Below are 115343 nucleotides of genomic sequence, written 5' to 3'. Positions count from 1 at the left end.
CTGCCTGTATTGCGCTTCTCTTGGGCCTTTTTTTGCTGCCCGGCTCACGAGTGGATCTTCATCCTGTAATAACTGCAGTTTTTGCGCTTCTGAAATAAGCGGATTACGCGCAATAAAATAACGTACATTGGGATCTCGGTCATTCACGCAACGCGCGACTACTTGAGGTGAAAGATCCTGTCGTTTTGCCAGGCAGAGTCGAATGACATGATCCTGGTCCTCTATCAGTGCACTTACTTCGTCCTGTGTTAAATCCGCACGTCTGGCAAAATAACATTTCACGACCATCCACTGCTCTCTAACCATAAAAGGTCGATAAGTTACAGGCAAGTCATTGCTTAGTGCCAATTCTAGTCTCTCTTCAAGTGGAAGCGATTTATATTGTTTTTCCAGGGTATCCATGTGGCAAATTATACGTCAATCCTTCAGGATTGAAATTATTGCAAAAGAGCGCTTTTTTATTGGCTAAATATAAAGTTGATGGCAGTTCGGCTTTAATGCTTTATATAAGGGACGAAATGTGGAAGAATTGAGGTAATTTATGATATTTGCAGTGGTGATTTAAATGATTGATCGGGACGGTTACCGCCCCAACGTTGGCATTATTCTGTGCAATGCGCACAATGATGTGTTTTGGGGCAAGCGTATTAAAGAACATTCCTGGCAATTTCCTCAAGGGGGAATAAAAGCTGGTGAGACGCCGGAACAGGCGATGTATCGGGAGTTGCATGAAGAAGTGGGCTTGCATCCTGATCATGTCATGATCCTTGGGCGGACCAAAGGCTGGTTGCGATATGACGTTCCTTCGCACTGGGTTAAGCGGGAATGGCGAGGCAGTTACAGAGGGCAGAAGCAGATATGGTTTTTGCTGAGACTGGTAGGCAAGGATTGCGATGTCTGTTTGCGCGCGAGCACTCATCCTGAGTTTGATGCCTGGCGTTGGAATAATTACTGGGTATCTCTGGATTCGGTGATTGAGTTCAAGCGCAATGTTTATCGTCAGGCATTAAATGAATTAGCCAGATTTTTAAACAAAAACTAGCACCCCCCCTGCAAAAGAGCAGGGGCGGAGCGCCGTATGGGAGGTGGATCAACCGCTACCTCAAACAAGTGACAGGTTGCGCCAAGTTGTTTTTTGGTACGCAGTACAGGATGTTCGCGTGTAACCCGCTACGTACCATACGTTCAAAGCTAATAGGCCGGGAAGAATTCGGCCAGTCCTTTTGCCCTGAATGCGGATCAGTGATCCAGATATTTCCTGTCCTGATGCTTGAACCAGTATGCCACCCAGAAACCGACAACAACAATTGCGCCGACTATGGTAAGAACAGACATAATACCTATGCTCGATCCAAAAAGAATTTTTAGCATGATCCACTCCTTTCATAAAAAGATAATCAGGTCCTATTATAGCAATTAATATTTTTTTGACCAGTGTTTAACCTTACTTTTTTATAGCAAATGAAAAAATTATTGGAAGTATTTGATCGCAGTGTGTTTTATCTGGAAGGGACGAGGCCGGCAGTTTTCCTGCTTGCTGACAAGGAAGGAGGAGGAATTTTAATTAATACCCCTGCCTTTTCCCGTGAATTGCTCGAAAAGATCAACGCAGTCATGCCTCTTAAATTTATTTTTTATCCTAGCTATTTCGGGGCGCAGGATGTTGAAATGTGGCGTAGCAAAAGCGGTGCACAGACTATTACGTATGGACACGAAGCTAAAAAAATCAATGGGGTGATTGATTTGGCCCTGGATCGTGAAAACCGTTTTTCCCGCACGATTGATTTTTTGCCCATGTCTGGAAGAACGGAAAGTGCCTGTGCTTTACGCTGTAAAAACAAACCCGGGATGGTTTTCTTTGGCCCTATTCTAGAGTGTGATGAGTCCGGATGGCCAACCCTGATCCAGCATGAAGATGATTATTCTTTTGAAAATCGCCTGTTTGGTTCATTGGGATTGAAGGATATCAAGTTTGATTATGCTTTTACCGATGATTTTGTGCCGGGTAAAAGTCAGTTTGGCCCTAAAGTAAGCGAATTCATACAAATCAATCTTGAGAAAGTGCTGGAGGAGTAAATCCTTGTTGATAAAGTGGGTCTAATTATCTATCAAATTATTTAATTAGCCCTGTTGTCTGGTTGGCGTAGTATGTTTATTACAAAGTAGTTAAATCAAAAACGCTGAGGAGAAACCCATGACAACATCTTTTATCCCCCTCACATCCATGCCCCTTGAAAGTGGTGTGTGCATTCACCGGCTTGATCGCTTGTTCAGCGATGTGGTGACAATGGTTGATCCTGCAATTGTAGTCATGACTGACCTCAGAAAAGTCAATGCAGTAACGATCGAAGCTGACGTTAGTATTGAAGCAGCAAGTAAACGAATGAAACAACGCGGTGTGCGACTGTTGCTGGTTGCAGACGATCATGATGTGATTATTGGTCTGATAACCTCAACTGACTTGCAGGGTGAGAAGCCTTTGCAATACATCCAGAAACATGGTGGAAAGCGCAGTGATGTTACTGTCGGGGATATTATGACTCCACAGCAAAATCTTGAAGTGTTATGTATGGCTGATGTTGATCGCTCAAAAGTCGGAAATGTGGTGGAAACGCTTAAAAAAACAGGTCGTCAGCATGCGTTGGTGGTTGACCGGTTAAATGCTAAACAGCCTCAGGTACTTCGTGGTATTTTTTCTGCATCGCAGATTGCCCGTCAACTGGATATGGAAATTCAGACTGGGGAAATTGCAAAAACATTTGCAGAAATTGAAACGTTATTGATGAGCAACTAACAGTTTGTAATCAGGAATTGCCATTCACTTTTAACCATAGTGGGTGGTAACTCCTCTGTCGTCTTGAAGCGATTCAACTCTCGTGATGCACTCAATGCAATTGAAATTTGCAATGAAAGTGCTATAGTGAATAACCGGCTGTTCTGGTTGTAAATTTTCTTTCTGCACTCACGGTTTTAATTAGAAGTTGTATATCAGCGGGGTGAGCGGAGAAATGATCCAGGAGAAGTTAGATGCTGGTCAAATACAAACAAACGCTTCCAGCAAAAGAGCTTCATCTCGAACCTTGTAAGCCATTGTGGCAAATCGTGCCCACTCGCGATGAAGATGGTCGTCCGCTTTGTGATTTTATGATGTTTATTCCTGGATTAAGGAAGAAATCTGCAATGCATATAGAATCGGTGTTTCGGCATATACAGGCAGTTCTGGAGCATTATCAGGAAGTTGTTTTTGCGAACGTAAATTTACCCATCAATGTCTTGTGGGTTTCACTTAAGCATCGTCCTGGTCTGATACTGGAAATTGCAGCGGCAATAAAACTGTTAGTACCTGAGGCGGTTTTGGTTGCGCAAAAACCGCAGAATTAGTGTTTCTGGTTACTCTTTCTGGTTCATAGCAGGTGGTGAAAAAAGGTTGACTTATCATAAAACGAATTCTAAACTATCTCTACAGTTTAGAATAAGTCTAATTACTGTATATGGTTAAATAAAGTTGTTGAATAGATGACCCATCGAAATAAAAGGAATTGGTATTGTTTTTGATACCAGTAATTTTGTTTTTATATTTTAATTTGTGGAGGTATATATGCAACTCAAAGGTTCCAAGACTGAAGATAATTTGAAAGCAGCATTTGCAGGTGAATCCCAGGCAAATCGACGTTACCTCTATTTCGCAGCAAAAGCAGACGTAGAAGGTCAGAATGATGTAGCAGCTGTATTCCGTTCTACTGCAGAAGGTGAAACTGGTCATGCCCATGGACATCTGGAATATCTGGAAGTGAGTGGCGATCCAGCTACAGGTTTGCCAATTGGACCAACTCGTGACAATTTGAAAGCCGCCATTGCTGGCGAGACTCATGAGTACACTGATATGTACCCGGGTATGGCCAAATCAGCGCGCGATGAAGGTTTTGAAGAAATTGCAGATTGGTTCGAGACGCTTGCTAAAGCTGAACGTTCCCATGCAAACCGCTTCCAGAAAGCTTTGGATGCGTTGGTAGAGTAACAATAGGTCAGCGTGAATATTGTGAGAGGCATGCAAGCAATTTGCACTGTCTCTCCTGATTCACGCTTCTTAAAAAAGCTTAAAAAACAAAGCGTGTTTTCCAAGGAAAATTTATGACCACGCGTGAAGGTAGTCTCGAAGCACCACAGCGTCACCCCATAGATTGGCAAAATCCAGAGTTTTATAATGAAGAATCTGTGTTTAAAGAACTGCACAGGGTCTATGATATTTGCCATGGTTGCCGTCGTTGCTTTAATTTATGTAATGCATTCCCTATGCTGTTTGATGCCGTGGATGAAAGTTCTACTGGCGAACTCGACAGCGTAGAAAACAAGGTACTGTGGGACGTGGTCGATCAGTGCTATCTGTGTGACATGTGCTTCATGACCAAATGTCCCTATGTGCCACCCCATGCGTTTAATCTGGATTTTCCGCATCTGATGCTGCGTGCAAAAGCGGTGAAATTCAAAAAAGGTGAAATTAATTTTCGCGATAAGTTGCTATCCAGTACCGATACACTGGGAAAACTGGCATCTATTCCGGTAGTGGTTCAAGTAGTCAATGCCGTGAACAAAACACCGGTTGCACGAAAGTTGATGGACAGCATGTTAGGGATTCATCAGGATAGAAAGCTGCCTGAATATGATAGTGCCAAATTTCGAAGTACTGCAGAGCTAAACGAATCGTTTGCAGTGAAAGACGGCGAGAATACCCCAGGGAAAGTAGCGATCTACGCAACTTGCTATATTAATTACAATGAACCGGGAATCGGTCACGACTTGCTGAAAATACTGGCACATAACGAAGTACCATCAAAACTGGTGGATAAAGAAGCCTGCTGCGGGATGCCAAAACTTGAATTAGGCGATCTGGAAGCAGTGGCGCATCTGAAAGAAAAAAACATACCGCATCTTGCAAAATTAGCACGTGAGGGCTATGCAATATTGACGGCAGTGCCTTCCTGTACCTTGATGTACAAGCAGGAATTGCCGCTTATGTTCCCGAATGACGCCGATGTGAAAGCGGTGGCAGAAGCCATGTTCGATCCATTTGAATACTTGATGCTCAGAAAAACAGATGGCTTGCTGAAAACTGACTTTAAACAGCCTTTAGGCAAGGTTTCGTACCATATTCCGTGTCATCTCCGCGTTCAGAATATGGGGCAGAAAACTCGTGAAATGTTGCAATTAATTCCAGATACCAAAGTGACCACAGTCGAGCGTTGTTCAGGTCACGATGGTACTTGGGGTGTGAAAAGTGAATATTTTGAACATTCAATGAAAATAGGTAAGCCGGTCTTCAAGCAGATGGCTGCATCCGACCCTGACTATATCAGCTCTGATTGTGCTATTGCAGGACGACATATTCAACAGGGAATGGGAGAAACGCGTGCAGAGAAACAACATCCATTGACGTTGCTGCGAATTGCGTATGGACTTTAAAAGGAAAAGAGAATGGCTAATGAAGGATATCACGAACCTTTAGAGAAACTTTCCGATGCAACTATGGATATGCATCGGGCAATTGTTTCACTCATGGAGGAACTGGAGGCGGTGGATTGGTATAACCAGCGTGTAGATGCCTGTGTGGATCCTGAACTGAAATCCATCCTTGCACATAACCGGGATGAAGAAAAGGAACATGCAGCAATGATGCTGGAGTGGATTCGTCGTCGTGATCCGGCTTTTGATCATGAATTAAGAGATGCGCTGTTCAAGGATGGTCCAATCACTGGGCAGCATAAATAATCAGGCAGTAAAGGTAAAAATGGCAAAAATAACACGTGATAGTTTGATGACGCTGGAAGCTTATGCGAAGGCACGTAATGATTTTCGGGCAAAAACGATCGCGCACAAAAAGGTGCGGACTGTTCATCTTGGGGATCATATCACCCTGATTTTTGAAGATGAGCAGACCATGCGCTACCAGGTACAGGAAATGCTGCGCGCGGAAAAAATATTCGAAGATGAAGGGATTCAGGAAGAAATGGATGCTTATAATCCGCTCATCCCAGATGGCAGTAACTGGAAAGCCACGATGATGATCGAATACGATAATGAAGCCGAGCGTAAAGTCATGTTGTCTAAATTGATTGGTGTCGAGGTAAAGGTCTGGGCAAAAGTAGACGACATGGAAAAGGTTTACCCTATTGCTGATGAGGACCTTGAGCGTGAGACAGAAGAAAAAACCTCAGCAGTTCATTTTTTGCGATTTGAATTATCGCAAGAAATGATAAAAGCGCTTAAAAATGGTGCGAAATTGGCTATGGGGGTGGATCATGCTGCCTATCAAACGGCTATGGAGCTAAGCCCCGAGGTTCGTAGCGCATTGGTAGCTGATTTTTCATAGCAAAATCATCTTGCTTTTGACTTTCTGAACATTCACTAGCTAGTGGCTGGTGAATGTTTCTCCCGTTTTTCCTATTATTTCCCAAAAGAATCTGATGTTTACTTATGTTCTGCAAATTAGTTGTCCAATGCATTTGCGGGTGGGTAATACTTGTCTCAAATATACTAATCCATGGAATTTCCTTATAATCTCCAGCTAAATCACAATTGGAATATTTTATGGTTCGCCGGCTAAGTGAGTTTTTGCTGGATTTGTATCGCGGTAGTCGTGAAATGCCCATCACCGTTTTTCAGGATTGGGCATTTGAACGACTCCAAGTTATTTTGCCTTTTGATTCGGGTATTTGGGCGGCAGGCTATCTGGATGGGGATGACCCTGTCATCCATAATTTACAGACCTATAAACAATCAAGAGACTTTGCTGAATCGTGGATGAGCTATAAAGATGAAGATCCATTACTCAGTAATATGATTGCGATGCCTGGAAAGGCAGTCAATGTTGCTACCCAGGCAGCGTATGGTGGACAGGCGTTCTATGATGATCATTATAAACCCAACGGAATTGCCCATATTCTTTGCACTGGTGAGTTGGACCCGCATACCGCGCTCTACAGTCTGATTTCGTTGCACCGTGAAAATGTTGCCGAGCCATTCAGCGAAGAAGAGCGCATCATTAAAGAAAGTTTAATGCCTCATTTGGTTGAGACCTATCGTTTGAATCGGATGAACTACATGGAGCAGGCTCGGCAGCCATCGGGTATGACCCACTACAGCGTAGGAGCTTCTGATGAGGGAGGGAGAATGCATCTGGTCGAACCCGCATTCACTAAACTGATACTGGATGAATGGCCGGGATGGCACGGACCCAAGCTGCCTGATAATCTCAGTAAATGCCTTATTACAGATGAAGGGCGTTTTTCTGGTGAAAAATCGATTATCAAATTTACCCGTTTAAACGACTTGTTTCTTCTGAGGGGAAGAAGCCGCTCTAATCTCGATAATTTAAGTGATCGGGAACGACAGATCGCTGAGCATTTTTCACTTGGACTGACTTATAAGCAAATTGCGCAAATGCTGCAAATTGCACCTTCGACTGTCAGAAATCATTTGAATGCGATTTATCTGAAATTAAGGGTAAACAATAAAACTGACATGGTGACTATCCTAAAAATGCTGGATTAATTTCAGTTACAGGGATAGTTTGTTTCACCCTGGGGCAATGCTTTCCCAGAGCAAAGCCATTTTCCCCTGCTGTTTTACTCGTGTATGATTGGCGCTATGAAAAATATTATTCTCTCTCTGCTTTTGTTGTTTCCGTTCGTTGCATGTGCCGCGCCTGAAAAGGAATGGACGAAATTTGATGTGGAATTTGACGAAGAAAAACCGTGGGTAGAATTGCAATCCCAGCTTCCTGCTTATCCTGCTGAAGGCGATTATTTGCCGTTTTATGTAAGTGCGGCGACGCCTAATCAATTTTACGTTGATCAAAAATCCATCAGCATTGGTGAGGATGGTGTGGTGCGTTACACATTGATAGTCAAGTCGCCTAGCGGTGCGCTTAACATCAGTTTTGAGGGTATGCGCTGTGCAACAGCGGAAAGAAAGCTTTATGCTTTTGGCAGGAGCGATGGCAGCTGGTCCAAGGCAAGAAATTCAAAATGGGAAGCGATCGCCTACAAGGATCGGAATCGTTATCATCACGTGTTGCATGATGATTTTTTCTGTAAGGGAAGCACGCCTGTGCTGTCGCCAGAAGTGGCAGTGAATGCTCTGAAAAGCGCGCCTCATCCCAAGTAATAAGTAGCCGCTATGGAAGCATTTTTTGATGCTTTCGTTACTTTAAAGTAAAACCAGATTGTCGCGGTGAATCAGCTCTGGTTCGTCCACATAGCCTAAAATGGCTTCAATCTCGGTGCTCGCATGACGTAATATTTTTTTGCTGTCAGTCGCATTGTAATTTACCAAGCCTCGGGCAATTTCGTTACCCTCAGCATCCACACAGGTCACTGCTTCACCACGCTCAAAGTTGCCTGAAAGCGCTTGTACCCCAATTGGCAGCAGGCTTTTTCCCTGTTCACGCAAGACGTGTATTGCACCCTGGTCCAGCACGAGTTTTCCTCTAACCTGCAGGTGATCGGCCAGCCATTTTTTCCGGGCATTGAGTGGTATCTTGTCGGCCATCAATTGCGTGCCAATGGCTTCGCCTTCTGCCAGCCTTAGCAAAACGTTCTGTTCGCGGCCGGAAACGATAATGGTGTGAGCGCCACTGCGCGCCGCACGTTTGGCAGCGAGTATTTTGGTCAACATACCGCCGCGTCCAATGCTGCTACCTGCACCTCCTGCCATTTTCTCCAATTGCAGATCACCGGCCTTGGCTTCTGTGACTAACGTGGCCTGTGGGTCTTTGCGTGGATCGGCAGTGAAGAGGCCAGCCTGGTCAGTAAGAATCACCAGCGCGTCCGCTTCAATGAGATTGGCTACCAAAGCACCGAGTGTGTCATTGTCACCGAAGCGAATTTCGTCGGTTACGACCGTATCGTTTTCATTAATAATAGGGATGACATTAAGCGTGAGCAGGGTGCGCAGCGTGGAAAGCGCATTCAGATAACGTTTTCGATCTGAAAGATCATCATGAGTGAGCAAAATTTGAGCGGCATGCAAATCATGTTTGCGGAAGCAGGATTCATACGCTTGTATCAGCCCCATTTGACCGACTGCCGCAGCTGCTTGCAGTTCATGTACAGCACTGGGACGTTTTTTCCAGTTCAGGCGCTGCATGCCTTCTGCTATAGCACCACTGGAAACCAGTACCACTTCCTTGCCCATTGCATTGAGTTTGGCGATTTGTTCCGCCCATTGCGCGAGCGCAGCATGATCAAGCCCCCGTCCGTCATTGGTGACCAGGCTGCTTCCGACCTTGACGACCAGACGTTTGGCATTAGCTAAAACAGAATTCATGGATATAGGCACCACGGAGGTGATTTTAAATATTACTCTTCAGTTTGTATGTCAAGGTTATCTGGTTCTTCATCATCTGGCGCATCTTCTTTTCTGGTTTGTTCCAGATGCTCCATGATTGCATAGGTTAACTCTTTACAACCATCACCCGTGAGTGCTGAAATGATAAAGCTTTTTCCTTCCCAGCCATACTCTTTCAGAAAGTTTTTCAGGGTTGCTTCCCGTTCATCTGATGGAAGCATATCCATTTTATTTAAAATGAGCCAGCGTGGCTTCTGGTATAGCGTTTCATCATATTTACGCAGTTCTTCCACAATTGCCTTGGCTTCCCTGACCGGATCGGTGATCCCGTCCATCGGTGCAATATCTACTATATGGAGCAGGAGTCGGGTGCGTGCCAGGTGACGCAAAAAACGATGACCTAATCCGGCTCCCTCGGCAGCACCTTCAATCAAGCCGGGGATGTCGGCAATTACAAAACTGCGATTGTGGTCTACGCGCACCACCCCTAAATTGGGGTGCAGGGTCGTAAAAGGGTAATCAGCTACTTTAGGCTTCGCAGCAGAAACAGCGCGAATGAATGTGGACTTTCCTGCGTTAGGCATGCCCAGCAGACCTACGTCCGCTAATACTTTTAATTCTAGCTTCAGTTCACGGTGCACCCCTTCTTCTCCCGGCGTACATTGCCGAGGTGAACGATTGACGCTGGATTTGAAATGCAGGTTGCCTAATCCACCTTTACCGCCTTGTGCTAACAGTGCAGTTTTTCCATCATGGGAAAGATCCGCAATCAGCTCTCCGGTTTCAAAATCACTGATAACTGTGCCAACTGGCATGCGCAATACAATATCTTCAGCACATTTGCCATAGCAGTCGCTACCGCGTCCACCTTCGCCATTTTTGGCGCGGTGCACTCGGGCATACCTGAAGTCAACCAGCGTATTGATATTACGGTCTGCAATGGCAAAAACACTGCCACCTTTTCCGCCATCACCGCCATCAGGGCCGCCTTTCGGAATATATTTTTCACGCCGGAAACTGGCGGAGCCATTGCCGCCATTGCCGGCAATGACTTCGATTTTTGTTTCGTCTATAAACTTCATGAGGACCCTGTTGCAAAAACAAAAAAAGCCCTATCAGCTGATAGGGCTTGATGTACTACAAGAAACTGCTTTAGGCCGGGATGACGCTAACGGTCTTGCGTTTCAATGCACCTTTAATAGTAAAGGCGACAGTACCTTCAACCTTGGCAAACAAGGTATGATCTTTGCCCATGCCTACGTTTTCACCAGCGTGCATCGCGGTGCCACGTTGACGAACAATGATACTGCCAGCGGAGATTAACTCGCCGCCATAACGCTTAACACCAAGGCGTTTTGCGTGGGAGTCGCGGCCGTTACGTGAACTACCGCCTGCTTTTTTATGTGCCATGACTAATGCTCCTTACTTTACTTTGCAGCGAAATCGCCGATCTGGATTTCGGTATAGTTCTGACGATGGCCCTGATGCTTCTGATAATGCTTACGACGACGCATTTTGAAGATCTTGATCTTTTCGCCACGGCCATGAGAAACAATTGTGGCCTTGATTGTTGCGCCTTCTACTAAAGGCGCGCCTACATTTACCGTTTCACCATCAGCTATCATCAACACTTGATCAAGTACGATTTCGCTTCCGATGTCTGCAGGTATCTGTTCTACTTTTAATTTTTCGCCGGGAACAACGCGGTACTGCTTGCCGCCGGTTTTTATGACCGCATACATAGTGAAAACTCCAATACTAAAAAGCAACTACGAGAAACGCGAGATTATACATAAAATCAAAACATTCGTCAAAGTAATTGCACTCGTGGATAATAGTAGCATTATTGGGCTTTTATGTAACAAGACTTGACATGTAATTGCTGTCATTCTTACTATTCTTCTTTTTTTGCGTGGTCGTATTTGTGTCAATCGACGTTATTCAAAATTATATAGAACAAGATATGCGCGCGGTTGACGAAGTGATCCGCAAGCGTCTTTATTCTGATGTGGTACTGATTCGCCAGGTAAGCGAGTACATTATTAATAGCGGGGGCAAGCGTTTGCGGCCTGCGCTTGTCCTTTTGTCCGCAGGCGCTTTTGCTTATGAGGGGCGTGACCATCATGAGCTGGCTGCAGTGGTTGAATTTATTCATACCGCAACCTTGCTGCACGATGATGTGGTGGATGAATCTTCATTAAGGAGAGGGCATGCGACAGCTAATTCACTCTTTGGTAATGCTGCTAGCGTGCTGGTGGGTGATTTTTTATATTCTCGTGCCTTCCAGATGATGGTAGGCGTCAAGAGCATGCGTGTGATGGAAGTGCTGTCAGATGCGACGAACATTATTGCCGAAGGTGAAGTGCTGCAATTATTGAATTGTCACGATGCGGATATAGATGAAGCACGTTATTTGCAGGTGATCCGATATAAAACGGCTAAATTGTTTGAAGCAGCCACACGTCTTGGCGCAATTCTTGCAAAAGCCTCTGAAAAAGATGAAGCGGGTGTAGCTGAATATGGTATGCGTCTGGGTACAGCATTTCAATTGATCGATGATGTACTGGATTATTCGGGCGATAATGAAGAGACCGGCAAAAATGTAGGTGATGATCTGGCTGAAGGTAAGCCCACACTGCCGTTAATTTATGCCATGAAAAACGGAAACCCTCAGCAAGTGGCTATTATCCGGTCAGCTATTGAACATGGGGGATTGCAAGATTTGCAGCAAGTGCTTCTGACTGTTCAGGCAACCGGTGCGCTGGTATACGCTCGCAATCAGGCACGGCAGGAAGCAGATGCAGCTTGCGCGGCTATCGCGCATTTACCTGATTCAGTATATAAGGATTCCTTGCTGAAACTGGCTGATTTTGCTGTTACGCGAAAATTTTAAGCCGTTCAATGCCAGGCGTATTGTGGAATAACTCCCTCGCCTGGCAGTTTGCGTGGTTTTTAGCCAGGTATGAGTAATCGAACCCGCGTATTACCTTTTTTTAAAATCTCATGAAGAGCAGATTTTCTTCTGAAAATCGAGCCTCACCGATTTCTCCTTCACTGTTAAACGCGCTTTCCTTTGCCTGGAAACATATTAGCTATCAAGGTTTTTGGATCAGATCATGACAAAATGCGAGTAACAAGTGATAATGTTGTGATGAAGTTGTTCAAGTAAATAATTTGCATTAACTATTTTTTTCAAATGCTTAACGAGTTGTTTGGGAAATGATGGCAAATGTTGGTGGATTTAAAGGTGTGTCGGTTTGAAGTTTTGACACACTTTTGGTCGTCATGGTGATATTGGCCGTATTTAAGGGAGTAGAAGAAGTCTTGGGTAAACTATTATTGCTGGTCGTCATCGCTTTGGTTATATATGGGCTGCTTAAAAGCTACAGTAGAAAAATGAATAATCCGCCTTCAACCAAGGTTGACGGCGCAGAAGACATGGTGAGATGTGCTCAGTGTGGCGTGCATCAGCCTAAGAGCGAGAGCATACTGAGCGAAGGAAAATTTTATTGTAGCGATGAACATCGCAAACTACATCAGAAATAATGGCTGCATGTCTGTCTTTCTCGCTATCGCATCCATTTTGAGTCAAATCAAATTGCAGAAATACAGGATTTCCTGTGACACATTTTTCTATAAGTCCACAGGCGGCTAGTTCGTTATGTGGCGGCCTTCATTGAATTTTAAAATTCGGGAAAGCGATATGCCTGATCACTACTGGCGATCGCTGCACTACTACAATTTATACAGACTGGTAATCGGCGGCGTTTTTTCTGTATCGTTTGTGCTATTCGGCGCAACTCTCTCCTTTGGTGAGGAATCCCCTTTATTATTTTTCCTCACCAGTATCTTTTACGTAGCTATTTGCGTTGTTTCAATTATTACCATCAGTTTGCGTTGGCCTGGTTTTAAGTATCAACTGGCCTTTCAGGTTGTGAGTGATATTGTTCTGATAGTTGCACTGATGCATGCAAGTGGTGGTGAAAAAAGCGGTTTGGGATTGTTGCTGGTGGCCTCACTCGCTGCTGGCAGCCTGATTAGCCGCGGGAAGATGGCGCTGTTTTTTGCGGCATTTGCAACGATAGTGGTGTTGCTTGAGCAACTCCACCGCGTATTGTTCTTGAACGATAGTTCAAGTGATTTCCTGCACAGCGGCTTACTCAGCATCAGTTTTTTTGCAACCGCATGGCTGGCCAGGACATTGGCTAAATATGCGACTGCCAGTGAAGATCTTGCAAAGCAGCGTGGTATTGATTTGGCCAACCTGGCACAAGTCAATCAGCTGGTGATTCAGGATATGCAGGATGGGGTGCTGGTGGTAGATGAAAACGGCATCATCAGGCAAAGTAATACACAAGCAGAAAAGATGCTGGGGGTTGTGATTCATAAACAGCGTGATCTGGATCTGGCAGATTATTCTCCCCCTTTAGCGGCCTATTTCAGGCATTGGTGTGAAGATCATGAAGCTGTTTTTGAGCCATTGCGCATTCAGGCTAATGGTAAGCAGATCAAGGTGCGATTTGTCCCTCTGGGCGGAGAAAAAACCATTGGTGCACTGATCTTTCTTGAGAATGTGAGCATCATGCAAGCGCAAGCCCAGCAAATCAAGCTCGCTGCATTGGGCCGGCTGACAGCAAACATTGCCCATGAAATCCGTAATCCTCTTTCAGCTATTGGCCATGCTACGCAGTTGCTGCAAGAAGAAGAGGGGATGGACAAAACTCAGAGTCGGATGTTGCAGATTATTCGGGATAATACTTTCCGTCTGGACAGAATGGTGCAGGATGTTTTACAGCTGAATCGCCGTGACCGGGCTGAGATTGAGCAAATTCCGGCTGAAAATTTTTTACGAAGTTTTGTAGAAGACTTCTGCCAGGTTGAGAAAATTCCGTCTGCGGCTATTTCACTGGAAATTGACTCTGATCAGACTATTTGTTTTGACCGGTCTCATTTGAATCAGGTACTGTGGAATCTTTGTCGAAATGCTTGGCGACATTGCCAGAAGCAAGATGCAAGTATACGGCTTTGCGTTACGGAAGCGCATATCGAGAACATTATCCAGCTAGATGTGATAGATGATGGCGCAGGCGTTAGTGTTGAAATGCAGCCACAGCTTTTTGAACCTTTTTCCACAACTGAAAATCAGGGCACAGGTCTGGGGTTGTATATAGCCAAGGAAATTTGCGAGGCAAATGGCGCCTCGCTGGATTACATCGAGGTGGCGCCGGGTGGGCAATTCAGAATTTGCTGTAAGGGAGGCACATGTTAAAGCATAAGAAACAGGTTGAGGGAGGTCTGAAGTGACAACACCTACCGCATTAATCGTGGATGATGAAGCCGATATTCTGGAGCTTCTCGAATTAACCTTGCTACGCATGGGACTGGATGTAGAGCGTGCCATGACGGTGAAAGAGGCGCTGACGCGCCTGCAAACGAAAAACTATCAGCTCTGTTTGACTGATATGCGTTTGCCAGATGGCGTTGGTCTGGAAGTGGTCAAATATATCGGCAGTCATTGTCCGGATACGCCAGTAGCAGTAATAACGGCTTATGGCAGTACAGAAAATGCAGTTGAAGCATTAAAATCCGGTGCGTTTGACTATATCAGCAAGCCGGTATCGCTGGAGCAGCTCCGTGCCGTCGTAAAATCCGCAATCAGTTTGCCGGAAACAAAATCAACAAAGCAGTCCGTTGAAGATAGCACTTTGCTGGGGGATTCGGCCGCGATCAAGCATGTCAGATCGTTAATAGAAAAGTTGGCGCGAAGCCAGGCCCCGGTCTATATCACGGGGGAGTCCGGCAGTGGTAAAGAGCTGGCGGCACGATTGATACATGAAAAAGGGGGGCGGCATGATAAGCCCTTTGTGCCGGTAAACTGTGGCGCCATCCCGGAAAACCTGATGGAAAGCGAGTTTTTTGGGTATAAGAAAGGGGCGTTTACCGGGGCAGACCAGGATCGGGACGGCTTCTTTCAGGCAGCAAATGGTGGTACGTTATTTCTGGACGAAGTGGCAGACTTGCCGTTGGTCATGCAGGTTAAGCTATTGCGTGCTATCCAGGAAAAGAAAGTGCGCAAAGTGGGGGCCAATCAGGAAGACCCCGTTGATATCCGGATTATCAGTGCAACCCATCAGAACCTGGCAGCATGCGTGGAAAGCGGGAAATTCCGTCAGGATTTGTATTATCGGCTCAATGTGATTGAGCTCAGAATGCCTTCATTGCGTGAAATGAGTGATGATGTGCCGTCTATCGCCAAAGCAATACTGGTTCGGCTGGCGAAGGAAATCGGAGTGGCTGCATCCGAACTCATGCCGGAAGCAGTTGCGGCCTTGAAAAAATATGATTTTCCCGGGAATGTGCGCGAACTGGAAAATATACTGGAGCGTGCGCTCGCATTATGTGGTGATTCCAAAATCAGCGAAGAAGATCTTTATCTCACGCCGCAAGCAGAAACCACATCCATCGCGCCCGACCCCAATGGTAAATGGCCATTGCCTGATTATCTTGATCGCGTAGAAAAAGAAGCCATCATGGAAGCGCTGGAAAAAACCCGCTATAACAAAACAGCGGCAGCTAAATTGCTGGGCATTACCTTCCGGGCTTTGCGATATCGTCTGGATCGGTTGGGGATTGATTAGATCGTAGGTTGGGGAAAGCGCGGTGAGTGAATGCAACTGTTTTTATAACCGCAGAGGCGCGAAGGCGCTGAGGTAAAAAACATCGCATTGCGATGTTTCAGCGTTATTTTGTTGATCGGGATACTGTCTCTGCAAAAACAATACACCACGCTTTTCTCCGCGCCTCAGCGTCTCTGCAGTTAACTGCTGGGATAAATACAAGTAAATTGTTTTTTCTGCAGGTGCCTAGCTCAATACGATTGTCAGATAGGTAATATACAACACCCCGTTCATAATCAGATGCCAGACCTTTAACTGACCGCGCATCAGCATCAGTCTTAACCAGAGTGTGGCCACAAGCGTAATCACTATGCCAGCCAGCACCTCTTTTTGTGGTGCCCATGGCGTTAACATGATGCCAATAGCAGGTAGCAGTGTGCCCTGAAATACCATTGCACCTGTGATGTTGCCGAAAGCGAGGGTATCTTTTCGTTTGCGTATCCACAAAATACTGTTCACCTTTTCAGGCAACTCAGTGGCGATAGGAATAATCAGTAATGAAAGTAGTAATGCTGAGATGCCAAGCATTGGAGCTGCGTGTTCTACGCCGTGAATAAATCCTTTTGCGCCACCCACCAGAAGTGCCAGCCCTAACGCAAGTTGAAATATAATCACCGGCATGTTTTCAGGTAAACCTATGCGCGCGAGAAACATCTTTTCATCTGCAGAGGTGGCATGCCCATCATTGACCAGAGCAGCAGAGGCGCGCAGGGTGAGCATGATATAGATGAAATAAATGAATATCATGGAAAAGGCCATCGTGGCACGAATGGCAGGCGTTTCATGGGGAATAAACAGTGCTACGGCTGAAATGGAAAAGGCCAGAAGAAAAAAATTCAGATCACGTGTAAATCCGGTTATTTCAGGTGTGAAGTGACCTTGAAGACCACGTTTTTTTACGACAGCCAGTACCAGCAGAAACAAAGAGAGGGTTGAAAGCATGAGGGGTGCCCCGAGAATTGCACCCACGCCAATTTCTTCGTTCAGTTGCGCATTTTGCGTGCCAGCAAATATTGCCAGCAATGGCACCAGCGTTTCAGGCATCGCGGTGCCGACTGCAGCAAACAATGAGCCGGTTACACCTTCAGAAATTTTCAGCTTCTCGCCAAGATGCTCCAAGGCGTTTGTAAATATTTCTGCTGCTATTAAAATAATGATCAGCATTAGAAATAATTCGGCAAATACCATGGTGCATGTATCCAGGAAAAAATTAAAAACGCAATTATAACAGGAGTCATTTCAAGATAGCTGCCTGAATAACTTGCCGTCCCGCTGTATTTTCCCTTAAAGTCTTTATTTTGTAAGCGGAACACCATGGGTTTATTGAGTTTGTTTGGATTGGGTAAGCTGCCTCAAGGATTGGCAGGGGCCACTTTGGTCATCGGCAGTGCACCCGCATTGTTCGCTGCTGGGGATTTTCTGGATGGATTGCAGAAAAAGTTTGGCGATGTTGCACTGGGAGTGATCGGGTCAGAAGCGAATGCGGGGTCCTGGCCTCAAATACCTGTACCAGAAGATTTGACAAAAACGATTGCACTGCTCAAAAAGATCCAGCCGCAGCGAATAATTTGCCTGGGTGTGGAAGGGCGGTACGCTAATCTGGTGAGTGAAGTGAGTTGCCCGGTTTATTGGGTCAATGCATCGGATTGGCAGGCAGCGCAAACGGACTGCAAGCTCATAATGGTTGCTGACCCACTGCTGTATCAGACGATTCCTCATTCCGTATTAACCGGTGACCCACTGGTGAATCTGTCTGCACTACCTGCTATAGAAATGGATACCGCTTTATGTGAACGTTTCAAGGAGCAGCGTGAAGGCGATCGCTGGGTCGGTTTTTTTGCAGCAACAGGAGAAGATGAAGAAGAAGAGGTTTATCCGATTTTTAATCGTCTGATCCGTCATAAAATGGGTTTGCTGGTATTGGCTCCCCTTGATGAAGCCCGTTGTGAACCCGTGTATCGGGAATCCATTAAATACAAACTGCAGACAATTCGGCATAACCGGCTTTCCACCTCTTTTATACCGATTAAAACACGGGTCTACTATGTGGAAGAGCCAGAACCCTTGGCGGGAATGTATCCTTGCGTAGATTTTGTTGTCGCGGGTGGCTCTATTCATCAGCATGCACACAATATTCCCGATATCATCACGCCGATACTACATGGTAAGCCGGTGATCCTGGGTCCTGCTCATCGTGATAACCCTCTGGTAAAAGCCGCAGTGGCTGCCAAGGTGGTGCTTGCTGCGGAAAACAGCAATGAAATATTCGAGCATGCCAAATATTTGTTGGAAAACCCTGCTGAAGGTGAACGCATTGCTGCTCATGCCCGATCTTGGCTTGAAGCACAGGTAGGTTCGCTGGATCGGGTCATGGCCGGAATAGTGTAAATGCTGCAATTTCAGACCTTAACGGAATTTGATTTTCACCAGACTCTGGAGCAAACAGAGGGGGTGAGTATCGTCATGTTCAGCGGGCCGGATTGTGGCGCTTGCCGGCAGATTGAAAAACTGTTGCCGGGAGTGGCAACAGGTATTGTGGCCCAGCTTTTCAAGGTAGATGCCCAGCAGTGCATGGGGCTGGTGCGCCAGTATGAGGTGTTTCATTTTCCGGCATTATTCCTGTTTGTGAATGGTTACTTTCACGCAACACTCCATTCAGAAGTGACTCCGGTAAAAATGCAGGCCGCGATCGATGCTGCACTGGCGCGTCCGGCAGAGGAAGAACCATGAGAATCGGGGCCGATGGCATTCTGCAAGATATTCGCTATATTGCCTCACCCAATTGTGACGTCAGGGCAGGAGATGCCCCCATTCATTTGCTGGTGATTCACAATATCAGCTTGCCACCAAATGAATATGGCGGGGAGGGCGTTATTGCGCTTTTTACCAATCAATTAGATCCTGATGCCCATCCCTACTACCAGACCATCAAGGATTTAAAAGTGTCCACTCACTTTTTTATTCGGCGTGATGGAGAAATGATTCAGTTTGTTCCCTGTAACATGCGCGCCTGGCACGCAGGGGCTTCCAACTGGTGCGGTAAAGAGCGCTGTAATGATTTTTCGATTGGTATCGAGCTGGAAGGCAGTGATTTTGAGCCATTTACTGATCAGCAATATGATTCATTGTCAGCGCTCACTCTTGCATTAAAGCAGGCCTATCCAATAGATGCGATTGCCGGGCATTCTGATATTGCACCAGGCAGAAAAACTGATCCTGGTCCCTGTTTTGATTGGGAACGGTACCTTGCGAGTCTGGAAAAAAATCAAATGAATGAGACGAATTCTTCCAATGGGTAACGCTGGGGAAATGATTGTTCAGCCAATTCAGTCAGATGAATACCGCGTGCTTTCAGACATGGTTGGAGAACTGTTAAACGAAATCATGGATAAAATCCATGTGCAGGCATTTCATTTTAATCAGGCTGAAACTGAAGCCAGGGCAAAAGACCTGGTTTCCCGTGGAAAATATTGGGTATTTATGGCAAAAGAGGCAGTCTCTGGCGAGTTGGTAGGTTTTGTTTCCCTTTATGAAAGCTATGCCCTCTATGCTGAGGGAGCTTATGGCACTATGCCTGAATTGTATGTCCGCCCGCAGTGGCGCTCCAGAAATATTGGGGAAGCCATGTTAATGGAAGTGAAAAAGTTTGCCGCCAGCAAAGCATGGAAAAGGTTAGAAGTCACCACCCCGCCTTTGCCAGAGTTTGACCGGACTTTAAAATTTTACCAGTTTCATGGTTTTGAAATAGCAGGCGGCAGAAAGTTAAAGTTGGATATAGGTGTCTGATCATCCTGTTTTCTGATGAGGACTGGTATGGGTTTTGATAAGCAAAAAATACTGTCGGCTACATGAATGATTCAATGAATATTCTGCTGAATGTAAGTCATTGTGAATATTAATTTTTAGTACTTGCAAAGTATGAAAAATTAAGGAATTATATGGTTGATTTATTCAATATCTGCTAGTTTATGACTGGAGATGGTTTTAATAAGGTGAGTCCACTCCCGAGCATGCTCTGATGTCAGAAAAAATGGTAAGCCTCTTGATGGCAAGTTCTGCTGAAACTACCAGCATCATTGAGCAAGCATTAAAAAACCACTATTCAAAAGTTGTTATTCATCGTGTAGATAAAAAGCAAGATCTACATCAAGCACTGGAAGACCAAAGCTGGCAATTGGTGTTTAGCGATCTGGAGCTGACCGATTTTTCCGCAATTGAGCTCATCAGCCTGCTGGGCGAAAAGAAGATTAATACCCCGGTTATTCTGATTAAAGATACGGGGGCGGAAGAAATCGCTGTTCACTGCCTGGAAGCAGGTATGAATCAGTTTATTCAATGTACTGCCCCCTATTTGCAGCAGCTTCCACTTCTGATTGAAGCGTTTATCAGGCGCGCAGAAGAAAATGCGGCGCGGTATTTGCTTGAGAAAAAATTGAGGGAAAGTGAAGAGCGCTATCTCGATATTTTTGAAAATACCAGTGATCTGATTCAATGCGTAGCGACAGATGGATCCTTCATTTACACGAATACGACCTGGCGTCATACTATGGGGTATACCGAAGAGGAGGTTCAATCTCTCAACCTCCTGGATGTATTGCACCCTGAAAGTGTGATCTGTTGCCAGGACCGGTTTGCGCGATTACTCAACGGTGAAAGTTTATGTTGTATCGAGTTTAAATTCTTGACCAAATCTGGCGAAGCAATTCATCTTGCCGGTGATTGCGGTGCAATAGTCAAAAATGGTGTGACCATATCGACACGGGGTATTTTTAAAAATATCACGGAGAAGGTAAAGGCAGAAGACGCGTTAAAAGAGAGCGAATTGCGCTATCAGTCGTTATACGAAAATGCACCGGATATCTATACGACAATCAATACAGCGGGTGAGATTCTTTCCATCAACCGCATTGGTGCCAGTATGCTCGGTTATGCAGTGAGTGAGCTGATTGGAAAATCTGCAGTGATGGTCATTCATCCGGAAGATCAGCGGACTGTAATAGAGTATATGGGAAATCAGTTTAGCAGTCCTGATGCGGAAAGTAGCATCGAATATCGTAAAATCAGAAAAGATGGCTCAGTCTTGTGGGTACATCAGCGTGTCAGTCTGGAGTCGAATTCAGAACCGCCAAGACTTTTTGTCGTGTGTCGTGATGTGACTGAAAAACACCAGCTTGAAAAGCAACTTGCGCATCAGGCGGCACATGACGCACTCACCAATTTGATTAATCGGCGTGAATTCGAGTTTCGTCTGCAGCGGATAGTATGCAGCGCTTCTTATGATACTGATCAGCATGTGCTGTGTTTTCTCGATCTGGACCAGTTTAAAAAAATCAATGACAGTTGCGGGCACATGGCAGGTGATGAGCTATTGCGCCAGATTGCTGGTTTGCTGGACGGTCAGATGCGTTCTCGTGACACGCTCGCCCGGTTAGGTGGAGATGAGTTTGCCATATTAATGGAGCATTGCCCCTTGGATAAGGCTATCTCGCTTGCTGAAACTATCCGTGAATCCATTGAGCAATTTGAATTTTATTGGAGAACCCATCGTTTTACACTTGGGGTGAGTATCGGGGTCTTTCCCATGAAAGGCGGATTTGCCGTTGCAGATATCATGAATATGGCAGACCTGGCGTGCTACACAGCTAAAAAGAAAGGCCGAAATCGCGTCCACCTTTATCATCCTGATGATATGGTGCTTGATAACCAGTAGCATTTTTTGTTCTTATTGGCTCCGATAGCGTATCAGTCAAATACCACTGTTTTGTTGGCATACAGCAAAATCCGGTTCTCGATATGCCACCTTACCGCACGGGACAGCACCACTTTTTCAAGATCACTCCCCCGCTGAATCAGGTTCTCAATCGCATCCCGGTGAGAAATGCGCGTCACATCCTGCTCGATAATCGGCCCATCATCCAGAATCTCAGTCACGTAGTGGCTGGTTGCACCTATCAGTTTTACGCCGCGTTCAAAGGCACGGTGATAGGGTTTCGCGCCATTGAATGCCGGCAGGAAAGAGTGATGAATGTTGATAATGCGACTCGGGTAGTGGCGAATAAAATCTGGAGAGAGCACCTGCATATAGCGGGCCAGCACAATCAAATCAATGTGGTGGTGGTGCAGCAGGGCAACCTGCATGTCCTCCGCTTCCTGCTTTGCATCCTTATGTACCGGAATGTGCTGGAACGGAATCCCGTAAGCATCGGCCAGCCATTTGGTATCACTATGATTGCTGATAATGAGCGGAATTTCGCAGTTCAGTTCGCCGGCTTGGTGGCGGTATAGGAGATCAGCCAGACAATGGTCATATCGTGATACAAAAATAGCCACTTTAGGGCGGTAGCTGGAAAGCGCCAGGCTCCAGTGCATGGAAAACTTTTCCACAATCGGTGCAAAAAGCGTTTCAAAGTCGTTGGTACTGAGATTGAAGCCCTGTAAATCCCACTCCACGCGCATCAAGAACAGTCCTAATTCACTGTCCTGGTGCTGGTCCGCGTGGAGGATGTTGGCGTCGTGCCGAAAAAGAAATTCAGCAATGGTCGCAACCAGCCCTTTTTGGTCCGGGCAGCTGATAAGAAGAATGGCAGTATTTTTCATGTCGTCAATGTAAATTATATTGAATAACTATACAACAGATAGGGAAATAGAGGACAAGCATGACCGCTTTACTTGTCTTATCAAACTGATTAGAAAACAGATTTATTTTGCTATAAAAATAATGTAAAAATCTTGTTGCGTTAATGGCGATGAATTACTAGAATTAGTAAATTCCTGATCCCCGTGACACTATATCTTGTGGTTTGATGTATTTGTTGAGGGGATTGCTGTAAGTGGATTATTTACATCATATTATTCATAATAATGGACGACGACATCAAATGCGACTAGCCACCGATACCCCCTCCGCCCCTCAAATGCACAACGTAGAAAGCACAATACAACCTGCTGTAAAAGATTCCCGATACGCAAATTACATGGTTATTCGCCGGAATGGCAGCGTGGTTGGTTTTGAGCCTTCCAAGGTTGCCATTGCAGTAACCAAAGCATTTCTGGCGGTAAATGGTGGTCAGGCTGCGGCATCCGCCCGTGTGCGTGAACTGGTGGAGTCCCTGACAGAATCTGTGGTGAATGCGCTGGTCCGTCGCCAGCCCAATGGCGGCACCTTCCATATTGAAGACATTCAGGATCAGGTGGAACTCTCCCTGATGCGCTCTGGCGAGCACGATGTGGCCCGCGCCTATGTGCTGTACCGTGAAAAACGCACGCAAGAGCGTGCGCAGACTAAAGCCGCCAACAAGGTGCCAGATCATGGACTGAACGTAACCGAAAATGGTACGGTACGTCCGCTGGACACAGCCAGACTATATGCGCTGATTGAAGAGGCCTGCGCTGATTTGGGTGAGGCTGTCAGCGCCAAACCGGTAATGGATGCCACTCTGCGTGACCTGTACGAAGGCGTGCCGATGGAAGAAGTGCACAAGTCCACCATTCTTGCTGCTCGCTCCCTGATCGAAAATGATCCTGCCTATTCTCAAGTGACGGCCCGTTTGCTGCTTAACACTATTCGCACCGAAGTGCTGGGTGAAGAAGCCACTCAGGCAGACATGGTTACGCGTTATGCGGAATACTTCCCGGGCTACATCAAGCAAGGAATTGAAGCGGAATTACTGGATGATCGTCTGGCGCAATATGATATGAAACGCCTGGGCACGGCAATGGATGCCTCCCGCGACTTCCAGTTTGGTTACCTCGGTTTGCAAACCTTGTATGACCGCTATTTTCTGCATATTGAAGATCGCCGCATTGAATTGCCGCAAGCCTTCTTCATGCGTGTCGCCATGGGCCTGAGCCTGAATGAAATCGACCGCGAATCACGCGCTATCGAATTTTACAACGTGCTTTCCAGCTTTGATTTCATGAGTTCCACTCCCACACTGTTTAATGCAGGTACCCGTCGTTCGCAGTTATCCAGCTGCTATTTGACCACCGTGCCGGATGACCTGGACGGGATATACGAAGCCATCAAGGAAAACGCATTGCTCTCCAAATTTGCCGGTGGACTGGGCAATGACTGGACCAACGTGCGTGCGCTGGGTTCCCGCATCAAGGGCACCAATGGTAAATCTCAGGGTGTAGTGCCTTTCCTGAAAGTAGTTAACGACACCGCTGTAGCAGTGAATCAAGGCGGCAAGCGCAAGGGCGCCGTATGTGCCTACCTGGAATCCTGGCATCTGGATATGGAAGAGTTCCTGGAGTTGCGCAAGAATACCGGTGATGATCGCCGCCGCACCCACGACATGAATACCGCCAACTGGATTCCTGATCTGTTCATGCGCCGTGTGATGGAAAATGGCGACTGGACCCTGTTCAGCCCATCCGATGTCCCTGATCTGCACGACAAATTCGGTAAGGCATTCGAAGCCGCTTACACCGCATATGAAGCCAAAGCTGCGCGCGGTGAAATCAAAGTATTCAAGACTGTGCAAGCTACCCAGATGTGGCGCAAGATGCTTTCCATGCTGTTCGAAACCGGCCATCCATGGATCACATTTAAAGACCCTTGCAACATCCGTTCACCGCAGCAGCATATCGGTGTGGTGCACAGCTCCAATCTCTGTACCGAGATCACGCTGAACACCAACGACCATGAAATTGCCGTATGTAACCTGGGTTCGGTAAACCTTTCAGCCCATCTTAAAGATGGCGAGCTGGATAAAATCAAGCTAAGAAAAACCATTTCCACCGCCATGCGTATGCTGGATAACGTGATTGATATCAATTACTATGCCGTAGCAAAAGCACGTAACTCCAACCTGAAGCATCGTCCGGTTGGTATGGGTATCATGGGTTTCCAGGATTGCCTGCATGAACTGCGCATTCCTTATGCCACACAGGCAGCGGTCGAGTTTGCTGATCGCTCCATGGAAACAGTTGCTTACTACGCGTACTGGGCCTCTACCGAACTGGCAGAAGAACGTGGCCGTTATGCAACGTATAAGGGCAGCCTGTGGGATCGTGGCATTCTGCCGCTGGATAGCATCAAGCTGCTGGCAGAAGAGCGCGGTGGCTACGTAGAAGTAGATGACTCCCTGACTATGGACTGGGAAGCACTGCGTGCCCGCATCGGTGAGCACGGCATGCGCAACTCCAACTGTCTGGCCATTGCCCCTACTGCAACCATCGCCAACATCGTCGGCGTGTCTGCATCCATTGAGCCTACCTACCAGAACATCTATGTGAAATCCAACCTCTCAGGGGAATTCACCGTCGCTAACCAGTATCTGGTTAAAGACCTGAAGCAGCTCGGCATGTGGGACGAAGTCATGGTAGCCGACATGAAATACTTCGACGGATCTCTGGCCCGCATTGATCGCGTACCGCAAGAACTGCGCAACCTGTACGCCACCGCTTTTGAAGTGGATACCCAATGGCTGGTAGAAGCAGCATCCCGTCGTCAGAAATGGATCGATCAGGGCCAGTCGCTCAATATCTACATGAGCGGTGTTTCCGGTAAAAAACTGGATGAAACCTATAAACTGGCCTGGGTACGTGGCCTTAAAACCACCTACTACTTGCGCACACTGGGCGCCACCTCGGCAGAGAAGTCTACCGGCAAGGGCGGCGAGCTGAACGCCGTATCGGCACATACCGGTTCCAGCATTGCAGCCACCCCGACCCAGGGCGTTGCGGCTGCTACTCCGGCCACAGAAGTCAAATTCTGTGCCATTGATGATCCAGAGTGCGAAGCCTGTCAATAAAGCCTGAACGGTATCGCAATATAACAGTCGAATAAGTAATAAGTCATACCCCTATATTCCAAGCGGAAAAGGGCAGAGGGCGGGAGCAATCCCCCCTCTGATAACCAAGGAGAATACACACTATGCTGAGTTTTGAAGACGAGATCACCCCTGCACCTAAACCTGCTTACAACCCTGCAATGGCTGCAAAGCCAATGGCAGGTAGCACGGTGAGTGCATCTGATTCGGACACCAAATCCAGCCGCGTGCGCGTGGAAGACAAACGGATCATCAACGGCACGGCAGACGTGAACCAGTTGGTGCCGTTCAAGTACAAATGGGCATGGGACAAATATCTGGCAGGTTGCGCAAACCACTGGATGCCGCAAGAAGTGAACATGAACCGCGACATCGCCACCTGGAAAGACCCTAACGGCCTGACAGACGACGAACGCCTGATCGTCAAACGTAACCTGGGGTTTTTCGTAACTGCCGATTCACTGGCCGCCAACAATATCGTACTGGGCACCTATCGCCATATTACTGCACCAGAGTGTCGTCAGTACCTGCTGCGCCAGGCGTTTGAAGAAGCCATTCACACCCACGCGTATCAGTATATTGTGGAATCGCTGGGTCTGGACGAAGGCGAAATTTTCAACGCTTATCATGAAGTTTCCAGTATTCGTGCCAAAGACGAATTCCTGATGCCTTTCATTGATATTCTGACCAATCCAGAATTCAAGACCGGTACACCGGAAACCGACCAGCAACTGCTGCGCAGCCTGATCGTATTTGCCTGCATCATGGAAGGCATCTTCTTCTATGTAGGCTTCGTGCAAATTCTGGCGCTGGGCCGCCAAAACAAGATGACCGGTGCGGCAGAGCAGTATCAGTACATCCTGCGTGATGAGTCCATGCACTGCAATTTTGGTATTGATCTGATCAACACCATTAAAATGGAAAATCCGCAGTTGTGGACGCCTGAATTCCGCAAGGAAATTACCGGGTTGATTCAGCAAGGGGTAGAGCTGGAATATCGTTATGCAGAAGATACGATGCCGCGTGGGGTGTTGGGGTTGAATGCTTCGCAGTTTAAAGAGTACCTGCGTTTTATTGCTAATCGTCGTTGTCAGCAGATTGGGCTGGATGAGATTTATGCGGGGGCGAATAATCCGTTCCCGTGGATGGCAGAGATGATTGATTTGAAGAAAGAGAAGAATTTCTTTGAGACGAGAGTCACGGAGTATCAGACGGGTGGGGCTTTGAACTGGGAATAACCGGCGAAAGAGAAAAGGGCGCAGGGGACTGCGCCCTTTTTTATTTGCTTAGCGGTTACTTTTTGGAAGCACTGGTAAAACAAGGAAGTTAGATGGTGGATAAAGACCTACCTATCACTGCTGTTTCAATAAGCGGATATCGTAGTTTTGGCAGGAACATTCAGCGATTCGAAAAATTCAGTAAAATCAATCTTTTTATTGGCCAGAACAATAGCGGAAAGTCCAACATACTTCGTTTATTACATGATGTATACCCTGTCATATCTGTTTCTCCAAACCAATTCAAATTAGATGCTCTTGACAGGCACATGCCGTTAGCTGCACCGTTTACAATTGGAATACCTCGCTCGCTTGAAACTGAGAAAAATGGAGACTTTGTTAAATTTGTGCGCGAGATTCATCCCATGTTTGCGGAAAATAATAAAAATACCCAAGAAGCCGGCGACGTTCTAAGAGTCTTTCAAGAAAAAGCAAAAAACGATGGTACTGTCGACGCATGGTTTGACTTTGGCCCAGATTTGAAACTCACAGATATCCCTTCATGGGAGAAAGCTTTTGATCACCTTAAAGATGATTCTTTGCAAAATATGTGGAACAAACTTACTAGGCAGTCTGCTGGCAGTAGGAACGAGCACTGGTTTCCTCAAACATTACCAATAATTTCCCCAAAATTTAATTCCATACGTGCCGTAATGATTCCAGCCATAAGGCAAATAGGTAAACAAGGGAGTATGTCAGAAGATTTCAGCGGTGACGGCATCATTGAACGTTTAGTCAAGTTGCAGAATCCGAGCGTGCATAGTCAAGCGGATCGAAAGAAATTTGACGCTATAAATAAATTTCTACAAATCGTGACTGATAACTGCACAGCCAGAATTGAGGTTCCACATGAGCGTGATACCATATTGGTACATATGGATGGAAAAACCCTTCCATTGGACTCTTTGGGAACAGGAATACACGAGGTAATCATTTTAGCGTCAGCCGCTACGATACTGGACAACACCGTTATTTGCATGGAAGAACCAGAGTTGCACCTTAACCCGATTCTTCAGAAAAAACTTATTCGTTACCTTTCAGATTCCACACAAAATCAATATTTCATCACCACCCACTCTGCCGCACTGATGGATACTCCAAATGCGGAGATCTACCACATCCAAATGCAAAGTGGAGAGTCCATTGTTGAGCGTGTTACATCTGATAGACACAGATCGGCGGTTTGTGAAGATTTAGGCTACCACCCATCCGACTTGCTTCAAGCGAACTGTGTGATATGGGTGGAAGGTCCTTCAGACAGGCTCTATTTGAACTATTGGATAAATTCGATTTCTACTGAACTAGTAGAAGGTATACATTACTCGATTATGTTTTATGGAGGCAGGCTTTCAGCTCACTTATCTGGAAATGACGTGGATGACGATATTGATGACTTCATTTCCCTACGCAGACTAAACAGAAGAGGTGTAATAGTTATCGACAGCGATAAAGCAAATAAGGGAACTCGAATCAATGGCACAAAAAAACGATTGCAAGCTGAATTTGACGAGGGTCCAGGATATGCATGGATAACAGAGGGGAGAGAGATTGAAAATTATTTACCTGAGATTCAGGTAAAAGACGCCATTCAAAAAACAAAACCTTCTGCTAAACCCATTAGTAAATTCAATAGATATGAAAATGTATTATCAATTAAAACTAAGGGAGGCAAAGATGCACAAGCCTCCAAGGTTGATGTGGCACGGTATATAGCGGCCTTATTCCCACCAGATTGGAAAGCTTTAGATTTGGAAAAACAAATTCGTAGGCTGATTGATTTTATTCGTGAATCAAACCCCGGGTTACCTGCTACAGAGTGAACGCTTAATTTCCCTTGAATGGGGCGTCTAAATGAATAAATGGGGGCAGCTCACGTAGGGCGCAATAACCGAAGGGCATTGCGCCGAATGATTCGTGTGATAACGTGGCAAGTTTGTTTTTCTTAATTGCAATTCCGCTTGAGGTGGTTTTGCCTTCCGAGGCCGGGGGTAGCCCGGCGGCTAGTCCCTTTTCTTGCTTCGCCAAGCAAAGTAACCAAAAGAAGGCGACGCCAACTGCGCCGTCCCTTCGGGATACCTGAGGATTACCGGAGAAATCGGGCGGCTGCGCAAACTCGCACGTAAACGTGCTCAGACATGCGCCGCCTTCTTCCCGATTTTTCCGGTAACCCTCAGCGGCGCAGATGGGGGAGGGGGTAAGTCAAAGGCTGGGCGCATTGCGTGTTTTGGAATGGCTTATGCCAGCTGTTTTTTCCGCGTCATACCAACCAAACCAATCAGTCCTGACCCAAATAGCCATAACGCGGGTGGTACGGGAACAGGGGCTGGGCTGCTGGCATCTACCAGTGTAATGCCGGTTAATGCGAAGTCTACATACAGGCTGAATGTGTAGGTGTCGAATCCTTTCAATGGTAATGTGCTGCCGAAATAGTTTGGTGAGTCGTTGTATGAAAAGCTTTGTCCGCCGTATCCCGTAGCATCAAAAGCGGCAGGATTGGGGAGGCCATCGTTGCCATTGAGTAACGGCATTACTTCAATAGCACCGCCAGCGCCCGCCGTGTTGGCTAGTAATTTTGCCGTGAATGCTGTGATATCAAAAACGTTTCCATCAATTCGTTTGATCGTGATTTGTGCCGGGCCTTGTGCCGGGCCTACGGTTACCGCTTGCGCTTGCACACCGTTTGGCCATAACACAGATGAAGTGCGGCCGATTGGCGTTCCTGACCCATCTGCATATCCTGTAAAAAACTTGTCTAGTGTGTAAGTAAACAGATAGCCGTTACTGCTGATAGTATCGGAGTTGGTGCCTGTGGATACGGTAGTTGCAATCTGCGAACTGTCAAAAAAGTTAACGGTAACAGCACTGGCGGAACTTGATAAAGCGAATAATGCCAGAAAACATACTAATTTTGATTTCATGGTAACTCCAGATGAACAACAGTTTCAGCAATGAGGGTAGGAGGCATTTCAATAACGAAATTCTGAATCACCCTGTGCATTTAAATGGTATAGCGTATAAGTGTAAGCAAAGTTTATGCCTATTTTAAAATAGCATTTATATACAGCAAGTTAATAATTTCAGGGTGTTAAAAGTATACAAAAGTGTAAAATAAATCGACATTAAGGTCTAGATATTTCCGATAGGTTGAAAAAATACATGTCAGTTCGAATAGTTGACCCAGGTCAGAATAAACGAGGAGCATTGCGTCGGTAATTTTTACCAGCTCACCTCAAATGAATCTGTACCCAGCTTTCCCTCACCTAATAAGGTAACTGAGTACCCCAGTCTGGTCATCTCGTCTTTCCATGCGCTGATTTCAAAATCAGAACCAATCCTGATGTTTTCAAATCTGGCGGCACGCTTACCGACGGATGCCTCGTGAGCAACCACATCCATCACATGTTTCATGAACCACATCATATGCGCTTCGATCCAGATTTGCGCATGTTCGCTCAACTTCAGTGCCTCGTTTGCGGTGATTATTTGCATGGATTGCTCCTTGAATAATAGCGAAAGGTATAAGGACGTTTAGTGCTTTATTAAAGTGAGGTAGCACACCAAGATCGTTTTTTTCGATGCATTTGGGGTGGATAGATATTTTGATGCCGGGCTTTACGCTCATTTCGAGCATTAAAGTTTTCCTTAAACGGGACATCTGTAAAATCATACATCCTGGCAAGTCAAAGTGCCAGATGGTGTAAATGACTTGTTAATGGTGAGTTGAAAAGACTGGTTACCGTTTGTTTGTATAAACCATTGGCGCGCCACGGGTGCTACCCGGTAAACAGAATTGTGGGGTGAGGCAGAAGATGAAGAAGGATCGGTATTTTGTACTATATTTTCAGTCACATTATGCCTTTTTACTTCAACTTTTACGGGTGATTCTGTTTCGCTGATTTCCCCATAAAAGCTTGATGTTAACTCGCCATCTCCCGTGGTAATGTCAATTTTTAGCGTTACAGCATCTACATCATGAATCTCTACAAAGGCGTGGGGATCTGCAAGTTGAATGTTTTTGCCGGCATCTGAACCGGGTTTGCCATAGAGGCATGCCCATTTTTTGTTGCCGATCGAATCCAGTAATATCTGTTTGGTATTTATCGGATCTTTTGTTACGGTTGGTTTGCCGAATACGGTTACTGCAATCAGGCTGATGGTTGCTAAAATGGCGATATCAGAGAGTTTCATTTTTTTATAATGATTAACAGGTAATGACATGAGTATATCCTGGATTTGGCAGAAAACGCTAGCAGCCGGGTTGCTACATGGTTCAAGTGTTAATATGGCGATTAATCAGTATTGGCACATATCGATCTGCTCTTAATAACTTAGCTTTATGCGAATAAAAACCCCAAAACATCAATCGGCCGTTGCGCCAACGCAGGCCGGTAAATTCCACCCTCGCAATCGTCACCAGGGACGATATGATTTCCCTCGTCTGATACAAGCTGAGGCTGCACTGGGCAATTTCGTCAACGTGAATGCCTATGGCGAACAAAGCATCGATTTTGCAGATTCGGCAGCCGTCAAAGCGCTGAACCGCGCTCTGCTAAATGACAATTACGGTATTCAAGGTTGGGATATTCCCTCACAAAATCTTTGCCCGCCGGTTCCGGGACGGGCTGATTATGTCCATTATCTGGCTGATTTATTAGCGGGCAGTAATAATGGCGTTATCCCGAAATCCAAAATGATGCAGGTGCTGGATATTGGCACTGGCGCAAATTGTATTTACCCTTTGATCGGGTACAGTGAATATGGCTGGGACTTTGTTGCAACCGATATCAATGCGGCTTCTCTGGCCAATGCGCAGACTATTCTGGATGCCAATCCAAAGCTGGCAAAACACATAACGCTCCGCTTGCAGCCATCCCCAGCGGCGATTTTTAAAGGTGTAGTGCGGGACAATGAATGGTTTGATCTGACAATGTGCAATCCGCCGTTTCATGCTTCTCTTGCCGAGGCCAGTGAAGGAGCGCAGCGCAAGTGGCAGAATCTGGGAAAGCAGGATGCCAGGGATGAAGCTCATTCTGCTTTGAATTTTGGAGGGCAGGATGCTGAACTTTGGTGTGAAGGGGGTGAGCAAGCTTTTATCAAGCGTATGATCACTGAAAGCGCACAGATTCCCACCCGCTGTTTCTGGTTTAGCACGCTGGTGTCAAAATCTGCCACGCTACCCGGTATTTACGAGGCGTTGAAGCTGGTGAATGTGCACGAACACAAAACCATTGCCATGAGCCAAGGCCAAAAGCAAAGCCGTCTGGTTGCCTGGACGTTTTTAAATCCCGTACAACAAGCTGGCTGGCGTAAATTGCGCTGGTAAAGAGGGGTTTCTTTATACCCTGATTATTCATACTGAATAGCTTTCTCTGGAGCGCTTCTATCTTCAACATGGGTATGAAAGTTTTTTGATGCGGCTATAATCATCTGATATTGTTTGTTTTATTAACTGGAGCACCCGATATGTCTATTTCAATGTACCAATCTTCAGTACCCGTTTTTATTCGCATGCTCAACAATCTCGTAGGGGTTCTTGAAAAGGCGGCTGCTCATGCAGAAGCTAAAAAAATTGACCCTGCGGTATTGATCAATTTTCGGTTGTACCCTGATATGTTTGCCTTCGCCAAGCAAATTCAGGTGGCTGTGGATGCAGCCAAGAATGGAACGGCACGGCTAGCAGGTGTGGAGCCCCCTGAGGTTGAAAACAATGAGAAGACTTTTCCTGAATTGATCGAGCGGGTAAAAAAGACCATCGCCTATGTTGAAACCTTCAAGCCGGAACAAATTGATGGTTCTGAGGAAAGAGAGATTGTCCTCAAACGTGGAGAGACAAGTAACACTTATCTTGGACAAGCATTTCTGCTGAATCGTGTGATACCCAACTTTTACTTTCATATCACTACGGCTTACGACATTCTCCGTCACAATGGAGTAGAGTTGGGGAAAAAAGATTATATAGGTCGGTAACTATGCCGAGAGGCCTTAGTGCCGCTGCCAGGTGCTTTTGCCTGAATAGTTTGTGTCTGTAAAATACGTTGTGGCTATGGGTGTTCAATCCATAGCCACCATTTTTTACCAGCGCATTGAACGCGCAGAGAAATTATGCTGCTTTACGTCTGGCGATTCCAACCAATCCGATTAGCCCGGAACCTAATAGCCACGCTGCTGCAGGTAGGGGTACAGCTTGTGCAGGCCCAGCGGTAAAGAGTTGCCGTTGGTTTGCACTGGATTCTGTAAGCCAGCTGATTTGACCCGTGCCCGCTTCACTGACAACTAAACCTGTTTGGAAGGTGCCAGACTTTGACTGTGGTACTGTAAATATTTCCCATCCCAAATCCTTATTTGCAGCGGCATTTACATTTTTTGATGCACTTGATGAAGCGTTGCTGCTATCGCCGCTAAAATTTGCATTGATCGAAGCATTCGCAAAGGCTGTGCCGTTGGTTTCACCGGTGCCTGCATCAGCGAAAAGTGAGTATTTTGCAGTAATGTAAATGGTCATAGGACCCGTAGTTGTGAATGTTTTGAAAATGCTTTCTTTGCTAAGCCCCGTGTTCTCGCTCCAGTAAATGTCTGACGGTGTCACTATTGCCTCAGCTTTACTCAACATGTTCAGGGTGCCGGCTAAAGGGGTGAGCGAGGATTGCGCATTTGAACCTGAAGTTGCGGCTTCATTATTCTTGACAAAATTCCAGCCATAATTACCGCTGCTGGAGTGATTGTCTGACTCATACAAGCTGCCGGTCACTGCATTGGAATTAGCAGACATGGTGCTGCTGGTCCATGTAATGGAAGCATTCAAGTCAAACGGGGTAGGTACGGCGGTTATTTTAATCGACTCCAGTTTTGCCCAAGCGTTAGCCGCCATGGCTGCAGGAGTGGTAAGGGCACCTATTGCGATGAGTGCAGTAGCTGCAAAGGTGAGTCTGAAACGAGGGGCGTTCATCTTCATGGTCTCTTCCTATTGGTATAATTGAATGTTTTATTTCCTGTATGGCATTTCCTTTTATCATTTTATCGAAATGCAACATAGGAATTTTGGTTAATGTAAGCAATATTCATGCCATTTTAATTTATATGTCATCAAATCGCAATTTCATTGGTATATATGTGTGATATTTAGATGGTAATAATTTACTATGGGATTTAAAGTAAAATTTTCCGACACGGCAACTTGATAAATGACGTTGTCTTGATTGGGGCGGTTCTGTGTTTGGCAACCAAATATTTCATTAACAAATTGTTTTAATAATTGTTTTTAATTTTATTGCAATGTTTTTATATAATCAAAAACTGTTTTAAACAGGTTGTGGAAGTAAAATTGTTGTAAATATTTTCGACAAATTTTAGAGGGTGGGTACAAGCGTGTTCATTTCGCATTACAATTGAGTTCGTGTCCGTTTTGGATCTCTTGAACGGTGTTATTTCCCCTTTCGGTTTTTAGTATTGCGCATCGAACCCTTAAATCGGCACAAAATATATGCATGCTTCAATGCTTGTGCCGTTGGCCCTGATTGTCATTTGCTTTTCTGGAGTACACGTTGCATCAACATCAACCTTTCCACCCGGCGATTTTCAATCAAGCCGGATTAAATCTGCAGGCTATTTTTAATCTGGATCAGCTTCCTCCGGAAATGCTGATTCAGCTTGATGAGCCGGAAAAAGTGTCTGATAAATACCGTCAGCTCATTTTGTTGGGACATGGGGGCAAGGCTATGTGGGCCTCTCTGCAAGCATCCGGTATTCAATCAGAAAATCCTGTTGATGATTTTACTGTCAGAACAATAGCAGACTATTTTTCCCGTGATTTTCCCGATTGTGGTTACGCGTTAATTTATCCGGGAATTCGTCTGATCGGGTTGCAGTCACTGGGTAAATTGGCGGGCTGGCATCATTCATCGCCATTGAAGGTGGGGATTAATGCTGCTTGGGGTACCTGGTTTGCTTATCGGGCGGTGGTGCTGGCGGATACGAATTTCAAGCCGACCTCTCCGCTGCAGGGAGTGTCGCCCTGCAACAGTTGTCAGCATAAAGTGTGTATAGATCACTGTCCGGCTTCTGCATTGGCTGATGGCGTTTTAAACTTCCAGAAGTGCGTTGATTACCGAAAACAGCCTGCATCAAAATGTAAAACCACCTGCCTTGCGCGGGTAAGCTGCCCGGTTGCCAGTGATCATCGATATTGTGATGAACAAATTCGTTATCATTATGGGCTATCCATGAAAACGATAGAGCAGAAATACTGACGCGCGTCTTATAAGTGCGCAGCATGTCGGGCCGTTTTATAAGTTCACTGCTGTTTAGCCCTCTTTGGATTTCCACATGGCAAAGACAGCACCGCCAGGGTCAACAATGACACTCATCCAGCCATGCTCACCGACTTCCATCACATCCTTTACGACAGTACCACCGAGTTCGCGTGCTTTCCTGGTAGATGCCTCAATGTCATCCACGCCAACATATGCCAGCCATTGTGGTGGAACGTTGGGTTCGGGGTTCGTGAACATGCCACCCCCTGTTCCTTCTCCCACGTTTATCATGGTGTAAGGGGCGCCACCTCCTGGCATGGGGAGGTCTTCAAGCTGCCAGTCGAAAAGTTTGGAATAGAATTCTTTTGCTTTGCCAAGATCTTTTGTTTGCAGTTCTATGTGTACGAATGGGTTGGCCATGATGATTCTCCATTGGTTTCTGGGTAATTGTATGCGCTGAAAATGCCGCTGAAGGACTGATTGCAGGCATTTTCCTCGTTCGTCTCATCATCTATAGCCCATTTGCTGCATGATTCAAGTTTTGACAGGGATTTATATTTGAGGTGAGCGAGGTAATAACCACTGATTATGGCTTTGAGAGACTTTGAGAAAATGATTGAGTTTGAAAATTTACTTGTAGTTTGTAGCTGAGTTTAGGAAGTCCGGGCTGAATTCAGCCGGGACTTCCCTGAGATCAGTCAAAACTGAACGTATAAAAAAGGTCCACCGCAGGTGTGGTACCCGCTTGTGCCCGGACGGATATCCGTTTAGTGAGCGTGTAGTTGATTTTTACAATTGAACTGACGCCGGTGAGGCCTTGTTCATAGCTGAGGTATGCGCGTGAAGATAGCCGCTTACCAAGAGTGAGAACTGTGCTTTCCAGCCCTCCTGCACCACTAAGGCTAACTTCTTCCAGCCCCGCTGAATGGGCGATTTTTTGCTGCAGGGAGACTGAATCACCCGCCGCCAATAATGCGCCCGCTGCGGCTTGCAGTGCGCTGAATTCCGACCCGCTGGAGTTTTCTAAACCGTGGCCTAATACCAGCCAGGAGAGTTTTTCACTGTCGGGTACAGTGGGGTTGGATACCAGGTTTACAGTTGGGGATTGTGCTGTGCCGGTGATGGCAACCCCCGCTTCTACTTGCTGGTTTTTTCGTAACGCTGTGATGTTAAGGCCGGGGTTGTCGATAGGTCCCTGGAAATTAAGAATGCCCCGTTCGATTTTGAGATTTTGTCCATATGCCGAGTAGGTGCCTTTTACTACACGTATGCTACCGCGCGAAGTAAGTGGGGTGTTGTTGGTGCTTTTGAGTGTTAAGCCGCCACCCAGTTGCGCATCCAGTCCTTTGCCTTTGATAAAGAATTTCTCGCCCATATCCATATCAAAATTGAAGCTGAGGTTGTACGGCGGAGGCTTTTTCTCAACGATTTTTGTTCGGCCCAGCACAATTACGTCATCGCTCGGTGTTGGCGTGTCGTTTTTTGGTAGTTCTATCAAGCCCCTGTCAGCCTTCAATTGGGCTGTCAGCTTGATTTCTTTTCCGGCAATAGATGCGTCACTGGAACCACTAATGATGAGCAGGCGGTCGGGTCGGGAGAGTACCGAAAGTTTGTCTGCTTTCAGTGATAACTGCATGGCCGGTGCACCGCTTTCAAACGCTAACCGGCCTTGGCCGGTAATATTGCCGTCGCCACCATGCAAGATGAGTTCTTTAAGGTGTAATACCTGATCTTGCAGTTCTGCCTTAAAACGACCATCCTTGAAATTAAGACCCTGGTCTGGCCATGCCACGATAAAGCGGTCACCGGTGATGTTGCCTGTCAGCTTGGGCTGCGCAAAAGTTCCACCTACTTTTATCTGCGATTTTAATGCGCCATCAAAAGTCAGTGCGCCGGTTTTGTCAAATAACGGTTTGATCCACGCCAGCGATTCCATCGCCAGGTCAATGTTGCCGTTCACAAGTGCATCGCCGGCGATACCCCACGACCCGTTACGGGCTGAGAGCATGGTTTGTGCATTGGCTTTAAAACTGCCCAGGTTGGCACCGGCAGCTTCCAGGCGGCTTTGTAACTGGTTATTTACTGCATCCACATTCAGGGTGAGGCGGCTGAGACCTAGTGTGGGGCGTGGTATGCTGGGGAAAGTGACGTCGCCACGCTCGCGCCATAAAGCGATATGTCCGTTAATGTTTTTTTGGACAGCGAGTTGCCATTCACCGCCCAATGTGAGATCCGTCTGTATATCGGTTTCCTCTTTTGCCAGACCTTGCAGGTAGGTGAGCGGCAGACCTTTTAATTCCCCTCGGCTGGTTATCTGGCCGGCATTATAGGCAAGCTCATGTACGATAAGCTTAGCGCCAACAAAGTCGAAGTGTGCGTTGTTAAGTAAAACGTGTTGTTCGGCTACTTCAAGTTTCGCCGGGGATTTGAGTGCAAGTTTATGGTGCCCCTGGTTGACCAGACTTAAAATCTGGCCAGCCCAGCCTGACTTCTCTTGATAACCACCGGAAAATTGGCTATTTAAATCAAAATCAGGATTTTTCGCCTGGAACTGCAGTGTATGTTTGATCAGGGTTCCCTGTGCCGCTAAACTGGCTTGATCGAGTTGGAGTTGTGGCGTAGTCAGGCCTTGTAGTGTGGTTTTCAGGGAAAGCGAGCCATCTATACCCTTTTCTAATTTTCCTTCAGTTTGCAGATTGGCTATGCGGAATGCTTTGCGCCAGGACAGATCTTTAAGCGTTGCATCAAAATCACCGGATGGGGCGGCAAAGCGTCCCTGCAGATCACCCTTAGCGTGTATCTGGCCGTGCAGTTCCGGATCGAATGCGGACAGATTAGCCGCATCTATCAGAATGTTTAGTCGATCTCCTGGAGTACCCAAAGCACCTTTTGCCTCTAACCGATTGCTTGCCAGCTTCAATAAAACTGAACTGTCCCAGATGCGTTTGGTGGAAACGTGCAGATTGCCTTGTCCGGAAAGTGGCTGTTTTCTAAAGTGGCTATTAACGATTGAAAATCCCACCGTGGCTTCGGGTTCTGCTTCAAGATGACCTGTGCCGGTAAAAGCCGCATTGACCTTGGCTGCCGGATAGTCGCCGAAGTCGGACGGGTTGAATCCCTCCAGGGCACCTGCCAGCTGGAAAGCTTTGTTACCTTCCAGTGCTAATGTCCCATGTAGTGCAAGGCTGCCAGCTCCGGACTTGACAGAAGCTTCACGCAGTTCGACAACGGCATTCTGATGCTGTGCATCCAGATGGAGCTGGAAACGCTGGTAACGTAAATCTGCCGCTACCTGCTGATTATGGGCAGAAGCTTGCAGGCGGATGTCGCCGGCAAGTTTCATGGGTTTCATCTTGCTATGCGCGCCTTTCGGATTGAAGTTTGTAGTAGCGAGAGTCAGTTGTATTTGCTGGTCTTTGATCTGACCACTTCCTTTGAATGCTCCGCCTTCGGCCAAATCAAGATGAATCCCGCTCAGGTTCATATGGTCCAGCGCACCAGCAAACTGGGTTACAAGTTCACGCACGGGCAAACGCGCTGCATCCCAAGAGCCAGGCAACGCATTGCGAATCTGGATTTTTCCTTTCAGATCTTTTTCGCCTTGACGCACCACGGTGATGTCTGCACTGAGATCGCCCTTGGGGAGGTCCTTGCGCAGCAGGGCAGGATTCATACTGTTTGCTGTGATGTGCGCCTGAGCAAGCGGGAATGTTTCAAATGGCGTGAGCTTTGCTGCGATCACGGCCTGGCCACCCAGCGCAGTGGCTTTTGCATTGAGCTGGAGTTGCGATAAATTGCCTGAGGCATCAGCCACTGTGTGATAAGCCGTTCCCGCTGTCTGCAGCAGACTGATGTGGGCCGTGACTTTGAATGGTTGTGTATCACCCAGTGCCACGGTTCCCTGTGCTTTTCCCCATTCTGTAGCAATGTTGCGCAGGTTCAGTTTATAGGTGTCAGCAGGTTTGTCTACGCTTAGGGAGATGTCGCTTAACACCTGTTCTGAAGTGTTATTCTTGATTACGATGCGCTTTATGGTAATGGAAGAAGCGGACAAAGCGAGCGGGATGCGCAAGGTTTCCGGCAGCGTAATGGGTTCTTCACTTGGCTTGATCTCGATGATCTTCAGTTCTTGCAAAGTAAACTGGTTGAGCAGGATGTGCCGGCTGAACAGTGAGGAAGGCGACCAGTTCAGGTTTACCCCTTTCACTTCGAAACGTTTCTCTTCATTTTGAAAACTGAGCGATTCAATTTTAAGCGGTCCATACAGAGACCCATGCACAGCACTCAGCGTCAGTTTTCCTTCACTCAGGTGTACGGCTTGTTGCGCACCCCAACGTAAAGCAGATTCCGTACCTGCGAACCAGATCAGGATGGCGAGAATAACCAGCAAGCCAAGTAAGGAACGAGTTGCGTATACCCCGGTTTTTTTGAGAAGTTTTTTAAGCATTAAAAATTGAATCCCAAAGAGAAGTGCATGCGCACTTCTTTTTTGTCCTGACCGTAAGCAATATCCAGGTTCAGCGGGCCAACAGGGCTTTTCCAGCGTGCGCCCGCACCGTAGCCATACACCGGTTTCAATCCGTTCAAGGAGTCTGCGGCATTACCACCATCTACGAAAACGGCAGCGCCCCATTGGCTGGATAGCCAATGGACATACTCTGCGCTGGCCACGGTCAGATAGCGGCCACCCAGAACTGCATTACCATCATGTACGCCAAGGGTTTGATAACCATAACCCCGCACTGTCTGATCACCACCAGTGCGAAACAGGAAATCCGATGGGATGCCATCGCGGCTTTTAGCCGCCACCATGCCGAATTCTCCGCGCAGGATCAACTGGTCGCGCTTGCCGAGCGGGTAGAAAAATACTCCACGGCCATACCCACGTAAAAAATTCTGGCTGGAAAGCATGGCGCGTGAAGCTGCATCAGCCTGGAGGTTTACCAGATAGCCACGTGTGGGGTAGAGCACATTATCTATGTTGCGTATTGTCCAGGAATAGGAAGGGCTAAGTGTCGTACTCTTGGTACTTGCACCTCCATCGATGTCTTGTTGCTCAACCAGATAACGGAGGCCGTAGCTGGTTTCAGTTTTTCCGCTGATAAACGTTCGCTTGGGGCCAAATGCAATTTTTTTTGTCACTAGCCCGACAATGTTTGTGCGCTCGATCTGGGTGTAGATACTGTCCCTGTAGCCATTCTCAGTCAGCGGGAATTGCAGATCGCCGTTCAAAGACTGAACTTTCTGATCGAGTTTCAATGCGCCGCTCAGCCGCCAGGCGCGATCGAGGAAGTTCAGGTCCCGATAATCCACTTGACCGCGAGCACCAGTGTCGGTGCTCATGCCAATACCAAAACCCAGTTTTTGAGACTTCGCTTCGACTACTTCAACCTGAATTGGCACGCTGGTGGGGTGATCAGGGTCTGTATCTGCACTCACAGCAGCACTCGCAAAATAGGGGCTGTCCTGTATGCGAGACTGAAGCCCCAGTAATTTTGCCTGAGAATACGGTTCGCCTGGTTTGACCGGGTTCATGCGTTCGATAATGCTGGCAGGATAACGTTGAAGTCCTTTGATTTCCAGTTTGCCAAATGTAAATGCAGGGCCGCTGTTAAGCGTAACTTGCAGTTCTGCGCTTTTGGCCTCTGGATTAACTGTGGAGAGGCTGTCTGCGATGGATGCAGCGGGGTATCGGTCGAGCAACAATGACTTAAGGGCGTTGCGCTTGGCAGATTCCCAATCATCGTGGCGAAAAACTGCACCAGGTCGCAACCCCCAGTTGGCCCGCATTTTTTCCAGGCGGGTACGGTTTTCAGTGGAGCTATCATCAAATGGGCCAGTAACTTGAAGATCGAAGGCAGTGACATGTACTGGCTCGCCCGGCTCAACAACAAGCATGACAGCCCAAGTGCCATTTTTGTGCGCCACATTTGCTTCAATCCGGGGCGAGTAATAACCTTCCGTACCAAGAAATTCGCGTATCTGATCCGGCGCCAGTTTGACTAACCGCTTAAGCTGGATATCATCCATGCGCTCGCTATTTTGCCAGCGATAGAGGTCGAGATTGTCCTCCAGCAATTTGCGCTGGGCATCAGGAATCGCAAGCTGAATATCATAGTGAAAAATCGCTTGGTTTTCATCTGCAAAGGCGGTTTGTGTCATTAGCATCAAGGCAAGACCCAATGCGGTTGCCAGAAAAGTGATGGCTGCCTTTATCATGGATATTTAGAACTGATTTTACGCATCAGTTCCCAAACCGGAATGGCTGCTAAACCGCCAACCATGCCTGCAATGTAGCTGGGAATGATGAAGTCAAATATGTTAAACCATAGCCGGCCAGCAAGGTAGCTGGTGATAAGCATGGCAATCATGGTAATTAAAATTTTATGCCAGAGTTTCATTCTTAAACCTCTTGGAAATTCATGGGGTTTCGTTTTTTTCTTGATTACAAAGTCTGACGGAATGAGGCGGTAGACGTACTACTTCACTCCCTCAATAGTTTGATGTTTTGTAATGCTGAATGAATTTAAGGGAGTCAGTCGCTCTTTATTTGCTGGTTTGCGCCTTCCAGATGGACACTTAATTTACCAGAACGCACATGCAGATCTCTTTGCGGGAAAGGAATCTCGATGTTGCGGTTCACTAATTCCGTTTCAATAGCCCATAAAAAACGCGCATGGGTGCTGCCAGGCGATGTCATCAGAGATTTTTCTACCCAGACTACCAACTCAAAATCCAGACTGCTGTCACCGAACTTCACTAACCAGACATCCGGTGCTCGACGATCATTATTGACAGTACCGTTTACAGTAAGCGCAGCCGCTATGGCAGCTTCCCGGACTAATTCCTTACTGGTGCCGTAAGCCACCCCAAAAGGAATGTGAATACGACGTACGGCTTCATCCAGCGTCCAGTTTGTGACGCGACCATTAATGAACTCCGAGTTGGGCACAATAATATCCACAGAGTCGTTGGTGGTAACGCGGGTATAACGCATGCTGATCTCAGTGACCGTACCTACAATACCGGACTGCAAATCAACAAAATCGCCCACCTTCAACGTTTGTTCTACAAGAATAATGATCCCCGAGATAAAATTGCTGAAGATATTCTGTAAACCAAATCCGATACCAACACCGATGGCTCCACCCATGATAGCCAGGCTACCCAAGTCAAAACCGAGCCATACCAGCCCCATGATGCTGCCAACAATCCACAAAAAATAGCGCAGGATACGACTAAGCGCATAGACCCCAGAATCCGACAGGCGTGTTTCATTGCCACGGCGTGCTACTCGCCAGATAGTGCGTTCGACCAGGGCCGAGGCCCACCAGGCAAATACCAGAATGAAGATCAGTCCCAGAACACGGTAAAGGGTAACGTTGGCAGTGCCGAGGGTAAACAGCGTACTTGTGCCAAACTCGTTGAATGTGCTGGTGATTAGTGTAATTGTGTCCATTGATATTCGCTCTGCGTCTATGCTGGCTATTGTGTTGTTGTGGTAAAAATCAAATTTATTGCATCATAGCCATATAGACGAAGCTTCCAGAAAATATGAGGGGAAGCTAGTTATAGTTAACTTCTGCACCAGTTATGACATCTGATATATGTCTTGCGCCTGTTCAAACCGGTATCGGGCAGTATTGATATGTTTAATATAATAACATATTGTTCTGCCCGGACTTTCTCCAGGGTGTTGTGCCTATTCTGAATTAGAAAAGATTACCTGTCAGGTGCAATTGGTTTTTGCTCCAGGATGGATGCAGAAACTCACAGTTTTTTGCTGCGTGGTGAGCGAAGTAACAGGTACGCGGCTGGAAGGACAAACATTGAAAGCAGAGGTGCTGTAATCATCCCGCCTACCATAGGCGCAGCAATGCGGCTCATGACTTCCGATCCAGTGCCGCTTCCCCACATAATAGGTAACAGGCCTGCCAGAATGACGGCAACAGTCATGGCTTTGGGGCGCACTCTCAGTACTGCGCCTTCACGGATGGCATCTTCCACCAATTCTCTGGTAAGTGTTGCCCCTGTCGCAAGCCGCGCTTCCAGGGCTTGCCGCAGATACAGCAGCATGATGACGCCAAATTCAGCCGCGACACCAGCTAGCGCTATAAAGCCGACGCCGGTGGCGACAGAGAGATTGTAGTTTAGCAGATATAAAATCCAGACACCGCCAGTGAGCGCAAATGGCAGGGTAGCCATGATGAGTGCAGCGTCATCTATGCGCTGGAATGCCAGGTAGAGCAGCACGAAAATAATGAGAATGGTTGCCGGCACAACCAGCTTCAGTCGCGCATTGGCTCTTTCCATAAATTCGAACTGTCCGGAGTAGGCCACGCTTATTCCTGGTGCCAGATTGACTTCGGTTGCCACTACTTTGCGCAGATCTGACACAACTGAGGCCAGATCGCGTCCTCTTACGTCAATGTATACCCAGCTTGAAAGTCGCGCGTTTTCACTTTTCAGCATCGGTGGTCCGTCGTTTATACGCAAGTCAGCGACAGTGCCGAGCGTGATGAGTTGGCCGCTTGGCGTGACGATGGGCAATTGCCGCAGTTTTTCCAGCGAATCACGTAGTTCACGTGGGTAACGTACGTTTATCGGATAGCGTGCTGTACCCTCAATTGTTTCCCCTACGTTCATCCCGCCGATAAGCGATGCCACTACGGACTGCACATCGCTGATATTCAGCCCGTATCGGGAGGCTGCATCCCGATTGATGGAAATATCTATATATCGACCACCGGAAAGTCGTTCTGCCAGGGCAGAAGAAACCCCTGGCACATTCTTTGCGACGCGCTCAACTTCTACTGCAATGCGCTCAATCGTACCAATATCCGTACCGGATATCTTTACCCCGATGGGACTTTTGATGCCTGTTGCAAGCATGTCAATGCGGTTTCGGATTGGTGGTACCCAGATGTTGGCGAGCCCCGGTATTTTAACAACGCGGTCCAGTTCCTCCACCAGTTTTTCCTGGGTCATGCCAGGTCGCCATTGATCGTGGGGTTTAAACTGGATCGTAGTTTCGAACATTTCAATGGGTGCCGGATCAGTGGCGCTTTCAGCACGACCGGCTTTGCCAAACACGCTGGCAACTTCTGGCACACTTTTGATCATTCGGTCACTTTGTTGCAGCAGTTCGGCAGCTTTGGCCACTGATAGCCCTGGCAAGGCAGAAGGCATATAGAGAAGATCGCCTTCATCAAGAGGCGGCATAAATTCCCCCCCGAGCCGCATCATCGGCCATAGAGAGGTAGTAAAGGCCAGTACTGCGACTACTAACGTAGTTTTTGGCTTGCGTAACACGGCATCCAGTAGGGGCCGGTAAACCGTAATCAGCACGCGGTTAAGTGGATTAGCCTGCTCGCTTGGTATTTTCCCCCGAATCCAGTACCCCATCAGGATAGGGATTAACGTGACGGCCAAGCCTGCTGCACCTGCCATAGCATAGCTTTTGGTGAAGGCAAGCGGACCGAAGAGTCGACCCTCCTGTGCTTCCAAAGTGAATACTGGCAGGAAGGAAAGCATGATAATCAGCAGGCTGAAAAAAAGTGCAGGTCCGACTTCCATCGCTGCATGAGTGATCACTTGCCAATGTGCGGTGTTATCTAACGGCTGCCCTGGATGTTCGTGATGCCAGGATTCCAGTTTTTTATGGGCGTTTTCAATCATCACCACAGCCGCATCCACCATCGCACCAATGGCAATGGCAATCCCCCCTAACGACATAATGTTAGCGTTAACGCCTTGGTAACGCATTACGATAAAGGCAATGAGAATTCCCAGTGGCAGTGAAATAATCGCCACAAGTGCTGAGCGAATATGCCATAAAAATAGCGCGCAAACGAGTGCAACAACAATAAACTCTTCAATCAGTTTGTGGCTGAGATTTTGAATGGCATTATCGATTAATTGGCTTCGGTCATAAGTGGTTTTGATTTCCACTCCGGCCGGCAGGCTTTTCTTCATATCAGCCAATTTTGCCTTAACTGCTGAAATGGTTTCGCGGGCATTTTTTCCGGAACGCATAATGATCACGCCACCTGCAACTTCCCCTTGGCCATTGAGCTCGGCAATACCGCGTCGCATTTCCGGGCCAACTTGTATTCTTGCGATGTCACCCAGGTGTACAGGTACACCTGACCCACTCACTGCAACAGGAATGCTACGAAAATCATCCAGAGTTTTCAGGTAGCCGCTTGCACGTACCATATACTCGGCTTCACCTAGTTCTACTACAGAACCACCTGCCTCCTGGTTGCTGTTCTTGATGGCCTCCAGCACTTTGCTATGAGATATGCGGTAGGCTGCAAGCTTTACTGGATCGAGCACAATCTGGTACTGTTTGACCATACCCCCGATGGATGCAACTTCAGCTACATTGGGTATGCTCTTAAGCTCATACTTCAGGAACCAGTCCTGTAAAGACCGAAGATCTGAGAGATCAAGCTTGCCACTGTGATCAACCAGGGCATATTCATAAATCCAGCCTACTCCCGTTGCATCGGGTCCGAGCGCGGTCTTTGCCCCGGCTGGCAGACTTCCCTGCACCTGATTAAGGTATTCCAGTACGCGGGAACGTGCCCAATAGAGATCAGTGCCATCTTCAAACAGTACATATACAAATGAATCACCAAAGAAAGAGTAGCCGCGTACAGTTTTTGCCCCTGGTACCGAGAGCATTGTGGTGGCAAGGGGATAGGTGACCTGGTTTTCCACAATCTGCGGTGCCTGGCCCGGGAACGTGGTGCGGATGATGACTTGTACGTCAGAAAGATCCGGTAATGCATCTACAGGGGTGGATCGCACGGCCCAAAGACCCCAGAATACAAGAAATACCGTGGCAAGCAGTACCAGAAACCGGTTATATACCGACCATTGAATCAGGCGCGCAATCATTGGCTGCCTCCCGATTTTTCGATATGGTCTATATTCATTCCTGTATCACTTTCATGAAAGGAAAAGTTAACAATGTCGCCTGCCTTGATCCCTTTAGCGAGTTTCTTGTCGGTAATATTAAAGGACATAGTCATCGCACCCCATCCGATCGATGGCACGGGGCCATGGGAGATGGTGATGTCATCGGCAGACAATTCTTCTACTTTGCCATGTGCTTCGTGAACCGGTGATGCACTTGTTTTTTTCTGGCTTTCCATGCGTGCCAGAACGCCCTTGAGGCTGGCTTCAGAATCAATCATGAACTGGCCTGAAGCTATCACTTTTTCTCCCTCGTTCAAACCTGATAAAATTTCCGTTTTCCCATTTCCTTCACGCCCGACTTCGACTTCCGCCGGATGGTAGCGATTATTCTCATCAGCCACGATCACCAGATTACGTTTGCCGGTAGCGATAATCGCAGCCGAAGGCACCAGTAGCCTATTGTGGCTGGTAGCGTTGTTGATACTCACCCGTGCGTACATGCCAGGGCGAAGTTTTTCGTTTGGATTGGGAAACTCCATCCGGACGCGGATAGTACGTGTTTCACGGTTTAGTTCGGGTAAGAGTGCGGTAACACGGCCCTCAATCGCTTGCTCCGGCCATGCAGTAAATTTTGCCGAAACGGACTTGCCGACAGCGATTTCGGAGCTTTGTGATTCTGGTACTTCGGCTTCGAGCCAGACGCTGGAAAGCCCATTTATTTTTGTGAGCATCTGGCCTGGTGTAACGATCATGCCTTCTCGTACATTCACCTCTAGCAATACACCACTTAATGGAGAGGAAATAGTGACTATTTCCAGCGGTTTACCCAGTTTTTCCATGCGCGAAATCTGGGCTTTGCTCATGCCCAACTGCTGTAAACGGCCAAGGGCGGCGCCGACAATACTGGTATCACCGGATTTTTTAAGCGCAATATACTCAGCTTGTGCACCATACCATTCCGGTACACGCACATCCACCAGAGGGGCGCCAGCTGCAATGATGTCGTTCGGTGCCAGGGCGTAAACCCGCTCCACGATGCCGCCAGTACGCGACTGCACAATGGCAACCAAACGTTCGTTGAATCCAAGACTGGCTACGGCTTCCACATCTTGCTCAAGTTTGCCGGTTTCCACCATGGCAAATTTCACGCCGGTATTCTGGGTGAGCATCGGGTCAATGCGAACGCCACTCGCTCCTGAACCGCCTTCATCAGCATATTGGGCTACCAGTTCCATGTCCATAAAGGGAGATTTACCAGGATTATCAAAGTGCTGGTTGGGTACCATGGGGTCGTACCAATACAGCGCTTTACGATCAGCTTTTTCTGAAGGCGAGTTTTGTGTGGATTTTTCTACTATACCAGCGTCTGAATACGGGCGAGACGCTAACCAGTAGCCCCCTGCAGCACCTAACCCGGCCAGGATAATTGCCGATGCAATATAGGGAAATAGGATTTTTTTGTTCATTGTTGTTTCTCCGTGGTGAGATAGCGCAGTTTGGTGTCTATCTCTGCTTGCCTGGCTTCCAGATCAATGCGTTTCATGCGAGTATCAATGAGAGAAGTGCGTGCATCCAGAACTGAAATTAATGGTTCTTGACCGGCACGGTATCCAATAGTGGTTAGCTCAACTTTTTGACCTCGTAATGGCAGCCATTCACGATCCATGCGTTCAATTTGACGGGATAGTGTGGTGCTTTCTGCAATCAGGGCCTCTAACTCTTCTGTGTGCTGGCGCAGCATGGTTTCCCGCTCAGCGGTGATGCGCTCCAGTTCCTTTTGCGTAGCGGCAATTTTTGGGTCCTGTCTGGTTTTGGAAAAAATCGGAAGATCCATCGAAAACTGCAACGAAATCATATCGCCATAAGTTTGGCCGCGCCGCTGATAAGCTAACTCGACACCCCAGTCGGGTTTTTTAGACGCTTGTGCCATCGCTACTTCAGCTCGCGCGCCATTTTCCATCGTATTGAAAATGGCGAGGTCGGGATGGTGTTGTAATCCGTGGCGAATATTTTCTTCCGGCATGGCAAAGGTTGGCGGTGCCCCAGTCAGTGGCTCCCGGGATGCAGTGCCTACCCAACGCGAAAGTGCAGCACGTGCTTTTGCCAGATCACGTTCCAGGTCGTCGCGCCGATCAGCCAGAGTGGCAGCTTCCTGGCGAGGGAGCAGGGTGTCTGTCGACTTCCCCTGTCCGGCTGAAAATCGAGCTTTGACGGCCACTGACAGCAGGAGGTTTTCCTTGTCCAGTTCATCAAGCAGCTTCTGTTTTTGCTGCAAAAAATACACTTTGAGCCAGGCACTGGCAGTGTCTCGCTTTACTGCCAGGCGTTCGATCTGTAGCTCGGTATCTGCACGGGTTATGTTTGCATCAGCCAATTGCCGCGCTCCTTCACGTCTGTCACTGTTAGGGACCTCTTGCATCAAGCCGATCATTTGCATGGTCATGGGTTCTTGAGTCAGACCCCAGGCATTGGTGCCTGAAATAGGCAAATTGTTGATGCCGATTTTTAATTTTGGGTCAGGTAATTCACCTGCTGCAGCGCGCAGGGACTTTGCAGCTGCTACATTGTTTTCCTTGGCTTGGAGTTGCGAAGCGCGTGAGTCGGCGATGTGTAACGCTTCGTCATAACTCAGTGCATAGCTGGTTGTGGTAAAGGCGGCAAGAAACAGCGCAAGCGCGATTTTTCTGCCTGGTGCAACAAAGGCTGCTGTAAACATGATGATTTTTCTCCAAACAAACACGAAACTGCCCCACACGTAATGTGTGGGGCAACATGCGAATGCGGGAGCAGTTTAAATGCGGAAAACTTTAAATTGAATGCGCAGTGGCGGCGATCCACTCGCTAATAGAAGAAAATTGTTCCTGCCGTCATAGCCAGGTTGTACGTTGACCAGTTTGAATTTTGGTAAGTCTAGAATTGCAACGAATAACGAAGGCGACAGGTCAAGCGAATGCGTTTGATTTAATTGTGCAGTCTGATCGCAATGTGCTTTGCACAAGGGGGAAGATTGGCTGTCTTTATGACTCATCTGCGGACAGTCCATAGGCATGGCTGATTCCAACTCTGCCGAAAGTGGTTCGGAAGGCAAGACTTGCGGGCAAGCGTAGGCAGCGACCATGAACTGGCTAACTACCAGCATCAGAATGGTCAGGAATGAAATCAGCCTGCTTGCTTTTATTGGGAACATGAAATACATCTTAAGAGAGTTTGAACATATTGTCGAGTACAAACTGGCTAAATTTTTTTAGCATAATTTTTGTAGAGCTACAAATTCTCAATCTCCGTTTTTATGTTGGTTTGTAATGTTCACGCTGCCTTCTTTTGTTTGATTCCCTGCGGTCTGTTTTCGGTTGCATTTCGTTTTATTTTTAGCGTGGTATTGCCGGGCCGCGCTTTCCCGTGACGTATATGAAAAACCAGCATCAAAGGTACACTTAGCCCAACAACCCAGTGCAACAAAGGTAGCCAGTCTGTATTTTCTGTGTCTGCAAAATAATAGAGCGCGTACCCTGTCATGGCCAGCCATAAAAAAAGGCCTTTCATGAATAATCCGGTATGGCGGTTTTTTTTGAGTTGCCATGCGCGGTGGGCGTGGGTAGGTAGCACTGATCCAAGTGTCAGCAAAGCCGCAAACACTACCAGACCATGCAGGCGCAACCACCATATTTCCAAAGGATGAGGTGCTTCGCCAAATTCGCCCTGAACGCGCATAAAGTAGTGTGAGACCAACCACAATGAGCCACTAAACCACAGCAGGCTAAACACGCTATATAACCAGCGTTTATGATATTTGGAGAAACGAATGGAGGTGGGGGTGATTTTGTTCATGAATTATTTTGATGAGTCGAAAATACGATAATTGCCATTGTCCGGATCGGTATACATAATTAGCGCACGGGCATTAAATCGATCAAGCGTTGTAGCAGAACGGGAAGGATCTATATGTACAATTTTGGTTAATGCATCTGCAATCATGCATTCTTCAGCCAGCACGGTCACGCTTTGTCCAACCCTACAGGCTTTACGTGTCAGCGGGTTCACCAGCGGGGTCACCCACTCTCCCTTGTGTTCCCTCGAAGCGAAATATCCTGCAGAAGTAGCGACTGAACCGCAGGTCAGATTCAACAGCGGGACAGTCTGTGCAGGTGCATCAGGCATGCGCACATGAATGGTCTGACTTTTCTCGCCGAATAGTCGCATATCCCCTCCGGCATTGATGCGGGCAGACATTATACCGAAATCTTTCAATGCCTGAATGGCGAGGTCCACAGCATAACCTTTAGCAATACCGGAAAGATCGATACGCAATTTGCGTGCAAAATGAACCTGATTGTCTGGCAGGAGCGTGATATGCCGCCAGTTGCCTTTCTCGTTACTTTTTGGCATGCCCTGTTGTTTTGGTAAAAACCCTAACCGGGTGAGCGTTGGCGCGATAGTAATGTCAAATAGCCCGTCACTCGATTCGGAAATGGCGTTTGCGGTTTTTAACACATGCCAGGTATGTGCTGATACTTTCACCGGCTTTTCATGTGCCCAGCGATTCAAACAGGAAACTTCAGAGTCGGGGTGCTGATAGCTCATTAACCGATGCACTTTTTCCACCACTTCAAAGGCTCGTGCAATAGCTACCTGAACTGATTCAGGGGAGTACCCCGCAGCGGAAATTTCTACAATGGTGCCCAGAAGTGGTCGCGCACGAACCTGTTCCATGCTTATTTCGGCATTGGTAGTGCGAAATTGTTCGAGCGCTGCGTTCATTTAAGCGCCACCTGGTAAGTAGCGAGAATACGCTTTACACCGTTGGTGATGTTTTTGCATGAAAGCGTGGCACCACTGATATTTTTGATATCGTCATCCAGGCGTAAGGCATCACCATTTTTCTTGCCGGTAAATTGCGCTCGCCACTTCGCATTTTTAATCTCGCCTCCGTGAGTTTCACGATAATCCAGAATATCGATGCCTTTCACCGTTCCATCGGCAGATAACGCAACCGCATAAGTAATGAACTCGTGCTTACCGATTACTTCATCCAGCACAAACCACCCGATTGTTTTGTTGTTTGTCTCTACACGCCATACTTGTTGCGCCTGATTGCGCACTCTCACCCCGCTAGATTTTTCAATCTGCTGTTTCATCTCTGGCGTAAAAGTGATATCCGCGGGCACAAAATGGCTGGCTTCAGGGAACAATGTTTTTTGAGCCTGCTCTACACTGAGATACTGTACCGCGAATGCCGGCGCAGATATGGCAGCGGGGATTATTATGGCTGGAATCATGAGCCAATTAGATGATTTCATCTTGTTTCCTTAAAAATTGAAACCGATTTTTAATCGTAATTCTTGTTTTGTTTTTTCTATCAGGTGCAAGTTGCTGTCAGTCTGTCCGACATACTCTTCAAATCCACCGCCTTTGATTTGCGGCATCCAGCTCAGGGTTGCCCACCAATCTTTACTGCCGTAATGAATGGTTGGTCCAGCAAAAACAGACCATCTTTCCTGACCTACTTCTGTCTCAAATTCAGTTTCATAGATGATTTCTCCGCCTACAAACCAGTTAGGAGCAATGCGGTAAGACAATCCTGTTCCGCCCATAAAGCCAATTTCCATTTCGGGCTTGGTGGACCATTCGTAGTCTTCAGGTAATCCTGCTATAACGCCTCGCTTGGCCAGTGTTGCTTCCAGCCCAAGATTTCCCACCCATATGAGTTCGCCATCCAGAAAATATTTCTGGGCTAACAACAGGGTTTCAAAAGTGAGTTTTTTCTTTTTTTGTCCGGAATGCGGATCCAGCCATGAATAAGAAGTTGAAAAATAGCCGGCTAAACCAAAATCATCTTTGGCCGGGCTGAGAAAGTTGTATTTTAATGAACCTTCTACACCAGAAGGACGCATGCCATAATTTTCATCTTTAGGGATGTATCCATTAATCAGCAAACCTTCTGTTTTGATGGATTGTCCCAGTACATACACTGCACCTGTCAGGCTGTTGGTTATACCGTATTCAATTTCTGTTTTTGAGTCCAGCGCCTGATAGGTTCCTTGACCTTTGTCGGATCGTCGCGTCAGATGCTGAACCAGTTCCACTGCACCATCCGGCAAAGTTTCAGCACCTTTGAGTACGCCAAATAAACTTTCATCTGCCTGTGCAGGCGAGGCAATCACCAGCAGACTGGCGATAAGGGTTAAGTGTTTGTTATTCATTACATACTCCGAACAAGTCAGTTTTTAAATTGTGCTGGCTGGCTTGCCCGGAAGGGATGGCTGGCTAAAATGGGTTGCCTGCAAAGGCTGGTAAGGTTATATAAGCATCATGCTAAGGTACCAAGTGGCACCAAATTTCTATTTGGTTAAGATCAGTTTTCCGGCGCGAGTCTGGCGCAGACTGTAGTGTTCACCTTGATGCTGGATAATCAGCACATCACGGCGTCCAAGCAATGCAGCGCTGGTGACCAGGCGGGCAGCTTCTGTTTCATTAATCACCGCTACAGATTGATGAACGGCATGGTGGTGGGGCAGGCTGGGTTTAATTGTCTGATTCATATTAACTGATCTTTTATTAAATGCGAATGATTATCATTTGATCATATAAGGTGTGTTCAGTCAACAAATTTTAATTGTTTTGTGTTGTTTTTGTTTGAATAGAATTTTGTGTTGAGATGCGGCAGCGAAGATGCTGGCTAAGCGCATGGTGACGACATAGTGGATAGCTTCCAATTAGCTGATAAAGTTGGTCATGGATGAAAGGAAGGTATCGGGACTCGAAAAAAAACAGCCCGGAAAACCGGGCTGTTCAAGGAGGAGTAGATTATTGTTATATCACTGGACAAGTTGCGGACGATGCACCTTTGAGCGGCTGGATCATTCTGAAGTTGTAGCCAGGTGGGTTGATGGTAGGTAAGCGCTTTACCGTCAGACGATGGATCGGCAGGTTATTGGCGGTAACCAAACCGTTGATCTTCGGTCCTTGCAGATACTTGACGACGGCCTCGCTGATGTCCATCACGTCCAGACTGTTGGGCAATGGAGTGCCAGCAACCACACCTGGGCCTGACACTTGAACGATGCTGCCATCCGTCTTCACAACCTGGATATTACGGCCACGGCAAGGGTTGCAGTTGTTGATTGTGGTCGGATCATCCGCATACCAATAGCCGGTAACTTCGTAGCCAGCGTGAGCTGGGCTGCCATCAGAAGGCAAGCACTGCTGGAATGTTGCGCTGGTGGTACGATTGTCGTAAAGCTCATGGTCATCCATTGCAACGCCGTTAACTTTGATGTTGCTGCCGCGGTTGGTGCTCCAGGGCCGGGTAGGATCGGCAAAGGTCAGCACTGTAGGGTTTATTGGGGTAGCGCCCATAAATCCATCGCATGCATCTACGTCATAGCTCACACCACTGTAACCAAACATCCAGCCACCTGTCCAGTTAGCTGGATCCGGGTGGAAGGTACCGCCAATTGACTGCTCAATTGCAAACTTCAGGTCAGCACCACAGGCTTTATTGGTTCGACCCAGTTTTGCAGCGATAGGGATGTAATGGTAGATGTCATTCATGGTGATGGCACCGCCAACCGCCACATGGGTTCCATATCGGAAGCCACGCATCGATGCAGATTGAGCCTGACCAATGTTAGCCATAGCATCGGCGATCAGGTCATGTGAACTACCCTCAACCACACCGGGCATGTCTTCATCCACGAAGTTGGAACGGTGCAGACCCACCTGGGTATACGCGATCACTTCGTCGATCGGGCGCATCAGCTGCGTGGTGTTGCCACCAACCGTTACCGTTTGCCCAGGCACAAAAGTTCCCCTTACGAAAGGCTTACGTACGGAAACGATCTTGGCTGCAACAGCAAGGTTCGGAATAATGTCACTGGTAATAACGTTTTGCTTGAATTCCCAGCTGGTGATTGCGCCGTTGGTAACATTCAGTTTCATTTTGCCGACAATAGTACCGTCCTGTCCTTGTTCTACGATGAGGGTCTTGCGGCCATCAGGGTTCACTGCGACGATTGGAGCGATGGTGCGTTCATGCATGTCGGAGTTGAGCATCACATCCGGAGCTGGAGAGAGCGTCTCGGCTATCTGGATATCGCGGGCCATTTCCAGCTCGGAGATCATCACAACCACATCGACTTTTTCTACGTTGCGCAGTCTGTTGACATAGCAAGGTACTTCAGTCTTGCCATCAGCAAACATGTAGTTCTTGGTCACGCTGGTGCCAACGGCAGCAATGGCGCGTGCTGTGGTCATGCCCAGAATACCCACTTTAACGTTACCGACCTGTTTGATGCTATAGGCTGGCAATACGCGCATGAGGGGACGAACAATGCCGGTAGCTGGATCGGTAGCTGTCGCACCGCATACGGCGGTGTCATCAAATTGGTTGGTGTAATACAAGTTGGCAGCCAGGGCATTCCAGTTAGCCAGCGGCGGAGTTGTCGCGGTACCTTTGAAGGTTTCTTCAAAACGGGCTGGGCCATAAAGGAAGTCCCAGTTACCCGGTGCATGGGCCACATAACCGAACATGTTCAGCACGTCAATCATGGCTTGCCCACGACTAAACAGCGCCTCACCGGAACCTTGAACGGTGTCACCGGTATTGATTAGCAAAGAGTGGTCGTAGGATTTGCAGGTCTTGCTCTTGCAATCAGCATAGGTGGCTTCGCTGCGGAGGGCTTTGATCTGGGTATACATGCGCGCCATACCGCCTTCAAGGTATCTGCCGGTGGCATCGCTACGCAGGTTGGGGCGCGGCAGCAAATGGCCATGAATATCACCGGTTTGAATGAGTGTGACAGAGCCGCTACCAGCTTGAACTGGTGATACAGCCCCGGCTATAGCAACACCGAGCAGCGCTGTCGCCGCCTTTAAGTGAATGTTACGCATGTTATTCCTTCCTTAATAAGAATTGTATATTTGGTGTGATGCTAATGCCGTTAAAATAAATCAATAACGGTATCTTTTGAATTAAAAAGCAAAATGCGTGCCATATTCACATCGAATTAAAATATGCAATTAAAATAATTCGTTACGGATTAAGAAAGGTTTAATTTAGAGTCAGTTGGTATATTTTATTTGAAAAGTAACGAAAAATCGGGCGGGCATTGATGTGTATAAAGGGCATGTGTGCCCGATTGTTAGGTTTTAGCGAGAATAATGTCAATGCCTCAAATCGCTATTAAAGGAAAGTTTAAGTTGCATGCAAATTTTAGGATAATACAAAAAGCCTGTCAGATTGATAGGAATGCAAGATTTGTATAACAGGATATTTTGATCTAAAAATAATAGTAAGCAACATGGTTAACATTTTTGACGGCAATTATGTTGGTACGGGATTATTCGCACGACAGTTTCGGCGGCTTGGTGGATGGTCCCCGCATGAAGGATGAAAAGCTACGGAGATGCTGACCGCTATAACCATCGCGAAGGTAACGAGGAATACAGTCAGGCTGGCAACATTTACCGGCTAATGAATGATAAACAGAAGGCGAAGCGCTCCATAATCTGGGTGGGTGCGCTATTTAGCGTGCCGTGCGATATACAGGTGCGCCAGACCGCTTACTTTTGCTAGGGTGATAAGGAGTAATGCAGCCGTGTTGTGAAGGGGGTGGACACTAATGTTGGTGAAATCAGCGGTTAGACTGCAGCCTGCTTTCGCATCAGTTTAATGGAGTAAAGGTAAAAGTTTTTTCCTGAATAAGGTTAACGTCTGTCAAAATGGTTTTAAAAAAATAAGCTTCGGTATTTCGGTATTTCGGTATAAATATGAATGATATGGTGAACTTATGGCCATTTTCAATATAAGGGAAAAAAATGCGTTACTTATTAATGATTTTGCTTGTGGCTGTAGCGAATATGGTATTTGCAGCAGACTATGTTCGTGAAAAAAAATGGGCTGATGAAATTACCCCTGGCATAGTAGTTGGTGATCCGGTCTACCTGGAGCAGAAGAATCACCACAAATTTCTGACGCTATTTACAGAAGCAAAAGACGCGAAAGTCGGCTTGATTATTGTGCATGGCACCGGCATTCATCCTGACTGGGGAATGATTGGCACTTTACGTACACAGCTTGCTGATGAGGGTTATACAACCTTGTCAGTTCAGATGCCTGTTCTTGCGGTTGATGCGAAATCAGAAGCATATAAAGCGACTTTTAAAGAAGCTGCAGAGCGTCTGCAGGTAGCAGTGGCATTCTTGAAAGCCAAGGGTTACGGGAAAGTAGCGATTGTTTCTCATAGTATGGGTTCGAAGATGGTTCAGGCTTTTCTTGTGAATAATCCGGATTCTGGCGTATCTGCCTGGGCTGCTTTAGGTATCTCGGATGTGGATAGTTTTGCTGGAATCAATATGCCTGTTCTGGATCTCTATGGTGTAAATGATTTGCCGTGGGTGTTGAAGGGTGTTAAAAAACGGGGAGAGTCACTAAAAAATAAAGTGGGGTCTACACAGTTGTCGGTACAAAAAGCTGATCATTTTTACACGAGCCATGAAGCAGAAATGGTCAACCTGGTGAAAACATTTATGGATAATTCACTTTAGCAATAGCGAGGTATGTTGCTATTTGCAATGAGCCTGACAACCATAATCTGGTTTATATGACTTGTTGCCTATTTGGGGATCAATTTTATCGCGATTGATACATCGTGTTAATTGTTTCTAAGCGAGTATTTAGCTATATTCAAAATCATATCTGGAAAAATTGAATGAAAAAAATGAATAAAGTGTCCGCCCTGCTTATGTTTGCACTGCCATTAGCATTTTTATCAGGCTGTGTTGTCAATCCCGGTCAACCAAATACGCGCATGGAAGTTGGAGGGTCTGTCGTGAATGGCGACCTGAACAGTTTTTATTTTTCGATGAGTGAGTATTATCGTGTTCCTCAGCGTGATGTAATTTATATTCATGAGCGGCGGATTCCTGATTATGATATTCCCGTGGTTTTGTTTATATCGCAGAGGGCGAGAGTGTCACCTTCTGTGATTGTTAATTTACGACTTTCCGGGAACAGCTGGATGGATATCAGTTTGCGTTATGGTATCGGCCCGGATGTTTACTATGTTCCGGTTCAGAATGTTTACGGCGCGCCATATGGTCGTGCTTATGGTTATTATCAGAACAGAAACAGGAATGAATGGAACCGGATAAGACTGGCTGACGATGACGTGGTAAATATGGTCAATTTACGCTTTATTTCAGAACGTTATGGTTATCCTCCCGAAGAAGTGATGCGGATGCGTTCGTCGGGCAGGAATTTTGTGACTATCCACGATGAGGCGCGACGAAGCAAAGGTAGTGGGGATTATCGCCAACAGGATCGTAAAGAGTCTCGGGAACCTGTGATCAAGCAGGAAAGGCGCGAGCAGGAATATCGTCAGCAAGATCAAAGAAGGGATGCAAGAGAACCCGTAATGCAACCGGAGCGGCGGGATCAGGAGTACCGCCAACAAGATCGCAGGGAAATGCGTGAGCCTGTGATGCAACAGGAAAGACAGGAGCGGGATTACCGTCAGCAAGATCGCAGAGATACCCATGAACCCGTGATGCAACAGGGACGCCAGCAGAAAGAAATGCGCCAACAGGATCGTCAGGAAACACGTGAAACTGTGAAACAGCAAGACAAGCAGAAGAAGGAAACTCGCCAGAAGGGACGTAATAATGATGAGGGCGACACTGATAAACAGGATAAAAAAGGGAAGGGTGCCTTTCGTGGTACGGATGAAGAACGGGGCCGCTAGGTAGTATTAAAATCAGCGAGATTATTGGGAGGATTCAAAATCTCGCTGAAGCTTGGTTTAAATTACTTGCAGTCACCAATGCGCTTCCCGCTCATGCGCTGCGTGATATCCATTTTCCCTTGGCCTTTGATGTTTGAACTGATTTTGGTTTCGCCGCTAAAACTGTTTCCGCTGTAAGTAATTTTCCCCGAACTATCTGTATCACCTTCTTTGCCGCGGCACTGCATGGACCAGGTGACAGTATTGCCTTCCACTTTGGTGCTGGTCATTTTGCAGTCGTTATTTTTGTCTTTGGGTTGTGTGGTCGGCACAGCATTGCTTTTGGTCATGCACTGGGTATGTTTCATTGGTTGCATTGCTGCGGCTGGCATACCAGGCATCTCCATCTTGCTGGTGATTTCCCACATTCCGTCTTGCATATTTGGCTCGGCATTGGCGGCGGTGCTGAGGAATCCAAGTAGTAGCAACAGCAAAGTTTTCTTCATGGTTATGCTCTCCTGATTGAGGTTTAGTTTCGCTCCGGGCACAGAATTGAAAAGCATGCTGATGAAGCCAAAATTTTACTGTTATCAGCGTATTAGGTGTACGGAGCTAAATAACATTAGCGTAAGCTCACTTGAAACGCAAATTGGTTTGGTATCTGTTGAAATAGTCTCGAGAATACCGTGTAATTGATTGTGTTTAACAATATTACACTGCAACATCCTGGAGCAGTTTTCGCTGGAATGAATAAAAAGTGTTGGCGACAACAGTGGCTTCATCCAGCGTCAGGGTTTGTTGCAGCGTGCCCGCGTGTTCAGGCAGCACAAAACGAATGCCGGGTGCGAGATCAAAAGTATAGCGGGTAATGCTGTTCGCTACTTTTTGAAAGGCGACAACAGCTACGTTGCTCTCATCCATGCGTATTTTACCTTCTTGTGTAAGGGAAAAATGAATTGGCTGCCCGCTCATGGCGCACAGAGTTTCAACTGTAGCTGCTGTATTCAGCATTCGGGGAAGCGCAAGCGCATCCAGTGCAGAAAGAACGTGTAAGGTTTCATGCGGGAAGTGAACCTGAATATCGGTTTTAACAACATTGAAAGGTGGGCAGCCAATCTGATCATTAACAATGAATATCGCATCCAGTGCCGTAAGCTCATCCAGGGAATCACGATCAAAACCTTCGGTCAAAGGAGCGGTTCCAGTTTGGAGCCAGCGTAAAAGCACGGCAAGATAGGTTTCGCGTGTGTCGTCGCAGGCCTCGTTTTTGATCCGGCGTTCCAAAGGGTAAGCGCGTTGAATCCCTGTCAGTGCAGCCAGCACACGTTGAGTATCAGCGGTAGCCTGGGGTTTTGTAGTCAATTTTCAAATCCTGCCTATCGTGGGTGAATATTTATTTATCGGTAAGCCTGTAAGCATACCAATTGTGCGGCATTGTGTCTCCGTTTCTAAGTCAAATATGCCGGCAAACATTCCATTTTTATGGTTTGTTCTACGTGGGTTTTCAGTTATCCTAGTAGCCTGTGTGATCTATCAATTTGCTTATTATTTAATGTATCCAGCTAATCCAGTCATGCCATTGATGATGAAACGGCGTCGAGTGAACAGAAAAGCCGATGCAAACTCAATGCGTAAAGAATCAAAAGTCTGTTAACCCTCTATTCAGTCCCTATGAAAACTATCGCTATCGATTACGGCACGTCCAATTGTGCTGCTTCTTTTGTTAATGGGGGGGAACCTTCGCTGGTTGAGCTTGAACCGGGCAGCGGTTTGCTACCCTCAGTACTTTGGGTGCCACGTTCGCCTATTCGCAACCTTGTAGTGCCGCAGGGTGAAGTTGAAAAAGTAGCTGAATTGTTACGAGCCGAGCAAGCTGAAATCCAAAAAAAAAGGCTGGAACAGGAGGTGCTTGTCGGAAAGCCGATCAATCCGTCCGGCCTGGAAAAACTAAGCAGTGAGTCTGTCCTGAAAATGGCGTGGGATAGCGCTCGCCGGGATGCTATGCAACAAGTTGCGGAAGAGAATAAATCCGAAGACTTAAGTGCGCAGCTTATACGCTCGTCTGAAGTTTTACTGGGTACTGAAGCGATCCGTATGCACATGGATGACCCGAGTCTGGGCTATTTGATCAAATCACCTAAAAACTTTTTAGCCGTTGATCTTTTTCCTGAGCAAATCGAGTTTTTTGTGGCCATTACAGCTGTTTTTTTACGCTATCTCAAGCAAACTGCAGAAAAAGCGCTGGGGGTGGAGGCTGATTTTGTAGTGCTGGGACGACCAGTTAAATATCACGGAGCTGGCGAATTTGAACCAGGAGCGTTGGAGATTATGCGCCGTGCGGCTGGGGAGGCAGGGATAAATAATTTCGTTTTTGAATATGAACCGATTGCGGCTGCAGTGGCTTACGAGCACCAGCTGGCAGAAAATAAACGGGTTCTGGTGCTGGATGCAGGAGGAGGAACGACAGACGTTACATTAATGCAGTTAGGTCCTGACAGAAAATTGAAGGCAGAGCGTAAAGCCGATATTCTCAGTACATCCGGTGAGCGGTTGGGTGGGACAGATCTGGATGTGGCTTTTGCAAAGCAGTTTTTTGGCCGGGCTTTTGGCATAGGCATAATGACGAAAACAGGTTTGCCTATCCCCAAAAGCGGTATTCTGGATGCGCTTACTATTACAGATATACCGGCCCAGACACGTTTTTATGGTCGTGCGATGGCAGTGGAACTGAATGAGTACTTGCGTGATGCCGTGGATAAGGAACCAATCAAGCGGCTGATCGAGATGAAAGAAAATCATCTGGCCATGCGCGTAAACCGAAGTGCTGAACTAGGTAAAATTGCCTTGTCAGATGATGAGCAGGTAACTATTTCGCTGGATTACTTTGATAATCCGCTGGATATTCCTGTGGGCAGGCCAGAGCTGGAGCTGAATATGACTCTGTATATTGAGAAAATTGTTTTATTGATGAGCGATGCATGCAGTCAGGTTGGAGTGGAACCTGATGAAATATTTATAACTGGCGGTACATCCAAAATTCCACTGATGAACCGAATGGTGCGCGCGCGTTTTCCGGGCGTAGCAATTATTTCTGGTGATAATTTTGGTAGTGTGGCAAAGGGGCTGGCAATACGGGCTGAAACAATTGCCAGTGCATTTTAGATTGTCACTGGTATCGAGTCTATTCTTAATATTGGCTTGCTATGCAGATAAGATGGCTAAAATTCCTGCTGCAAGAAAGGCGATCCCGGTAAAGATAATTGTCATATTCGGCTGTTTCGTATTTGCACGTACCTGAACATCGGCTTTGAGGATTTGCATTTCAGTTTCACCTTCCACGGCAATTTTTAGCTGATATGTTCCTGTCTGATTGACTTTAAACAAAGGCAATGCCTCTTGAAAAGACACCGAAGGGGTTGAATCAACAGCCGGAGAAATGCTACTGAAGTGAATATCTACAAGTACGTTGGTGCCATCTGAGACAATGGCGTGATATTTGTTTTTCGGCGGGTTACTGCTCAGTATTAAAGGCCCATGAGATGCATCAATGCGTATGATAAGTCCTACATCATTCATTTCTGGAGCAAGTTGCAATTGAATAGGGTCAAAAAGCAGTTTGCCTGACTTTTGTTGGAAGGACACTGTTTGGGTTGCCACAATTTCACCAGTAAAAAATCGGACATAAGTATAGTAAGCAGGCCCAATAATCAGCCCCGCAATTAGAAAGATGACGCCGATTGGAGTATTCATGATGTTGGTTTTCCCGACAAGGTTCGTAACGCGCAGATAAGGTTTAAGCATACCTGATTCTTGAAATTGAGTAGATAGGAACGTCAGGTTGCTGGATTGATTGTTTACAAATCAATTTGATAGCGCGACAATATATAATTGTATACATCGTTATCCTGAATTCAATAATAACCCTGTTCTTATTTGCCTGTTTTACGGCGTTAAAAAAAGGAAAATGTATGGCTAGCAGACCCACTAAGACGATTGAAAAGGCCACTAAAACAAAGACTGCTCGTGCTGCTGCCCCTGTAGTAAAACGAAAATCAGCGCCGCGCACTCGGGCTGCTAAAGCGGGTGATATTGCACCTTCATCCAGAGCCAAAGAAATTAAAAAATTCGCCGTTTCAAAGGCAGTAGATGCTGCGCAGGAATCCAAAATTGTTGCAGTGAAAGATATTCTGGCCGTTTCTGCATTGGGTGATACACAGGCACTGGCAAAGTCGCTGGAAGCGATCATGGCTGGCGCATCTCCGGATGATGCTGCAGTGCTGAGAAACGCGCTGTTAAAGAAAGATGCCCCGCACAGTAAAAACCGATCGGTCCGACCCGATGATGCGCTTTCAGCTGACTGGCGAGACGGGGGGTATCCTTACAAGAATCTGATGTCCCGCAAGACTTACGAAGAACAGAAGTATCATTTGCAGGTGGAATTACTCAAATTACAGGCATGGGTAAAGGAAACCGGCCAGCGCGTGGTCATTTTGTTTGAAGGGCGAGATGCTGCAGGTAAGGGAGGTGCGATCAAGCGTTTTATGGAACATTTGAATCCTCGGGGTGCACACGTAGTGGCTTTGGAAAAGCCAACTGAAACGGAACGTGGGCAGTGGTATATGCAACGTTATGTGCAGCATTTGCCGACTTCTGGTGAGATCGTGCTGTTTGACCGCTCCTGGTACAACCGTGCTGGTGTAGAACGGGTGATGGGCTTTTGCAAGCAAGATGAGTACGTTGAATTTATGCGCCAGGCGCCCCAGTTTGAACGTGACCTGACCAATAGTGGAATCCATCTGATCAAATTCTGGTTTTCTGTCAGCAGGAAGGAGCAGCGCAGGCGTTTTAAAGAACGCGAGTCTCATCCGCTTAAACAGTGGAAACTGAGCCCGATTGATCTGGCTTCTCTTGATAAATGGGAAGAGTACACGAAGGCCAAGGAAGCGATGTTTTTTTACACAGACACTGCAGATGCGCCATGGACGGTGATTAAATCGGATTGTAAGAAACGTGCACGACTGAACGCCATGCGCTATGTTTTGCACAGCCTGCCCTATAAGGGAAAGGATATAGATAGCATTGGCCCCTTGGATCCGTTGCTTGTTGGGCGTGCTCATGTTGTTTATGAGCGTGGTGAGAAAATGGGGGGTGAACCGATTCTTTGATGCGTTAATGTGTTGGCTCAATAGCAACTTTCTTTGCTAGGGCTTCATCAGAAAATCAATACAAACTAGATAACTCCGGAATAAATATTTAACCTTGGGTTATTTTTTTAAATTGCGAATTTTATTTTGTGTTGCTTCGAATCGCTTGATATATTAAGAAGAGAAGACATATATTGCTGTTCGTGAACTGTTGTTATTAGGTTGTATGAAAGGTTCGAAACAGTTTTTTGGGTTGAGAGCGAGATACTTGAACCAGAATTGCACTAGTTAGCAAAACCTACACTGTGTAGCGTACAAGGCCTTCAAAGTTTGCAACATACTTCGCAGGTCATGAAAACGTTATGCGCCATGAAACTATATCTTGTGTTATTGGAGAATTATGAGCATTCTTCCCACAATCTCAATCATTACGGCGCATATTTTCTCTCTCGCAGTTTCATTACGTGATCCCATGAAGAAGTTCAAGAGCAGAATGCTACTCTGCTCTTGGTCCCTCATGGCGGGACTGGTGTTTACAGTGCTGCCATTGAATGTGAATGCTGATTCACAATCGGTTTCCAGTATGGATATGGATATCACGACCGCAGTGAACCTTTCGGGACGTCAGCGTATGCTGTCTCAACGCATGGTGAAGGCTTACCTCATGCTGGGGCAAGGCATCGCAACCGATGATGCCCGGACTATTCTCCAGAAGTCAGTTGATCAATTTGAATTTCAGCTTGCCAAATTAAAAACATTTCAGCCGACCCCGAAGGTGCGAAGTACGCTCGCTACCCTGGATTTTGAATGGGCAAAATTTAAACCGCTGATTAGTGCTACACCCAGCAAGACAGGTGCCATTGCTCTCTATGATGCCAACGAGGCGCTCCAGAATGCAGCGCACAATGTTACGTTGGCCTACGATGATGTCACCATCGAGCCCCTCGATCATCTGGTCAATCTCGCTGGACGCGAGCGTATGCTCTCGCAGCGTACGGCCAAGTTCTTCTTGTACCGGACATGGGATCTCTATCTTGAACCGGCGGATATGGAAATGCACCTCAGCCGCGCGCACTTCACAGCAGTGTTGATTCAAATCGAAAGTTCACCCCGCGCGACAACTCAGATCAAGAAACTCGTGGCGAAAATCCGCAGCGAGTGGGAACCGTATAAAGAAGCGCTGCTTATAAGCCGAGAGCCCGAAAAGATGCGCAGCAATTCAAAACGCGTAGCCGAACTAAGCGAACAGCTGCTCGCAAGCACCGAGGAGCTGGTAACGCTCATCGTGGATCAAGCAAAAAAGCGTCACAATTAAAGTGTTTTTTCTTCGGTGCGGGTAGTTGTGGGCTGTTTTATTTAAAATTTTGAACGTCACCTCAATGCTTGTTTCCTTTCCTGCCACTGCATGGCTAAGGTCTTTTTATCTGCAGAATTTGAATGTTATGGCGCGAAGTAATACGGCCAGGTAGGTTTTACATACGAACAAAAACAGAGGCCTATGTGTCGCTGTTTTTTGGTGGGTTTGTTCTTTATGTAGCTGGTTGTAGTGAAGCTTGAAGGCTTGCAAACTGGCGATAATGCGAATGCCGGCTGACATGCAAAACGCTCATTCAAAAATTTTGGATCGCATTTTTATATTCTTAAAATCAGTATGTACATTGCTTTATTCTTAGTAAAAATTTAGACAGAAAAATATATTAATTAACATTTTCAATTGCTTAAATAATTTTCAATAATTACCACTATTTAATCATTGTTATTTAATTTGGGTGCTATAGTTTAAATGAAAATGACCAAATCATATCGTAAGTGGATTGTTGGAGGTAGGTAAATGAGAATGTGTATATTGTATTTATTGACGCTTGTTTCAGCGTTGTTTTTCTCGATTTTTGCAGGTTATGCCAATGCAGAAATTGAATTGTCCCCTAATTCAGTTGAAATCAATGTGGGGGCGACAGCACTGGTTAACGTTTCAAAGGCTTCTGGCAGGATATCGGTGAGTTCTTCCCAATCGGCCATCGCTACCGCCTCTTATAGCAGTGGCCGAGTAACGATCAAAGGTGTGGCTTCAGGGGCTGCTGTTGTAACGGTTAAAGATCGATACTCCAGTGCGAAAGTTGAAGTGAAAGTGCTTGCTGGCAGCGGCACTCCTACAACGGGAACAACATCGGGGGCCGGATATACCCTTGTTGCATGGAATGATCTGGGCATGCATTGCGTAGATGGCAATGATTATTCCATTTTTTCAATCCTGCCACCTTACAACAACCTGCAAGCGCATCTGGTAAATAAGGGAACGGGAAAAATAGTCACCAGCGGTGTGTCGGTGACTTATCAGTCCGTAGCTGACAGCACTGGTTCGATCAATACAATCAGTTCAACCAAAACTAATTTTTGGCAATATGTATTGGCTTTATTTGGGGCTTCCCCTGCGCCAGACGTAGGACTGACAGGCAATAAAACACCTTCCAATACTCCCTCCTTGATGAAACTCAACACAGCAGCACAACGTTTTGAGGCGGATGGTATACCGATTACGCCAGTTGATGATGCTCGTCGCAAGAATTTTTACCCGATGGTAAAACTTGTAGCAAAAGATGGCACCGGGAAAGTGCTCGCAACAACGCAGACCGTATTGCCGGTAAGCGACGAAATGAATTGTGCAGCTTGTCATCGTTCTACGACCGATACGTCAACATTGGCCAATGCCGCGAAGCCGAGCAGTGGTTGGGTATTTGATGGTGTGCTGGAGAAAGACTGGAAAAAGAATATCTTGAAATTGCACGATGAAAAGCAGCTATCAAACCCTGTTTTTGTAAATGCATTGGCAAGTAAAGGCTTTAGTAATACCGGGCTTTATAATACGGCTATGAGCGGGAAACCGGTGCTGTGCGCAACATGTCACTCGTCTAACGCCCTTCCTGGTACTGGTGTGGCAGGCATTAAATCATTGACCCAGGCGCTTCACAGTCAGCATGCCAGTGTTATCGATCCTGTAAGCAAACTATCGTTAAATGATGCCAATAATCGCGGTACTTGTTACTTGTGTCACCCTGGTGCTGTCACCCAATGCTTGCGTGGCGCAATGGGCAAAGCAGTAGACGCAAGTGGAAATCCGTTGATGACCTGTCAGAGCTGTCATGGCAGTATGAAGATTGTTGGTAGTGCGAATCGCGTAGGCTGGTTGCAAGAACCAAATTGCCAGGCTTGTCATCACGACAGCAAGCGTGATCTCGTTGCGATCGATCAGCAATATGGCACGATATTCACACCGTCAGATCAGCGTTTTGCAACGAACCCTAATGTACCATCGGCAGGATTCAGCCTTTATCGCCTCAGCAAGGGACATGGTGGTTTGAATTGCGAATCCTGTCACGGTCCTACCCATGCAATCAACCCAAGTGCCGAAATTAATGACAATGTTCAAAGCATTGCACTTCAAGGTCATGCAGGCACAGTTGCAGAATGCTCGGTCTGTCATGCCAGCGTACCGCTAACAAAAGATGGTGGGCCGCATGGTATGCATACTATAGGGAATGCTTGGGTCTCCTCTCATGGTGATACAGTTGAGCATTCAAGTGCATCGTCATGTGCTTATTGTCATGGCGCAGACTTTAAAGGTTCAGCTTTAAGTGAACTCAAAGTGGCGAAGACTTTCAATGTTGAGGGTGGGGTGAAAAACTTCGCTGCCGGGCATAAGGTGAGTTGTTACGATTGCCATAATGGCCCTGGAGATAGGGTGGCGAGTAATTTGCTTCAGTTTACTGCTAAGTCACAATTGGCAGCGAAACAAAAAACCGGAAACGCTAACGTATCATGGAATATATTGAAGTATCTTCATGAAAAACCCGAAGCTAAAATGGGAATTGCTAAACAATAATAGGTTTCAGGTTAATGTGAATTTGTGTTTGGTGTGTTTTTAATGAGAGAAGGGCTGACATCTGTAAGCCCTTCTCTCATTTGTGGTTGATTAATTGTCTCAGTGCTTTGCTGCAAAGATCTCCTTCAGGAAGGCCTCGGTTTTTGTCCATGAATCTTTATCAGCTTCAGCGTTGTAAGCAAGGGGCATATTAAACTTCTTGCCATACTCATCTGCTGCTGGATTGGTAAAGCTGTGTTTGACACCCGGGTAGCTGACCACTTGATAGTTTGCCCCGGCTTTGTCCATTTCCAGTTTGAAGGCTTCTACCAGCGATGGAGGTGCCATGGGGTCATCGGCTCCGGTAAATACTTTGATTTTGGCATGAATACTCCCCGGCTTGGCTGGATGTTCAGTACCGAGGCTGCCATGGAAGCTGGCTACACCAGCTAGCGGTTCACCTTCACGTGCCATAGCTAAAACAACGCCACCGCCAAAGCAATACCCGATCGCAGCAATCTCATCGGGGTTTACTGTTTTATCAGCTTTAAGGGTATTCATGCCGGCCTCAAAGCGGGCGCGCGCAGAGTCCAGGTTTTTGCTGACTTCGGTGGCAAACTTGCCTGCATCATCTGGATGGTTTGCTTGTTTACCATCGCCATACATGTCAACAGCAAGCGCTGTGTAGCCCATTTTAGCCAGCATGTCCGCCCGCTTTCTGGCGTAATCGTTATGGCCCCACCATTCGTGTACGACAATCACGCCCGGTCGCTTCCCTTTGAACTTATCGTCGTAAGCGATATACCCTTTCATGTTGATGCCGTCACCCTTATAAGCAATTTCTTTGCCTTGAATTTTTGCCAGTGCTGGTTGCGTAGCCATAAACCCTGTCGCGAGCAGGAGCAGAATAATTTTGCGCATTTCTTTTATCTCCTCAAAATTTTCATTATAGGTCACGATTTGGCGAACCATTACAAGTGTCTGTATGATTGTTGGCTCGATATTCTGGAGTGCTGATGCATGGCAATATTACCCTTTGCGATGATGAAAAAAGATAAAGCCCTGGTGGTTGCTGCTGTGCTGGCAGGTGTTTTCTTTTATCTTGAGCATTCTATTTTGGCTGAGGAGCAATTGGCTGCATGGGCAGCATTTGCTGTGCTAATGGGTGGAATTATCGCATTGTCGATGCGAGTGGCCAGGCATGCTGAGGTGCTTGCGCATAGGCTGGGTGAACCTTACGGCACAATGATATTGACGTTTGCCGCGGTGCTGGTCGAAGTGATCATGCTGGTCATTATCATGTTGAATTCTGATGTGCCTACTATGGCAAGGGATACGGTATATTCAGCCGTAATGCTGGATATTAACGGTATTTTGGGGCTGGCAGCGATCATTGGCGGCATTCGTCATGGAGAGCAGGCATACAATCTGGACAGTTCCAACACGTATATGGCCATGTTGTTCGTAGCCATCGGCATTTCAATGTTTGTGCCGGAATTCATTCCTGTGGAGTCTTGGCGCGCTTATTCAGTCTTTACTGTGTTGATAATTCTGGTCTTGTATTTTGCATTTTTGCGAATTCAGACGGTGGAGCATCGCGGCTTCTTTGAATATGAATATGAAGAAATGCACGATGAATACGAAAAATCTTCCCGTGCTACGCAATACCATGTTGCTGCGCTTTCATTAAGTGTGGTGATGATTGGGGTGCTGTCAGAGTTGCTCGCAGTATTTATGGAAGAGGGTATGCGGGGCAGTGGACTACCATTGGCTATTCCGGCTGTTTTGGTGGCAACTGTTTCAGCCGGGCCTGAGATTTTAACGGCGATGCGTGCAGCGCTGGGTGATCGCATGCAGACAGTGATTAATATTGCATTGGGCGCATCACTGGCCACAGTGCTGCTCACTGTCCCAGTGATTGAAGGCATCGCGCTGATGACGGGGCAACGTATTGAAATGGCCATGACTCCTATTCAGACGGCAATGACGATGCTGACCTTGCTTGCTGCTTTTATTAGCCTGCATGATGGCGAAACCAATGTGATGGAAGGCATGGTTCATTTCGCTTTGTTTATGACTTTTCTCGTCCTGGTATTTTTGGCGTAATAATAATGTGGATTTCATATGGCAGCTTCGTTCAGTATTTAGTCGTTGTCGTTTGAAATGATAGAATTGAACAAGTTATATTACGAATGCTTCATCCGATTGACGGTTGCATGCTATAACCCTTCTCGCTGATATGAATCCATGGAAAATTATTTGAATACTGCAACGGTTATTGCACGCACTCGATGCTGGATTGAGCGAGTGGTGATAGCACTGAATTTATGCCCTTTTGCCCGTAAACCTTTTATTGATGAAAAAGTGCGTTATGTGGTCAGTGAAGCAGAACAGACGGCGGTATTGCTAGAGGACTTGCATAAAGAACTGGAACTATTGCGCAATACAGATGCAGCAGAGGTGGAAACAACGGTCTTGATTCTTCCTTTTGTGTTGAACGACTTTCTGGATTATAACGATTTTTTAGGCGTGGTTGAGGTGTTGATCGACGAAGAAGGCTACGAAGGCGAATTCCAGGTGGCCAGCTTTCACCCGGATTACCAGTTCGGGGGAACCCAAGCAGAGGATGCTGAGAATTACACGAATCGCTCCCCTTATCCGGTATTACATCTCATACGTGAGGCCTCGGTAGGGAAGGCCGTTGCAGCTTACCCGCACCCGGAAGCAATTCCGGAACGCAATATTCTTACTATGGAAAAACTGGGTTCAACACAAATGCGTGCAATTCTGGACGAGTGCATGAAAATAGAGGCAGATAAGAAGTGAAATCGAAGTTATTGGGAATAGCGGTAAAACCGCAGCGCTTGCAGCCAATGCAATTACTTTCATCTGTTATTCTGAGCGTGGAACATGGCATTACAGGTGACAGCAGGGGCAAGCCCGGTCCGCGACAAGTAACACTATTATCGCAAGTGGCTTGGCAAGCTGCCTGCGATCAGTTAGGTGTAATTTTGCCGTGGACGGAACGGCGGGCTAATTTGCTGGTCGAAGATTTGCCATTAGTCGGCGCGAAGGGATCCCGGATTGTGCTGGGAGACGCCATACTGGAAATCACCGGAGAAACTGACCCTTGTTCTCGTATGAAGGCGGTGCATGAAGGGTTGTTTGATGTATTGAGCCGTGATTGGCGTGGTGGGGTGACTTGCCGGGTGTTGCAGGGAGGACTGTTGGCTTTGGATATGGAAGTAGAGTTGTCTATTAATAATTAGAAAAATCAGCTTTAGATAGATGTATGGATCACAGGTAGCTCTTTTAATTTAAAATAACGTGGAATAACAATATGAAATGGTTTGTAAGGATGTTTTTTAAAACGCTACGATTGATATTGACCCCAATAATGCTGCTCTGGGAAGTACTGAGCACGCCAAAGGGGATAGTGCGTCAACCTGAATTGCAGCAGAAGATTGATCTGCAAAGCCAGCAATTGGCACTCTATCAATTCAAGACCTGTCCTTTTTGCATCAAGGTGCGCAAGGAAATGCGTCGTTTATCATTGAATATCGAGTTGCGGGATGCGCAAAAAGACCCCCAGCACCGCGAAGCACTACTGCAGGGTGGGGGTAAGGTCAAAACGCCTTGCTTGAGAATTACTGATGAACAAGGCAAAAGCCAGTGGATGTATGAATCCGCGGATATAATTCAATACTTACAGAAGCGTTTTGCCTAGTCATCTGCCGGTTTGCCAATGCTGCAAAATACAAACCGTCAGGGTTAGTCAGTAACCCGGTCGTTATCCTCGTCGCCCACCTAGCGGAGTACGACCCAAAACAGAGGATGCATAGATATGTTCTGTTTTGGCTTTTTCCGATGGACTTGGTACTGCTTTTATCTGCTGCTCAGTAATATTCACCGTCTTGGCACTCTGTGTGCCTTTTGAAATAGCAGCAACCTCTCCTTCAATTACGCCCCCTTCCTCTATGGTTAATGCCCCATAGCGAATGGTTCCGGTGACCTTACCTGTAGAGTAAATCACCAATTGCTTGCGCGCTGTCAGTTCTCCCTCGAACGATCCCCTTATTTCAGCCACATCGATTTCAGCTTTGCCTGAAAATACCCCACCTTCAGCAATGCGGATATCACGGCTATTCATGGAAGCTTCCACCCGGCCCTCAACCACCAGAATTTCGCAATCGGTAATTTCTGACCCTTTTAGCTTGATATTAGGACCAACTGTCAGTTTATTACCTTCTTCACGAGGGGCTGGTTTTGGTGCGGGGGGAGAGGTTTCTTGACGCGCTTCCACCTGTTTTTCTACGATAGTAATAGCTTCGCTAAGGTTGTTTTTAGTGGTGGGCTGCATAAAATTTCTAAGCATGATTTATTCCTTTTAAGATTTGTGTTCCATAAAACGCCGTCAGGCTAGTCTGGTCGTTGCTTCAGTCATCAACAAAAAGTGGTTGATGTGAATTGCGTCACTTGCTACGCAGTAATATGTTCAGGGACAGGTGATGTTGCCCTGAGTTATTGTTCGTGTTCAGCTCTTTACGTTGAGAAAAAATTTACTGATAGACTAAAAATAACTGAGTCAATCGATAAACTTTTGTTGCTCAAAAAAATGCTGCCGTGATTGAAAAAAACGATATCACTTAAAACATTGCAATAAAATCGCTTTTAGAGCAGGAGATATTTACCTTCAGCAACTATCAAATCACGTATTCAGAATATAGTCGTCTATTTCATCACGGCAAATGAATAATTGTTAACCATAGGTTTTATATAGGGTATATCTGTTTTTTGAGATATATTAATTGATGCCGAATGTGGCTAAGCAAGGGCCAGTAGAAAGTTTCTGGACTCGTTGGAGGCAGGTTTTAAAAGGCTCTCTGAAACTTTTGTAATCTTTCTTTAATTCAAGATTAATTTGGTATTTTGATGTAAACAAGCTTGCAGATAGCTTGTCATGGAAGAACCAAGTAGCCTGTTTGCAGTAGATTTAGAATGAATATCGATCGCAGATGGGAAGAAATGCTTTGGTAAAACGATGTGTTTGACAGGTTGCTTAACTTGTCAGCGCACATCGTTTTGCCAGAAAAGCAATTAACCCGTACTCCATGCACGTGGACGTCTCATACCTGCAATCTTGCAAGCTTGCTTGACGTATCCATAAGGAAATAACTCAAATATCTTGTTGCGGGATTCTTTCCCCAGTCGTTCTGCCAAATGTTTTATGGCAAACCGCGCATCTGGAATGACTTGATGTTCTTCGTAATATTCACGCATAAACCGAATAACATCCCAGTGGTCATCTGATAGCTGAATATTTTCCTGACGAGCTAACTCTGCAGCCAGGGTTTCGTTCCAATCGCTAGGGTCAGTCAAATAACCCTCGGCATCTAATTCAGGCATTTCCATCATTTCTCCCATCATTCACCTCCAAAGTTCCAAAAGAAGAAGCTAATTACTGATAGTGAATTATATATCACGCTGTGATATTATCACATCATGATATATTAGCAAATATTTATTTAGGTGCATTCAGAATATGGTTAACAATACCCTTGAAAAGAGCGAGTTTGAAACGCTTTCCCACTTCCGTTATCAACTGCGACGGTTTTTGCGCGTCAGCGAGGAAATCGCCCAAACAGCCGATATCACGCATCTTCAATATCTGTTACTGCTGCATTTAAAAGGTTTTCAGGGGCGGGAATGGGCAACGGTCAGCGAACTGGCAGAAAGATTGCAATCGCAGCACCATGGTGCGGTTTCCCTTATTTCCCGTTGTGAAAAGCTGGGGTTGGTAAAACGCAAGCAAAGTAAAGCGGATCGCCGCGAAGTAGAAGTGCACCTAACGCCAAAAGGAGACGAAATAGTCGCAAAGTTGGCTCGTATGCACAAGGACGAGTTATTAAAGTTACAGGGTATCTTTCAAGTTCCTGGGTTTGCGAAGTAATTGGCTGGCTATTTATACTCTGGACAACTTCATTTTTTTAATGGTTCTGCTTCCCCTGTTCTTATGAGTCTTGTCGACCCACAAGCGAATCTCATGGCATAGTCGTCGATGGTCCGCTCATTTCCAGCATTCATTCATACAAAGCCTGTGAATCAGCAGGCCTGATTTGTGGTTATCTAGCAAAACAGCACACTGGAAAAACCACACTAGCCGTATGTAATCAAGCTTGGCGTAAAAGCAGATAGTAAAAGACCGAGCTGTTACTTTGCGAATTTTCGCTGGTCAACACCCGCGATTAAAAAAAGCCGACGGCGACGCTTTCTAAGTGTGAGCCGTAGTGATCTGCATTTTTTGCGCAGGTTGGCCTCACGGCTTCGTCTTGCGGGGATTGCCGTAAATGACCCCCATGGCGAAAAGACCGACACCAATGAGCCACGCGCCACCAGGCTCCGGCAGAGAAATTTGCGTTGCTGACCAATTCGGCAGGTTGAAAAACACCCCATCCAACGCATGCCCTTGGGCATCATGCACGACAATACTGGCTGTTCCCATATATGCATTGATTCGATCGACCGGGAGCGGAAGCATGTTATCTAGGAATGTAAGACCGGTATTCTCGTTAAGAAATAGACTAAAGTCGTAAATCGCATCACCACGAGGAATATAGCCGATCGGCGTTGGAGAAACAGACACTCCTTCCGCCAACAAATTCGACCCCCTGGATCTCCAGAACGGGCTATTGAACACAATCATTAGAATGTTTTCGTCCAGATTGCTCACCACTTGCCATTGATTGCCGCTGTCAGAACGCACGTTGAGGCTAAGCCCGACTGGCCCCCAGAACCCAGCCCAAGAGGACCGATCGGCGTTGATATCCGAGGTATCGTATGAGATGGAATACGTGAGAGTTATTGAGCCGTCCACTGGCCCAAAAAAACCTTTATGATCCGTGGTGGTACCAGCTAAACTAAAAACCATTGGCGTGGCTAAAGCCACGCTCGCGCTTAGAACGCTGACAAGACCGGCGCAAAGACTGGACACAAATGACGGCTTTAACATCTTTATCTTCCTAAAAAGTGATTGTGTTGAGGTACCTGGCAACAATCCGAAAAAAACTTGGGGCCAGGTCTAGTATTAATGCATTTTTTGCAGGAAAAGCCGTGACGTTTGCGGCATGTTTTCACGCCTCACGAGGACAATCAGGGCGTTGGATACACCAACGAAAGCACAAACGAACGTTGCACGCAGATAAGCCATTCTCTTTTCTCCCCCTAATTACACGTAAGACCCTGCACATATTTTTTTAGTTATGCCGTGTGATGCTAGCTTGGTTTAGCTGGACAAGCATTTTGCGGTGAAAGCTTAGTCCTCTGACAAAGCAAGAATCACGCCATCATAATGCAGTTTGTGGGCAATCAGGTGCTTATGGACTAATTTGTGATGCTTTAAACATATGTGTGTAAAAAATCTCGACAGGCAATAACCTATGCTGATACCAGTCTCGGTATGGATTGATATGGATTGCGTCCAATTTCATAGCATGTTGCAGCTTAATCGCTGTAAGTGATGCGTAAGATTTTCCGACAAAGGAGGTAAATGGCCGTAAGCATTTCCTGACCTTCGTTTTTGAACGGCGACCGTCTCTAATTTGGTACGAAACTGCCGCATATAAAGTTAGCCAGCTCCAACCTTGGAAAAATCTCTTAAAATTTTTAGAAAAAATTAACCGTTTGACGTTTTAACACTCATCCACAGAAAAGCTCGGAATCCGGTTTTAACTAAGCACGGTCACAATAGTTCATATGCCAACAAAAATCCCGTTATGGTCATTAATACCAGGCCCTGCATAAAAGCCAGGTCGGCAATTTTTTCATACCAGGTGTAACGTTTGTCATCGTACCCAACCCGAATGGAGAAATAAGAGAAACCCGCACTGATCATGAAAATAGCTGAGTCGAATGCGAGTAATTGGTCTACTCGACCAAGGGGCATTTTTACGCCGATTAATTTTACAATGCTGATAACGGTCATGCAGACCCCAATCATCGTTGCAGATGTGGGCAGTATGTGGGAGGAAAGATTGGTTCTCACTGTGTTGTCTCTTTCTGATAAATGTGGTGAATGTCACAGTAAGAAGACAACTGGTTTTGTGAATAGTTTCTGGTTGAATTCTGGTTTGGAAATGATGATAAGGTAATTTGATTTTGGATATTACGAGGGTATGTTCTCTGAACACTCTATTGGGTATTACAAATCACATAAGACCTTGATGTGCGCTGTAGCGCTTCTACCCAGAGCATGTAACGCATACCCCCCTTCTAATGTTGAAACAATGCGTTTTTGAGCATATTTTTCTGCTATGGTTTTGATTTGCTCTGTCACCCAGGTGTAATCCGAATCCACTAAACCGAAATTAGCCATTTCATCCTCACGGTGTGCGTCAAATCCGGCGGAAATAAAAATCATCTCTGGTTTGAAGTCATTTAATGCCGGTAGCCAGTAATGGGTGATGGCGGATTGAAATGCGTTGCTATCTGTACGCGCAGGTAAGGGCACATTGATTATGTGGTCACTTCCACTGTCTGCACCGCTATAAGGGTAAAAAGGGTGCTGAAATGTGGAGCACAGCATGATGCGGGGGTCGTCTTTGAAGATGTCTTCGGTACCATTGCCATGGTGTACATCAAAGTCTGCAATGGCGACTCGTTCTAATCCGTACTTTGCCATAGCGTGAGCAACGCCCACTGCCACATTGTTAAAAAAACAGAAGCCCATGGCGCGGTTATGCGTTGCATGGTGGCCAGGGGGGCGTACATTGCAAAAGGCGTTTTCCGCTTTGCCTGTCATCACCAGGTCTGTTCCCAGTACGGCTGCTCCGGCAGCGCGTAATGCCGCTTCCAGTGTGAATGGGTTCATGGCCGTGTCAGGGTCTATACTGGCTAATCCATGCTGCGGGGAGCTTGCTTCGATAGTGTTAATATGGTTTTCTGAATGTACGCGCGCTAGTTGTTCATGGGTTGCCAGGGGCGCTTCATGGTGTTGCAGAAAAGGAAAAATACCGGATGCGATTAACTGGTCTTCGATTGCCCGAAGCCTGGCAGGTGATTCTGGATGATCGTTCCCCATGTCATGTTTGAGGCAGGCTGGATGGGTGATAAATGCAGTTTGCACTGGTGGTTTCCTGTTGTTTTTTTATATTTAATCACAGGTGCGCGAAAAATGGCATTTTGATGCAATAAACACAAGATAAAATATTTTCAGTAGGTGTTGGTTAGACGTTAAACAGATTGATTAATTTATTGTAGGGAAATTATGGGTCAGCATTACCTTAGTCCGCTTTTTTCACCCCGTTCAGTTGTGGTCATTGGTGCGAGTAACCGGCCGGACTCCGTGGGCAGTGTGGTATTCAAAAATATGCTGGAAAGTGGCTATCAAGGTAAGCTCTACCCGGTTAATCCTAATCATGCTGAAGTGTATGGGCAACGCGCATACACTAGCATTGAGGCCATTGGCGAGCCAATTGATCTGGCTGTTATTGCGACCAAGGCGGCAACCGTGCCGGATATAATTGAAGCGTGTGGTAAGCATGGCGTGCGTGCAGCTGTTATTTTATCTGCAGGTTTCAGTGAAGCTGGTGCAGAAGGTATCGCTCTTGAAAGGGCTGTGGTTCAAAATGCGCGGCGCTATGGTGTGCGATTGATTGGGCCTAACTGTCTGGGGATTATGCGTCCGGCAATTGGCTTGAATGCTACTTTCAGTAACGGAGGGGCAAAAGCTGGAAACCTGGCGCTGATTTCTCAATCAGGTGCGTTGTGTACCGCTATCCTGGATTGGGCGCATCCTAACGATGTAGGTTTTTCCAGCATTATTTCCATGGGTGCGACGGCCGATGTGGATTTTGGTGAAATTCTCGATTATCTGGTATCTGACCCGCAAACTGAAAGCATCTTGCTTTACATTGAAGGGATTCACCATGCGCGTAGCTTTATGAGTGCGTTACGCGCCGCAGCAAGAATCAAACCGGTAATTGTTGTGAAGGTAGGGCGCCATGAAGCAGGGTCAAAAGCGGCCTTTTCTCATACGGGCGCATTGGTGGGTTCGGACGATGTGTTTGATGCTGCGTTGCGACGCGCGGGTGTGGTAAGGGTCAATACAATTGTGCAGTTATTTTCCGCTGCGAAGGCACTTTCCACCCGATTCAGACCAACTGGTAATAAATTGGCTATTGTGACAAATGGTGGCGGGCCAGGAGTAATGGCTATCGATCATGCCGCTGATCTGGGGGTGGCGATTGCTGCCCTTGGCGAGGACACGTTAACCCAGTTGAGTACCGGGCTGCCACCAACCTGGTCTCATGGCAATCCTGTGGATATTATTGGTGATGCCACTGCTGAACGTTATCGCCATGCCGTGACGAGCTGTATGCAGGATGCTGAGGTGGATGGTGTGCTGGTGATACTGACACCGCAAGCCATGACACGACCTTTGGAAGTGGCGCAAACTGTCATAGAGATGGCAGGGAAATTCAATAAGCCTTTGATTGCCTGCTGGATGGGTGAAGTGCAAGTGGCAGAAAGCAGGCTGGCTTTTGCTAAAGCAAAAATTCCCAGCTTCCGCACACCGGAGCCGGCAGTAGAAGTGTTCTCTTTTATTTCCGCATACTATCAGAACCAGAAGTTGCTGATGCAGACCCCCGGCCCGTTGTCTCACCACAATGAACCGGATGTAGAAGGTGCACGTTTGTTAATTGAAAGCGCCTTGGCGGAACATCGCACCATATTAAACGAGATGGAATCCAAGGCGATTCTGGCGGCATTTCACATCCCTATTGCAAGCGCTATGGTTGCGCGTTCGCCAAACGAGGCGTTATTGCTTGCTGAGGAATTGGGTTTGCCGGTTGCAATGAAGATTAACTCTCCTGACATTACACATAAATCCGATTCAGGGGGAATCCGTCTTAATCTGAGCAATGCGCAGGCCGTTCGAGGTGCGTATCATGAAATTATTCAGTCGGTACAAAAAAACCGACCCAATGCCAGAATAGATGGCGTAGTTATTGAACCGATGGTAATCAAATCGAATGGCAGAGAGTTAATGGTCGGAGTGACCAGCGACCCGGTATTTGGTCCGGTCATTACCTTTGGTGCGGGTGGCATTATGGTTGAGGTGTTGGGTGATAGGGCGGTTGGACTGCCGCCGCTTAATAGTTTTCTGGTTGGAAATATGATCCGTAAAACCCATATTTCAAAACTCTTGGGTGCATTCCGTCATATGCCCCCTATCGATATGGCCGCGCTGGAAAGTGTGCTTTTGCGTGTTTCGGAAATGGTGTGTGAATTGCCCTGGATCAAGGAGATGGATATTAATCCGCTCATTGTGGATGAGGGAGGCGCATACGCTGTCGACGCCCGTATTGTGGTGGATTTTCCTCCATCCTCAGCTAGCCGTTATGCGCACATGGCCATTCATCCTTATCCCGCCCATCTTGTGACACGTTGGCAATTGCCGGATGGAACGGACTTGACTATTCGCCCTATTCGTCCTGAAGATGCAGAGCTGGAGCAAGTGTTCGTGCGCGGACTATCTGAGGAGTCTAAATACTTCCGTTTTATGGATTCATTGCAAGAACTCTCTCAAAGTATGCTCGTGCGCTTTACGCAAATTGATTACGATAGAGAAATGGCCCTGATTGCTGTATTGGACCTTGATGGTCAGGAAAAAGAGCTGGGTGTATGCCGGTATATCACCATGCCTGATGGTGAATCCTGTGAATTTGCACTGGTTGTAGCAGATGAATGGCAGCATAAAGGGATCGGTAATAAATTGATGAGTACCCTGTTTGAAGTGGCTCGCGCTAAAGGGCTGAAAATCATGGAAGGGGAAGTGCTGGCCAAAAACAGATCTATGTTGGGTTTGGTGGGCAGATTGGGCTTTGTTGTGAATACCAGTGAGGAAGATGCTTCTATCAAGCGAGTAGTTAAACAATTGTGATAGGGTTTTTAATGATGTGAATAAGCGCTGAAGCTAATTCACATTTATAAAGGCTGCGAGTTTTATTTGGCTATGAATAAATGTCGAAAATTCTTACGCTTAATTTTTGTGTGCATGAAAGGTTGGATATTACAACTTGAGTAACGCATTTTTTAGATAATGTAACTGTCATCCCATCTCCTGCCTGCTTTCAAAACAATTATTGAAATTGATCAATATAGCCGTCTGGTACTTTTCCTTTATCAGCCAGGGGTGAAAAATAAACACTTTGTTAACGTTTTTAGCGTTAACACCAAGTATGTGTCGGAAATTTTTACAGCAAAACTCCCATCCTAACTCATTACTTCATAACGAATTAATTTGTCACTAAAAAGCCTGGTATTTGGAATTTGTTGGGTGAGCACGTCAGTTGTTCATTTTTTGTAAAGTCATAAACAAGGAAATATGCCGCCTGATCACAGTTTGGCTAAAAATAATTGTCGAATAATTTTACATTTTATTCATGGGTGAGAAATAGTTTGTTTGCAGTATATTGTTTTTTATAGCAAATAAAAAATGGCATAAATTTTGCTAAAGAAGTATTTGTCAGTTTCATGCTTTTAGTATGTCGCCTATAAAAGCAAAAAACTCAATAAAAGCAGTAAAAATTTGAGGGCTGCAGGTATGAAATCATTTTTCTTCGCGCATCTTTTACGAAAACTGGCAGCATTTTTTGTGCTCTTCGCGCTGTCATTCTCTCTGCCGCAATTTACCTATGCTTCACTGATTGGCCAGACAGTAACGGCTACTTACTTGGATAATACCCCATTTACAAGTAGTGACACTGTTACAGTTGGGGCTGGCACAGAGATATTGGGGAGCGATAATACCAAGAATCTGGCGCTGGATGCGATATTGTTCAGTGCTGACTATATAGATATTGGCGCTTTCAATATTGTGATTCAACTCAGCGGGGGTGGGGCCACAATGCCAGGTGGTTTTTCAAACGCTGGTTTTAATCTTTTCCCAGGTGCACGCCTGGAATTCACTGGTTTCAGTTTTGCTCCAGATGTTCTGAATGGGGTGACACTTTCACTGACCAATGCGATAGGTCTGAGTAATGCAGATCTCGCTTTTACTGCGACCACACTCACGCTAAACAACCTGGGTAATCTGGGTATATTGGGTTCAACAGTTAATAATCATGGCCAGATTGCCCTGAGTTTTCAAGTCACGCAACAACCACCGCCCCCTCCACCACCACCTCCTCCTCCGCCACCAAGTGTTCCGGAGCCTGGCACTCTGGCTTTACTCGGGCTTGGTCTGGCCGCACTGGGAGTACGTCGGGCCAAAGAATGTTGACGACGTGATTGCTAAACGATTGATATACTAATTTTGTCGGGGGAATAGCCATGAATCGACGTCAATTTCTGTCAACGGGAGCAGCAGCTTGTACTGTCGGATTTGCTGTATCAAATGTAATGGCATCACCCTTGCAAATGCAGAATGCAGAGAAATATTCGAAGAAGTGGTTTCAGCAAGCTTTGAATGGTCAGTTTCATCTGGATGATAAGGGTTGGCAAGGTGTCAGGATGGAACTGGTGGCGGTGAATGATGGTCCTCCGTCTAGTAAGATGGAGCAATTTTCTGTGGTGTTTCGAACAAACAGCAGCAAGCAGGTGCCATCGGGGTTATACCACGTCAAGCATGCTAGCGACGGCTGGTTTCAAGTATATCTCGAACGTGGACTAATGAGTGAAAATGGCCTGCATTATCATGCCACATTTAATCTGCTCACCTGAAATAGATTAACAGTATAGAAAATTCTGGAGGATGCGATGTCAGAACCATTTTTGGGTGAAATCAGAGTGACCAGCTTCAGCTTTGCTCCGAAAGGTTGGGCAATGTGCAATGGGCAATTACTGCCTATCAACCAGAATCAGGCGCTTTTTGCTTTGTTAGGTACGCAGTATGGAGGCAATGGGCAAACCACATTCGCTTTGCCCGATTTACGAGGGCGTTCTCCTATCCATACTGCCGCTGGTTTTGTTCAAGGACAAACCGGGGGAGAGGAGGCGCATCTGCTTACTTCTGCTGAAATTCCTGCTCATACACACGCTCAAGGATCAGCAGCGCAGGCAACTGGCGCAAATCCGGCAAACAATGTTCTGGCCGCCAAACCCCGGCGTGGAAGCAATGTCTATGCTTCAACCGCAAATGTGGCACTGGCAGGGCAGGGATCAGCCGGGGGTAATCAGTCGCATGGCAACATGCAACCGTATCTCACGCTCAATTTTGTGATCGCGCTTCAGGGAATCTTCCCTAGTCGCAACTGATCGTAATCTTAAAAGTAGAGGTTTATATGGCTCAACCCTATGTAGGTGAAATAAGAATGTTTGGTGGTAATTTTGCGCCATCTGGCTGGGAGTTCTGTAATGGACAGTTGCTGCCGATCTCGGGGAATGAAACCTTGTTTAACCTGATTGGTACCTCCTATGGTGGTGATGGACAGTCTACCTTTGCTTTGCCTGATTTGCGTGGCCGCATCCCGATTCATCAGGGGCAGGGTGCCGGGTTAAGTTCTCATGTGTTTTCTGAAAAAGGGGGGGTAGAGTCTGTCACGCTCACCTTGGCACAAATGCCTGCGCATACACATAAAATTGGCTCAGGGACTACAGCAACGTTAGGTGATCCGGGGGGGGCTGCTGTAGCGGATACCGGTGCGATGGCTGTTTATGGAACTGATCCGGCGACTGTTGCAATGGCCCCTGAAGCGAGTATGCCTGCAGGGGGTAATCAGCCTCACAATAACTTGATGCCTTACCAATGTGTCAGTTTTATCATCAGTATGTTCGGGATTTTTCCTTCACAAGCTTAAGGAGATGGTTATATGGACCCGTTTGTTGGAGAAATTCGAGCTGTAGGTTTTAATTTTGCTCCTGTGGGCTGGGCACTGTGTAATGGGCAATTGCTTCCAATTTCTCAAAACACGGCGCTGTTCTCTCTTCTTGGTACAACATATGGAGGGAATGGGCAAACTACTTTCGCTTTACCCAACCTCCAAGGACGGGCAATGATGCATCCTGGCCAGGGTCCGGGCCTTACGCCTCATTTTCTGGGTGAAACAGGCGGTACAGCTAGTGAAACGTTGTCCCCATCTGCAATGCCAATGCATAACCATGCATTCAGCGCAGCAACTGGTACGGCTACTACTGGCACTCCTTCAGGTGCAAGTAGTCTTGCAGCGGGATCCGTAAATACTTATGGAACAGCGAATAATCTGGTGCCAATGGGGGAGGTGGTTGGTGGAAATCAGCCTCATAACAATATGCAGCCCTATCTGGTGCTTAATTATGTGATTGCGCTGCAAGGTGTTTTCCCTCCTCGATCTTGATGTGTGGATTTGGATGGTATTTTGAATCCGATATTAAAGCCTGATTGCTTGAGTGAGGGGATAGGGTTACGTCCAGCACAAGCGGCAGATAAAGCTTTTTTGTTTGAGGTTTATGTGAGCACTCGTATTGGCGATGTTGCTTTATTTAATTGGGATGAATCGCAAAAACTCGCGTTTCTGGATATGCAGTTTAATGCACAGCATCAATATTACACTGCGCAGTTTCCCGATGCGCACTGGGATGTCCTTGAATTAAACGGAGAAGGAATCGGGCGTCTCTACACCAATCGGCACGCTCATGAAATTCATATCATAGACATTACCTTGTTGCCTGAATTTAGAAGGCAAGGTATTGGAAGTAATTTGTTACAGAGTTTAATGGATGAGGCTGCCTCAACAAATCAATACGTACTAGCGCATGTTGCACAATTTAATCCGGCTATGCATTTGTATCAAAGATTAGGATTCAGGTCGGTAAGTGATGATGGCATGTACACGAGGATGGAGTGGCATCCTTGAATTATCGTATATTGCCAATGATTTTCAGGCGATTTTTTCTCGCTGTGGGTAAATACTTTTGCTGCAAATGTTAAATTTTTTCAGGGAGTTTCAAATGAAAAATTGGTTAATGTTGGTTATGGTGACATTGATTGGCGTCAGTAGTGCGCAAGCAATGCCCATTATTTACAAAGCGACACTGACAGGTGCCGCTTCTAATACGCCCTCTCCAGGTACTGGATTGGCTACCTTGGAATATGATGCTACATTACATACACTATTGGTAGATGTCAGTTTTGCTGGGCTTATTGGTACTGTCTCAGCGGCTCACATCCATTGTTGTATACCCGCGCCGGGTAATGTTGGCGTGGCAACGACTGTGCCGACTTTTACGGGTTTTCCTTCCGGTGTCACCAGCGGTGTTTACAATCATTTGTTGGATTTGTCGCTCGCTTCAAGCTTTAATCCCTCCTTTGTGACATCCAGTGGGGGGGCTGTTTCTAGTGCAGAAATGGCGCTTTTAAGCGGGCTTAATAACGGAAGCGCTTACTTTAACATTCATACAGCAGCTTATGCCGGAGGCGAGATCAGAGGGTTTTTTGCTGTGGTACCAACATCAGGCAACGTGCCAGAGCCAGCTACTTTGTCGTTATTGGGATTGGGTATCGCTTCGCTTGTTATTTCACGGCGGAAAAGGGAAATATAAGCTAGCTGTATATACAGTGGCAAGGCAATTCTTGTGATTGTATGAATCGGTTTGCAGTACCCGGCTTCTAGCAAAAATTGTGAATGTAAGTTTTTTCTTTTATTGATTATCGTCTGTTCGATCGGTTAATTTTAATTCGCCTTGGCGTGATGAATTTGCATTTTTGGGTGCAATGCTCGATGTCAATGAACTGACGCGGACACCAAGCAATCTCAGCTTCTGGTTTAGCGGTATGCGTTTAAGGCACTCTCCGGCAGCACGCCTGATAGTGGCCGGATCGGCGGTAGGAGAGGGGAGTGTCATATCGCGCGTCACGGTTCTGAAGTCTTCAAACCGCAATTTAATCCCAATGGTTCGACCAAGGTATCCTTTACGTTGCAGATCGGCTGCCACCCGTGTACATAGGTTTGTAAAAATTTCCGTCAAAACAGCACGGTCATGGCGGGCATGCAGGTCTTTTTCAAAGGTGCTTTCACGGCTGATCGATTTGGGCTCTGAACACATGACTATCGGGCGTTCATCTATTCCGTGTGAAGCTTCATATAGCCAGTATCCATAGCTTTTACCAAAATTAGCCTGCAGAAAAGCAGGATTTGCTTTTGCCAGATCCTCAATCGTGGTGATACCAAGCGCTGCAAGTTTTTCGGTTGCCTTGGGGCCAATTCCATTGATTTTTTTGACTGGCAATGGCCATATACGCTGCGGAATCTCTTCCATGCTCAAAATAGTAATACCGTCTGGCTTGTCGAGGTCTGAGCAGATTTTCGATAATAATTTGTTGGGTGTAATGCCGATGGAGCAGGTGAGCCCCGTGGCATTGTGGACCGCGAGTTTGATACGCTGTGCGAGTGTCAATGTATCTTCTGGTATATCGCTCAGATCAATGTATATCTCGTCTATACCACGGTCTTCCATGAGTGGTGCAATGTCTGCAACAGCGGCTTTGAATAAACGTGAAAAATGCCGATAGGCATCAAAATCGACAGGAAGCAGAAAAGCATCTGGTGCCAGCAATGCGGCTTTCATGACGCCCATACCCGAAAAAACGCCCAGCGCACGCGCTTCATAAGTGGAAGTGGTAATTACACCCCGTCCGGCATATTCGCGCAAGCGCGCAAAATGCCGGCTACCATCTTGATTGATGGTCGGTTGCTGATCCCGACGCCCACCTATTACAACCGGATGGCCGCGTAACTCGGGATAGCGAAGAAGTTCAACCGAGGCGTAAAAGGCGTCCATATCGAGATGCGCAATGCGGCGATTATGATCATTCATGGAGGTTTGTTGAATGGCAGTATGGGAACACACATGCAAAAAATACTTCCAAATTATACTGTTTATTTGCTTGGGAATATTGAGCAATTAACAATGTGTCTTGCAATAGGTTTTAATTTTTCAATTTTACCCTGATGCAAAAATAATTTGTAATTCATGAAGTTGTAACAATGAAGATACATAATCCTATCGAATGAAAATAAAATTTAAGGAGATAACGATGGTTGAAAAATATTCAGATGAAACTTTGGCGTATACGCTAGCTTTGGATGTGTGTGATCGATGGAAGGTGGCAAATGGTTATAAAACGTTGTCGGCAGATGATTTATCGGCAGTTAAAGCATGGGTGAGTACATCCAGAGGTTTAATCTCTAAATCGCCTTACTTGCAGGAATTGGCTGTTAAAGGAATAGATGGGTTGATGGCGCGGCAGCATCAGATCAAGTCAGAAGGCGGAGCGCTTAAGTTAGTGAGTGCTTGAATCCGGGTTGGTTGTCTGGTAAATCAGTGGTATTCATTTTTTTCTGCGAACTTAAAGCTTTAAAGTTTCTGTGAATCCCCCTAAAAGTAATGCTGCGGGTTAGTTATCTGCAAAATTTTGAAAATCTCTTTTGCAGTAACAGGTTTGTGACTTGCCTGGCTCGGAGGAATGACATCAGGAACTTGTGTCATTCCTCCGTAAGGACCAAGCAACGTATTTATGTTTTGTTCGCTTCAACCTGAATCGCAATTTTCACTTCATCCCCTAGCGCAGGGGCGTATTTACTGATACCAAAATCTGTACGTTTTATCGTAGTGGTGGCGTTTGCACCGCAAGTTGGAACCTTGGTCATTGGATTGGGCGCGCATTTAAAGTGATCGATTTGCAGGCTGACTGGTTTGGTAACGCCATGCATAGTGAAATTTCCCTCCGCACCTACCAGTTTATCGCCATCAAATTTTAGCTTGGTTGAAGTGAAAGTGATGGTGGGATATTTTTCAGTATCGAAAAAATCTTCTCCCTGAAGATGTTTTTCCAGATCAGGCAGTCCGGTACTAATAGATGTGGCATCGATGGTGATGTCGATTTTGCCTTGTTTAGCAGCGGTGTCCAGTTCTACATTTCCCGATGTATGGTTAAATCTACCGCGCTGTATGGAATAACCAAGATGGTTGATTTCAAAGCTTGGGAAGGTGTGACGGGGGTCGATTTTATAGTTGTCACCGGCAAATGCTGATACGCTAATCATGCTGGTAAGTGCTAATGCGATAAGTGATTTGTTCATGCTGATCTCCAAATATAGTTGCAGGGTTGGGTTTATTTTTTGGCGGGGCTGATTGAAAAATGAAATTTAATCTCAACTTCGTTGGCTACAACAGAAGTGTCCTGCCAAATGCCGGAACCTATGTCGTAGTCCAGTCGTTTGATTGGGAAGATCCCGTCAATAATCAGAACACCTTTTTCCTGTTTGATGGTGAAGGGTGCTCGAATATCCAGAGTTTTTTCTTTCAGGGATAATTTCCCTGTGGTTTCATATTGTCCGTTCCCTATCTCTTTTACCGAACTGGAAACGAACAGTGCTTTGGGAAAGTCGCGTGTATTGAACCAGGCTTTACCTTTGACTTCATCATTGGCTTCAGTGCTGCCAGCGTCTATACTGCCGAGGTCAATTTCAATACGTGCTAATCCTGCTTCGGGCTTATTTTTATCGAATGTTATTTGCGCTGTAAAACGATTGAAATTGCCTTTAACAGGTACATTCATCTGTTTTGATACGAATGTGATGGTGCTTTTTTCCAATTGAACAACGTTAAATGGCGCTGCTTGTGCCAAATTGACTGCAGTGAGCATCAGGGTAATCAGTAAATATTTCATTTTCCTTGCTCCTTATTCAGGAATGGAATCATTCTGCCGAGGATGTTGTCGCGATCAATGAAGTAGTGTTTTAGAGCGGCACCAACATGCACGATAATCACGCCCAAAAAGAAAAAGTTTAACGTCTGGTGCACTTCTTCCAGCAAGTTGCCAAGCGCCTTATCTTTACCAATCAGATCAGGCAGGGGGAATACACCCAGGTAAACAGTCTGGAATCCTTTAGCTGAACTCATTAACCAACCCGTTATCGGAATGAGGAATAACAGTATGTAAATCAAATGATGAAGGCTATTGGCTGCGTGTTTTTGCCACGTTGGCATGGTTGAAGGTAAAGGTGGTGGTGTATGCGTTACTCGCCAGGACAGTCGGGCAATTGCCAGCAGGAAAATGGTTACGCCCAGCCATTTATGGTAGCTGATCAATTGAAGCTTGAACGGTGAAAATGGCAGGTCACTCATGATCATGCCAATGGGGAAAGTGCCAATAATCAGAAATGCCACCAGCCAATGTATTGTGATCGCTGTTTTGGTATAACTTGTTGAATGTTTCATATGCTTGCCTTGTTTTGCAAATGTGCTTTTGTAAAAACTTCCCTGAGTTGGCTAAGGGCTTTCTGCATGTTTGACAAATCTTCTGCTGAGAGTTCAACAAATGCTTCTTCAATATGAGCTAAGTGCGCAGGGAAGATGCGTGCAAATAATGCCTCGCCTTTTTTAGTCAATTGCACGATTTGGCTACGACCATCAATGGGTGAGCTGACGCGCCTGACAAGTTTCTTGATAGTCAGTCTATCCACGATGCCTGTGAGCGTCCCTTTGGTAATCAGTGATTTTTCACCAAGCTCTTTGAGTGGCATGCCAGATGTGTTGCCAAGTGTGGCAATTATGTCGAACTGTGGCGGGGTTAGTTCCATCGTCCGGACATGCATGGCTGAATATGACTCAAATGCCTGGTAGGCTTTGGCTAGTTCACGTAGTACTGGAAGGATGGGCTTCTGTTTCATCTCGGTTTATCAAATTAGTTTTAGTTAGGACAATATAGTACTGGTTAGGACTATTGTCAAATGTTGCGTACGAAACTAATCAAGGTAAGAACACTGGGATAGGATTTTGTTCAGTGACCAAGGTAAGCATCAAGCTCTGTTTTGAGCAGATGCCTTGAGAAGATGCCTTGAGTATTAAATCAATGCAAGCACTGTGGGACAATGAATGGAATGAATAAATCGGGTGATGAAACGAAAAAGCCAAAGAGAGGTTTCATCTCTTTGGCTTTTTCGTGGGTGGCAAGAGCGTGATTAGCCGGTATTGCGCATACCGCCAGCAATCGCATTGATTGAACGCAACAATGGGTTCAGCCATTTGTCCCGTTCTTCTTGCGGCAATGACTCATCCCTGCAACGTTTCAGCAACATAACCTGAATATGGTTGAGCGGGTCCAGATATGGGCTGCGACGGGTTAACGATAAAGCTAATTGAGGTGTCTCCTGAAGCAAGCTGGTAGCTCCAGTAATGCTCAAAATATGCGAAACAGTACGGTTATACTCGTTCCGAATTGTCTGGTAGATAGCGTTTGCCATTGCTTTGTTTTCTGCAAGTTCAGCATAACGTGCAGCGATATCCATATCCGCCTTGAAAAGCGACATTTGCGTATTGCTGAGCAGTGCACGGAAGAATGGCCATTCCACATACATGCGCTGTAATTTAGCGAGTCGGTCCGGGTCGTTGCCGCGCCAGTTTTCAAGCGCAGTACCTATGCCAAACCATGCGGGCAGGGTATGGCGAGATTGGCCCCAGCCAAATACCCAGGCAATAGCACGTACCGAGCTTTTGGATCGATCGCCCTTTTTACGATGAGAAGGGCGTGAGCCGATGTTCATCAGGCCGATTTCTGTGACAGGAGTGGCTTCGTAGAAATAATCGACGAAGCCCGTTGTGTTGTCGGTTAAACCGCGATAGGCAGCCTCACCATCCATTGCAAGTTTATCCATGATTTGCAGGAACTCACTTCGGTCGGTGTTCTGATCGCGTATCAGGCTGGTACTGGCTTTGAGTAGTCCTGTGATTCCCATGGATAATTCATAGGCTGCAGTTTCAGTATTGCTGTATTTATATGACAAAACCTCACCCTGTTCGGTGAGCTTGATCTGACCGCGGACAGTGCCTTCTGGTTGTGACAGGATAGCGTCGTGCGTCGGACCGCCACCACGACCTACTGTTCCACCGCGACCATGGAATAAACGGCAGTCGATACCGCGTGCACGGGCCAGAGAGGAGATTTTTGTCTGAGCTTCATAGAGCGACCAGACAGAAGCCAGGATGCCCCCATCTTTGGCGGAGTCAGAGTACCCGAGCATGACTTCCTGCAAGTTTCCTGAACTCTTGAGCAGGGAAGCATAAGTGGTGTTGTTAAGAAGGTTTGTCATCACTGGTTCAATGTGTTCCAGATCGATGATGGTTTCAAACAGGGGTGAAACACGGATGTTGCAGAACCATTCATTGCCATTGCGACCAGCAAGCCCGGTAAGGCTGGCCAGAAATATCACTTCCATTACATGGCTGGCGGTGTGAGTCATGGAAATGACATAGGCACCAAAAGCCTTGGGGCTGATTTCATGGCGCATTCTGGACATGACTTCAAATGTTTCGAAGGTTTCCCTGGTTGCTTCGGTGAGTTTGCTTTTGTCTATCTTGAGCTCGTTTGCATGGGAAATTGCATCGCCGAGAACTTCAAGGCGCTCGGTTTCGTTCAGTGAACTGTAGTCAGGAAGGGCAGCATGTTGCGAGAAAAGCTCTGAAACCGCATCGGTATGGCGCGTGGACTCCTGGCGAATGTCCAGATGCACCAGGAAAAAACCGAAAGTTTCAGTTTGGCGGATCAGATCCTGCAACTCTCCATGGGCAGCCTCACTGTCGCCATGACTGATCAGTGAATCACGAATCAGATACAAATCGGCAAGAAACTCTTGTTCTGAAAGATACGCATCGCCGTATGGACTGTCATCGTAACCTTCAAGGTGGGCTTCGAGCGCGCTCAGACTATGTTTGAGGCGATGTCGTATCACATAAAGCTTACGTCGGTATGGTTCTTTACTGAAACGTTGTGGAAAATCACCAAAGACAGCTGTAAACCGCTCCATATCCTGTTCCAGACTCTCCGTCATGGATTCACTGATCACGCATAAGTTTTTAGAGTGAGTGAGTACATGGGTCAGATCGGTGACAGCTCGCAAATACAGTCGCAATATTTCGCGTTTTTGAAGCCTTAAGGCGAGTACGGTGGTGTCTGGTGTAACGAAAGGATTGCCATCGCGATCGCCGCCAATCCATGAGCCAAAATGCAGTAAATTGGGAACACGAATGTGTTGCCCTTCCGTCAGATCGGATCCATAGATGCGCCTAATGGCTTTTTCCAGATAGCGATAGGTTTCAGGAACAGCATCAAAAAGGCTTTCACGGAAATAGAACAATCCATTCTTTATTTCATCACGAACTTGAGGCTTGTTGGTTCGTACTTCGTCCGTTTTCCAAAGGGTCTGAATCTGGTATTCCAGCTTCTTGATCAGTTCTTTGTCCTGTGCCTTGCCTATGCGAGGATCATCCAGTTGCTCGGCAGTCAGGAATATATGTCGCAGATGCTCCATGATTGTCCGGCGTCTGGACTCGGTCGGATGTGCGGTAAAAACCGGGATGTATGCAGCATTATCAAGCAGTACCTGAAGCTCCGCAATCGTCACGCCCTGTTCGCGAAATTCGCGCAGGGTGGCATCGAACGATCCATTCCACAGGGCGCCACCCCGATAGACTTGCGCGCGACGGATATGGTGCTGGAAAGATTCTTCTGCAAGATTGGCAAGGCTGAAATAAGTGCTGAAAGCACGTACCACATGGGTGAGCGTTTCAGCATCGAGAGATTCGATCAGTTGCTCCAGTTTAAGACGTTTGCGTGGAGAATCTTCCTTGCGCAAATCAATATAACCTTTGCGAAGAGATTCAACAGCTGTAAGCACGCGTCCTCCCTCCTGGGTGCGCAAGACGCCGCCGAGCAAGTTGCCATATAGTTTTACACGAGCACGTAACTGGGTATCACTGGGTATTTTGGTCATATTCTTTTTTCATATGTCAGTTTTAAGCAGGACCAATTTGCGGATCAGCTTATCAAAAAATGGCATTATTATACCTGTTCATTAGCAGCATTGGCGCATGGATCGTGATCGCTGCCAAGCAACTCTATCGTACTCTGTAAAATGATGAAATTCGACTGGGTTATCGAAATCCTGCGGTGAATCTGGTCAACGTGAAGAAATTTTGAAATCAACCCTTTGCGATTTGAGATTGTTCGGCAATCATCGCGGAGCGAGTGTCAGGTGTTTCAAGGCTGATACGCCCGAGGGCACCTGTTCTGTAATCCTTTAAAAACATGAGGGCAGCTTTTTCCAAATCTGGATCCCCTCCCTTGAGAAGTAAACCGCGCCGCTTTGCAACCACCTCAATCACACCCGTAGCGTCTAGTCCCTCAATCGAGCAGCCATATCGATCGGCAATCATGGTCGGATAACGTTCAAGCAAAATGCCCGCCAGAAATGTGGCGACTTCTTCATCGATGACTGCGTTGCGACCAATCGCATGACTTGCTGCCAACATAAAGCCATCACTCTCATAGGCGATTTTTGGCCACATTAACCCGGGTGTGTCTGTAATAGTCAGTTGTTTGCTGATTTCAAGACGCTGCTGAGATTTGGTAACCGCTGGTTCGTCACCGACCGCAGCGACACGTCGTTTCAGGAGTGCATTCATTAATGTGGACTTCCCTACGTTTGGGATGCCCATAATCATCATGTTGAGGGGCTTCAGATTGGTGCCGCGATGGGGTGCAAGTGTTCTGCATAAATTAGTCACTTTCAAAACATCACTGGGTTTTTTGCAGGACAGCGCAACTGCTTTCACATTTTTCTGATTGTTGTAATAGTTTAGCCAAGCCTGGGTGACAACAGGGTCAGCCAGATCAGATTTGTTCAGAATTTTCAGGCAAGGGCGCTGGCGGTGCAGGCGCATTTCATCGATAATCGGGTTGCAGCTTGCCTCGGGCAGGCGTGCATCCAGCACTTCAATGACGACGTTGGTCCACTCCATTGTCTCGGCCGCTTTTTTACGGGCTGAAACCATGTGACCAGGAAACCAGTTAATGGACATTTGTAATCAACATGCTAATAAAAGATGCAATTCTACCCTTTACAGGCACTTACGTCATGTTTACTCTAAAGGTGTATTTTTAGTATCAGTACCGCAATGGTTTTGAAGATTTCGGGGTTTATTTAATTTCGGATGGGGTGAGCTCATTGTAATTCGTGATTATGTGCTATTTTTATTATCGATAGATTGAATGCTGAACTGGCTTTTCGACTAAGAATACGTGTATTCTGGCATTGTTAAAATTAGCGGTGTGGTCGAAACAAGGATGAAAGAACAGCCCAAAAAATTACTGGCAGTGATTGAGTTTCTTTCACATGCTAAATTCCCGGCATTATATAAAATGCTGGGTTTTGAAGTGGTTGCTGAGTATCAAGTTCGCAAAGCAGTCGCGCTTTTGCGTAAAATGAAACCGGATGTCATTGTGGCGGACTTTTATTTCCAGTCCGACTTTCGTGATCGCTTGAGTAATCTTGAGTCACTGCTTGCGGTAGCTCAGACTATGAAAGAAACACGAATATTGGTTTTTTATGATCCACAGGATGCACCTGCGCTGGAAAAAGTGCGTCAGCGGATGCATATTGATATAGCAATGCCAACGCCTGCAACGGATGCAGCAATTAAAGCCGTTCTCGAAAAATGGCTTTAAGCCGGAAACGGAATTGCAGCTGAAAATGAGGCATAACCCTTTCAGTATTGGTTTGAATTGGTTTGAAATATTCATGGTTTTATAATTGATTGGAAATTGGACGTCTTGGTTGCAGTGTTTTCTTTTTATGGTTAACCTTAATTTGAAATCCTGTTTTATAGGGTGAATTGCAAAATGGAATTTATAGTTAGTTCTTTATAACTAAAGAAATGCACACTTCGTGCCGATAAGCTATACTGATTCTAGGTGAGCACGGTTTGAAACTTTCAGACAAACAAAGATATCCGGGATAAGATAAGTCCTGCAAAAAAATATGGAAAAACGTGCTTTAACTCGTTTTGTTGTGAGCCTTGATGCTGTGTGCAGTGCACCCGGTATGGGTAAGTGCACAGTCGAAATCCAGGATTTTTGTCTTGGTGGCGTTTTCGTATCTTACGAAAATGTCAGTAATGCTGACCAACCTCAAAAATTCCAGCTTGTTAATGGGAATTTTATAGAGATTCGTTGTAGTGTCCCTGCGTTGCCCAGAGAAAAAATTATTACTTTTCAAGGACGTGTGGTACGTACAGATCAATCGGGAGCGGGCATCGCTTTTGTTGAGCCTGATCTGGAAGCGCTGCATCTCTTGCATGGTTTTGCCAAAAAATTCAGGCCGAGCCAGCCCCCTCAGTCCGACATTCCACCCGCTGAGAAAAAATCAACTGTAGCTGATTCACCGAAGGTAGATGGGCAAGCCTTGCTGCGCGAGTGCAAAAAATTTGCTGAAAAGTGTGTGCAGCCCGTTATCAACTCTTTCTTTGAAAAAGTAACGAATCGACTCTTTACCATTGCAGGTGAAGTACAGAGTATTACAGAAAAAAATGCTTATTATGATGCTTTGAGTGTATTCAATAAGCAGGAAAATATTCTGAAGCGTGAGTTTGAAGAACAGATGCAGGAACAGCTTGATCCGTTTGTTAACCACTCAAAAAAGTCGTCAAATCAATCTGAACAGGAACTTTCGTCATTAACCCTTTCGCTTGTGGAGGAGGATGAGTTTGAAGAATGGCTGGCTTATTCGGATATGGCCAGAAAGCTGGAAGCAGAGTTTCAGGATCAATTGAATGATCTTAATCACCGACTGGGTGTGCTGGTTAATGAAGTAGTCGACAGAGAAACCAATCCTTTTGCGCCGGCTTCTTTTGGACAAGGCTTTCAAGATACACTGAAAGTGGTCACCCTGGATCGTAAAGCACTGCAAGTTAGCTATGCGATTTATAAAGAAGTACTTTCCACTGCATTAGGTGAAATGTACGACAAAATCAATAAGTATCTGAACGATAAAGGTGTCACGCTGGATACAAAGCACCTTTATAAAATCAAACCCTCCAGTGAAGAAGTGCCACGTCCAACCCCTAAAGTTGAAAAAGAAGCAGAGAAGTCTTCCTCGCAACAATCTTCTCCAGCAGGAAATGCTGGCAATGTTTCGGGCAAGCAGTCTGAAGGTGGTGGTCAGGGAGGAGGCAGCGGCAGTCAAGGGGGTGGAGGCCAGGGAGGAGATGCAAATTTTGTAGCTGGTCGACGCCAAAGTGACAATGTTCCGGCGCCACAGGATTGGTATAGTCTGGTGCAATATTTGGGGAATTTGCAACAAAATGCTGCACAGCAAGGAGGTTATCGCCCTGCTGGGATGCCAGGTCAAGCTGGGGTAGCTCAAACTGGGCCAGGGCAGTCGGCTGGAGGTGCTGGTCCTGCGAACGCGGCGCAAATGCAACAGTTTTATACACCGGATGAACTGCTTTCAGCATTGTCTCGCGTGAAATTTTCTGAAAAATTGAAACCGCTTGCTGGGAGTTTTCAGCAAGACGTTAAATCGCAGTTGATGTCTGTGCTTTCACACGGGAAGCCAGAGGATGAGCAAAAACACCTTCCGGAGCGAGAAGGGCGCATTCTGGATATTGCTGGGAGTTTGTTTGATTCGGTTCTGGAAGATAAACTGGTCGCAAACAATGTAAGACCATGGCTTCAGGAATTATCGATCCCGATGGTTAAAATGGCGCTTCAGGATGACTCGCTTTTTTCAGATAAATCTCACCTTGCACGCCAGGTGATCAATAGCCTTGCCCAGTTGGAATTGTATGGTGAGGAAAACGGCGATATGGGGCATAACGCCGTCAGAAAAAGAATAAATCATCTCATTGCTGAAGTGACATCTGCTGATGAAGTTACTCCTCAGCTATTTGAGAAAATGCTGAAAGATCTGAATTCGCTTATCAGGCTGCAGGACAAAGCCTACAAGGAAAATCTTGAGGACGTTTATGCTGCATGTGAAGAGGATCAACGTATAGCCAGGAAGGTGGCAGCTTCAACTGGCAACAAACAGGAAAAACCGGAGGCGCCTACATCTAATGAAGATGGCTTGTTAGAGTGGAGAAAGCAGGTTCGGCGACTTAAGGTGGGTGACTGGATTCTGTTTGATAAGGACACTGAACATCAACGTCGTCGATTAGCCTGGATTTCCAAGTATTTCGAAAATTTTGTTTTTGTGAATGTGAAAGGGTTAAAAGAGCTGACGTTAACTCAGACTGAATTGGCCCAGCAATTGCGCGATGGTACGTCAGTTGTGCTGGATGATGCTGGAGAACCACTAATTGACCGCGCACAAACAGCCATGCTGCAAAAAATGCATCGCCAGTTGTTACATGAATCTACCCATGACCAGCTAACAGGTTTGATTAATCGACGTGAATTTGAAAGGTTCCTTGGTCAGGCGCTGTCAAGTTCTCAGCAACTGAATCAACATCATGCGATCTGTTATATCGATCTGGATCAGTTTAGTGTTGTGAATAATACCTTTGGTTACGCAGGTGGAGATCGATTGCTGGTTGAGGTGACGAAGCTGCTGAAAGATGGGCTGGGTGAGCGCGGTATGGTTGCCCGTATAGGTGGCGACGAATTTGGCATGTTGTTTGAAAATTGCACGGTTATCGAGGCGCTGGAAATTACCGGTCGACAAAAGACGGCTTTACAAAATTATCGGTTTGTCAGTGATGAAAAAAGTCTCGCAATATCATTTAGTGCAGGTCTCGTAGCAATAGACCCGGAAAGCGAAAGTGTGCCCACGCTTTTACAGGCAGCCGAAGAGAGTTGTCGCAGCGCAAAGCTGAAAGGCACCAATTACATCCAGGTTTATAGCCAGGATGATGCGGGCATGGCGCGACACAAGCAAGCCATCAAATGGGTCACAAAAATTGATGAGGCTCTGGACAATGATTCATTGGTGCTTCGTTATCAGCCAATTGCCCGAATTTCCAGAAAAAATACCTTGCTGCACCATGCCGAAATATTGCTTGGCGTACCGGATGAACAAGGAAACCTCATTTCACCTGCAGATCTGATTTTTGCTGCAGAAAGTTTCCGACGGATGGTAGCCGTTGATCGCTGGGTTATTTTGAATGTATTTAAGTGGATGGGTCTGCATCGCCACAAATTGGAAGAAGTGGGTGGCTTTGCAATTAATTTATCCGGTGCATCTTTGAATGAAGAAGGATTTATTGATTTCATCATTCAGCAATCAAAGAACCTGAAAGTTCCTATGGAAAAAGTCTGCTTCGAAGTCACTGAAACCGCAGGGATCGCAAACCTATCCAACGCATCAGAGTTTATTCTGGAGGTGAAGAAAACTGGCTGTACATTTGCCTTGGATGATTTTGGCAGTGGTTTGTCATCCTATGCATACTTGAAAAATCTGCCGGTTGATTATCTGAAAATTGACGGCGCATTTGTCAAGAATATGGACTCCAATCCTTATGACTATGCAGTGGTTAAATCCATTACTGAAATCGGTCATTTCATGGGCAAGGGAATTATCGCCGAATATGTGGAAAATGACAGCATTCTTGATATGCTACGTGAAATTGGCGTAGATTATGCACAGGGCTACATAATTGGAAAGCCGCTTGCATTGAGTTCATTGGCAGCCTGACATTTAGAAATTTGCCCGCATCTGCGCCACGAAATTTTCCCTAAAGAATCACTGGTTGGGTTTTAGTGGTGCGTTGAATCTGGCTGTTCACTTATTAATTTGTTTATCTCGCCTACTACTTCAGAGGGAGCTTCGGTCAGAATAGCGGCCATTCCCTGTTTTGCGCGTTCCTCACCCTTTTCAGCAGCCAGAGTGAATAATTCGTAGGCGTAGAGGTAATTTTGAGGTATGCCTATGCCGCGATAGCACATGAGGCCCAGATTAAATTGCGCCTGCTTATCACCCTGATCAGCCGCGCGACCATACCATTTTGCTGCTTCCAGGTAATTTTGTGGTACATCTTTACCCTCAAAGTATAAGACGCCCAGATTGAATTGCGCATTAATATCACCTTCTTGCGCAGACTTGATAAGCTGTTTGACTTTGCCGTAGCCGGCTAATTCGATGATGTCCATTTGGTTTTAATCCATACTTGCTATGTTCGTGAAGCAGGTATTTTACCCCGCAATGCTGCTGGGCGATACATTGAGGGGAGGATTCGCTCTGGTACGATTTTTTTTGTTTTTAATCATTGATGTATTTTTGGGTAAGCAATTTTGTCCCTTTTCTCGATTCGCTCACAAGCAAGCCTATGTTATCGTGTAAAATCTCAATTACGCTGAGATGAGAGTTTTGCCATGTCTGTAATAACCTTAATTAAAGAAAATCATGAGCGCCTGGTTGCGCTCAGACGGGATATTCATGCGCATCCGGAACTGGCTTTCAAGGAAAACCGCACAAGTGATCTGGTCGCGAAAGTGCTGGAGGCTGCCGGAATTGAAGTTCATCGAGGATGGGCTGAAACTGGCGTAGTGGGGGCGTTGCGCGCTGGAACGAGCGAGCGTGCCATCGGCCTGCGCGCCGATATGGATGCCTTGCCAATTCAAGAGCAGAATATTTTTTCACATCGTTCTACGCTGGACGGAAAGATGCATGCCTGTGGACACGACGGACACACTGCTATGCTCTTGGGGGCAGCGGAGTACTTGGCCGCTACGCGCCATTTTAATGGCACTGTGTACTTTGTTTTTCAGCCGGCTGAAGAAGGGGGGGGCGGTGCCAGAGTGATGATTGAACAAGGTTTGTTTGAAAAATTCCCCATGCAGGCAGTCTTCGGTATGCATAACTGGCCAGGTGTGCCTGCAGGGCAGTTTGCTATTATGCCAGGCCCGATGATGGCCTCTACAGACCAATTTGATATTACTGTGCGTGGACACGGAGCCCATGCAGCCATGCCACACCAAGGGGCGGATCCGGTTGTGGCTGCTAGTGCGCTGGTGCAGGCTTTGCAAACCATTACCAGTCGTAAGCTCGATCCGCTGGACGCAGCAGTATTAAGTGTGACGCGTTTTCATGCGGGTGAAGCCTATAATGTCATACCCGAACGTGCTGTAATCGGTGGAACAGTGCGTGCCTTTCGTCAGGAGGTGCAGGAAAAGATTGAATCCACCATGGAGCATATTTGTAACGGCATTGCTGCAGGTTTTGGTGTGCAGGCGACTCTTGACTACAGGCGTGGATATCCTGCGACTATTAATTCAGTTGATGAATCCACAGTTTGCCGCAAAGTGGCCTCTGAATTGGTGGGTAAAGATAATGTGTGTACGGATTTACATCCATCCATGGGAGCAGAGGATTTCGCATTTATGCTTCAAGCCAAACCAGGTTGCTACGTTTGGTTGGGGAATGGATTGGGCGAAGGCGGGTGTATGCTGCATAATCCACTTTATGATTTTAATGATGATATTTTGCAAATTGGTGCCAGTTACTGGGCCCGCTTGGCAGAACACTGGTTATCTGTGACCTGAGCTTATTCAGGTGAAATTTTTTGAAAAAGGACGTCATGCAACACCTTGAATTTACCTTGACACGCGAATTTGTTGAACTAGATAACCTGCTGAAATTGATGGGGGTTTGCGACAGTGGTGGTGCAGGAAAAACGATGGTTGCCTCAGGCGTTGTGTTTGTTGATGGTAAAGTGGAATTACGTAAAACCTGCAAGATTCGAGCGGGACAGGTGGTAAGTGTCGGAGATATCAGCATCGCTGTGAAAGCGGAAACAGTGAGTAAATAAAATTAACCAATACCTCCATGTTTATTTACGTTCGTAAGGTTAATTGACTGATGCCTGTTCAACTGTTCATGCTGAGAGGCGTGCCTGATGATGAGTCTGAGGAAATTCGCGAATTGTTAAATGCGCATGACATTGCCTTTTATGAGACGCCTGCAGGTAATTGGGGTGTCTCTGCCCCTGCAATATGGTTAAATGATGAAGGTCAGCTTCAACAGGCAAAGCGGTTAATTGAACAATATCAGAAGGAAAGACTTGCCCGGGTAAGAGCAGAATATGAACAATTGAAACGAGATGGTAAAAATAGAACTGTTTTTGATCAAATAAAAGATGATCCGGTACGATTGATTGGTTACCTGATTGTTATTTTAACGGTATTGTACTTATCCACGAAACCTTTCCTTGATTTAGGGAAATAAAAGCTGTCAAACAACATTAAAGGATAATATTTTGGCCCAACCTAACTTCCAGTATGAAAAGCGTCAAAAAGAACTGGCAAAGAAAAAAAAGCAAGAAGAAAAGAGGCAGAACAAACTGAATAAGACCACTGAAGAGGGCGATGAAAATCCCACTCAGCCGGAAGAAATAGTACCGCCTGAAGCAGCAACTTAAAGCTGTATTCAAGAATCGGGCAACGTTATAAAGGCAGATTGTTTTTGAATCTGCCCTGTTTCGTTTTGCATTTGTCGTGGTGATAAGGAATTGTTATGAATCATTACCATGTTTCTTTTGTAGATAATGAAGGCACTTTTTACTCAGCTTCAGTGGAAACTCCGCTCGATTTATTTACCACTGCAGGCATTGATGAAATGGCCATGGAACTGGGTGATCGCCTTGATCAGGATGAACCGGTGGCAATCATTAATATTATCCCCCTGAAGTCATAGAAATTAGCTGCGTTTGATTTAGGCCGGAGTGGTAAATTTCTATTGTTACTGCCCTAATTAAAAGGTTGGTTATCCACTATTGATTGGGCTCGGATGAGTTTTTCATTTAGAGTATATGCCCATGGTTAAGGCCTGTTCAATGTGAATATTGAGCATTAAAGGAAGAGAATAATGAAGTTGAAAGTGTTTGCCTTCTTTGTCGGTATGATTATTTCGTTTTGCAGTGTTGCGGGCAATCCGCAAGTGGAAATGAAAACCAGCATGGGAAACGTTACGATCGTTTTGTATGCAGACAAAGCACCTGGAACTGTTGAAAATTTTCTGCGATATGTGAAAGGCGGATTTTACAAAGGGACTGTTTTCCACAGAGTAATAGACAACTTCATGATCCAGGGTGGCGGATTCAATAGCAAGATGCAGGAAAAAGAGACATTTCCACCCATCAGGAACGAAGCGGACAATGGATTGAAAAATGATATTTTTACCATTGCCATGGCGCGTACGATGAATCCTCATTCTGCAGCGGCGCAGTTCTTTATCAATGTGAAGGACAATGATTACCTGAACCATACCAGTCAGTCCATTTCTGGCTGGGGTTACACCGTATTTGGCAAGGTAGTGAAAGGGCAGGAAGTCGTAAAGAAAATAGCACAGGTTCGTACTGGTCCACGTGGCCCTTTCCCTTCTGATGTGCCGTTGGAAAATGTCATTATTGAAGATGTAACCGTATTGCCTTAAAAGATGTCCAGTCACACGTCCGTCCCCTATACCTGGTCAACTATCCTGGACATCGTCCGGGAGCACAAAAAAGGGGTGATTCTCGCCCATATTGTGGCTTTTCTGGCAGCACTATCCAGTGTTCCCATCCCATTGTTAATGCCGCTTCTGGTAGACGAAGTGCTGCTGCATCAGCCAGGTAGGCTGGTTGCTGCTTTAAATTCATGGTTCCCGGATTCATGGCATGGTCCCGTACTTTATGTCGGTGTTGTACTGCTCACCACGCTGGCGCTTCGCTTGACGGCTCTGATCATGGGGGTATGGCAGGGGCGGAATTTTACCTTGATCGCCAAGGATGTGGTTTTTCGCATGCGCGAACAAATGCTGCAACGCTTGTCGCGAATTGCAATGTCGGAATATGAAACTTTGGGTAGTGGTGCCGTCGCCTCACATTTTGTAAAAGATCTGGATGCGATAGATGGTTTTATTGGTACATCAATAGCCAAATTTGTAGTGGCAGTCTTGAGTATTATTGGTACAGCTGCAGTGCTGCTATGGATGCACTGGCAACTGGCACTATTCATTCTGCTGCTTAATCCTGCTGTGATCTACTTCACCATGGTGCTGGGCAAGCGCGTCAAAGAGCTTAAAAAGCGTGAAAACAGTGCGTTTGAGATGTTTCAGCAATCACTGACTGAAACGCTTGACGCCATTCAGCAAATCCGTGCGATCAATCGCGAGCGTCACTACATTGAGCAAGTGATCGATAAAGCACGCAATATTCGTACACACGCAGCTGCATTTTCATGGAAGAGTGATGCTGCCGGGCGATTGTCGTTCATGGTGTTCTTGTTCGGCTTCGACGTATTTCGTGCCATCAGTATGCTGATGGTGGTTTTTTCTGATTTGACGATTGGTCAGATGATGGCCGTGTTTGGTTATTTGTGGTTCATGATGGGCCCGGTGCAGGAGATTCTGGGTATACAGTATGCTTATTATGGGGCAAAGGCTGCGCTGTCCCGCATTAACCAGTTACTGGGACTTAAAGAAGAACCCCATTATCCCCATTTGAAAAATCCTTTTTCAGGCAAGCATACCGTGGGAGTAGCGGTAGAAAATGTCAATTTCAGCTATGGTGATTTACCTGTTCTGAATGGGGTGAGTCTTAAAATTCAGCCGGGCGAGAAAGTAGCATTAGTCGGTGCATCCGGTGGTGGAAAATCAACACTGGTGCAGGTAATTCTCGGGCTTTACCCACCACAATCAGGCACAGTCAGTTTTGATGGTGTGTACATGACAGAAATAGGACTTGAAGTGGTGCGTAGCCATGTGGCTACGGTCTTGCAACATCCGGCATTGTTTAATGATACGGTCAGGTTGAATCTGACATTAGGTCGTATGCTTTCTGACGCACGTTTGTGGCAAGCGCTGGAAGTGGCGCAGTTAGCTGAAACTGTTCGCGAATTGCCAAAGGGGCTGGATACAATAGTGGGGCGACAGGGAATTCGTCTTTCTGGCGGACAGCGTCAGCGGCTGGCCATCGCACGCATGATCCTATCTGATCCGCAGGTAGTCATTCTGGACGAAGCTACATCGGCGCTGGATGCTGAAACAGAGGCTAAACTGCATGAAGCCATGCGCGAGTTTTTAAAAGATCGCACTACATTAATTATTGCCCATCGCTTATCCGCTGTGAAACAGGCTGACCGTGCTTATGTGTTCGATAATGGGCAGATAATTGAGGAAGGTGTGCATGAGGAATTGATTAAAAATGATGGTCTGTACAGCCGGCTATATGGCCAGTTGCAGCACTAATATTCAAGGCCGGTTTGGATACTTTCATTATTTTGGTACTGGTGATCGCGGTATTAGCTTCCTTTCCTTTATTAGTACACTATGGCTTTCGTGCTCCGCGGATCAGAGAGAGCAGAACACCAGAAAAATATGGTTTGTCCTACCAAGAAGTTAAAATTCAAACTGAAAATGGCAAGCAGTTATTCGGCTGGTTTATACCTGCTTCGAAAACTCAATCAGCCCCAGCGATAGCCGTAATACATGGCTGGGGCAGCAACGCTGAAATGATGCTGCCGCTGGCAAAGCCCTTCCATGAAGCTGGCTATGCCATGTTGTTTTTTGATTCGCGAAACCATGGCCAAAGCGATAGTGATGCTTTCTCCTCATTGCCGCGTTTTGCTGAAGATTTGGAGCACGCTTTAAACTGGCTGGCAGAACAGTCGAATGTTGATGGAACGAAGCTGATTGCGATGGGTCACTCAGTAGGTGCAGGGGCAGCGTTGCAGGTCGCTTCCCATCGCCATAACCTTGCTGCCGTTGTAAGTATCTCGGCATTTTCGCACCCGAAAAACATGATGCGCCGGATTTTAGCCAGTAAACATATCCCGTATTTTCCTTTGGGACAACTGATTTTGCGTTTCGTCGAATTCACGATAGGCCATCGTTTTCGTGACATTGCGCCATGTAACACGATCCAGCAAATAAATTGTCCCGTCTTGCTAGTTCATGGAGAGGATGATCGGACTGTTCCAGTGGTAGAAGCGCATGAAATTTATGCGAAACGCAAAAGTAATCATGTTCGCCTCCTTATCCTGAAAGGCGACCATGATTCCTCACATCAAATAATCAAACACACTGCCGAATTAGTGAGTTTTGTAGATCAGGCAATGAGGGATTTAGAAAAACGCAGGATTATTTGAATAAATCAGTATCGATATAATCAGCTTTAACCAGCGACCAGAAGTCCACTGCCAACCCACTTTCCACATAAGCATAAGGTAGCCAGCCATATCCCTGCATTCCCCAGCTTGTGCCCCAGGAGTTGCGGATCAATAATGCGCCCTTATTTTTACCTATCACTTTGGTGTCGTTAAATCCCACTGCAACAATCGCATGGCCGCCCAGCACTGATTCACCTTTGAGTGGATAAGGAATCTCACCTTTGCCATCACCGCTTGGCGGAATCGAGCTATATACAGTAAACCCAAACATGCAGGGTAAGTTGGCAGCGAGATTGTTTTTGATCGCTGTAAGCAGTTGGCTTGTCGACGTACCGGGAGGATCTAACCGGTAATAATTCAGCGCTTTGTAGTTTTGGGCGAAGGCATAGCAAAATGCTGGTGGTTCCTCATCATATTTGGTCACTTTATAGGGCCAATGTGTTTCTGGCGGGACACCAAACAACACCATTGCCTTCATGGTGGCGCGCAAATGAGCGCCCTGATCTCCCGTCCAGCCAAGCAGGTTGCGCGTAGCTTTATAAAGAAACAGGCGGGAACCATCCAGATGTTTGCCAAATGCGCGGCGCTCAAAATACTCCAGCAAGCCTACTCCGGCATTTGCAGTGCAAGAACCAATGTTGCCTTGATCTTCAATAGGTGAACACCACTGCCGTAAATCGATAGATGCCGGCATTTTTTTTATGGCGGCTTGCAAGCGTTTGGATTTTGACAGGATTTTTGCTACATCATCTGCTTGCTTAGTGTGGTCACGAAAATCGGGAAGGTCGCGTTGCCAACCCATGCTGAGTTCTGGTGTATACATATTGTCCTCCAGTTAAAATATGATTACTGCGTTGTTGCAACTACGTTTAAAAATCAACTAATTCAGTGAATAAAAAAAATCATGTTATTTCACAATTCCACATACCATGCGAGAGCCCCCGCCCCCCAGTTTTTCAGGGTGGTCAGCATGATTGTCGCCACCCGCATGAATCATTAATGATCGGCCTTTCAAATCGGCAAGTTTCAGGCGAGGAGCAAGTGCGGGATAATTTGCTTTGCCGTTATCTGTAACATATAGAGCGGGAAGGTCGCCCAAGTGGCCTTTGCCGTATGGGCCTTCATGCTTGCCTGTTTTTTCAGGGTCATAATGTCCGCCAGCGCCCAGGCCACCTACCATTTTTCCGTCCTTTTCCTTTGCAGAACAATCAGCATTTTCGTGAACATGGAAACCATGCAAACCGGGAGTTAAATCACTTAAATTTGGCGTGAAAATCACGCCATATGGTGATTCAGAAGCAGTCACTGAACCGACTGATTTGCCTACACCATTGCTATCAACCATATTCATGGGTATAACAAGCTCATCCGCAACAGCAAAATGAACAGATAACAGTAAAGTGATAGCTGTCAGGCCAAGCATTTTATTCATGGATAATCCTCTTGAAAAATTTGAAAGAGCGAGTTAGAAACTAACGCGTTATCCTGTTATAGGACATTATTTGAATGTTACAAGCGCGCCATGTGGTAGTTTTAGACCTGAAACCATTGGTTGTATTAGATCGGTCGCTGTAAAATTCAATAATTTTGTTGAAAGTTTTTTGTGGAATTGAAAAAGATGCCCAATAAAACCCTCTATTTTGTCCGCCATGGCGAAGCGGATTTCAACCTTATGGATCGGGTCAATGCTCATCCTGAAGTACGTAATAATCTGACAGTTACAGGAAAGGAGCAGGCAGCATGCTGTAGTAAAGAATTGCCCCAATCTAATATTGATGTGATTTATTGTTCCGAATTTCCCCGGGCAAGGCAAACTGCGGAAATAATTAACAAACGTTTCGAGGTGCCGATTATAGAAGACAGCTTGATCAATGAGACCGGTGCTTTTGCATTTGAAGGAAAGCCAACAAGCGCATGGCATGCAGCACAAGTGCCGGACAGATTAAGTGCGGTAGTGCCTGATTGTGAGTCGTATGCAGATATGAAGCGACGGCTGATTACTTTTCTGAATAAAATGCGATCAATTTCAGCGGAGCATATCGTGGTGGTTTCACATGAAGAGCCAATTCAAGTGATGGTGGGTATTTTAACGAATACATCGGATGCAGAGGCGAGATCCAAGGTCATTAGCCATTGCTACCCGATTAAATTGGCGCTACCGCAGAATACCCATTGAAATGGGTGTTTTATATCATTAATTAAGCGAATTAAACTAATGCTCTGTAGAATATAGCATCTCGATTTAATATGGATAGCAAGCGATGAAAAGAACTGATTTGGCTAAGGAATTTGGTTTGAAAATTAACAGGAAGTTGAGTCAGGCCGGTACACCAGGACGCTTCGGTAAAGAGGCTGCTGTAGTGCTGGATCGACGTGAACAACGCAAGCAGGATCAGGCACTGGGGTTGGTGCCATTTGCCGTAAAGCTGAATAGTGATCTAGTGAAACAGATGCAGGAGTTGGCTGAGGAACGCCAGACAGGATTGAATGAGTTAGTCGCTGAGTTGTTAAAGAAAGGGCTGGAAAGCTGATAAATTTACCAGAGTATAGGAGCAACGTTTCTAAAAACGCTGCAAGTATTTATTGCGTGCGCTGAAGCGCGTAAGGAATAGCCTCATTAAATCAAGCTGACAGGCTAATCAGCCAGTTATTTTATGGTGTCGAAATATTTTACAGTTTTACATTGGCATAAATAAATGAATCCTGTTTGCTTCATAACCTGAAAGCCAATGAAGCAGGAATAAACTGCTTGAATTGCGGTTTGCTATGACAATTTTTGTTGTCGATATATTTTACAAAGTCCAATCGTACTATTTATTTTATTCATTAGAATCATATTGATAGTATTTTGGTATGATAATTGCTTCATTGTAGTACTGATAGTTTGTGTTGAGTCTTTGTTTGTAAAATGGACTCATTAAATAAGAAAGATAAATCTTAATATGGATGTGGGGATCGAATGAAACGTATTGCGAAACTTCTGGTATGTTTAGGGTTAGCTTGGGGAATGAACGCTCAAGCATCTACGCTGAGTTTTTTCTGCATTACGCCTAGCGTTTCTACCGATTGTGGTATTGGACAGTCTCAGCTTACAGTTGATGTAATAGGCACAACTAAGGGCGTAAGCTTTACTTTTTATAATAAAGTAGGATCGAAATCATCCATTACCGATGTTTATTTCGATGCCGGTACTTCTTCTCTAAGTGGCTCTCCTTTACCAACGATCACTGATAGCGACGTTGGTAATCAGACTAATGTAGTGTTTTCGTTAGATGCTAATCCAGCAAATTTGCCTGGTGCCAATAATATCACCCCACCTTTTAATGCTTCGACGTCCACTGCTTTTACGTCTGGAGCAAATGCTGGTAATGGCGGAACAACGAGTCATGGTGTGAACGCAGCTTCTGAATGGCTGACTTTAGACTATGCATTAAAAAGTGGCAAAACACTTAATGATGTTCTGTTAGATCTAAGTAACGGTAATCTACGTCTTGGTATTCACGTAACTGGGTTTCAGGATGGCAACAGTGCTAGCTTCGTTAATAACCCAGGGCTTCCTCCACAAGTGGTTCCTGTACCAGCAGCTGCTTGGTTGCTTGGTTCTGGCTTGATTGGTTTGGTGGGCTTGGCTAGAAGAAGAGTCATTCAGTAATTACCCTTTAATTTCAGGTTTGTTCATTAGAATCATATTGATAGTGTTTTGGTAGGATAGTTACTTTATTGTAGTACGATAGTTTGTGTTGAGTCCCTGTTAGTAAAAAGGACTCACTGTAATTAGAAGTATAAATCTTAATATGGATGGAGAGATCGAATGAAACGTACAGCGAAACTTGTGGTTTGCTTAGGGTTGGCTTGGGGAATGAATGCTCAAGCTGCTTCTGTTACTTACTACCTCGACCAGTCCAATGCATTGTTGGATGGAATTGGTTATGTAAAAGTTACCGTCTCTGATTCAACGACTAATGCTGGAGATATTGATTTTAAGGTGGAAACTACTTCTGCTTTTAGTACTTCTCCGATTGGTATTGGAACCAATTTTGGTCTCCAGGCGTTTGGCTTCAATCCAACAATGGCGCTTTCCAGTTCAAATATTTACAATCTAAACACTTCCTGGTCTGTTGGGTCAGGTAACCTGGATGGTTTTGGCTCATTTTCAGTTGCAGAAACAGGAACTGGTAATTCTCGTCTGGATCCATTGACCTTCTCCATCAATATTGCTGGGGATAGTATTAGTAGTTATGCAAATCCTTCAACTGGTACAGCTGGAAGCTGGTTTGGTTCTACTAATCCTTTTTTCGCTGCCCATGTGGCTGGGTTTACCTCTAATCTGAGTGATGCTAATGGAATGGTAACCAGCGCATATTTTGCTGGTAGCACAACCACTCTTCCACCTAATTTGGTACCCGTCCCTGCTGCTGCGTGGCTGCTAGGATCTGGCCTGATTGGTTTGGTAGGGTTGGCAAGAAGAAAAGCAGTTCAGTAACACCTCGTTGCTAATTAGTGAAATAAAAAGCCGCAATAGCGGCTTTTTTATTGTGTAATGCATCAATTTACTAAAATGTTGCAGAGTGGCAGGGTATGAGGGTGCTGTGAATATAATAGCAATAAAATTACAAATCATTAATCCCACAAAGAATTATTTTCTGAGATACTTCTTCCAAGCAATTTTGTAAACAGTGATAATTTTTTTAAACCGCTGGGTTATCTGACCCAGACAGTAGTCATTGTCTAACGAAACTGCAGATTGTCCTGAAAAAGGCAAACCACCCGAAAGGGTGGGGCGCAAAGTTACCGGTCTAACGGGGTTTTCCCCCACGACAGCGGGACTGCCAGGCCAGGTGTGTACAGTAAGTTATTTGCACTGTTCCGCTCAATTTAGATGTTTCAGCCACTGCGTATACGTTGCTGGCTGTTGAGCGTTCTATTGGCTAAGCATTCCCCATGTCACAGGTTTCAAGATGGAACCTGATTTAATGAGGAGTTGCAAATGAGCCAGTCCAAGCAGTATCTACACGTTTTCCCCCATAATTTGTTGTTCACGTTGCTAGCGGGAGCAGGTCTCTGCCTGGCTGCCAATCCTGTGTCTGCTATAGAACCTGGTGCCGACTGGGTAAAGGGCAGAATTCTTGTTCAACCCCGTGCAGGCCTTGATGCCGCTGAATTTGAAAAGGTGCTGAAGCCACACGGCGGTCACGCATTGAGAAAAATTAAAGGGGTCAATGTTCAAATTGTTGAACTTCCCGGTAATGCGTCAGAAAAGGCTGTGCTAAACAGTTTGAGAAAACATAAGAATATCAAATTCGCTGAGCTGGATTACATTCTTCATGCAGAAAAAACGTCAAATGACCCCTATACGCCAAATGAGTGGCACTTGAATAAAATGCAGGCAGGCAGTGCGTGGGACATCAGTCTGGGAAACGGAATTACAGTAGCCATATTGGATACCGGTGTTGATGCGACCCATCCTGATTTGGCAGGACAGCTCGTTCCTGGCTGGAACATGTATGACAATAATGCAGATACAGCTGACGTCTATGGGCACGGAACGATGGTAGCCGGGGTAGTAGGTGCTGCCAGTGATAATGCGATTGGTGTGAGTTCTTTTGCCTGGCAGGCTAAGATAATGCCAGTACGCATTAGTGGCACAGATGGCATGGCCAGCATCAGTACAATAGCCAACGGTCTGATTTGGGCTGCTGATCATGGGGCGCGGGTTGCCAATATCAGCTATGCCGTGTCAGGTTACGCTACGGTCCAGAATGCCGCTCAATATATGAAAAACAAGGGCGGGGTGACAGTTGTTTCAGCGGGTAATAGTGGTGCTCTGGACAGCTCTCTTGCTGACGACACAATGATTTCCGTTTCTGCAACGGATAGTAATGATGTGAAAACCAGTTGGTCTACCTATGGCCCATTTGTGGATGTTTCCGCACCGGGTGCAGGTATCTGGACTACAACCCGAGGTGGCGGATATAGTGCCGTTTCAGGTACTTCATTCTCCAGTCCTGCCACAGCGGGTACCGTTACGTTGATGTTGGCAGCTAACCCGCAACTTAGCCCTGTGGATGTGGAAAACCTGCTGAAAACCACTGCGGTTGATCTTGGCACTGCCGGGTGGGACCAGAACTATGGATATGGCAGGGTGAATACTTTTGCTGCGGTGCAGGCTGCTGCTCTATCAGTGTCGAGAGACTTGAGCGCGCCAGTGGTAGCAATCGGTTCTCCAGGAAATAATGCGACCGTATCAGGGTGGGTTTCTGTTGATGCCTCTGCATCGGATAATGTGGGGGTGACGCATGTTGATCTGCTAGCTAATGGTGTTTTGGTTGCTAGTGATAACGCTTCGCCATATGCATTCTCATGGGATTCAACAAAGGTATCGGATGGTGAGGCGCAATTGGTGGCTTATGCTTATGACGCAGCAGGTAATTACAGCGCTTCACCCGTTGTAATGGTGAATGTTAAAAACGCTGTTGATATTACACCTCCTACTGTGACTATTTCCAGTCCGATAAATGGCAGCAAAATTGCGACGAAGGTTTTGATATTAGCCGAAGCAAAAGATAATGTTGCTGTTGCCAATACCAGCCTTTACATAGATGGATTGCTCGCAACGACTGTCACTGGAGGCACTCTTTCCTATAATTGGAACATGCGCAGAGTGAGTTCCGGTACCCATGTAATCAGTGTTAAGGCTGTGGATACCAGCGGTAATGCGGCAACAAGTTCCATACAGGTTATTAAATAAGCTGAAGGGGTAAAAAGCCAAAAGGGCCAGGTTAACGACCTGGCCCTTTTTTTTTCGCTCAATTTCTCACTGGATGCCGATCATTCAAATCTGGGTGATTCTGTCGGTCTAGAGTTTCCTCCTAAAATGGCTGAGAAATTGAATTTGAGTCATCTTCATATCTATTGAAAAGCAAGGCAGATAAACGCGATAAATGCAGAATCAGGATGCAAGTCTGAACAATCGTAAAACGGGTGACGCAATTGGTATGGTTCGCCGCCTGTATGGGATAATGATATGATAATCAGAAGGAAATAAATTTGATGATTAATTCGGAGATGGCATGTCGGATCCTATACTGATTGCAAAAGGAAACAAGGAAGTTTTTCTGCTGCCAAAAATGGCGAATCGACACGGCTTGATTGCAGGTGCAACTGGTACGGGAAAAACGGTTACGCTTCAAGTGCTAGCTGAAAATTTCAGTCGCATGGGCGTGCCAGTATTTATGTCTGATGTAAAAGGTGATCTTTCTGGTATTAGTCAACCAGGTAAAACCCACCCAAAAATCACAGAGCGTGTTGAAAAAATGAGCCTCACTGACTACGTTTTCTCCTCTTGTCCGGTCACATTCTGGGATGTTTTTGGAGAAAGGGGGCACCCTGCCAGAACAACAGTGTCGGAATTTGGCCCTCTTCTGCTCTCACGCATGCTTAACCTGAACGATACCCAATCTGGCGTAATGATGCTGGTCTTCAAAATTGCTGATGATAATGGGATGTTGTTGCTTGATCTGAAAGACTTACGTGCGATGTTGCAGTATGTGGGGGATAACGCGAAAACATTTACTACAGACTATGGAAATGTTTCTGCAGCCAGTATTGGCGCTATTCAGCGCGGGTTGTTAAGTATTGAGCAGGGAGGTGGAGATAAGCTGTTTGGTGAGCCGGCGCTTAATATTAGCGATATCATGCAAACAGATAACCAGGGCCGCGGAATGATCAATATTTTGTCAGCGGACAAATTGATGCAGTCCCCAAGCGTCTATTCGACTTTCCTGTTGGGATTGTTATCGGAACTTTTCGAAAATCTGCCGGAAATTGGTGATCCTGAAAAACCACGGTTAGTGTTCTTTTTTGATGAAGCCCACCTTTTGTTCAAGGATACGCCATCAGCTTTACTGGATAAAATTGAACAGGTTGTAAGGCTGATCCGTTCTAAAGGGGTCGGGGTGTATTTTGTCACCCAAAATCCGGATGACATTCCAGATAATATACTTGGCCAACTGGGTAATCGAGTTCAGCATGCATTGCGTGCATTTACGCCGCGTGATCAAAAATCCGTTAAAGCCGCTGCGCAAACGATGCGGGCCAATCCGGATCTGGATGTGGCAAGTGCCATTACAGAGTTGGGCGTGGGGGAAGCTTTGGTTTCTACCCTGGATGAAAAGGGCAGGCCAACAGTTGTCGAACGAGCCTTGATTGTACCGCCACAAAGCCAGATTGGTCCGGTTGACGAAGCTACCTGTCAGCAACTGATTAGAGCTTCAGTACTTTATGGGCATTATGAAGCAGAAGTGGATCGGGAATCTGCTTATGAAGTTCTTAAAGCGCGAGCGGAGCAAGTTGTGAAGGCTCAAGAAGAACCAGCAGAGACCGGGGGAATGTTGGGCGGCATGTTTGGTGGGAGCAGCGCGAAATCAGGACGTAGCAGGGAAGGCGTGGTTGAAGCCCTGGCCAAGAGTGCAGCCCGTGCTATTGGGAGCCAGTTGGGCAAACAAATTTTACGCGGAGTACTTGGTGCTATTATGGGAGGGAAAGGGCGCTAATATGCCACACAGCTGAAGAAACCAAATGTTATTCAGAATTGCCGTAATGTTGATTTGAATACTGGAATTGATGAGTTGAATATTCAGGCATAGACTAAACATATAAGCTGAGTGTTTTTCAGAGATAATAATTGACCCTATGAATTAATTGGCACATAAGGGTTATTTTATACGCCAGATGTTGGCTTTGGGATTGGTTGGTTTATGCGAAAAAAAATTAACGTCAGCGATCTGAAAACCGGGATGTTTGTCGATGAGTTTTGCGGGAGCTGGATGGACCATCCGTTCTGGAAGTCCAAATTTAAGCTTTCGGAGCAAAAAGACCTAGTGACAATTCAGAAAAGTGGTGTCCATGAGGTATGGATAGATACTTCAAAGGGACTGGATGTGCCCGCTCAGGTAAAAGAGGTTTCTGTTGAGGAAGCTAAGCAGAAAACAGATGATATTCTGCTGCAGGCAGTAGTTAAAAAAACGCAAGAAAAAGCCCGTGTTTCTCTTGATCAGGAGATGGATCGAGCAAAAAAAATTCAGGGCAAAGCCAAGCAAGCAGTGATGTCCATGTTTCAGGAAGCACGAATGGGAAAGGCGTTGCAGCTTGGAGAAGCGACTTCGCTGGTGGATGAAATTAACCAGTCTGTTTCCCGTAATCCTGGTGCACTATTAAGTCTTGCAAGATTGAAAACCAAGGATGACTATACCTACCTCCATTCTGTTGCAGTTTGTGCGCTCATGATTGCATTAGGTAAGCATATGGGGATTGAAGGCGATACCTTGAAGTCATTGGGGATGGCAGGGTTACTTCATGATGTGGGGAAAATGGCGATTCCGGATGATGTGCTGAATAAACCAGGTCGCCTGACGGATCAGGAGTTTGACGTGGTTAAAACCCATCCTGTAAGAGGGTGGGAAGTTTTGAAAGCGTCCTATGGTGTGGATGAGATAGCACTTGAAGTTTGTTTGCATCACCATGAGAAAGTGGATGGCAGCGGCTACCCGGATAAATTATCAGGCAATGACTTGCTGCTTTTTGCGCGTATGGGTGCCGTATGTGATGTATATGATGCCATTACTTCTAACCGTTGCTATAAGGCAGGTTGGGCGCCCGCGGAGGCATTGCGTAAAATGGCTGAATGGCAAGGTCATTTTGATCCGGTGGTGTTCCAATCTTTCGTCAAAACGGTGGGAATCTACCCAACAGGTACTTTGCTTAAGTTACGCTCCGGCAGATTGGGCGTTGTAACGGATCAGAGTGAAAGTAGTCTTTTGAAGCCGTTTGTTAAAATCTTTTTTTCTACACGGTCACAAGCGCCTATTGCGATGGAAATTCTGGATATGTCGCGTTCTCAGGATGCTATTGAGTGTGTAGAAGATCCGGCTAAATGGGGACTTGATCTTAAGAGAGTAACCGGTATTTGATAGGGTTAGGAGCGGATTCACTTCTCACGTATCCGCGTTAGACTGTTTTCCCAATCTGGGTTTTGGATATCATGCCCAATTTTTTTAATTCTACCCACTTCATTTTCATACCACCCGATATCATGCTGGTTTGGATGGGCTTCATAGGCCCACCATGCACCATCTTCATCTTGAGCAATCCAGTTGGCCCAATTTGGTATAACTGTGAAAATGTCTTTTAACTCAAACATATTATGCGGTGTATTCATGTCGGCAGTTTATTGTTATCTGTCAGTGCTTTCTTTTACCACAAGCGTATTGGGTTTGGTTAGAATGAATGCTTACTTTTTGGAGAAAGTACGATGCGCTGGCGCGATTTAAGACGAAGTGGTATTGAACAGATGGAACGCGGTATTAATCCTGATCCTGGTAGATGGGCCTGAGATTAGGCGCTGCAAGCCTGATTGCTGTCGTGGTATGGCTAACGCAACAAGTATTCAATTTATATAAAGCCATGGGGAGGCAAGAATGAGTAGAGTTTTTTTTAACCTGGCGATTTTGTTGTTTCTTTTTGGTGTCAAAACGGCACATGCAGCAGAAGAGTGGGTGACCATTACCACAAACACTCCCAACATCACTTTTTCTGTTGATAAAGGGGATGTTAAGCAGAATGGAGAAAATGTTGAATTTTGGGAAAAACTGCAATATAGGGAGCCAGAGATCATTGATCAGGCTTCCGGTAAAAAAATCAAAGAGAAAAAGGTACGTCGTATAATCAATTGCAAGGAGCGAACGCAAGGGTACAGTTACGGGATAACCTATGCCGAAGGCGGTCGCTTTATTACGTCAATTTCTCTTGAAGCCGCGCAGATTAAAATGGACGCAATTCCTCCCGGCACAATTGCCGAAGAGGAATTCGCGATGGTTTGTCCAAAAAAGGAAGCCCCAGGAAAAAAAGCCCTGATTACCCTACCGCCTTCAATATCAGCGGAACATGCGCCGGAGGCAAATTAAGTGTCAGTGCAAACTTATGCCCTTCCGGAGACATTTTTCTCCAGGTTTTCTGGATGATATCAATCCATTTTGCTTCGTCATAATGGCTATATTTTTTGACAAAATCATCCATGTAATATTCCAGGAAAACCAGGTCAACTACGTCTTCCAGTAATTGTGTTTCAGGATTACGCTTCAGGCCTTCCTTGCGCAACAAAGATTGCACGCGAGTGATCATTTCATCATCATAGCCAGCCTCGCGCATGATATTACCGGCTGTTTCAGCATGAAATTTTTGCAGATCGGTACGCCATTTTTTGTATCCTTCAGGCGTAGCAGGATAATCGGTACGCGCGCTTTTCCAACGCTGAATGTGCTGGCAACGGACAGCAAGCTGAACCGCTTCAGATGCCTCTGGTGCAAATCGTTTCAACATGGCGCTCATACGTTGCGCGTAAAGCAGTTCCTTGGGGTGTTCTGCCCCTTCGGAAATTTCTTTGTTTGGGTCTTCTGCATTGGCAGCGTCGAAGCCCGCAATCGCCTGGGCGAAGCGTTCAGTGGTGTTCGTAGTCAAAACAGCTCTCCTTGGTTCTTTAAATCAATGTCCGACTATTTTACATGGTTTTATCTAAATCGTTTACGAACATCAAAATAGTAAACTGGGCCAAATTCGTGGAGCGCGGGTAACGCGCTTGTATGTTGCGCTAACTATCTGTATTTTTATTCTTCTTTCTTTCGTTGGCAAGTTCAGTCCGGAACTGATTGAGTTTGGTTTGGAAGTCTGTTGCATCGCCATAGTCAAGAAACTGCGCATAGCGAGAGTGTGAATGCAGTAATTTACTGGCGTGTTTAATAGGGCAAAAATACTGTTCGGTACGTGCGATAATTTCACGTGCATAGGCCATGAGACCATTAGCATAGGAGCAATACAGGCAATGGAATTTTTCAATTGCATTCAGATATGACAGGTGCTGATGGTCAAAGATAATGAATTGTGAGCGCCGGACCTTCGGGATTTTGTAAATGGGAAAACAAGTCAGTTGATAGATTGTGACGGTCATATCCAGAAAAACCAGCGGGATAATCATGCCATAGATGATGGGCGCAGTGAGATAGTTTAGGGGGGGGACGGTTAAGAACCAGCGTAAAATGCCTAATTTCAACCGCTGGTGGGCTTCTTTGATAGCGCGTTCAAATTTGACGCGCTTGCCTTCGATGCGGTACCGCATTTTGGCTTCCTGCTCAAAAAGCGCAGTTCTGAGCTCGTCTTCAAGGGTTGATATTTGGTTGAGTATATGTCTTATGCGTTCATTCATAGCGCTCCAGTGCCGGTTTCACCCAGAAAATATGTAAAATTCTCAAATGATTTTGCTCTTTTTAACAGTTTAAGCCGAAACTGTTAGAAGAAGAGTATTTGTGCTTGATATACTTTCATAAAAAGTATTGTTTTGCGTGCGGAAGTTTTTCAGAATAATTTCTGTAAAGAAGGGTGTGCAAATGCAAATGAAAACCACAGAAGATGTACCGGACAAAT

114 protein-coding genes and 1 riboswitch (2 of these 115 cut by a window edge) are annotated in these 115343 nt (G+C 46.2%); of the genes, 65 read left to right on the top strand and 49 right to left on the bottom strand.

The window, feature by feature from the left end:
• Positions 1-402: the 5' portion of a hypothetical protein gene (locus EDC63_RS06140; RefSeq protein ID WP_124945879.1), read on the bottom strand. Its footprint begins 30 nt before the window's first position; the window shows 402 of its 432 coding nt (coding positions 1-402); its start codon is at positions 400-402; its stop codon lies beyond the left edge, outside the window.
• A gap of 163 nt (positions 403-565) precedes the next feature.
• Here EDC63_RS06140 and EDC63_RS06135 point away from each other — a divergent pair, with 163 nt between their 5' ends.
• Complete coding sequence (locus EDC63_RS06135) at positions 566-1042, top strand: RNA pyrophosphohydrolase (protein WP_124945880.1); 477 nt, start codon at positions 566-568, stop codon at positions 1040-1042.
• A 197-nt stretch (positions 1043-1239) separates the two neighbouring features.
• On the opposite strand, the gene EDC63_RS06130 is transcribed toward EDC63_RS06135, so the two are convergent.
• On the bottom strand, positions 1240-1371 hold the full coding sequence (locus EDC63_RS06130) for a DUF3149 domain-containing protein (protein WP_124945881.1): 132 nt from the start codon (positions 1369-1371) through the stop codon (positions 1240-1242).
• A gap of 90 nt (positions 1372-1461) precedes the next feature.
• Here EDC63_RS06130 and EDC63_RS06125 point away from each other — a divergent pair, with 90 nt between their 5' ends.
• The 9 genes from EDC63_RS06125 to EDC63_RS06085 all read left to right on the top strand — a co-directional run bounded on the left by EDC63_RS06125 (position 1462) and on the right by EDC63_RS06085 (position 8163).
• A complete protein-coding gene (locus tag EDC63_RS06125; protein ID WP_124945882.1) occupies positions 1462-2076 on the top strand; it encodes a hypothetical protein in 615 nt (204 codons plus the stop codon).
• 118 nt (positions 2077-2194) lie between these two features.
• A complete protein-coding gene (locus tag EDC63_RS06120; RefSeq protein ID WP_124945883.1) occupies positions 2195-2794 on the top strand; it encodes a CBS domain-containing protein in 600 nt (199 codons plus the stop codon).
• A 233-nt stretch (positions 2795-3027) separates the two neighbouring features.
• Positions 3028-3381, top strand: coding sequence for a hypothetical protein (locus EDC63_RS06115; RefSeq protein ID WP_124945884.1), 354 nt, complete (start codon positions 3028-3030; stop codon positions 3379-3381).
• A 217-nt stretch (positions 3382-3598) separates the two neighbouring features.
• Positions 3599-4018, top strand: coding sequence for a rubrerythrin family protein (locus tag EDC63_RS06110; protein ID WP_124945885.1), 420 nt, complete (start codon positions 3599-3601; stop codon positions 4016-4018).
• Positions 4019-4131: 113 nt separating this feature from the next.
• The gene (locus EDC63_RS06105) at positions 4132-5460 is read left to right on the top strand and encodes a (Fe-S)-binding protein (protein ID WP_124945886.1); all 1329 of its coding nucleotides are present in this window, start codon (positions 4132-4134) and stop codon (positions 5458-5460) included.
• Positions 5461-5472: 12 nt separating this feature from the next.
• Complete coding sequence (locus EDC63_RS06100) at positions 5473-5766, top strand: encapsulin-associated ferritin-like protein (RefSeq protein WP_124945887.1); 294 nt, start codon at positions 5473-5475, stop codon at positions 5764-5766.
• Between the two features lie 19 nt (positions 5767-5785).
• Positions 5786-6367: a DUF3501 family protein gene (locus EDC63_RS06095; RefSeq protein ID WP_124945888.1), complete on the top strand. Its 582-nt coding sequence runs from the start codon at positions 5786-5788 to the stop codon at positions 6365-6367.
• Between the two features lie 218 nt (positions 6368-6585).
• Positions 6586-7548: a response regulator transcription factor gene (locus EDC63_RS06090; RefSeq protein WP_124945889.1), complete on the top strand. Its 963-nt coding sequence runs from the start codon at positions 6586-6588 to the stop codon at positions 7546-7548.
• Positions 7549-7644: 96 nt separating this feature from the next.
• Entirely contained in the window at positions 7645-8163 is a 519-nt protein-coding gene (locus EDC63_RS06085) for a CNP1-like family protein (RefSeq protein WP_124945890.1), read from the top strand.
• A 42-nt stretch (positions 8164-8205) separates the two neighbouring features.
• On the opposite strand, the gene proB is transcribed toward EDC63_RS06085, so the two are convergent.
• The 4 genes from proB to rplU all read right to left on the bottom strand — a co-directional run bounded on the left by proB (position 8206) and on the right by rplU (position 11087).
• On the bottom strand, positions 8206-9324 hold the full coding sequence (proB, locus tag EDC63_RS06080) for a glutamate 5-kinase (protein ID WP_124945891.1): 1119 nt from the start codon (positions 9322-9324) through the stop codon (positions 8206-8208).
• A gap of 32 nt (positions 9325-9356) precedes the next feature.
• A complete protein-coding gene (gene cgtA, locus EDC63_RS06075; protein WP_124945892.1) occupies positions 9357-10427 on the bottom strand; it encodes an Obg family GTPase CgtA in 1071 nt (356 codons plus the stop codon).
• Between the two features lie 70 nt (positions 10428-10497).
• Positions 10498-10755 (bottom strand): 50S ribosomal protein L27, encoded by a 258-nt coding sequence (gene rpmA / locus EDC63_RS06070; protein WP_124945893.1) that lies wholly within the window; start codon positions 10753-10755, stop codon positions 10498-10500.
• Positions 10756-10772: 17 nt separating this feature from the next.
• Complete coding sequence (gene rplU, locus EDC63_RS06065; RefSeq protein ID WP_124945894.1) at positions 10773-11087, bottom strand: 50S ribosomal protein L21; 315 nt, start codon at positions 11085-11087, stop codon at positions 10773-10775.
• 182 nt (positions 11088-11269) lie between these two features.
• Between rplU and ispB the strand changes: the two genes are divergently transcribed.
• The 4 genes from ispB to EDC63_RS06045 all read left to right on the top strand — a co-directional run bounded on the left by ispB (position 11270) and on the right by EDC63_RS06045 (position 15983).
• Positions 11270-12238: an octaprenyl diphosphate synthase gene (gene ispB, locus EDC63_RS06060; protein ID WP_124945895.1), complete on the top strand. Its 969-nt coding sequence runs from the start codon at positions 11270-11272 to the stop codon at positions 12236-12238.
• Between the two features lie 392 nt (positions 12239-12630).
• Positions 12631-12891 (top strand): PP0621 family protein, encoded by a 261-nt coding sequence (locus EDC63_RS06055; RefSeq protein ID WP_223272275.1) that lies wholly within the window; start codon positions 12631-12633, stop codon positions 12889-12891.
• A gap of 130 nt (positions 12892-13021) precedes the next feature.
• Positions 13022-14614: a sensor histidine kinase gene (locus tag EDC63_RS06050; RefSeq protein WP_165922925.1), complete on the top strand. Its 1593-nt coding sequence runs from the start codon at positions 13022-13024 to the stop codon at positions 14612-14614.
• A 31-nt stretch (positions 14615-14645) separates the two neighbouring features.
• A complete protein-coding gene (locus EDC63_RS06045; RefSeq protein ID WP_223248224.1) occupies positions 14646-15983 on the top strand; it encodes a sigma-54-dependent transcriptional regulator in 1338 nt (445 codons plus the stop codon).
• Positions 15984-16208: 225 nt separating this feature from the next.
• On the opposite strand, the gene EDC63_RS06040 is transcribed toward EDC63_RS06045, so the two are convergent.
• Positions 16209-17210, bottom strand: coding sequence for a sodium:calcium antiporter (locus EDC63_RS06040; RefSeq protein WP_124945897.1), 1002 nt, complete (start codon positions 17208-17210; stop codon positions 16209-16211).
• Positions 17211-17336: 126 nt separating this feature from the next.
• On the opposite strand from EDC63_RS06040, the gene EDC63_RS06035 reads away from it, so the two are divergent.
• The 5 genes from EDC63_RS06035 (at position 17337) to EDC63_RS06015 (ending at position 21732) form a co-directional block, all read left to right on the top strand.
• On the top strand, positions 17337-18410 hold the full coding sequence (locus EDC63_RS06035; RefSeq protein ID WP_124945898.1) for a 3-deoxy-D-manno-octulosonic acid transferase: 1074 nt from the start codon (positions 17337-17339) through the stop codon (positions 18408-18410).
• A complete protein-coding gene (locus EDC63_RS06030) occupies positions 18411-18752 on the top strand; it encodes a thioredoxin family protein (RefSeq protein WP_124945899.1) in 342 nt (113 codons plus the stop codon). It abuts the gene before it with no gap.
• A complete protein-coding gene (gene ampD, locus EDC63_RS06025; protein ID WP_124945900.1) occupies positions 18749-19321 on the top strand; it encodes a 1,6-anhydro-N-acetylmuramyl-L-alanine amidase AmpD in 573 nt (190 codons plus the stop codon). Before EDC63_RS06030 ends, ampD begins: the two co-directional genes overlap by 4 nt.
• A complete protein-coding gene (locus EDC63_RS06020; RefSeq protein WP_223248225.1) occupies positions 19296-19808 on the top strand; it encodes a GNAT family N-acetyltransferase in 513 nt (170 codons plus the stop codon). The genes ampD and EDC63_RS06020 overlap by 26 nt, the downstream gene beginning before the upstream one ends.
• Positions 19809-20067: 259 nt before the next feature.
• On the top strand, positions 20068-21732 hold the full coding sequence (locus EDC63_RS06015) for a PAS domain S-box protein (protein ID WP_165922924.1): 1665 nt from the start codon (positions 20068-20070) through the stop codon (positions 21730-21732).
• Positions 21733-21764: 32 nt separating this feature from the next.
• Here the strand turns inward: EDC63_RS06015 and purU are convergent, their stop codons facing one another.
• The gene (gene purU / locus EDC63_RS06010) at positions 21765-22619 is read right to left on the bottom strand and encodes a formyltetrahydrofolate deformylase (RefSeq protein ID WP_124945902.1); all 855 of its coding nucleotides are present in this window, start codon (positions 22617-22619) and stop codon (positions 21765-21767) included.
• A gap of 281 nt (positions 22620-22900) precedes the next feature.
• Between purU and EDC63_RS06005 the strand changes: the two genes are divergently transcribed.
• From EDC63_RS06005 to EDC63_RS05995, 3 genes are all read left to right on the top strand, one after another.
• On the top strand, positions 22901-25780 hold the full coding sequence (locus tag EDC63_RS06005; protein WP_124945903.1) for a ribonucleoside-diphosphate reductase subunit alpha: 2880 nt from the start codon (positions 22901-22903) through the stop codon (positions 25778-25780).
• Between the two features lie 179 nt (positions 25781-25959).
• Positions 25960-27036 (top strand): ribonucleotide-diphosphate reductase subunit beta, encoded by a 1077-nt coding sequence (locus EDC63_RS06000; RefSeq protein ID WP_370685867.1) that lies wholly within the window; start codon positions 25960-25962, stop codon positions 27034-27036.
• A 92-nt stretch (positions 27037-27128) separates the two neighbouring features.
• Entirely contained in the window at positions 27129-28895 is a 1767-nt protein-coding gene (locus EDC63_RS05995) for an ATP-dependent nuclease (protein ID WP_124945905.1), read from the top strand.
• Between the two features lie 414 nt (positions 28896-29309).
• Here EDC63_RS05995 and EDC63_RS18740 read toward each other — a convergent pair whose 3' ends face one another.
• From EDC63_RS18740 to EDC63_RS05980, 3 genes are all read right to left on the bottom strand, one after another.
• Complete coding sequence (locus tag EDC63_RS18740) at positions 29310-29993, bottom strand: hypothetical protein (RefSeq protein WP_223248227.1); 684 nt, start codon at positions 29991-29993, stop codon at positions 29310-29312.
• Between the two features lie 298 nt (positions 29994-30291).
• Positions 30292-30564 carry a hypothetical protein gene (locus EDC63_RS05985; protein ID WP_124945906.1) on the bottom strand — a complete coding sequence of 91 codons (273 nt, stop codon included), beginning with the start codon at positions 30562-30564 and terminating at the stop codon, positions 30292-30294.
• Between the two features lie 174 nt (positions 30565-30738).
• A complete protein-coding gene (locus EDC63_RS05980; RefSeq protein ID WP_165922923.1) occupies positions 30739-31263 on the bottom strand; it encodes a hypothetical protein in 525 nt (174 codons plus the stop codon).
• Between the two features lie 148 nt (positions 31264-31411).
• Between EDC63_RS05980 and rlmF the strand changes: the two genes are divergently transcribed.
• Entirely contained in the window at positions 31412-32398 is a 987-nt protein-coding gene (gene rlmF / locus EDC63_RS05975; RefSeq protein ID WP_124945908.1) for a 23S rRNA (adenine(1618)-N(6))-methyltransferase RlmF, read from the top strand.
• A 140-nt stretch (positions 32399-32538) separates the two neighbouring features.
• Complete coding sequence (locus tag EDC63_RS05970; protein ID WP_124945909.1) at positions 32539-33042, top strand: DUF1993 domain-containing protein; 504 nt, start codon at positions 32539-32541, stop codon at positions 33040-33042.
• Between the two features lie 133 nt (positions 33043-33175).
• On the opposite strand, the gene EDC63_RS05965 is transcribed toward EDC63_RS05970, so the two are convergent.
• Positions 33176-34027 (bottom strand): VPLPA-CTERM sorting domain-containing protein, encoded by an 852-nt coding sequence (locus tag EDC63_RS05965; RefSeq protein ID WP_223248228.1) that lies wholly within the window; start codon positions 34025-34027, stop codon positions 33176-33178.
• Between the two features lie 589 nt (positions 34028-34616).
• Here EDC63_RS05965 and EDC63_RS05960 point away from each other — a divergent pair.
• Entirely contained in the window at positions 34617-35321 is a 705-nt protein-coding gene (locus EDC63_RS05960; protein ID WP_124945910.1) for a hypothetical protein, read from the top strand.
• A gap of 54 nt (positions 35322-35375) precedes the next feature.
• On the opposite strand, the gene EDC63_RS05955 is transcribed toward EDC63_RS05960, so the two are convergent.
• The 15 genes from EDC63_RS05955 to EDC63_RS05885 form a co-directional block, all read right to left on the bottom strand.
• Entirely contained in the window at positions 35376-35744 is a 369-nt protein-coding gene (locus EDC63_RS05955) for a VOC family protein (protein ID WP_124945911.1), read from the bottom strand.
• A 274-nt stretch (positions 35745-36018) separates the two neighbouring features.
• A complete protein-coding gene (locus EDC63_RS05950) occupies positions 36019-39771 on the bottom strand; it encodes a translocation/assembly module TamB domain-containing protein (RefSeq protein WP_124945912.1) in 3753 nt (1250 codons plus the stop codon).
• The gene (locus EDC63_RS05945) at positions 39771-41543 is read right to left on the bottom strand and encodes an autotransporter assembly complex protein TamA (RefSeq protein ID WP_124945913.1); all 1773 of its coding nucleotides are present in this window, start codon (positions 41541-41543) and stop codon (positions 39771-39773) included. The genes EDC63_RS05950 and EDC63_RS05945 overlap by 1 nt, the downstream gene beginning before the upstream one ends.
• Positions 41540-41725 carry a hypothetical protein gene (locus tag EDC63_RS05940; RefSeq protein ID WP_124945914.1) on the bottom strand — a complete coding sequence of 62 codons (186 nt, stop codon included), beginning with the start codon at positions 41723-41725 and terminating at the stop codon, positions 41540-41542. Before EDC63_RS05940 ends, EDC63_RS05945 begins: the two co-directional genes overlap by 4 nt.
• Before the next feature lie 134 nt (positions 41726-41859).
• Positions 41860-42783, bottom strand: coding sequence for a mechanosensitive ion channel family protein (locus EDC63_RS05935; protein ID WP_124945915.1), 924 nt, complete (start codon positions 42781-42783; stop codon positions 41860-41862).
• Positions 42784-43094: 311 nt separating this feature from the next.
• Positions 43095-46229: an efflux RND transporter permease subunit gene (locus EDC63_RS05930; protein ID WP_124945916.1), complete on the bottom strand. Its 3135-nt coding sequence runs from the start codon at positions 46227-46229 to the stop codon at positions 43095-43097.
• Positions 46226-47716, bottom strand: a complete 1491-nt coding sequence (locus EDC63_RS05925; RefSeq protein ID WP_124945917.1) for an efflux RND transporter periplasmic adaptor subunit — start codon at positions 47714-47716, stop codon at positions 46226-46228. Before EDC63_RS05925 ends, EDC63_RS05930 begins: the two co-directional genes overlap by 4 nt.
• Positions 47713-48966, bottom strand: coding sequence for a TolC family protein (locus EDC63_RS05920; protein ID WP_124945918.1), 1254 nt, complete (start codon positions 48964-48966; stop codon positions 47713-47715). The genes EDC63_RS05925 and EDC63_RS05920 overlap by 4 nt, the downstream gene beginning before the upstream one ends.
• 75 nt (positions 48967-49041) lie before the next feature.
• Entirely contained in the window at positions 49042-49437 is a 396-nt protein-coding gene (locus EDC63_RS05915) for a hypothetical protein (RefSeq protein WP_124945919.1), read from the bottom strand.
• A 119-nt stretch (positions 49438-49556) separates the two neighbouring features.
• Positions 49557-50078: a hypothetical protein gene (locus EDC63_RS05910; protein WP_124945920.1), complete on the bottom strand. Its 522-nt coding sequence runs from the start codon at positions 50076-50078 to the stop codon at positions 49557-49559.
• A 3-nt stretch (positions 50079-50081) separates the two neighbouring features.
• The gene (locus EDC63_RS05905; protein WP_124945921.1) at positions 50082-51008 is read right to left on the bottom strand and encodes an FAD:protein FMN transferase; all 927 of its coding nucleotides are present in this window, start codon (positions 51006-51008) and stop codon (positions 50082-50084) included.
• A complete protein-coding gene (locus EDC63_RS05900) occupies positions 51005-51547 on the bottom strand; it encodes an FMN-binding protein (RefSeq protein WP_124945922.1) in 543 nt (180 codons plus the stop codon). Before EDC63_RS05900 ends, EDC63_RS05905 begins: the two co-directional genes overlap by 4 nt.
• A gap of 9 nt (positions 51548-51556) precedes the next feature.
• Entirely contained in the window at positions 51557-52450 is an 894-nt protein-coding gene (locus EDC63_RS05895) for a DUF6662 family protein (protein WP_124945923.1), read from the bottom strand.
• Between the two features lie 138 nt (positions 52451-52588).
• Positions 52589-52789: a hemin uptake protein HemP gene (hemP, locus tag EDC63_RS05890; protein WP_124945924.1), complete on the bottom strand. Its 201-nt coding sequence runs from the start codon at positions 52787-52789 to the stop codon at positions 52589-52591.
• A 271-nt stretch (positions 52790-53060) separates the two neighbouring features.
• Positions 53061-55139, bottom strand: a complete 2079-nt coding sequence (locus EDC63_RS05885) for a bifunctional metallophosphatase/5'-nucleotidase (protein ID WP_124945925.1) — start codon at positions 55137-55139, stop codon at positions 53061-53063.
• A gap of 499 nt (positions 55140-55638) precedes the next feature.
• Between EDC63_RS05885 and EDC63_RS05880 the strand changes: the two genes are divergently transcribed.
• The 3 genes from EDC63_RS05880 (at position 55639) to EDC63_RS05870 (ending at position 57991) form a co-directional block, all read left to right on the top strand.
• Positions 55639-55824 (top strand): hypothetical protein, encoded by a 186-nt coding sequence (locus EDC63_RS05880; protein WP_124945926.1) that lies wholly within the window; start codon positions 55639-55641, stop codon positions 55822-55824.
• Positions 55825-56066: 242 nt separating this feature from the next.
• The gene (locus EDC63_RS05875; RefSeq protein WP_124945927.1) at positions 56067-56795 is read left to right on the top strand and encodes a DUF3530 family protein; all 729 of its coding nucleotides are present in this window, start codon (positions 56067-56069) and stop codon (positions 56793-56795) included.
• A gap of 164 nt (positions 56796-56959) precedes the next feature.
• Positions 56960-57991: a hypothetical protein gene (locus tag EDC63_RS05870; protein WP_124945928.1), complete on the top strand. Its 1032-nt coding sequence runs from the start codon at positions 56960-56962 to the stop codon at positions 57989-57991.
• Between the two features lie 62 nt (positions 57992-58053).
• Here the strand turns inward: EDC63_RS05870 and EDC63_RS05865 are convergent, their stop codons facing one another.
• Complete coding sequence (locus EDC63_RS05865) at positions 58054-58476, bottom strand: DUF3617 domain-containing protein (RefSeq protein ID WP_165922922.1); 423 nt, start codon at positions 58474-58476, stop codon at positions 58054-58056.
• Positions 58477-58681: 205 nt separating this feature from the next.
• Positions 58682-59332 carry an organomercurial lyase gene (merB, locus tag EDC63_RS05860; RefSeq protein ID WP_124945930.1) on the bottom strand — a complete coding sequence of 217 codons (651 nt, stop codon included), beginning with the start codon at positions 59330-59332 and terminating at the stop codon, positions 58682-58684.
• Positions 59333-59641: 309 nt separating this feature from the next.
• Between merB and yegD the strand changes: the two genes are divergently transcribed.
• Positions 59642-61132: a molecular chaperone gene (gene yegD / locus EDC63_RS05855; RefSeq protein ID WP_124945931.1), complete on the top strand. Its 1491-nt coding sequence runs from the start codon at positions 59642-59644 to the stop codon at positions 61130-61132.
• A 39-nt stretch (positions 61133-61171) separates the two neighbouring features.
• Here the strand turns inward: yegD and EDC63_RS05850 are convergent, their stop codons facing one another.
• Positions 61172-61720: a hypothetical protein gene (locus EDC63_RS05850; RefSeq protein WP_165922921.1), complete on the bottom strand. Its 549-nt coding sequence runs from the start codon at positions 61718-61720 to the stop codon at positions 61172-61174.
• Between the two features lie 218 nt (positions 61721-61938).
• Between EDC63_RS05850 and ppk2 the strand changes: the two genes are divergently transcribed.
• From ppk2 to EDC63_RS05835, 3 genes are all read left to right on the top strand, one after another.
• Positions 61939-63135, top strand: a complete 1197-nt coding sequence (gene ppk2, locus EDC63_RS05845; RefSeq protein ID WP_124945933.1) for a polyphosphate kinase 2 — start codon at positions 61939-61941, stop codon at positions 63133-63135.
• Between the two features lie 472 nt (positions 63136-63607).
• Positions 63608-64429: a type IV pili methyl-accepting chemotaxis transducer N-terminal domain-containing protein gene (locus tag EDC63_RS05840; protein ID WP_165922920.1), complete on the top strand. Its 822-nt coding sequence runs from the start codon at positions 63608-63610 to the stop codon at positions 64427-64429.
• 516 nt (positions 64430-64945) lie between these two features.
• The gene (locus tag EDC63_RS05835; RefSeq protein ID WP_189836499.1) at positions 64946-66994 is read left to right on the top strand and encodes an Ig-like domain-containing protein; all 2049 of its coding nucleotides are present in this window, start codon (positions 64946-64948) and stop codon (positions 66992-66994) included.
• 99 nt (positions 66995-67093) lie between these two features.
• On the opposite strand, the gene EDC63_RS05830 is transcribed toward EDC63_RS05835, so the two are convergent.
• Positions 67094-67894 carry a dienelactone hydrolase family protein gene (locus EDC63_RS05830; RefSeq protein ID WP_124945935.1) on the bottom strand — a complete coding sequence of 267 codons (801 nt, stop codon included), beginning with the start codon at positions 67892-67894 and terminating at the stop codon, positions 67094-67096.
• Positions 67895-67993: 99 nt separating this feature from the next.
• Between EDC63_RS05830 and EDC63_RS05825 the strand changes: the two genes are divergently transcribed.
• The 4 genes from EDC63_RS05825 (at position 67994) to EDC63_RS05810 (ending at position 70700) form a co-directional block, all read left to right on the top strand.
• Positions 67994-69079, top strand: a complete 1086-nt coding sequence (locus EDC63_RS05825; protein ID WP_124945936.1) for a calcium:proton antiporter — start codon at positions 67994-67996, stop codon at positions 69077-69079.
• A 141-nt stretch (positions 69080-69220) separates the two neighbouring features.
• The gene (locus EDC63_RS05820; RefSeq protein WP_124945937.1) at positions 69221-69799 is read left to right on the top strand and encodes a DUF1415 domain-containing protein; all 579 of its coding nucleotides are present in this window, start codon (positions 69221-69223) and stop codon (positions 69797-69799) included.
• Positions 69796-70242 carry an MOSC domain-containing protein gene (locus EDC63_RS05815; RefSeq protein WP_223272274.1) on the top strand — a complete coding sequence of 149 codons (447 nt, stop codon included), beginning with the start codon at positions 69796-69798 and terminating at the stop codon, positions 70240-70242. The genes EDC63_RS05820 and EDC63_RS05815 overlap by 4 nt, the downstream gene beginning before the upstream one ends.
• Before the next feature lie 71 nt (positions 70243-70313).
• The gene (locus EDC63_RS05810) at positions 70314-70700 is read left to right on the top strand and encodes a glutaredoxin family protein (RefSeq protein ID WP_124945939.1); all 387 of its coding nucleotides are present in this window, start codon (positions 70314-70316) and stop codon (positions 70698-70700) included.
• A 63-nt stretch (positions 70701-70763) separates the two neighbouring features.
• Here EDC63_RS05810 and EDC63_RS05805 read toward each other — a convergent pair whose 3' ends face one another.
• Together EDC63_RS05805 and EDC63_RS05800 are read right to left on the bottom strand one after the other, a co-directional pair.
• Positions 70764-71348 carry a bactofilin family protein gene (locus EDC63_RS05805; protein WP_124945940.1) on the bottom strand — a complete coding sequence of 195 codons (585 nt, stop codon included), beginning with the start codon at positions 71346-71348 and terminating at the stop codon, positions 70764-70766.
• 722 nt (positions 71349-72070) lie between these two features.
• A complete protein-coding gene (locus EDC63_RS05800; protein ID WP_124945941.1) occupies positions 72071-72400 on the bottom strand; it encodes a TusE/DsrC/DsvC family sulfur relay protein in 330 nt (109 codons plus the stop codon).
• A gap of 115 nt (positions 72401-72515) precedes the next feature.
• Between EDC63_RS05800 and EDC63_RS05795 the strand changes: the two genes are divergently transcribed.
• Positions 72516-72923: a MarR family winged helix-turn-helix transcriptional regulator gene (locus EDC63_RS05795; protein ID WP_124945942.1), complete on the top strand. Its 408-nt coding sequence runs from the start codon at positions 72516-72518 to the stop codon at positions 72921-72923.
• 366 nt (positions 72924-73289) lie between these two features.
• On the opposite strand, the gene EDC63_RS05790 is transcribed toward EDC63_RS05795, so the two are convergent.
• The 3 genes from EDC63_RS05790 to EDC63_RS05780 form a co-directional block, all read right to left on the bottom strand.
• Complete coding sequence (locus EDC63_RS05790) at positions 73290-73982, bottom strand: hypothetical protein (protein WP_124945943.1); 693 nt, start codon at positions 73980-73982, stop codon at positions 73290-73292.
• Between the two features lie 729 nt (positions 73983-74711).
• Positions 74712-74954: a hypothetical protein gene (locus EDC63_RS05785; protein WP_223248229.1), complete on the bottom strand. Its 243-nt coding sequence runs from the start codon at positions 74952-74954 to the stop codon at positions 74712-74714.
• Between the two features lie 216 nt (positions 74955-75170).
• Positions 75171-76094 carry a histone deacetylase family protein gene (locus tag EDC63_RS05780; RefSeq protein WP_124945944.1) on the bottom strand — a complete coding sequence of 308 codons (924 nt, stop codon included), beginning with the start codon at positions 76092-76094 and terminating at the stop codon, positions 75171-75173.
• A gap of 141 nt (positions 76095-76235) precedes the next feature.
• Here EDC63_RS05780 and EDC63_RS05775 point away from each other — a divergent pair, with 141 nt between their 5' ends.
• The 8 genes from EDC63_RS05775 to EDC63_RS05740 all read left to right on the top strand — a co-directional run bounded on the left by EDC63_RS05775 (position 76236) and on the right by EDC63_RS05740 (position 83491).
• Positions 76236-78914, top strand: coding sequence for a bifunctional acetate--CoA ligase family protein/GNAT family N-acetyltransferase (locus EDC63_RS05775; protein ID WP_124945945.1), 2679 nt, complete (start codon positions 76236-76238; stop codon positions 78912-78914).
• Between the two features lie 663 nt (positions 78915-79577).
• Positions 79578-80255 (top strand): PEP-CTERM sorting domain-containing protein, encoded by a 678-nt coding sequence (locus tag EDC63_RS05770; RefSeq protein WP_124945946.1) that lies wholly within the window; start codon positions 79578-79580, stop codon positions 80253-80255.
• Between the two features lie 50 nt (positions 80256-80305).
• Positions 80306-80695, top strand: a complete 390-nt coding sequence (locus EDC63_RS05765) for a DUF6916 family protein (protein WP_124945947.1) — start codon at positions 80306-80308, stop codon at positions 80693-80695.
• A gap of 36 nt (positions 80696-80731) precedes the next feature.
• On the top strand, positions 80732-81229 hold the full coding sequence (locus tag EDC63_RS05760; protein WP_124945948.1) for a phage tail protein: 498 nt from the start codon (positions 80732-80734) through the stop codon (positions 81227-81229).
• A gap of 26 nt (positions 81230-81255) precedes the next feature.
• Positions 81256-81771, top strand: a complete 516-nt coding sequence (locus EDC63_RS05755; protein ID WP_124945949.1) for a phage tail protein — start codon at positions 81256-81258, stop codon at positions 81769-81771.
• Positions 81772-81783: 12 nt separating this feature from the next.
• On the top strand, positions 81784-82287 hold the full coding sequence (locus tag EDC63_RS05750) for a phage tail protein (protein WP_124945950.1): 504 nt from the start codon (positions 81784-81786) through the stop codon (positions 82285-82287).
• 21 nt (positions 82288-82308) lie between these two features.
• Positions 82309-82806 carry a GNAT family N-acetyltransferase gene (locus EDC63_RS05745; RefSeq protein ID WP_223248230.1) on the top strand — a complete coding sequence of 166 codons (498 nt, stop codon included), beginning with the start codon at positions 82309-82311 and terminating at the stop codon, positions 82804-82806.
• A 94-nt stretch (positions 82807-82900) separates the two neighbouring features.
• Entirely contained in the window at positions 82901-83491 is a 591-nt protein-coding gene (locus EDC63_RS05740) for a CHRD domain-containing protein (RefSeq protein ID WP_124945951.1), read from the top strand.
• A gap of 99 nt (positions 83492-83590) precedes the next feature.
• Here the strand turns inward: EDC63_RS05740 and dinB are convergent, their stop codons facing one another.
• On the bottom strand, positions 83591-84766 hold the full coding sequence (gene dinB, locus EDC63_RS05735; protein ID WP_124945952.1) for a DNA polymerase IV: 1176 nt from the start codon (positions 84764-84766) through the stop codon (positions 83591-83593).
• 220 nt (positions 84767-84986) lie between these two features.
• On the opposite strand from dinB, the gene EDC63_RS05730 reads away from it, so the two are divergent.
• Positions 84987-85247, top strand: a complete 261-nt coding sequence (locus EDC63_RS05730; RefSeq protein WP_124945953.1) for a hypothetical protein — start codon at positions 84987-84989, stop codon at positions 85245-85247.
• A gap of 217 nt (positions 85248-85464) precedes the next feature.
• On the opposite strand, the gene EDC63_RS05725 is transcribed toward EDC63_RS05730, so the two are convergent.
• The 6 genes from EDC63_RS05725 to ylqF form a co-directional block, all read right to left on the bottom strand.
• Positions 85465-86031 (bottom strand): YceI family protein, encoded by a 567-nt coding sequence (locus EDC63_RS05725; protein ID WP_124945954.1) that lies wholly within the window; start codon positions 86029-86031, stop codon positions 85465-85467.
• Positions 86032-86063: 32 nt separating this feature from the next.
• Positions 86064-86621, bottom strand: a complete 558-nt coding sequence (locus EDC63_RS05720; protein ID WP_124945955.1) for a YceI family protein — start codon at positions 86619-86621, stop codon at positions 86064-86066.
• On the bottom strand, positions 86618-87172 hold the full coding sequence (locus EDC63_RS05715; RefSeq protein WP_124945956.1) for a cytochrome b: 555 nt from the start codon (positions 87170-87172) through the stop codon (positions 86618-86620). Before EDC63_RS05715 ends, EDC63_RS05720 begins: the two co-directional genes overlap by 4 nt.
• Positions 87169-87624: a MarR family winged helix-turn-helix transcriptional regulator gene (locus EDC63_RS05710; protein ID WP_124945957.1), complete on the bottom strand. Its 456-nt coding sequence runs from the start codon at positions 87622-87624 to the stop codon at positions 87169-87171. Before EDC63_RS05710 ends, EDC63_RS05715 begins: the two co-directional genes overlap by 4 nt.
• A gap of 291 nt (positions 87625-87915) precedes the next feature.
• On the bottom strand, positions 87916-90723 hold the full coding sequence (ppc, locus tag EDC63_RS05705) for a phosphoenolpyruvate carboxylase (protein WP_124945958.1): 2808 nt from the start codon (positions 90721-90723) through the stop codon (positions 87916-87918).
• 208 nt (positions 90724-90931) lie between these two features.
• Positions 90932-91810: a ribosome biogenesis GTPase YlqF gene (gene ylqF / locus EDC63_RS05700; RefSeq protein ID WP_124945959.1), complete on the bottom strand. Its 879-nt coding sequence runs from the start codon at positions 91808-91810 to the stop codon at positions 90932-90934.
• A gap of 265 nt (positions 91811-92075) precedes the next feature.
• Between ylqF and EDC63_RS05695 the strand changes: the two genes are divergently transcribed.
• Both EDC63_RS05695 and EDC63_RS05690 read left to right on the top strand, forming a co-directional pair.
• Positions 92076-92456 (top strand): hypothetical protein, encoded by a 381-nt coding sequence (locus tag EDC63_RS05695; RefSeq protein ID WP_124945960.1) that lies wholly within the window; start codon positions 92076-92078, stop codon positions 92454-92456.
• A 313-nt stretch (positions 92457-92769) separates the two neighbouring features.
• Positions 92770-96420 (top strand): DUF1631 family protein, encoded by a 3651-nt coding sequence (locus EDC63_RS05690; protein WP_124945961.1) that lies wholly within the window; start codon positions 92770-92772, stop codon positions 96418-96420.
• A gap of 62 nt (positions 96421-96482) precedes the next feature.
• On the opposite strand, the gene EDC63_RS05685 is transcribed toward EDC63_RS05690, so the two are convergent.
• Positions 96483-96875, bottom strand: a complete 393-nt coding sequence (locus EDC63_RS05685) for a tetratricopeptide repeat protein (RefSeq protein WP_223248231.1) — start codon at positions 96873-96875, stop codon at positions 96483-96485.
• Between the two features lie 222 nt (positions 96876-97097).
• Here EDC63_RS05685 and EDC63_RS05680 point away from each other — a divergent pair, with 222 nt between their 5' ends.
• From EDC63_RS05680 to EDC63_RS05650, 8 genes are all read left to right on the top strand, one after another.
• On the top strand, positions 97098-98267 hold the full coding sequence (locus tag EDC63_RS05680) for a M20 aminoacylase family protein (RefSeq protein WP_124945962.1): 1170 nt from the start codon (positions 97098-97100) through the stop codon (positions 98265-98267).
• Positions 98268-98302: 35 nt separating this feature from the next.
• A complete protein-coding gene (locus EDC63_RS05675) occupies positions 98303-98533 on the top strand; it encodes an RNA-binding S4 domain-containing protein (RefSeq protein ID WP_124945963.1) in 231 nt (76 codons plus the stop codon).
• A 50-nt stretch (positions 98534-98583) separates the two neighbouring features.
• Positions 98584-98949 carry a DUF6164 family protein gene (locus EDC63_RS05670; RefSeq protein ID WP_124945964.1) on the top strand — a complete coding sequence of 122 codons (366 nt, stop codon included), beginning with the start codon at positions 98584-98586 and terminating at the stop codon, positions 98947-98949.
• Positions 98950-98980: 31 nt separating this feature from the next.
• Positions 98981-99142 (top strand): hypothetical protein, encoded by a 162-nt coding sequence (locus EDC63_RS18525; protein WP_165922919.1) that lies wholly within the window; start codon positions 98981-98983, stop codon positions 99140-99142.
• Positions 99143-99237: 95 nt separating this feature from the next.
• Positions 99238-99417, top strand: coding sequence for a hypothetical protein (locus EDC63_RS05665; RefSeq protein WP_124945965.1), 180 nt, complete (start codon positions 99238-99240; stop codon positions 99415-99417).
• Between the two features lie 171 nt (positions 99418-99588).
• Entirely contained in the window at positions 99589-100155 is a 567-nt protein-coding gene (locus EDC63_RS05660; RefSeq protein ID WP_124945966.1) for a peptidylprolyl isomerase, read from the top strand.
• Positions 100156-100158: 3 nt separating this feature from the next.
• A complete protein-coding gene (locus EDC63_RS05655; RefSeq protein WP_124945967.1) occupies positions 100159-101949 on the top strand; it encodes an ABC transporter ATP-binding protein in 1791 nt (596 codons plus the stop codon).
• Between the two features lie 134 nt (positions 101950-102083).
• Positions 102084-102848 (top strand): alpha/beta hydrolase, encoded by a 765-nt coding sequence (locus EDC63_RS05650; RefSeq protein ID WP_223248232.1) that lies wholly within the window; start codon positions 102084-102086, stop codon positions 102846-102848.
• Here EDC63_RS05650 and EDC63_RS05645 read toward each other — a convergent pair.
• The gene (locus EDC63_RS05645; protein WP_124945969.1) at positions 102841-103692 is read right to left on the bottom strand and encodes a C1 family peptidase; all 852 of its coding nucleotides are present in this window, start codon (positions 103690-103692) and stop codon (positions 102841-102843) included. The genes EDC63_RS05650 and EDC63_RS05645 overlap by 8 nt on opposite strands.
• Positions 103693-103776: 84 nt before the next feature.
• Complete coding sequence (sodC, locus tag EDC63_RS05640; RefSeq protein WP_189836500.1) at positions 103777-104301, bottom strand: superoxide dismutase family protein; 525 nt, start codon at positions 104299-104301, stop codon at positions 103777-103779.
• Positions 104302-104487: 186 nt separating this feature from the next.
• Here sodC and EDC63_RS05635 point away from each other — a divergent pair, with 186 nt between their 5' ends.
• From EDC63_RS05635 to EDC63_RS05605, 7 genes are all read left to right on the top strand, one after another.
• Entirely contained in the window at positions 104488-105045 is a 558-nt protein-coding gene (locus EDC63_RS05635; RefSeq protein ID WP_124945970.1) for a histidine phosphatase family protein, read from the top strand.
• 85 nt (positions 105046-105130) lie between these two features.
• The gene (locus EDC63_RS05630; RefSeq protein WP_124945971.1) at positions 105131-105400 is read left to right on the top strand and encodes a hypothetical protein; all 270 of its coding nucleotides are present in this window, start codon (positions 105131-105133) and stop codon (positions 105398-105400) included.
• 428 nt (positions 105401-105828) lie between these two features.
• The gene (locus EDC63_RS18735) at positions 105829-106521 is read left to right on the top strand and encodes a VPLPA-CTERM sorting domain-containing protein (protein WP_223248233.1); all 693 of its coding nucleotides are present in this window, start codon (positions 105829-105831) and stop codon (positions 106519-106521) included.
• A 159-nt stretch (positions 106522-106680) separates the two neighbouring features.
• Positions 106681-107352, top strand: a complete 672-nt coding sequence (locus tag EDC63_RS05620; protein ID WP_124945972.1) for a VPLPA-CTERM sorting domain-containing protein — start codon at positions 106681-106683, stop codon at positions 107350-107352.
• A gap of 264 nt (positions 107353-107616) precedes the next feature.
• Positions 107617-107703, top strand: a riboswitch (cyclic di-GMP riboswitch).
• Between the two features lie 153 nt (positions 107704-107856).
• On the top strand, positions 107857-109617 hold the full coding sequence (locus EDC63_RS05615; protein ID WP_124945973.1) for a S8 family serine peptidase: 1761 nt from the start codon (positions 107857-107859) through the stop codon (positions 109615-109617).
• Between the two features lie 322 nt (positions 109618-109939).
• Positions 109940-111421, top strand: coding sequence for a helicase HerA-like C-terminal domain-containing protein (locus tag EDC63_RS05610; protein WP_124945974.1), 1482 nt, complete (start codon positions 109940-109942; stop codon positions 111419-111421).
• A 204-nt stretch (positions 111422-111625) separates the two neighbouring features.
• Entirely contained in the window at positions 111626-112837 is a 1212-nt protein-coding gene (locus EDC63_RS05605; protein WP_124945975.1) for an HD-GYP domain-containing protein, read from the top strand.
• Positions 112838-112854: 17 nt separating this feature from the next.
• Here the strand turns inward: EDC63_RS05605 and EDC63_RS05600 are convergent, their stop codons facing one another.
• Complete coding sequence (locus EDC63_RS05600) at positions 112855-113085, bottom strand: hypothetical protein (protein WP_223248234.1); 231 nt, start codon at positions 113083-113085, stop codon at positions 112855-112857.
• Positions 113086-113344: 259 nt separating this feature from the next.
• Between EDC63_RS05600 and EDC63_RS05595 the strand changes: the two genes are divergently transcribed.
• On the top strand, positions 113345-113830 hold the full coding sequence (locus tag EDC63_RS05595) for a surface-adhesin E family protein (protein ID WP_124945976.1): 486 nt from the start codon (positions 113345-113347) through the stop codon (positions 113828-113830).
• Here EDC63_RS05595 and EDC63_RS05590 read toward each other — a convergent pair.
• Together EDC63_RS05590 and EDC63_RS05585 are read right to left on the bottom strand one after the other, a co-directional pair.
• Positions 113781-114383, bottom strand: a complete 603-nt coding sequence (locus EDC63_RS05590) for a DUF4202 domain-containing protein (RefSeq protein ID WP_124945977.1) — start codon at positions 114381-114383, stop codon at positions 113781-113783. The two genes, EDC63_RS05595 and EDC63_RS05590, sit on opposite strands and share 50 nt — an antisense overlap.
• Before the next feature lie 130 nt (positions 114384-114513).
• Positions 114514-115125 carry a hypothetical protein gene (locus EDC63_RS05585; protein ID WP_124945978.1) on the bottom strand — a complete coding sequence of 204 codons (612 nt, stop codon included), beginning with the start codon at positions 115123-115125 and terminating at the stop codon, positions 114514-114516.
• Positions 115126-115306: 181 nt separating this feature from the next.
• Here EDC63_RS05585 and EDC63_RS05580 point away from each other — a divergent pair, with 181 nt between their 5' ends.
• A protein-coding gene (locus tag EDC63_RS05580) for a hypothetical protein (protein ID WP_124945979.1) crosses the window boundary here: on the top strand, positions 115307-115343 show its 5' portion. The gene runs 776 nt beyond the window's last position; 37 of the gene's 813 nt are visible here — the first part of the coding sequence; it begins with the start codon at positions 115307-115309; the stop codon falls past the right edge of the window.

It is taken from the genome of Sulfurirhabdus autotrophica, assembly GCF_004346685.1.
GTDB lineage: Bacteria > Pseudomonadota > Gammaproteobacteria > Burkholderiales > SMCO01 > Sulfurirhabdus > Sulfurirhabdus autotrophica.
This window is presented reverse-complemented; position numbering and strand designations above follow the sequence as displayed.

Excerpts from the sequence above, each read along its gene's own strand:
- EDC63_RS06135 (WP_124945880.1), top strand. The coding sequence starts at position 566 with ATGATTGATCGGGACGGTTACCGCCCCAACGTTGGCATTATTCTGTGC.
- EDC63_RS06130 (WP_124945881.1), bottom strand. The coding sequence starts at position 1,371 with ATGCTAAAAATTCTTTTTGGATCGAGCATAGGTATTATGTCTGTTCTT.
- EDC63_RS06125 (WP_124945882.1), top strand. The coding sequence starts at position 1,462 with ATGAAAAAATTATTGGAAGTATTTGATCGCAGTGTGTTTTATCTGGAA.
- EDC63_RS06120 (WP_124945883.1), top strand. The coding sequence starts at position 2,195 with ATGACAACATCTTTTATCCCCCTCACATCCATGCCCCTTGAAAGTGGT.
- EDC63_RS06115 (WP_124945884.1), top strand. The coding sequence starts at position 3,028 with ATGCTGGTCAAATACAAACAAACGCTTCCAGCAAAAGAGCTTCATCTC.
- EDC63_RS06110 (WP_124945885.1), top strand. The coding sequence starts at position 3,599 with ATGCAACTCAAAGGTTCCAAGACTGAAGATAATTTGAAAGCAGCATTT.
- EDC63_RS06105 (WP_124945886.1), top strand. The coding sequence starts at position 4,132 with ATGACCACGCGTGAAGGTAGTCTCGAAGCACCACAGCGTCACCCCATA.
- EDC63_RS06100 (WP_124945887.1), top strand. The coding sequence starts at position 5,473 with ATGGCTAATGAAGGATATCACGAACCTTTAGAGAAACTTTCCGATGCA.
- EDC63_RS06095 (WP_124945888.1), top strand. The coding sequence starts at position 5,786 with ATGGCAAAAATAACACGTGATAGTTTGATGACGCTGGAAGCTTATGCG.
- EDC63_RS06090 (WP_124945889.1), top strand. The coding sequence starts at position 6,586 with ATGGTTCGCCGGCTAAGTGAGTTTTTGCTGGATTTGTATCGCGGTAGT.
- EDC63_RS06085 (WP_124945890.1), top strand. The coding sequence starts at position 7,645 with ATGAAAAATATTATTCTCTCTCTGCTTTTGTTGTTTCCGTTCGTTGCA.
- proB (WP_124945891.1), bottom strand. The coding sequence starts at position 9,324 with ATGAATTCTGTTTTAGCTAATGCCAAACGTCTGGTCGTCAAGGTCGGA.
- cgtA (WP_124945892.1), bottom strand. The coding sequence starts at position 10,427 with ATGAAGTTTATAGACGAAACAAAAATCGAAGTCATTGCCGGCAATGGC.
- rpmA (WP_124945893.1), bottom strand. The coding sequence starts at position 10,755 with ATGGCACATAAAAAAGCAGGCGGTAGTTCACGTAACGGCCGCGACTCC.
- rplU (WP_124945894.1), bottom strand. The coding sequence starts at position 11,087 with ATGTATGCGGTCATAAAAACCGGCGGCAAGCAGTACCGCGTTGTTCCC.
- EDC63_RS06055 (WP_223272275.1), top strand. The coding sequence starts at position 12,631 with ATGGTGATATTGGCCGTATTTAAGGGAGTAGAAGAAGTCTTGGGTAAA.
- EDC63_RS06040 (WP_124945897.1), bottom strand. The coding sequence starts at position 17,210 with ATGGTATTTGCCGAATTATTTCTAATGCTGATCATTATTTTAATAGCA.
- EDC63_RS06035 (WP_124945898.1), top strand. The coding sequence starts at position 17,337 with ATGGGTTTATTGAGTTTGTTTGGATTGGGTAAGCTGCCTCAAGGATTG.
- EDC63_RS06030 (WP_124945899.1), top strand. The coding sequence starts at position 18,411 with ATGCTGCAATTTCAGACCTTAACGGAATTTGATTTTCACCAGACTCTG.
- ampD (WP_124945900.1), top strand. The coding sequence starts at position 18,749 with ATGAGAATCGGGGCCGATGGCATTCTGCAAGATATTCGCTATATTGCC.
- EDC63_RS06020 (WP_223248225.1), top strand. The coding sequence starts at position 19,296 with ATGAGACGAATTCTTCCAATGGGTAACGCTGGGGAAATGATTGTTCAG.
- EDC63_RS06015 (WP_165922924.1), top strand. The coding sequence starts at position 20,068 with ATGGCAAGTTCTGCTGAAACTACCAGCATCATTGAGCAAGCATTAAAA.
- purU (WP_124945902.1), bottom strand. The coding sequence starts at position 22,619 with ATGAAAAATACTGCCATTCTTCTTATCAGCTGCCCGGACCAAAAAGGG.
- EDC63_RS06005 (WP_124945903.1), top strand. The coding sequence starts at position 22,901 with ATGCGACTAGCCACCGATACCCCCTCCGCCCCTCAAATGCACAACGTA.
- EDC63_RS06000 (WP_370685867.1), top strand. The coding sequence starts at position 25,960 with ATGGCTGCAAAGCCAATGGCAGGTAGCACGGTGAGTGCATCTGATTCG.
- EDC63_RS05995 (WP_124945905.1), top strand. The coding sequence starts at position 27,129 with ATGGTGGATAAAGACCTACCTATCACTGCTGTTTCAATAAGCGGATAT.
- EDC63_RS18740 (WP_223248227.1), bottom strand. The coding sequence starts at position 29,993 with ATGAAATCAAAATTAGTATGTTTTCTGGCATTATTCGCTTTATCAAGT.
- EDC63_RS05985 (WP_124945906.1), bottom strand. The coding sequence starts at position 30,564 with ATGCAAATAATCACCGCAAACGAGGCACTGAAGTTGAGCGAACATGCG.
- EDC63_RS05980 (WP_165922923.1), bottom strand. The coding sequence starts at position 31,263 with ATGAAACTCTCTGATATCGCCATTTTAGCAACCATCAGCCTGATTGCA.
- rlmF (WP_124945908.1), top strand. The coding sequence starts at position 31,412 with ATGCGAATAAAAACCCCAAAACATCAATCGGCCGTTGCGCCAACGCAG.
- EDC63_RS05970 (WP_124945909.1), top strand. The coding sequence starts at position 32,539 with ATGTCTATTTCAATGTACCAATCTTCAGTACCCGTTTTTATTCGCATG.
- EDC63_RS05965 (WP_223248228.1), bottom strand. The coding sequence starts at position 34,027 with ATGAAGATGAACGCCCCTCGTTTCAGACTCACCTTTGCAGCTACTGCA.
- EDC63_RS05955 (WP_124945911.1), bottom strand. The coding sequence starts at position 35,744 with ATGGCCAACCCATTCGTACACATAGAACTGCAAACAAAAGATCTTGGC.
- EDC63_RS05950 (WP_124945912.1), bottom strand. The coding sequence starts at position 39,771 with ATGCTTAAAAAACTTCTCAAAAAAACCGGGGTATACGCAACTCGTTCC.
- EDC63_RS05945 (WP_124945913.1), bottom strand. The coding sequence starts at position 41,543 with ATGATAAAGGCAGCCATCACTTTTCTGGCAACCGCATTGGGTCTTGCC.
- EDC63_RS05940 (WP_124945914.1), bottom strand. The coding sequence starts at position 41,725 with ATGAAACTCTGGCATAAAATTTTAATTACCATGATTGCCATGCTTATC.
- EDC63_RS05935 (WP_124945915.1), bottom strand. The coding sequence starts at position 42,783 with ATGGACACAATTACACTAATCACCAGCACATTCAACGAGTTTGGCACA.
- EDC63_RS05930 (WP_124945916.1), bottom strand. The coding sequence starts at position 46,229 with ATGATTGCGCGCCTGATTCAATGGTCGGTATATAACCGGTTTCTGGTA.
- EDC63_RS05925 (WP_124945917.1), bottom strand. The coding sequence starts at position 47,716 with ATGAACAAAAAAATCCTATTTCCCTATATTGCATCGGCAATTATCCTG.
- EDC63_RS05920 (WP_124945918.1), bottom strand. The coding sequence starts at position 48,966 with ATGTTTACAGCAGCCTTTGTTGCACCAGGCAGAAAAATCGCGCTTGCG.
- EDC63_RS05915 (WP_124945919.1), bottom strand. The coding sequence starts at position 49,437 with ATGTTCCCAATAAAAGCAAGCAGGCTGATTTCATTCCTGACCATTCTG.
- EDC63_RS05910 (WP_124945920.1), bottom strand. The coding sequence starts at position 50,078 with ATGAACAAAATCACCCCCACCTCCATTCGTTTCTCCAAATATCATAAA.
- EDC63_RS05905 (WP_124945921.1), bottom strand. The coding sequence starts at position 51,008 with ATGAACGCAGCGCTCGAACAATTTCGCACTACCAATGCCGAAATAAGC.
- EDC63_RS05900 (WP_124945922.1), bottom strand. The coding sequence starts at position 51,547 with ATGAAATCATCTAATTGGCTCATGATTCCAGCCATAATAATCCCCGCT.
- EDC63_RS05895 (WP_124945923.1), bottom strand. The coding sequence starts at position 52,450 with ATGAATAACAAACACTTAACCCTTATCGCCAGTCTGCTGGTGATTGCC.
- hemP (WP_124945924.1), bottom strand. The coding sequence starts at position 52,789 with ATGAATCAGACAATTAAACCCAGCCTGCCCCACCACCATGCCGTTCAT.
- EDC63_RS05885 (WP_124945925.1), bottom strand. The coding sequence starts at position 55,139 with ATGCGTAACATTCACTTAAAGGCGGCGACAGCGCTGCTCGGTGTTGCT.
- EDC63_RS05880 (WP_124945926.1), top strand. The coding sequence starts at position 55,639 with ATGAAAAGCTACGGAGATGCTGACCGCTATAACCATCGCGAAGGTAAC.
- EDC63_RS05875 (WP_124945927.1), top strand. The coding sequence starts at position 56,067 with ATGCGTTACTTATTAATGATTTTGCTTGTGGCTGTAGCGAATATGGTA.
- EDC63_RS05870 (WP_124945928.1), top strand. The coding sequence starts at position 56,960 with ATGAAAAAAATGAATAAAGTGTCCGCCCTGCTTATGTTTGCACTGCCA.
- EDC63_RS05865 (WP_165922922.1), bottom strand. The coding sequence starts at position 58,476 with ATGAAGAAAACTTTGCTGTTGCTACTACTTGGATTCCTCAGCACCGCC.
- yegD (WP_124945931.1), top strand. The coding sequence starts at position 59,642 with ATGAAAACTATCGCTATCGATTACGGCACGTCCAATTGTGCTGCTTCT.
- EDC63_RS05850 (WP_165922921.1), bottom strand. The coding sequence starts at position 61,720 with ATGAATACTCCAATCGGCGTCATCTTTCTAATTGCGGGGCTGATTATT.
- ppk2 (WP_124945933.1), top strand. The coding sequence starts at position 61,939 with ATGGCTAGCAGACCCACTAAGACGATTGAAAAGGCCACTAAAACAAAG.
- EDC63_RS05840 (WP_165922920.1), top strand. The coding sequence starts at position 63,608 with ATGCTACTCTGCTCTTGGTCCCTCATGGCGGGACTGGTGTTTACAGTG.
- EDC63_RS05835 (WP_189836499.1), top strand. The coding sequence starts at position 64,946 with ATGAGAATGTGTATATTGTATTTATTGACGCTTGTTTCAGCGTTGTTT.
- EDC63_RS05830 (WP_124945935.1), bottom strand. The coding sequence starts at position 67,894 with ATGCGCAAAATTATTCTGCTCCTGCTCGCGACAGGGTTTATGGCTACG.
- EDC63_RS05825 (WP_124945936.1), top strand. The coding sequence starts at position 67,994 with ATGGCAATATTACCCTTTGCGATGATGAAAAAAGATAAAGCCCTGGTG.
- EDC63_RS05820 (WP_124945937.1), top strand. The coding sequence starts at position 69,221 with ATGGAAAATTATTTGAATACTGCAACGGTTATTGCACGCACTCGATGC.
- EDC63_RS05810 (WP_124945939.1), top strand. The coding sequence starts at position 70,314 with ATGAAATGGTTTGTAAGGATGTTTTTTAAAACGCTACGATTGATATTG.
- EDC63_RS05805 (WP_124945940.1), bottom strand. The coding sequence starts at position 71,348 with ATGCTTAGAAATTTTATGCAGCCCACCACTAAAAACAACCTTAGCGAA.
- EDC63_RS05800 (WP_124945941.1), bottom strand. The coding sequence starts at position 72,400 with ATGATGGGAGAAATGATGGAAATGCCTGAATTAGATGCCGAGGGTTAT.
- EDC63_RS05795 (WP_124945942.1), top strand. The coding sequence starts at position 72,516 with ATGGTTAACAATACCCTTGAAAAGAGCGAGTTTGAAACGCTTTCCCAC.
- EDC63_RS05790 (WP_124945943.1), bottom strand. The coding sequence starts at position 73,982 with ATGTTAAAGCCGTCATTTGTGTCCAGTCTTTGCGCCGGTCTTGTCAGC.
- EDC63_RS05785 (WP_223248229.1), bottom strand. The coding sequence starts at position 74,954 with ATGACCGTTATCAGCATTGTAAAATTAATCGGCGTAAAAATGCCCCTT.
- EDC63_RS05775 (WP_124945945.1), top strand. The coding sequence starts at position 76,236 with ATGGGTCAGCATTACCTTAGTCCGCTTTTTTCACCCCGTTCAGTTGTG.
- EDC63_RS05770 (WP_124945946.1), top strand. The coding sequence starts at position 79,578 with ATGAAATCATTTTTCTTCGCGCATCTTTTACGAAAACTGGCAGCATTT.
- EDC63_RS05765 (WP_124945947.1), top strand. The coding sequence starts at position 80,306 with ATGAATCGACGTCAATTTCTGTCAACGGGAGCAGCAGCTTGTACTGTC.
- EDC63_RS05760 (WP_124945948.1), top strand. The coding sequence starts at position 80,732 with ATGTCAGAACCATTTTTGGGTGAAATCAGAGTGACCAGCTTCAGCTTT.
- EDC63_RS05755 (WP_124945949.1), top strand. The coding sequence starts at position 81,256 with ATGGCTCAACCCTATGTAGGTGAAATAAGAATGTTTGGTGGTAATTTT.
- EDC63_RS05750 (WP_124945950.1), top strand. The coding sequence starts at position 81,784 with ATGGACCCGTTTGTTGGAGAAATTCGAGCTGTAGGTTTTAATTTTGCT.
- EDC63_RS05740 (WP_124945951.1), top strand. The coding sequence starts at position 82,901 with ATGAAAAATTGGTTAATGTTGGTTATGGTGACATTGATTGGCGTCAGT.
- dinB (WP_124945952.1), bottom strand. The coding sequence starts at position 84,766 with ATGAATGATCATAATCGCCGCATTGCGCATCTCGATATGGACGCCTTT.
- EDC63_RS05730 (WP_124945953.1), top strand. The coding sequence starts at position 84,987 with ATGGTTGAAAAATATTCAGATGAAACTTTGGCGTATACGCTAGCTTTG.
- EDC63_RS05725 (WP_124945954.1), bottom strand. The coding sequence starts at position 86,031 with ATGAACAAATCACTTATCGCATTAGCACTTACCAGCATGATTAGCGTA.
- EDC63_RS05720 (WP_124945955.1), bottom strand. The coding sequence starts at position 86,621 with ATGAAATATTTACTGATTACCCTGATGCTCACTGCAGTCAATTTGGCA.
- EDC63_RS05715 (WP_124945956.1), bottom strand. The coding sequence starts at position 87,172 with ATGAAACATTCAACAAGTTATACCAAAACAGCGATCACAATACATTGG.
- EDC63_RS05710 (WP_124945957.1), bottom strand. The coding sequence starts at position 87,624 with ATGAAACAGAAGCCCATCCTTCCAGTACTACGTGAACTAGCCAAAGCC.
- ppc (WP_124945958.1), bottom strand. The coding sequence starts at position 90,723 with ATGACCAAAATACCCAGTGATACCCAGTTACGTGCTCGTGTAAAACTA.
- ylqF (WP_124945959.1), bottom strand. The coding sequence starts at position 91,810 with ATGTCCATTAACTGGTTTCCTGGTCACATGGTTTCAGCCCGTAAAAAA.
- EDC63_RS05695 (WP_124945960.1), top strand. The coding sequence starts at position 92,076 with ATGAAAGAACAGCCCAAAAAATTACTGGCAGTGATTGAGTTTCTTTCA.
- EDC63_RS05690 (WP_124945961.1), top strand. The coding sequence starts at position 92,770 with ATGGAAAAACGTGCTTTAACTCGTTTTGTTGTGAGCCTTGATGCTGTG.
- EDC63_RS05685 (WP_223248231.1), bottom strand. The coding sequence starts at position 96,875 with ATGGACATCATCGAATTAGCCGGCTACGGCAAAGTCAAACAGCTTATC.
- EDC63_RS05680 (WP_124945962.1), top strand. The coding sequence starts at position 97,098 with ATGTCTGTAATAACCTTAATTAAAGAAAATCATGAGCGCCTGGTTGCG.
- EDC63_RS05675 (WP_124945963.1), top strand. The coding sequence starts at position 98,303 with ATGCAACACCTTGAATTTACCTTGACACGCGAATTTGTTGAACTAGAT.
- EDC63_RS05670 (WP_124945964.1), top strand. The coding sequence starts at position 98,584 with ATGCCTGTTCAACTGTTCATGCTGAGAGGCGTGCCTGATGATGAGTCT.
- EDC63_RS05665 (WP_124945965.1), top strand. The coding sequence starts at position 99,238 with ATGAATCATTACCATGTTTCTTTTGTAGATAATGAAGGCACTTTTTAC.
- EDC63_RS05660 (WP_124945966.1), top strand. The coding sequence starts at position 99,589 with ATGAAGTTGAAAGTGTTTGCCTTCTTTGTCGGTATGATTATTTCGTTT.
- EDC63_RS05655 (WP_124945967.1), top strand. The coding sequence starts at position 100,159 with ATGTCCAGTCACACGTCCGTCCCCTATACCTGGTCAACTATCCTGGAC.
- EDC63_RS05645 (WP_124945969.1), bottom strand. The coding sequence starts at position 103,692 with ATGTATACACCAGAACTCAGCATGGGTTGGCAACGCGACCTTCCCGAT.
- sodC (WP_189836500.1), bottom strand. The coding sequence starts at position 104,301 with ATGAATAAAATGCTTGGCCTGACAGCTATCACTTTACTGTTATCTGTT.
- EDC63_RS05635 (WP_124945970.1), top strand. The coding sequence starts at position 104,488 with ATGCCCAATAAAACCCTCTATTTTGTCCGCCATGGCGAAGCGGATTTC.
- EDC63_RS05630 (WP_124945971.1), top strand. The coding sequence starts at position 105,131 with ATGAAAAGAACTGATTTGGCTAAGGAATTTGGTTTGAAAATTAACAGG.
- EDC63_RS18735 (WP_223248233.1), top strand. The coding sequence starts at position 105,829 with ATGAAACGTATTGCGAAACTTCTGGTATGTTTAGGGTTAGCTTGGGGA.
- EDC63_RS05620 (WP_124945972.1), top strand. The coding sequence starts at position 106,681 with ATGAAACGTACAGCGAAACTTGTGGTTTGCTTAGGGTTGGCTTGGGGA.
- EDC63_RS05615 (WP_124945973.1), top strand. The coding sequence starts at position 107,857 with ATGAGCCAGTCCAAGCAGTATCTACACGTTTTCCCCCATAATTTGTTG.
- EDC63_RS05610 (WP_124945974.1), top strand. The coding sequence starts at position 109,940 with ATGTCGGATCCTATACTGATTGCAAAAGGAAACAAGGAAGTTTTTCTG.
- EDC63_RS05605 (WP_124945975.1), top strand. The coding sequence starts at position 111,626 with ATGCGAAAAAAAATTAACGTCAGCGATCTGAAAACCGGGATGTTTGTC.
- EDC63_RS05600 (WP_223248234.1), bottom strand. The coding sequence starts at position 113,085 with ATGAATACACCGCATAATATGTTTGAGTTAAAAGACATTTTCACAGTT.
- EDC63_RS05595 (WP_124945976.1), top strand. The coding sequence starts at position 113,345 with ATGAGTAGAGTTTTTTTTAACCTGGCGATTTTGTTGTTTCTTTTTGGT.
- EDC63_RS05585 (WP_124945978.1), bottom strand. The coding sequence starts at position 115,125 with ATGAATGAACGCATAAGACATATACTCAACCAAATATCAACCCTTGAA.